At 40.3% G+C, this 92,969-nt stretch carries 67 protein-coding genes (1 of these 67 only partly in view); 31 read left to right on the plus strand and 36 right to left on the minus strand.

From position 1 onward, the window contains the following. The 4 genes from ACE1AT_RS06410 to ACE1AT_RS06425 form a co-directional block, all read left to right on the plus strand. Positions 1-354, plus strand: partial view of an LL-diaminopimelate aminotransferase gene (locus ACE1AT_RS06410; protein WP_374866448.1) — the end only. The gene continues 882 nt to the left of window position 1, outside the view; only the last 354 of its 1,236 coding nucleotides appear in the window; its start codon lies beyond the left edge, outside the window; the stop codon is at positions 352-354. 773 nt (positions 355-1,127) lie between these two features. Then, complete coding sequence (devC, locus tag ACE1AT_RS06415; protein ID WP_374866450.1) at positions 1,128-2,294, plus strand: ABC transporter permease DevC; 1,167 nt, start codon at positions 1,128-1,130, stop codon at positions 2,292-2,294. Positions 2,295-2,464: 170 nt separating this feature from the next. Further along, positions 2,465-2,671: a glycogen debranching protein gene (locus ACE1AT_RS06420; RefSeq protein WP_374866452.1), complete on the plus strand. Its 207-nt coding sequence runs from the start codon at positions 2,465-2,467 to the stop codon at positions 2,669-2,671. A 225-nt stretch (positions 2,672-2,896) separates the two neighbouring features. After that, on the plus strand, positions 2,897-3,451 hold the full coding sequence (locus tag ACE1AT_RS06425; protein ID WP_374866454.1) for a methylmalonic aciduria and homocystinuria type D protein: 555 nt from the start codon (positions 2,897-2,899) through the stop codon (positions 3,449-3,451). Positions 3,452-3,543: 92 nt separating this feature from the next. Here ACE1AT_RS06425 and ACE1AT_RS06430 read toward each other — a convergent pair whose 3' ends face one another. Then, positions 3,544-4,608: a potassium channel family protein gene (locus ACE1AT_RS06430; protein ID WP_374866456.1), complete on the minus strand. Its 1,065-nt coding sequence runs from the start codon at positions 4,606-4,608 to the stop codon at positions 3,544-3,546. Between the two features lie 140 nt (positions 4,609-4,748). On the opposite strand from ACE1AT_RS06430, the gene ACE1AT_RS06435 reads away from it, so the two are divergent. The 5 genes from ACE1AT_RS06435 to ACE1AT_RS06455 all read left to right on the plus strand — a co-directional run bounded on the left by ACE1AT_RS06435 (position 4,749) and on the right by ACE1AT_RS06455 (position 9,826). Beyond that, entirely contained in the window at positions 4,749-6,032 is a 1,284-nt protein-coding gene (locus tag ACE1AT_RS06435) for an aspartate aminotransferase family protein (protein WP_374866458.1), read from the plus strand. Positions 6,033-6,244: 212 nt separating this feature from the next. Continuing rightward, entirely contained in the window at positions 6,245-6,898 is a 654-nt protein-coding gene (locus tag ACE1AT_RS06440) for an alpha/beta hydrolase (protein ID WP_374866460.1), read from the plus strand. Between the two features lie 176 nt (positions 6,899-7,074). After that, a complete protein-coding gene (locus tag ACE1AT_RS06445) occupies positions 7,075-7,287 on the plus strand; it encodes a DUF2555 domain-containing protein (RefSeq protein ID WP_096677686.1) in 213 nt (70 codons plus the stop codon). Beyond that, complete coding sequence (gene coaBC / locus ACE1AT_RS06450) at positions 7,277-8,485, plus strand: bifunctional phosphopantothenoylcysteine decarboxylase/phosphopantothenate--cysteine ligase CoaBC (RefSeq protein WP_374866462.1); 1,209 nt, start codon at positions 7,277-7,279, stop codon at positions 8,483-8,485. The genes ACE1AT_RS06445 and coaBC overlap by 11 nt, the downstream gene beginning before the upstream one ends. Before the next feature lie 102 nt (positions 8,486-8,587). Beyond that, positions 8,588-9,826: a response regulator gene (locus ACE1AT_RS06455; RefSeq protein ID WP_374866464.1), complete on the plus strand. Its 1,239-nt coding sequence runs from the start codon at positions 8,588-8,590 to the stop codon at positions 9,824-9,826. A gap of 16 nt (positions 9,827-9,842) precedes the next feature. Here ACE1AT_RS06455 and ACE1AT_RS06460 read toward each other — a convergent pair whose 3' ends face one another. From ACE1AT_RS06460 to ACE1AT_RS06485, 6 genes are all read right to left on the minus strand, one after another. After that, positions 9,843-10,937, minus strand: a complete 1,095-nt coding sequence (locus ACE1AT_RS06460; RefSeq protein WP_374866466.1) for a chemotaxis protein CheW — start codon at positions 10,935-10,937, stop codon at positions 9,843-9,845. An 11-nt stretch (positions 10,938-10,948) separates the two neighbouring features. Next, positions 10,949-11,797 (minus strand): CheR family methyltransferase, encoded by an 849-nt coding sequence (locus tag ACE1AT_RS06465; RefSeq protein ID WP_374866468.1) that lies wholly within the window; start codon positions 11,795-11,797, stop codon positions 10,949-10,951. A 21-nt stretch (positions 11,798-11,818) separates the two neighbouring features. Beyond that, a complete protein-coding gene (locus ACE1AT_RS06470; RefSeq protein ID WP_374866470.1) occupies positions 11,819-12,886 on the minus strand; it encodes a chemotaxis response regulator protein-glutamate methylesterase in 1,068 nt (355 codons plus the stop codon). 87 nt (positions 12,887-12,973) lie between these two features. After that, positions 12,974-15,769, minus strand: coding sequence for an Hpt domain-containing protein (locus ACE1AT_RS06475; protein ID WP_374866472.1), 2,796 nt, complete (start codon positions 15,767-15,769; stop codon positions 12,974-12,976). Between the two features lie 67 nt (positions 15,770-15,836). Further along, the gene (locus ACE1AT_RS06480) at positions 15,837-17,669 is read right to left on the minus strand and encodes a methyl-accepting chemotaxis protein (protein WP_374866474.1); all 1,833 of its coding nucleotides are present in this window, start codon (positions 17,667-17,669) and stop codon (positions 15,837-15,839) included. Between the two features lie 855 nt (positions 17,670-18,524). After that, complete coding sequence (locus tag ACE1AT_RS06485) at positions 18,525-19,994, minus strand: methyl-accepting chemotaxis protein (RefSeq protein WP_374866476.1); 1,470 nt, start codon at positions 19,992-19,994, stop codon at positions 18,525-18,527. Between the two features lie 572 nt (positions 19,995-20,566). On the opposite strand from ACE1AT_RS06485, the gene ACE1AT_RS06490 reads away from it, so the two are divergent. Both ACE1AT_RS06490 and ACE1AT_RS06495 read left to right on the plus strand, forming a co-directional pair. Further along, positions 20,567-22,183 (plus strand): iron uptake porin, encoded by a 1,617-nt coding sequence (locus tag ACE1AT_RS06490; protein WP_374866478.1) that lies wholly within the window; start codon positions 20,567-20,569, stop codon positions 22,181-22,183. Positions 22,184-22,390: 207 nt separating this feature from the next. Further along, positions 22,391-23,563, plus strand: coding sequence for a substrate-binding domain-containing protein (locus ACE1AT_RS06495; protein WP_374866480.1), 1,173 nt, complete (start codon positions 22,391-22,393; stop codon positions 23,561-23,563). 292 nt (positions 23,564-23,855) lie between these two features. On the opposite strand, the gene ACE1AT_RS06500 is transcribed toward ACE1AT_RS06495, so the two are convergent. The 5 genes from ACE1AT_RS06500 to ACE1AT_RS06520 form a co-directional block, all read right to left on the minus strand. Further along, positions 23,856-24,338, minus strand: coding sequence for a cupin domain-containing protein (locus ACE1AT_RS06500; protein ID WP_374866482.1), 483 nt, complete (start codon positions 24,336-24,338; stop codon positions 23,856-23,858). A gap of 124 nt (positions 24,339-24,462) precedes the next feature. Next, positions 24,463-25,353, minus strand: coding sequence for a TauD/TfdA family dioxygenase (locus ACE1AT_RS06505; RefSeq protein ID WP_374866484.1), 891 nt, complete (start codon positions 25,351-25,353; stop codon positions 24,463-24,465). A gap of 124 nt (positions 25,354-25,477) precedes the next feature. Beyond that, positions 25,478-26,296: a hypothetical protein gene (locus tag ACE1AT_RS06510; protein ID WP_374866486.1), complete on the minus strand. Its 819-nt coding sequence runs from the start codon at positions 26,294-26,296 to the stop codon at positions 25,478-25,480. Between the two features lie 9 nt (positions 26,297-26,305). Continuing rightward, a complete protein-coding gene (locus ACE1AT_RS06515) occupies positions 26,306-26,839 on the minus strand; it encodes a chromate transporter (RefSeq protein WP_374866488.1) in 534 nt (177 codons plus the stop codon). Positions 26,840-26,850: 11 nt separating this feature from the next. Next, complete coding sequence (locus ACE1AT_RS06520; protein WP_374866490.1) at positions 26,851-27,420, minus strand: chromate transporter; 570 nt, start codon at positions 27,418-27,420, stop codon at positions 26,851-26,853. A gap of 671 nt (positions 27,421-28,091) precedes the next feature. On the opposite strand from ACE1AT_RS06520, the gene ACE1AT_RS06525 reads away from it, so the two are divergent. After that, positions 28,092-28,946, plus strand: coding sequence for a lysophospholipid acyltransferase family protein (locus tag ACE1AT_RS06525; protein WP_374866492.1), 855 nt, complete (start codon positions 28,092-28,094; stop codon positions 28,944-28,946). A 118-nt stretch (positions 28,947-29,064) separates the two neighbouring features. On the opposite strand, the gene ACE1AT_RS06530 is transcribed toward ACE1AT_RS06525, so the two are convergent. The 3 genes from ACE1AT_RS06530 to ACE1AT_RS06540 form a co-directional block, all read right to left on the minus strand. Then, a complete protein-coding gene (locus tag ACE1AT_RS06530) occupies positions 29,065-30,180 on the minus strand; it encodes an ABC transporter permease (RefSeq protein WP_374866494.1) in 1,116 nt (371 codons plus the stop codon). Positions 30,181-30,318: 138 nt separating this feature from the next. After that, complete coding sequence (locus ACE1AT_RS06535) at positions 30,319-31,194, minus strand: Npun_R2479 family HD domain-containing metalloprotein (protein WP_374866496.1); 876 nt, start codon at positions 31,192-31,194, stop codon at positions 30,319-30,321. Between the two features lie 543 nt (positions 31,195-31,737). Beyond that, positions 31,738-33,330 (minus strand): helix-turn-helix domain-containing protein, encoded by a 1,593-nt coding sequence (locus tag ACE1AT_RS06540; RefSeq protein ID WP_374866498.1) that lies wholly within the window; start codon positions 33,328-33,330, stop codon positions 31,738-31,740. A 1,183-nt stretch (positions 33,331-34,513) separates the two neighbouring features. Here ACE1AT_RS06540 and fdxB point away from each other — a divergent pair. The 9 genes from fdxB (at position 34,514) to ACE1AT_RS06585 (ending at position 43,474) form a co-directional block, all read left to right on the plus strand. Continuing rightward, positions 34,514-34,807 carry a ferredoxin III, nif-specific gene (fdxB, locus tag ACE1AT_RS06545; RefSeq protein WP_096677666.1) on the plus strand — a complete coding sequence of 98 codons (294 nt, stop codon included), beginning with the start codon at positions 34,514-34,516 and terminating at the stop codon, positions 34,805-34,807. Between the two features lie 1,065 nt (positions 34,808-35,872). Further along, entirely contained in the window at positions 35,873-36,868 is a 996-nt protein-coding gene (locus ACE1AT_RS06550; protein WP_374866501.1) for a cytochrome c oxidase subunit II, read from the plus strand. Positions 36,869-37,009: 141 nt separating this feature from the next. Next, on the plus strand, positions 37,010-38,695 hold the full coding sequence (gene ctaD, locus ACE1AT_RS06555) for a cytochrome c oxidase subunit I (protein ID WP_374866582.1): 1,686 nt from the start codon (positions 37,010-37,012) through the stop codon (positions 38,693-38,695). 113 nt (positions 38,696-38,808) lie between these two features. Then, positions 38,809-39,399, plus strand: coding sequence for a heme-copper oxidase subunit III (locus tag ACE1AT_RS06560; protein ID WP_374866503.1), 591 nt, complete (start codon positions 38,809-38,811; stop codon positions 39,397-39,399). Between the two features lie 144 nt (positions 39,400-39,543). Then, positions 39,544-40,032, plus strand: a complete 489-nt coding sequence (locus ACE1AT_RS06565) for a hypothetical protein (RefSeq protein ID WP_374866505.1) — start codon at positions 39,544-39,546, stop codon at positions 40,030-40,032. A 185-nt stretch (positions 40,033-40,217) separates the two neighbouring features. Beyond that, positions 40,218-40,829: a cupin gene (locus ACE1AT_RS06570; RefSeq protein ID WP_374866507.1), complete on the plus strand. Its 612-nt coding sequence runs from the start codon at positions 40,218-40,220 to the stop codon at positions 40,827-40,829. Between the two features lie 314 nt (positions 40,830-41,143). Next, the gene (locus ACE1AT_RS06575) at positions 41,144-41,623 is read left to right on the plus strand and encodes an ArsC/Spx/MgsR family protein (protein WP_374866509.1); all 480 of its coding nucleotides are present in this window, start codon (positions 41,144-41,146) and stop codon (positions 41,621-41,623) included. Positions 41,624-41,829: 206 nt separating this feature from the next. Next, on the plus strand, positions 41,830-43,197 hold the full coding sequence (locus ACE1AT_RS06580; RefSeq protein ID WP_374866511.1) for a tetratricopeptide repeat protein: 1,368 nt from the start codon (positions 41,830-41,832) through the stop codon (positions 43,195-43,197). 142 nt (positions 43,198-43,339) lie between these two features. After that, positions 43,340-43,474: a hypothetical protein gene (locus ACE1AT_RS06585; protein WP_016862152.1), complete on the plus strand. Its 135-nt coding sequence runs from the start codon at positions 43,340-43,342 to the stop codon at positions 43,472-43,474. Positions 43,475-44,069: 595 nt separating this feature from the next. On the opposite strand, the gene ACE1AT_RS06590 is transcribed toward ACE1AT_RS06585, so the two are convergent. The 3 genes from ACE1AT_RS06590 to ACE1AT_RS06600 form a co-directional block, all read right to left on the minus strand. Continuing rightward, the gene (locus ACE1AT_RS06590; RefSeq protein WP_374866513.1) at positions 44,070-48,077 is read right to left on the minus strand and encodes a hypothetical protein; all 4,008 of its coding nucleotides are present in this window, start codon (positions 48,075-48,077) and stop codon (positions 44,070-44,072) included. Positions 48,078-48,486: 409 nt separating this feature from the next. Further along, a complete protein-coding gene (locus tag ACE1AT_RS06595) occupies positions 48,487-49,461 on the minus strand; it encodes a 50S ribosomal protein L11 methyltransferase (protein ID WP_374866515.1) in 975 nt (324 codons plus the stop codon). A gap of 116 nt (positions 49,462-49,577) precedes the next feature. Then, positions 49,578-50,582 carry an NAD(P)/FAD-dependent oxidoreductase gene (locus ACE1AT_RS06600; RefSeq protein WP_374866517.1) on the minus strand — a complete coding sequence of 335 codons (1,005 nt, stop codon included), beginning with the start codon at positions 50,580-50,582 and terminating at the stop codon, positions 49,578-49,580. A 348-nt stretch (positions 50,583-50,930) separates the two neighbouring features. On the opposite strand from ACE1AT_RS06600, the gene ACE1AT_RS06605 reads away from it, so the two are divergent. Next, positions 50,931-51,830: a hypothetical protein gene (locus ACE1AT_RS06605; protein WP_374866519.1), complete on the plus strand. Its 900-nt coding sequence runs from the start codon at positions 50,931-50,933 to the stop codon at positions 51,828-51,830. A gap of 272 nt (positions 51,831-52,102) precedes the next feature. Here the strand turns inward: ACE1AT_RS06605 and ACE1AT_RS06610 are convergent, their stop codons facing one another. Continuing rightward, entirely contained in the window at positions 52,103-52,648 is a 546-nt protein-coding gene (locus ACE1AT_RS06610; protein WP_374866521.1) for an NADPH-dependent FMN reductase, read from the minus strand. A 598-nt stretch (positions 52,649-53,246) separates the two neighbouring features. Here ACE1AT_RS06610 and ftsH point away from each other — a divergent pair. Continuing rightward, entirely contained in the window at positions 53,247-55,163 is a 1,917-nt protein-coding gene (ftsH, locus tag ACE1AT_RS06615; RefSeq protein ID WP_374866523.1) for an ATP-dependent zinc metalloprotease FtsH, read from the plus strand. Between the two features lie 50 nt (positions 55,164-55,213). On the opposite strand, the gene ACE1AT_RS06620 is transcribed toward ftsH, so the two are convergent. From ACE1AT_RS06620 to ACE1AT_RS06640, 5 genes are all read right to left on the minus strand, one after another. Beyond that, positions 55,214-55,456 carry a hypothetical protein gene (locus tag ACE1AT_RS06620; RefSeq protein ID WP_374866525.1) on the minus strand — a complete coding sequence of 81 codons (243 nt, stop codon included), beginning with the start codon at positions 55,454-55,456 and terminating at the stop codon, positions 55,214-55,216. A gap of 209 nt (positions 55,457-55,665) precedes the next feature. Then, a complete protein-coding gene (locus tag ACE1AT_RS06625) occupies positions 55,666-57,225 on the minus strand; it encodes an HlyD family efflux transporter periplasmic adaptor subunit (protein ID WP_374866527.1) in 1,560 nt (519 codons plus the stop codon). Positions 57,226-57,529: 304 nt separating this feature from the next. After that, positions 57,530-60,175 carry a type I secretion system permease/ATPase gene (locus ACE1AT_RS06630; protein WP_374866529.1) on the minus strand — a complete coding sequence of 882 codons (2,646 nt, stop codon included), beginning with the start codon at positions 60,173-60,175 and terminating at the stop codon, positions 57,530-57,532. An 84-nt stretch (positions 60,176-60,259) separates the two neighbouring features. Beyond that, positions 60,260-60,988, minus strand: coding sequence for a peptidylprolyl isomerase (locus ACE1AT_RS06635; RefSeq protein WP_374866531.1), 729 nt, complete (start codon positions 60,986-60,988; stop codon positions 60,260-60,262). Between the two features lie 146 nt (positions 60,989-61,134). Then, the gene (locus ACE1AT_RS06640; RefSeq protein ID WP_374866533.1) at positions 61,135-65,211 is read right to left on the minus strand and encodes an esterase-like activity of phytase family protein; all 4,077 of its coding nucleotides are present in this window, start codon (positions 65,209-65,211) and stop codon (positions 61,135-61,137) included. Positions 65,212-65,934: 723 nt separating this feature from the next. On the opposite strand from ACE1AT_RS06640, the gene ACE1AT_RS06645 reads away from it, so the two are divergent. Continuing rightward, complete coding sequence (locus ACE1AT_RS06645) at positions 65,935-66,633, plus strand: serine/threonine protein kinase (protein WP_374866535.1); 699 nt, start codon at positions 65,935-65,937, stop codon at positions 66,631-66,633. A gap of 110 nt (positions 66,634-66,743) precedes the next feature. Here ACE1AT_RS06645 and ACE1AT_RS06650 read toward each other — a convergent pair whose 3' ends face one another. The 3 genes from ACE1AT_RS06650 to ACE1AT_RS06660 all read right to left on the minus strand — a co-directional run bounded on the left by ACE1AT_RS06650 (position 66,744) and on the right by ACE1AT_RS06660 (position 69,542). After that, the gene (locus ACE1AT_RS06650; RefSeq protein WP_374866536.1) at positions 66,744-67,895 is read right to left on the minus strand and encodes an AI-2E family transporter; all 1,152 of its coding nucleotides are present in this window, start codon (positions 67,893-67,895) and stop codon (positions 66,744-66,746) included. A 267-nt stretch (positions 67,896-68,162) separates the two neighbouring features. Continuing rightward, positions 68,163-68,591, minus strand: coding sequence for a hypothetical protein (locus tag ACE1AT_RS06655; RefSeq protein ID WP_374866538.1), 429 nt, complete (start codon positions 68,589-68,591; stop codon positions 68,163-68,165). Between the two features lie 126 nt (positions 68,592-68,717). Continuing rightward, positions 68,718-69,542: a class I SAM-dependent methyltransferase gene (locus ACE1AT_RS06660; RefSeq protein ID WP_374866540.1), complete on the minus strand. Its 825-nt coding sequence runs from the start codon at positions 69,540-69,542 to the stop codon at positions 68,718-68,720. 77 nt (positions 69,543-69,619) lie between these two features. Here ACE1AT_RS06660 and ACE1AT_RS06665 point away from each other — a divergent pair, with 77 nt between their 5' ends. From ACE1AT_RS06665 to ACE1AT_RS06675, 3 genes are all read left to right on the plus strand, one after another. Continuing rightward, positions 69,620-70,741, plus strand: coding sequence for an alpha-hydroxy acid oxidase (locus ACE1AT_RS06665; protein ID WP_374866542.1), 1,122 nt, complete (start codon positions 69,620-69,622; stop codon positions 70,739-70,741). Positions 70,742-70,880: 139 nt separating this feature from the next. Next, a complete protein-coding gene (locus tag ACE1AT_RS06670) occupies positions 70,881-71,738 on the plus strand; it encodes a hypothetical protein (RefSeq protein ID WP_374866584.1) in 858 nt (285 codons plus the stop codon). 268 nt (positions 71,739-72,006) lie between these two features. Beyond that, positions 72,007-72,831, plus strand: a complete 825-nt coding sequence (locus ACE1AT_RS06675; RefSeq protein WP_374866544.1) for a DUF3825 domain-containing protein — start codon at positions 72,007-72,009, stop codon at positions 72,829-72,831. 354 nt (positions 72,832-73,185) lie between these two features. On the opposite strand, the gene nadA is transcribed toward ACE1AT_RS06675, so the two are convergent. The 7 genes from nadA to bchH all read right to left on the minus strand — a co-directional run bounded on the left by nadA (position 73,186) and on the right by bchH (position 84,554). Then, positions 73,186-74,160, minus strand: coding sequence for a quinolinate synthase NadA (nadA, locus tag ACE1AT_RS06680; RefSeq protein ID WP_374866546.1), 975 nt, complete (start codon positions 74,158-74,160; stop codon positions 73,186-73,188). Positions 74,161-74,344: 184 nt separating this feature from the next. Next, positions 74,345-75,703 (minus strand): dihydroorotase, encoded by a 1,359-nt coding sequence (locus ACE1AT_RS06685; protein WP_374866548.1) that lies wholly within the window; start codon positions 75,701-75,703, stop codon positions 74,345-74,347. A gap of 10 nt (positions 75,704-75,713) precedes the next feature. Then, positions 75,714-77,069 carry a histidine phosphatase family protein gene (locus ACE1AT_RS06690; RefSeq protein ID WP_374866550.1) on the minus strand — a complete coding sequence of 452 codons (1,356 nt, stop codon included), beginning with the start codon at positions 77,067-77,069 and terminating at the stop codon, positions 75,714-75,716. A 156-nt stretch (positions 77,070-77,225) separates the two neighbouring features. Beyond that, positions 77,226-77,606 (minus strand): photosystem II reaction center protein Psb28, encoded by a 381-nt coding sequence (gene psb28, locus ACE1AT_RS06695; protein WP_374866552.1) that lies wholly within the window; start codon positions 77,604-77,606, stop codon positions 77,226-77,228. 6 nt (positions 77,607-77,612) lie between these two features. Beyond that, entirely contained in the window at positions 77,613-79,238 is a 1,626-nt protein-coding gene (locus tag ACE1AT_RS06700; protein ID WP_374866554.1) for a serine hydrolase, read from the minus strand. A 294-nt stretch (positions 79,239-79,532) separates the two neighbouring features. Next, positions 79,533-80,366, minus strand: a complete 834-nt coding sequence (locus ACE1AT_RS06705) for an RNA methyltransferase (protein ID WP_374866556.1) — start codon at positions 80,364-80,366, stop codon at positions 79,533-79,535. Between the two features lie 483 nt (positions 80,367-80,849). After that, on the minus strand, positions 80,850-84,554 hold the full coding sequence (bchH, locus tag ACE1AT_RS06710) for a magnesium chelatase subunit H (RefSeq protein ID WP_374866558.1): 3,705 nt from the start codon (positions 84,552-84,554) through the stop codon (positions 80,850-80,852). A 176-nt stretch (positions 84,555-84,730) separates the two neighbouring features. On the opposite strand from bchH, the gene psb34 reads away from it, so the two are divergent. Then, complete coding sequence (gene psb34 / locus ACE1AT_RS06715; protein WP_374866560.1) at positions 84,731-84,901, plus strand: photosystem II assembly protein Psb34; 171 nt, start codon at positions 84,731-84,733, stop codon at positions 84,899-84,901. Positions 84,902-85,126: 225 nt separating this feature from the next. Here psb34 and ACE1AT_RS06720 read toward each other — a convergent pair whose 3' ends face one another. Beyond that, the gene (locus tag ACE1AT_RS06720) at positions 85,127-85,981 is read right to left on the minus strand and encodes a hypothetical protein (protein ID WP_374866562.1); all 855 of its coding nucleotides are present in this window, start codon (positions 85,979-85,981) and stop codon (positions 85,127-85,129) included. 439 nt (positions 85,982-86,420) lie between these two features. Between ACE1AT_RS06720 and ACE1AT_RS06725 the strand changes: the two genes are divergently transcribed. Together ACE1AT_RS06725 and aspS are read left to right on the plus strand one after the other, a co-directional pair. Further along, positions 86,421-86,819 (plus strand): hypothetical protein, encoded by a 399-nt coding sequence (locus ACE1AT_RS06725; RefSeq protein ID WP_374866564.1) that lies wholly within the window; start codon positions 86,421-86,423, stop codon positions 86,817-86,819. 197 nt (positions 86,820-87,016) lie between these two features. After that, positions 87,017-88,804 carry an aspartate--tRNA ligase gene (gene aspS, locus ACE1AT_RS06730; RefSeq protein ID WP_374866566.1) on the plus strand — a complete coding sequence of 596 codons (1,788 nt, stop codon included), beginning with the start codon at positions 87,017-87,019 and terminating at the stop codon, positions 88,802-88,804. Between the two features lie 133 nt (positions 88,805-88,937). On the opposite strand, the gene ACE1AT_RS06735 is transcribed toward aspS, so the two are convergent. Then, positions 88,938-90,860 (minus strand): bluetail domain-containing putative surface protein, encoded by a 1,923-nt coding sequence (locus ACE1AT_RS06735; protein ID WP_374866568.1) that lies wholly within the window; start codon positions 90,858-90,860, stop codon positions 88,938-88,940. A 68-nt stretch (positions 90,861-90,928) separates the two neighbouring features. Between ACE1AT_RS06735 and ACE1AT_RS06740 the strand changes: the two genes are divergently transcribed. Further along, complete coding sequence (locus tag ACE1AT_RS06740) at positions 90,929-91,162, plus strand: hypothetical protein (RefSeq protein WP_374866570.1); 234 nt, start codon at positions 90,929-90,931, stop codon at positions 91,160-91,162. The last annotated feature ends 1,807 nt before the right edge of the window (positions 91,163-92,969 follow it).

Consider the following 92,969-nt stretch of genomic DNA (forward strand, 5'->3'; position numbering starts at 1 on the left):
TCCTACATCGTTCAACGCGGCGCTGAAGCAGTTTATTCTGAGGACGGACAAGCGCAAACCAAAGCGCTAATTAGTTTTTACCTGGAAAACGCCAAAATTATCCGTGAGCAACTCACAGCCGCAGGATTAGCAGTCTACGGTGGTGTAAATGCACCTTACGTCTGGGTGAAAACACCCAATGGTCTTTCCAGTTGGGATTTCTTCGACAAATTGCTACACACCTGTAATGTTGTGGGTACACCAGGATCTGGCTTTGGTGCAGCAGGTGAAGGCTATTTCCGAATTTCGGCGTTTAACAGTCGGGAGAATGTGGAAGAAGCAATGAAGCGGATTACAAGTCGTTTTAAAGCATAGCTTAATTTCAATTTCTGATTTGCCAAAGCTTGAGCCGATTCCGTCGCTAACTACTGCTAAGAGGATATTTGAAAAGGGTCTTTTAGTAGGGAGCATCCCAATTTTTGAAAAATATATTTGTCATTCTGAGCGTAACGAAGTGGAGCATAGAATCTCAAGCCTAATTCATGACTTGAGATACTTCATTTCGCTATCGCTCCATTCAGCATGACAGTCAATTTAAAAATTTGGGATGCTCCCTTTTAGTGTCATGTTGAACGCAGCGTAGACGCGACAGCGGCTTCCGTAGGTAGCGGAGTGAAACATCTAAGTATTTGCTCAAAACCCTAGATTCTACTCTGCGGGAATACGCTTCGCTCCACACCCTGCGGGTAGACACGTAGACGCAAAGCGGCTTCCGTAGGTAGTGGCTTCTGTTCCCTGAAAGGGTTCCCGAAGGGTAAGTAGCCGCAGGAGCGTCTACAGAATGACAGTTTTTTATACCTTCCTTGACTTTTCAAACATCCTCTAAGAGCAATCACCTTACTGCCACCTCAAAGCAGTATCTCACCGACGATCACATAGTGATATACCCTTCTTTCTTTTGCCCTTCGGGTTCGCAGTCGCTCATCGGGGAAGTCCCCAAGACTGCGCTGTCTCACCTTTTTACTTTTTACTTTTACCTTGTTGTACTAGTCCTCCGTTTCTCCCTTGCAAAGATCATCCTCTTTTCTCCGGTTTGGAATCACTTTTGCCGGAGATATATTAGAGGACTTGCCCAAGGACTCTGGTAAATGCTTCGCAAATATTTTCGTACAATCTTCCTAGCATGGCGACAGCTAATTAAACAGAAGACTCGTTTGGCGGTGGCGGTGGTGGGTATTGCCTTTGCAAATATCATGATCTGTGCTCAGATGGGATTTGAGGCTTCATTATTTAATAGTTCTACAGCACCACAGAGAAGTTTAGATACAGATTTGGTGATGGTGAGTTCCCATTTTAAAAGTGTATATTCAGTCAAAAGTTTTACTAGGGAACGATTATATCAGGCGTTGGGATTTAAAGGGGTAGAGTCGGTAAGTCCGCTTTATATGGGTTACGGAAAATGGAGAAATCCCCAAACACGCCGTTTGCAAACTATTCTAGTGTTTGGCACAGACCCAAGAACCACTGCATTTAAATTTCCGGAAGTTGAGCAAAACCGCAGTCAGTTGCAAAAATTGAATACGGTGTTGTTTGACCAAGGTTCTTTACCAGAATTTGGCCCCATCGCTACTTTATTCCAACAACAAGCAATTCTAGAAACTGAATTAAATGATGTGAATGTCCGGGTTGTAGGTTTATTTACTTTGGGTGCATCATTTGGTGCATATGGAAATGTGATTACCAGTGACTCCACTTTTCTGCATTTATTCCCCAATCATCATCCAGAGCAGATTGAGATTGGTCTAATTAAGTTACAAGCAGATGCAGAACCACAACAAGTAGCCCAAAGTTTAATCAATGATTTACCTGATGATGTGATGGTTCTTACTAATGAAAGATTTGCTCTGTTAGAAAAAGCTTATTGGGCAAAAACAACTCCGATAGGTTTTGTTTTTGGTTTGGGTGTGATTGTCTCTTTTATTGTCGGTATTGTGATTGTTTATCAGATTATTTATGCCGATATTGCCGACCACTTGCCACAATATGCCATGCTCAAAGCAATTGGATATAGCGATCGCTATTTAATCGTAGTCCTTCTTCAAGAAGCTTTACTTCTGGCTGTATTAGGTTATGTACCAGGATTTATTGTTTCATTAGGACTGTATCAGGTAGCTGCTAATGCTACTATGCTGCCCATTTTTATGACTATGGGTCGCGGCATCACTGTATTTTTGTTAACTGTAACTATGTGTATGATTTCAGCAGTTACCACAATGCGAAAATTAAATTCTGTTGACCCTGCTGATGTATTTTAATAGTTGGTCATTTGTCATTGGTCATTAGTCATTGGTCATTGGGTATTGGTGTTTATTGTCAATCCAAAATCGGTTGACCAATGACGACCTACTAACCATTCAGATTTTAAAAAGAGTATCCTAAAATAGCGTATTATTTTTTTCACTTGAACTTTTTGAGGGAATAAAGCATGACTATTTGGGTAAATGAGCAAATCGATCCGTCAGGCTTGATTTATGCCTGCATAGCCTGTTGTAATGAGTCCCAAGCCCAAGAGTGTCATGAGTCTTTTAAGAAAAACTTGACTGAAACACAAAAAATAGCAGGTTGGGTAGCGCAGTTACGGACAGTTGATTCCTGGGATGAAGTTCCAGTCAATGCCTTGAAACTAAATTAATTTGTTAATAGATAATGGTTCGTGGTGTCTACTAACCACTAACTACTAACCCTATTTATAAGGTTAAGAAAATATAGCCACAAGATTAAGAAATAATAAATAATTAATAAAAATTGCAATAACACCTATTCTTTTATATATATTTGATGATTTTTTTGAAACTTTCAGAGTTATCATCTATACAAAGGAAAAATTAAAAAACTTGAAAAAAACAAAATAAAATAAGTGAACTATCCAACGCTTAACACTTTTGTTGCAGGCTATCCTATTAATTTGGTTGGCACAAGCGGACAAGCGATTGAGATTTCAATTCATTCTCCGAGTCAGTACATTTGTGCCAACTGCGAACGGATATTACCTGATTGGAAACATCAGCTTTTTTTGTGGGTGGTGATTGTTTTACAACAATCTCGCTACGAAATGATCGTAAGTACGCCAGAAATTGAGGCGGAAAAACAAAAATTACGAGAAAAATTTATGAGGTTTGGCTTGGATGTGGCTTTTAATCTGCGCGATCGCGGCTATTTCACAGACCTCATCGACCCCCGCACAGGCTACCCTTTACTTTCTCATCCGGGGATAATTCCTCACGATGACACAGCAGTCGTCAAAGCTTTACTCGGTTATCCAATTATAGAAAATAAATGCCGTGTCCTCGTCCATCCTAAGTGGGGCATGGCAGTTTATCCTAGTATTTTACTCTCAGTAGCCCCCCCAGCCATCCTTAAAAAGGCAATTCAAAATATCGCCCCCTTGCATGGTTGGAAAAAAATTGATTAGTCATTGGTCAATGGTCAATGGTCAATAGTCAATTGTTATTTGTCTCCCTAGTCTCCCTAGTCCCCCTAGTCCCCCTAGTCCCCAATCCCCGATCAACTATTCTTCGGTTTCCGCAACTGCTTAGAACCAATTGGCCCCAGAAGTTGATTGAGGGCGCGTAGTTGTTCTGGTGTACCCATAGCAATTAATACATCTGCGGGCATAAATACTGTATCAGGAGTGGGGCCGCCGATCAGGGTACCATCGTTGCGCCGCACAGCAAGTATCAATGCACCTGTTTGTCCTCGCAACCTGGCTTGTCCGAGAGTCAGTCCTACCACCGGACACACTTTGGGGTCAAGCAAAAATTCTTCCATGTATAACTGTCGATCTGTACCTGAGATAATTCCGTCTACAAAGTCCATAACTTGGGGTCTGAGGGCCGCAGAGGCCATTCTTTTACCACCAGTGATATAAGGAGAAACCACAGCATCTGCACCAGCGCGTTGCAACTTTTGCGAAGCTTCTTCTGTACTGGCCCTGGCGATCGCCCGAATGCTTGGATTCAAATATTTAGCGGAAAGTACTGTGTATAAATTTTCTGCATCAGAAGGAAGAGCTGCAACTATGCAAACGGCTCTGTCAATACCTACTCTCAAAAGTGTTTCATCTAGGGTGGCATCACCCTGGTATATAGTATAACCCTGATCCTGGGCATTTCTTACAGATTCGGCATCAGAATCAATAATCACAAAACAGACGCCTTCTGCTTGAAATTCTATCGCAATTTGCCGACCAGTCCGACTGAATCCACAGATGATATAATGCCCTGATAAAGATTCCATTGCCCGCCGCACCTGCCGAAATCGAATTCTTTCTTGAAAGTAGCCTTGAATAACTGCTTCTGTAAATCTATTAACTATATAACCAATAGTAATTACACCCATTAAAATTAAGGCGATAGTAAATAGTCGTCCTCTATCCCCTAGTGGATGCGTTTCACCATAACCAACGGTAGCTAAGGTAATGACTGTCATATATGCTGCATCTTCCCATGACCAGCCTTCAACTAGGGCGTACCATAAAGTACCAATCAAAAAGACACCAGCCAGAGCGATCGCCCCTAACATTAACTCTTTTTGGATGCGTTGATATTTTTGTTCCAGATTTGAGTACACAATTATTCACCATCGCCACTCGTTTTGAGGATAACTGAGTGTCAGCTTAAGATGAAATATGAGGAAGGATAAGAAATTTTCACGGATTTCTATCAGACCAGTGAATCACCCTATAATAAAGAATTTAGGGAGCCAAACAGGTGAGCCTAGAAACTCTAATTCAACAACACCCCATTACTCCAGAGTCAGGTACTGCATTATCTAGCGTCTTTGATGCTGATAGTTTTGATGCAGCTGTTATGTCTACCTATGGGCGGTTTCCCCTCGCTTTAGAGCGGGGTGCAGGCTGTCGCGTTTGGGATACTCAAGGACGAGAATATCTCGATTTTGTAGCAGGGATTGCTACTTGTACCTTGGGACATGCTCACCCAGCGATGGTAGAAGCGGTGACACGGCAGATTCAAAAACTGCATCACGTTTCTAATTTATACTACATTCCCGAACAGGGAGAATTGGCGAAATGGCTCGTTGACCATTCCTGTGCCGATCGCGTATTTTTCTGCAATTCAGGGGCAGAAGCAAACGAAGCTGCAATTAAGCTGGCGCGTAAATACGCACATACAGTATTGCAAATCGAACGTCCAATTATTATCACTACTCACTCCAGTTTCCACGGACGGACATTAGCAACGATTACTGCCACAGGACAACCGAAGTATCAAAAAAATTTCGACCCCCTAGTACCGGGATTCCACTACGTACCTTACAATGATATTTCGGCGGTAGAAGCAGCAATTAGCGAATTGGATGAAGGTGATTACCGCGTTGCGGCGATTTTGATTGAACCATTACAGGGAGAAGGCGGGGTTCGTCCGGGGGATGTAGCTTACTTCCAAAAATTACGACAAATTTGTGATGAGACGGGCGTGCTACTGATTTTCGATGAAGTACAAGTCGGAATGGGGCGCAGTGGTAAATTATGGGGTTATGAATATCTAGGCGTAGAACCAGATATCTTTACTAGTGCTAAAGGTTTGGGTGGTGGTATCCCCATCGGCGCAATGATGAGCAAAAAATTCTGCGACGTCTTCGCGCCAGGTGAACATGCTAGCACCTTTGGCGGCAATCCTTTTGTTTGTGGTGTGGCTTTGACTGTTTGTCAGACTTTGGAAAAAGAAAATATTTTACAGAACGTCCAACAACGGGGTGAACAGCTCAGAGATGGCTTAAGAGCGATCGCCAGCAAATATCCCAATCACATTGTGGATGTACGCGGCTGGGGTTTGATCAATGGTATGGAATTAACAGCAGACATTGAACTTACCGCCGCTGATATTGTCAAAGCAGCAATTAACGAGGGTTTGTTACTTGTACCAGCCGGTCCCAAAGTCATCCGGTTTGTACCACCCTTGATTGTGAGTGAAAAAGAAGTAAATACAGCACTGCAAATTGTTGACAAAGCAATGGCGACTGTCACAGCATAATGAGTTTGTAGTAAGCGCTACCCTGCGGGAACGCTGCGCGTACAGCGCTTACTACACCAAATGCAAACCGCAACAGCAATCATTAACGTGTGCGATCGCGCTTTCTAACTAAACTCTTAAAAACTCGTGAATGTCCATACGCACCTATTCCTGTCAAGGTGGGTCAAGGTGGGTAAAAGGGTCAATAATTTGATTAATATCGATAAAGAGAGTTGAATCATGGGAGAAAATATCTGTCTTTAGAATTTATTCAGGTTCCCCCAACAACAGGAAAAGCACCTAAAGGCTTAATTGTCGCTTTGCATGGTTGGGGTGCAAATGCTGAGGATTTAGCATCTTTAGCACCATACTTAAATTTGCCTGATTATCAGTTTGTGTTTCCTAATGCACCTTTTCCTCATCCTCACTCGCCTATAGGAAGAGCTTGGTATGAACTGAGCGCTGAGAATATGTATGAGGGATTAACACAAAGTCGGCAATTACTCACAGATTGGTTGCTTAGTTTAGAAAGTAGCACTGGTGTACCGCTTTCGCAAACGATTTTAAGCGGTTTTTCCCAAGGAGGGGCAATGACTTTGGATTTAGGATTAAAGTTGCCCTTTGCAGGTTTAGTTGTCATGAGTGGCTATTTACATCCCGGTGCTGTAGAGACGTCCCCTGCAACATCTCTAGCTCCCGTTTTAATCACCCATGGCAGATATGATCAAGTAGTACCTCTACGAGCCGCACTCAACGCCAAAGAAACTTTAGAGTCGCGAGGAATTGCAGTACAGTACTATGAATTTGATATGGGTCATGAAATCCAACTACCAATGCTAGAGTTAATACGTAATTTTGTGATTAATACTCAAGTCACTACAGAGTAGCTTGTTGCTAGATTTTGTCTCATCCCGGTTACAAAAGTTTTACAAAATCCGGTATATATCCGGAAAAATTTCACGTAATTAATGCTCTCAAATGAGTAATATATATTGGGTGGCTGCGTCGGGCGCAAACAAACCCAAGCTGGATGCAAATGCTGCTAACGGGAGGGGCGAGCATTATGAAAACTCTAAGCATTTCCAAAAAAGACATTGCTACGATGACTCCACAAGATGTAGAAAAATTAGCTACACGCTTGGAGCAGGATAACTATAGCAATGCTTTTGAAGGTTTGGACGATTGGCACATGCTACGTGCGATCGCATTTCAACGCCCAGAGTTAATTGAACCATATATTCACCTTCTAGATTTAGAACCCTACGATGAAGCCTGACAAAAGGGTTCTGATTGGTATCGGCGGCGGGATCGCCGCCTACAAAATTTGTGAAGTTGTTTCCACGTTATTTAAAAGTGGTGTGGAAGTCAGAACGATTCTGACTAATTCTGCCCAAAAATTTGTCACACCTCTAACTTTTTCTACTCTCTCACGCTATCCCGCCTTTACAGATGAAAATTTTTGGCAACCAATTTATTCTCGTCCTTTACATATAGAATTGGGCGAGTGGGCAGAAGTGTTTTTAATCGCACCTTTGACAGCTAATACATTAGCAAAATTAGCTCACGGGATAGCTGACAATTTGCTGACAAATACCGTCTTAGCTTCCACTTGTCCTGTGGTGTTAGCACCAGCTATGAACACCGATATGTGGGAACAGCAGTCGGTGCAGCAAAATTGGCAAAATATCTTAAAAAATCATCGTTTTCATAGTTTGCAACCAGGATCGGGATTACTCGCGTGCGATCGCGTCGGTGCTGGAAGAATGGCAGAACCGCCAGAAATCATTGCTTATATTCAATCTTTACTGCACACCAGAGGTAAGCGGGATTTAGCAGGAAAGCGAGTCTTAATCAGTGCTGGGGGAACACGAGAGCATTTTGATCCCGTGAGATTTATCGGTAATCCTGCTACAGGCAAGATGGGGTTAGCTTTAGCACAAGCAGCACTCCATCGAGGTGCAAACGTGATCTTAGTACACAGTCCCATGAATGCTGATATACCGATAGGAATAGAAACATTTCCTGTGGTCAGCGCTGAGGAAATGCGCTCTGCTATACTACGTAATTATTCTAATTCAGATGTCATAATTATGTCGGCCGCAGTTGCAGATGTCAAACCACGAGAGTACCATTACGAGAAATTGCCCAAGCGATCGCTCCCAGAATCTTTAGCTTTAGAACCTGTACCCGATATAATTGCAGAATTGTCCCAGCGTAAACAACCTCATCAATTATTAATTGGATTTGCTGCTCAGACAGGAGATATTATCACTCCCGCTTGGGAAAAATTGCACAGAAAAAATTTAGACGCTATTGTTGCTAACCCAGTAGATAAACCTGATAGTGGTTTTGGCAGCGACAACAACCAAGCAGTATTTTTAGATAGACAAGGTCGTCAGCTAGAAATTTCACCATGCACTAAATTACAGCTAGCTCATTATCTATTTGATTTTGTTGATAGTTTTAGTAATTAGTTGGATAACTGCTTCACTCTAGCTGTATGGGTATCCAAGACGAAGAAATTTCCGAATTTATATTAATCAATAATGATATAAAAGGGTGCAAGCTACGGCATAATGATTGCGAGCAGAGCAGAATTGCCACAAATGATACTAACAAGGCTAACTGAAGAATTAGACAATCTAAGTAAAAATGGTAGTAACGGAGTACTCATCTTATACAACCATACAGTCGTTTGGAATCTTTACTTTAATGGCGGGAAGTTGGTCTATGCCACAGGTGGGATGCATCCTGTCAGACGCTGGAATAGAGCTTTAAAGCAGCATTGCCCGAATTGGCAGTGGAATGTTGAGTCTTCTGTATTGTCCAACGAAAATCAATCTTGGGAATGTTACCTCCTTGCTCAAGGAATTAGCCAAAGGCAATTGAGTGCCATCCAAACCAAGTTAGTAATTCGTAGTATTGTTCAAGAATGTTTTTTTGAAATAAGTAACTATAAAGACCTAAAAAATAACTGGACACCTACTCAAAAAGATATATTTGATTTACCCCAACTGATAGCCTTGTCTTCTTGGGAAATACTATCAGTTTTCACCAAAGCAACAAATACACAACAAAAATGGCAAGCTGCTGGTTTAGATCACCTTAGCCCCAGTCTCGCCCCAGTTTTGATCTCAACGGTAGATTCTCAAGTCATCTCTGTTTCCGAAAAGAAGTATTTCAACAGTGATTTTACCCTATGGGATATTGCCTTAGAGCAAGAAAAATCAGTGACAGATGTGGCTCTCTCTTTGATACCTTGGGTTGATAAGGGTATATTAGAACTCCAGAAGATTCCAGATTTACCATTACCAATTATAAAAAAAGTAGTAGCAGCAACGCCCCTCTCATTAGAAAATGAATCTATTACATCTGTTCAAAAATCTGCTCAGGAATCTGTTCAGAAATCTGTTCAGGAATCTATTGATAAATCTACTCATAAACAACCTTTAATTGCTTGCATTGATGATAGCCCAGTGTTGGCTTACGCTTTAAGAAAAATATTGATCCCCGCCGGATATCAAATGTTGAGCATTCCGGAGCCGATGCGAGGATTTTCTCAACTCATCGAACACAAGCCTGATTTAATCTTGTTAGACTTGCTCCTACCGAATGCTGATGGTTATAGCATCTGTAAATTTTTGCGCGATACTCCCACTTTTAGGAATACACCAATTATTTTTCTGACAGAACGGAATACCCCTATTGATCGGGCCCATGCGATGTTAGTCGGTGCTACTGAATTTTTAGGTAAACCACCACAGCCAGAAGAATTATTACAGATTGTGCAGAAGTATATCGGGTCAAACAATTAAAAACTAAAAAGATGAATCAAACTGCTTCATCAACAATTAAGCCACCCTTCAGGAAAATTTTAGGTATATCCAGAATGCTCATAATTTTTTCCTGATAGGGAGCAGCACCTTGACAAAATTGAGCATTAATTGAATTGATTGTAGTTGGTATTGCTGTTACTTTTTGTAAGTTCAGAGAAAACATCACATCGTAAATTTCTTCAACTATCACACCAGCAACTATACCCTCAACTTCGATCACCATTGCTTTAGAACCAACAATCACACCTTTTGATGGCACATTTAATAGTAATCCACACAGATCAATTAGGGTAAGTATCTCACCTCGCAGATTCATGTTACCGACGATATGTGATGGACAACAAGGAATAGGAGTCACATGATAAATATCAGTAAACTCCCGCACCATCTCTAAATCAACACCAAAAAGATGGTCATTTAAAGTAATAACCGCTAAAGTTTTAAAGTTCTTAAAATCCTGAGTTTTTGCCGAAAGTCTGAGATTATCTGCTCTTTGTTTAAAAACTTTTCTTTCTTCTAAAGTTGCATTCGGGCAAAATATAGACTTTTGTAGCAGTAAAAACTCGGAATCGTGCGTTTGACCTTCGTCTAGATGAGAATTATCTAAAATATCCTGTTGCAGATAGTTTTGCAAAGACACAATTTGTTCTGTCTCGTCAACGTAGAACCAATTATTGGGATGACTTAAGATTAAAATCTCATCTGGAAAATGGGCAACACCATTAATAATATTTCTTTGTTCATCTACTACTAATTCTCGTTGATCATTAAGTTCAGTAGCAATTTCCTCTAAAGAGATTTCTCTAATTTCATGAATTTGATTAACAAGAATACCTAGTCGTAATTCTTCATACTTTAAAACTACTATACTATCTGTCAAGCGATAATCTGGTGACAGATAGCCCAATTTCAAATTCAAATCCAGAACTGGCAAAATCTTCTCTCGGAGATTGACGAAACCAATTATTCCATGAGGAAGTTCTGGAATTATTGTCAACTCTGGGAGATTGAAAATTTCTTCTACATAAACCGTGTCAATGCCGTAGAGATAGTTATTTAAGCTAAAAGTGAGATACAGATTTTTCTTCATTTTTTGAGGATTTACTTTTTAATATAAACAAGAGATTCTGGAAATAGTTTTGTCTGAAAATTACTGAGATTTTGATTACAAAGTTCTGTATGCCCTGTAATTAAATACCCTAATGGTTGGAGAGTATGATAAAATTTTTCTAAAATTTTAGCAATTACTGTAGGCTCAAAATAAATAAACACATTCCGACAAATAACTAAATCCATATCTCGGAAATCGGAATATGGATGAATAAACAAATCTTTGACTAAATTTGTATATTGAAACTTGACCATTTTTTTTATTTGTTCATCTAGGTAATAATTATTGTTAGAATTTATAAAATACTTCTGGATTGTTTTTGTATCCAGGCTTCTTAATGACCAAGCTGTATAAATTCCTTCTCTTGCTTTTTTCAATGCTTCTTTGTTGATATCTAAACCCAGAATGATCACATGCCATTCCTCTAAATTGGGAATCAATTCTTTTAAAAGAATAGCAATCGAATAAGGCTCATCACCTGTGGAACATCCAGCGCTACAAATACGAATAGTTTTGTAATTCTGTTTGCGTTGAATTATTTCGGGAAGAATCTTATTTCGTAATAATTTAAATTGCCCCTTGTCTCTAAAAAAGTAACTTTCAGTATTTGTTAAAATTGCAATAAACTTTTGCCATTCTAGGTAGCTATATATAGTAGAAGATGCTAAGACTTTATAATATATTTCTGGGTATAATATTTTGAGAGTTTTCATACGCAAAAATATTTTTTGGATTAAATTTCCTCGATCGCGCTCTCGAATTTTGATTCCGGTATGCTTGGCAATTAATCGGATAAACGCCTTTGTTAGCTCTACACTTAAAGTCTCTGCTTCTGACACTTTGACTCCTAATTATTCTCTTCACAATTCAAGAAAATTGTTTTGCAACAGAGCCAGCAACTTTGGCGCGATCGCCTGAATTGGTAAAACTTGTTGCGCGGCTCCTAACTCAACTGCTACTTTTGGCATTCCAAAAACCACAGAAGAAGCTTCATCTTGAGCGATGGTAAAACCGCCAGCTTGAGCGATCGCCTGCATTCCCTCTGCTCCATCTCTACCCATTCCAGTTAACAAGATTCCCACACATGCTTGACCATAAAATTTGGCAACAGATGCAAATGTTACTGTCACTGACGGGCGATGTCCTGCTACTGGTGGTGAGTCAGAGTAAAGAAATCTACCCCTTTGATCAAGTTCTAAATGCTGTTGTTCTGGTGGGAAATAAATTCTCCCTGGTTTTGGTGTGTCCCCTAGTTGAGCAATTTGAATTGATAATCGACAATCAACAGCTAACCAATCAATTAATCCTTGTAAAAAACCAAGATAAATATGTTGTACACAAATCACTGGTAAGGGAAAATCTAATGGTAATTTAGTGAATATTTCTTTCAAGGCTTGGGGACCACCTGTAGATGCTCCAATCGCTACTAATTTTGGTTTAGCTAAAGATTTAGAAGATAAAGCAGCTATTTTTGCTGCTTGAAAATTCTGTGTTTTTGTATCCAGTTTGCGCTTTTTGCGAAATACTTTTACCCCAGAGAGAATTTTTATCTTGTTAATCAACTCCTGTTTAAATTCCTCATCATCTGCTGCTAATCCTATGGTTGGCTTCGGAAAAATATCCACAGCCCCCGCTTCTAAAAGCTGAAAAATATTTTTGGAATCATCTGTTTGTACGGAAACACTAATTACTAAAATTGGTCGTGGATAGAGTGCCATGACTTCAGTTGTCAACTCTAAACCATTCATGTGAGGCATATGAAAATCTGTACAAATAACATCAGGTTCAACTTTAGGAATCAATTCCAAAGCTTCTAAACCAGTGCAAGCTTCTCCAACCACCTCAATTTGTGGTGATGAGGTCAAAATTCTTTTTAAAAGTACCAGAGCAATTTGTGAATCTTCAACTAACAAAACTCGAATTGGCATTGATTGGTTATTGGTGGTTGGTTTTTGGTAGTGTTTGGTGCTAGTTATTCAAAACAACAAACTACGAAAAATTATCAATATATATAATCAAACTAATCTTCCTAATATTTCTAAAAGAACATCTTGATTAAAATTACTTTTGATAATGTAGGCATTAGCCCCGACATCAGCGCCCCTGGTTTTATCTGCCTCAGAAGCAAGGGTTGTCACTAAAATAATCGGCAATGTTTTATATTCTGGATGCTGACGTATTTTGGCAGTCAATGACAATCCATCAAGATTGGGCATTTCCACATCAGAAATCATCGCGTCAAATTTCCGAGTTTGAAGTTTGTTATAACCATCTAGTCCATCTTCCGCGATCACTACTTCATATCCAGCTTTTTCCAAAAGCCGTTTTTCTTGGGTGCGAACGGGAATGGAATCTTCTACTAACAGAATTACTGGTTTAGTTTTTACTCTTTTTCTTTGTTTTGCAGAAACTACAGATGTAGTTTGCTGGTGCAAAGATTTGAGCAAATCCGAGGGGTTAAGAATCATGCACACTTCTCCAGAACCGAGAACTGTAGCGCCACTGACATTACGCACCCGTTTTAATAACTGAGTTTGAGGTTTAATTACCACTTCTTGAGTTTGCATGAGGCGATCGACAAATAATCCAAATACTTCTTCTCCTACTTTGATTAAAATACAAGGTTGTTGAGTCTGGTTTTGTGGCTCAAATTTGGCAGCTTGAGCATACGCAGGAGAATTGGAAAGTTCCAGCAAATCAGCAAGATTCGCAACCAAAATACTTTGATTATCCAAGTTAATAGTTGTGCAATCTTCATTCGTCAAAATTTGTTTGGGAGAGATAAATAAAGTCCTCTGTACAAATTCAACTGGTAAAGCATGAACAATACCTTGAACTTCAAATAGGAGTACATTGTTAATCGCCAAACTTGTATTTAACTGAATGCGGAAGGTACATCCTTGAGTGGGGATTGATTCGATTTCAATATTACCTTTAAGTCGTTCGATGCTTGTCCGTACGACATCTAAACCGATTCCTCTACCAGAAATTTCTGTAATAAAAGTTTGGGTGGAAAAACCAGGAGCCAAAATCAAAGCATGAAGTTGACTGGGAGTCATGTTTTCCAGTTCTTTATAACTGTACAATCCACGTTTGAAGGCGGTTTGTTTGATTTTCTCAATGTTTAATCCCCGTCCATCATCTGCTACTTCGATGACAATTTTGTTAGCCATTTGATAGCCTTTCAACCAAATAGTGGCGACGGGAGATTTGCCAAGTTTTTCTCGCTCACTGGGAGTCTCAATGCCATGATCTATAGCATTACGAATCATGTGCATCAAAGGATCTTTAATTTCTTCGAGAATACGTTTATCTGTGGTGATTTCTCCACCGGAGATCATTAATTCGACTTGTTTAGATTGTTGTTTGGCTAAATCTCGAACGGTGCGAGGAAGCAAATCAAACACGGTGGATAGAGGTAGAAGTCGGAGGGTACGAATTTTGTCTCTTAATTCTCCAGTAACAATGTCTAATTTAGTATTGTGTTCTTGAATTGTATTTCTTAAAGAATAGATAGTTTTTTCTAAGCGTTCTGTGTAGGAATCAATGTTTAATGATGAAGATTCAGCAACTTTTGTTTGGTTATAAAAAGCTTTCCACTCTTCCCATAGGTTTGTCATTTCCTCAATTGCAGTGGCGGTATGAGCTATGGCGTTTTTAGTAAGAGTTAGTTCCTCGGTGTGTGTAATTAAAGCGTCTAAATGAAGAGTTTGCACCCGAATTGTATCGATGTGATAGGGTTGACTAGATCCTAAAGGGGGAGGAGGTAAATCTTGAATAACCGGTTTGACAGAAATTGGGGTAGGAAGTGGTGAAAGTTCAGGAAGAAGTGGTAAAGATTCCGGGGTTGTGGATGGGGCCACAATTCCCACTAAATTGTCAAGGATTTCGACTGTATTCACCCCTGTGACTTCACCAGTCACCGCTTCGTATACCAACAAACCGATCGCATCCAATCCTTGATAAAGGCGATCGCTAATTTGTGGAGTTAAGATCATTTCTTGGCGTTTGATTCCCAACAAAATCTCTTCGAGTTGATGGGTGAGGGTGACTACATTTTCTACCCCTAAACTGCGGGAATCTCCCTTTAAACTATGAGCTTCTCGCAGCAACTGTTGTAAAGTGGCTTCATCTTGTGGTTGCTTTTGCAAGTGTAGTATACCTGCTACCAGGTTCTGCAAACGTTCTTCGCTAGTAGTTTGATAAATGTCTCGAAGTTCTTCGTCTTCTATAAAAGAAAATTTTGCTTGCGGAGAATTGCTGTTATTTGCTGCATAGACAGGCGATGGCGGATCTTTTAACTCATTAGTGCTTGTTGGAGATTGATTCTCTTGTGCAACTGATACTTGCGTGCTGACAGTTAGTTGCACTTGTTCTAATTGTTCTGGCTCTGGCGGTTCCGACTCTGCAACAGCTACCATTAACTGTTCGAGTATATCAGCTGTATCTACCCCAGTTGCTTCACCGGTCACAGCTTCGTATACCAACAAACCGATCGCATCCAATCCTAAATAAAGGCGATCGCTAACTTCTGGAGTTAAAATCATTTCTTGGCGTTTCAGACTCAAGAGAATCTTCTCCACCTGATCGCTGAGAGTTACTACATCTTCTACACCAATAATTCTGGAGTCACCTTTAAGGCTATGGACTATCCTTGCTAACTTTTCTAAAGTAGCTTCAGCTTCATCCTTTGATTGCTGTTGTAGATACAGTAAACCATCTGTCAGTTTTTGTAAATTTTCTTCACTGGAAATTTTATACAATTCCCGCAGTTCTTCATCTTCTATAAACATGGTTTGGTCATTGGTCATTGGTCATTGGTCATTCTGTCTCCCTTGTCCCCCTTGTCCCCATCTCCCTTGTCCCCCTTGTTCTCATCTACACGATCTCTTTGAGAGTCAGAGCAACTGCACTGAGTTGTTCAGTACCAAGTTTGGTTTGATTGATACCAGTAGCAGTTTCTTTGGCTCCTCTGTTGATATTGTCCATTGCTTGGACAACTTGTTGAATCGCATCTAATTGTTGCTTGAGATTGAGTGAAATTTGTTGATTATTCACGACCATATAATTAATTGCGTCTGCTACTCCAGCAAAAGCTTGATCTGATTTTTGAACCTTTTCTACTCCTGTTTTCACTATCTTGGTACCTTCTTCTGTCACCATGACAGTTGAATTAATAGCTTTTTGGATGTTAGAAACGAGGATATTAATCTTGTCGGCAGATTTTTGACTTTGATCAGATAATCTGCGAATTTCATTAGCGACTACAGCAAAGCCTTTTCCATATTCTCCAGCCCGGACTGCTTCAACAGAGGAATTGAGCGCCAACATATTAGTTTGATTTGCTAAGTCAGAAACAATTTGCGAAATACTAGCAATTTGACTAGCTTGGGCGCTGAGATGCACAATTTGTTCGGCGATCGCAACTACTTTCTTTTCGAGAATAAACATACTTTCAAGGGTTTCTTTCACAGCTTGGCTACCATCTTCTGCGGTTGTGAGAGCCTGCTGTGCAGCAGTAGTGGCTGATTTTGCTTGTTGAGCTGACTGGCGACAAGAAGCTTCCAGCTCATCCATCGTTGTTGTAGTTTCATGTACCGAGGCTGCTTGCTGTCCAGCTATACGTGCTTGCTGATCCAAGCCAGAAAAAGTTTGTTGAATAGAAGCAGATATGACATTTACTAATTGCTTGATCAGGTGTACAACTTGACGTGTTCGGAAAATTCCCAACGATAGCACCACAGCCAGAGAAACAATAATAATCAAAATGGTGACAATTTTCAATGAATTGACAGTGGCAAAAACACTATTTTTGGGAACTCTATTGATTACTACTAAAAATTCTGGCTGATTTGGACTGGGAACAACGCGACGGAATGCAAATAGATAGTCTCCTTGCTCAACAAATCCCTTTTCACTGCCTAATATTTTTTTGGCTACATTAGGAGAATAATCTTGATCTAATTTGTCATTTTTTTGAAATTCAAATCCCCACTCTTTTGCAGCATTAGGATGGTAAATGTAAAATCCTTCTTGATTAACAATGAAATTTTCTTGACCTTGATATATATTTTCTGCATTTCCCCTTTGATTATCACCCTCTTTAAAATCTTTGATAAATTTCTCAGCAAATATGTTAGCGACGATCATTCCTTTTTTTTGTCCAGAGGAATTCAGAATCGGTATACTATAACTAATAGTTGGTTGATAAGGTTTTTTAATCTCACCGTTTTCCTGGTTGAGATTAACAGGAGAAACATATATATTGTTAGATGACAGTTTCATCGTTTCTGAAAAAATTTGTCTATCTATCTGTTGTTGCAGTTCGCCTTCGGGGACAACTTTGCTCTTAGAACCATCGGCATCAACTCGCACCACTTCTTTGCCATTTTCATCTATGTAACGGAGTTTCATATAATGAGGCTTTTGTTCCATCATGGCAACAAAATTAGCTTGTAATTGCCCAACCCAGGCGTTGTAAGATAAATTAGTTTGTCCGTCTAATCCACCATTTTCTTTGGCTCGAATGATTCCTTGAATTTGGGGAGATTTGCTTAAGAAAAAAACATCATCACTCACACCATTGAGAAAGCTATTAATCTTATTAGCTTCTTTACTTGACTCAGTCTCCATATTGTTTTCTGCAATTTCTGATAGGCTGTTACTGGAAGCATAAATGCCATACAAGCCCACAATGGAGACAGGAATCATAGTGCTGAAAACAAGCAATATGATAAATTGATCCTGAAGCTTTAATTGATTCGGTAATTTTTTGAAAATTTTACTAAACATGGCTGATGAGTGATAGGTAGAGATTTTTGATAGATCAAACCGGGAATAGGGAATAGGGAATAGGGAATAGGGAATAGGGAATAGGGAATAGGGAATAGGGAATAGGGAATAGGGAATAGGGAATAGGGAATAGGAACTTAATTAATTTATAATTACCTATTACTATTCATCGTGAATTTATATTTTGATGTGTTTGGTAAATATTATGAAAAAATCAATGGAATTTACTCTTGTTTGTGTTTGTAAATGCTCAGAATTTGCCGTAAAATATTTCCCATCACAACTTGATAGGTATTAGTAAATTATCTGAATTAGGTTTTACTGGGTTGCTACGTAAACCAAAAAGCACCCTGAGAATTTTCAGATAACTGGATAATTACTGACTCATGATTTGTGTTTTAAAGGCAAGCACACATTTAAAGTTTTTCGTTTAGTCAGTATTAGCCAGCGAGCAGTCTTAACAAATACTTGATATTTTAAGCACCTGTGCCAAATTACAAGGATGACATCGGCGCAAAGTGCCGATTTTCCCAATAGCCTTGGCAGATAATCCACAGATGCAAGTACTTAAGCTACTTTCAAAATCTGTGGTAAATTGGTAGACTCCGCAGATTATACATCAACCTGGGAGAAAGTGGTCATTTGTCATTGGTCATTGGTCATTGGTAAGTACTTAGACAGGATTAATTACACACATTATTCTTTGTTCTTCATTCCCCGTTCCCCGTTAAGAGTTCCCTGTTAAGAGTTCCCTGTTCTTGAGTAACCGTATTTTTACACCAAATTTTTCAGATTCTGAACGATTTTGTTGAGGTCGATAGTAGCATTTTTAACCATAGTGATACCAATGGCTGTTTCTTTTGCTCCTGAGTTGATATCATTTACGGCTGATACGACTTGTTGTACAGCAACAGCCTGTTGTTTAGCAGTAAGAAAAATTTGCTGGTTGTTGATAAATACCTTGTTGACGGCGTCAGTAATACTTGCGAATACCTCACCGGTTTCTTGAGTCAATTTGATACCTTCTGTTGCTTTCTTCGTGCCTTGATCAGTTACCATCACAGCAGAGTTGATAGCTGCTTGTACTTGATTCACCAGGGAATTAATTTGATCTGCTGACTTGCGGCTTTGATCAGCCAGTTTACGAATCTCACTAGCTACCACTGCAAAGCCTTTACCTTGATCACCTGCACGAGCTGCTTCGACTTCCGCATTCAAAGCTAACATGTTAGTTTGATTTGCCAATTCTGCGACTAAATCAGAAATTGTAGAGATTTGAGTAGTCTGTTCGCTCAAGTGTGTAGTTTGATAAGCGATCGCCATTACCTGATCTCTTAACTGCGAGATACCTTCAATCGTTAGCCCAACTGTTGTACTTCCTTCTTTAGCGAGAGTTAATGCTTGTTTAGCTCTGTTTGCAGAGCTTTCTGCTTGTTCGGCTGACTGGAGTGCTGAAGTACCGACTTCATCGATAGTAGTAGTAGTTTGATTCACGGACGCAGATTGTTGCAAAATGATACGTTCTTGCTCAAATACGCTGGTAGCAATGTTTCCAGATGAAGTCGCGACTGCATAGGCGACTTCGTTGATTGGCTGCATGATGCGGCGAATGACGTAAAACGAGATATAAATTCCAGCCCCAACACTAACCAGCCATCCACCCCAATTAATTACACTTGATAATAGCTGAAACTGATCTGATGCCTTTTCTAGCTGCTCAAAAACTCTCTTTTCTTGTTGTTCCATTCCAGCTAGTGTCGCTCTGATATCATTGCTAATTTGCTCACTCTTATCGGAAGCTAATACAGCAGAAATCTTTTGTTCTTGTCCATTTTTTTTGAAACCAATAGTTTCTTCTAATTCAGCAAATTTCGTTTGAGTTAATTGTATAAATCGATTAGTATTTTGGCTTTGGAATGGATTGCTATTTACTAGCTTTTTTAATTGCTCAGTATGTTCTTTGAAATCGTTTTGTGCAGTCGCATAGATTTGTAGATAGTTTTCTTTTCCAGTGAGCAAAAATCCACGTTGTCCGGTCTCAGCACCTACGATATCTTTCTCCAACTCGTTTAATAGCAGCTTGATTTCATATGTACGCTCCTCCTGATTATGCATTTGTCTTAACTTCGCCCTAGAAATCTCAGAAAATGTCGTTACAATACCTGTCAATATCAGAACCACACCAAAACCTACAGGTACAATTTGGTTGACCTTTAAAGGGCGTTGCACTTGCTTTTGCGTCATTTTTGTGCCTCTAAACCTACAAAAATATGATTTTTATAAAAAGTGGCACCCTGGTTTTGCTTCTTCATTCACTCTTAACTATTTTGAGAGAAATCTTTATAGATTAGACCAAAAAATTTGCCTCATAACCAAAAGTGAATTGGTTCAACTAGCAAACTCAAAAAAAACATGAATATAAAATTTATCAGTCTTAATACTTCTCAATAACCAATGTCTCGCTTCAAGTAATAGACTTTCGTTATGGCGATGCGATCGCTCTCTATGTAATTTTTACAGTTGTGTTGCCAAAAGGGTAATGCTCTGATAAATGTACTTAAGTGCCTACCGTTAGATTTTTACAATACAGCAGGAATTCCCTGGGTGCAATACCGCCAGTCTGAACATCTGACTTGAAGGTGGGTGTAGGGCATTGGGCATGAATCAGTTATCAGTTATCAGTTAACAGTTTAATTTGATAACTGATAACTGAGAATTTGTCCCCAACCTCCCCACCTCCCCGTGTCTCCCTTGTCCCTAATCCCCTTATTATCCCTTGAGAAATAAAATCAAATAGATTACTTAGGTGTGAAGAAGTGATATCTAGAGTTTGGTCAAATTCTTTGCTACTTAGCCCTGCGGTGATAGTAGCAAGCTTTGTTGTGTTACCCTCAACAGTTTTAGCTGAAGTATCTACAAATGAACAAGTTCAGCCAGAATTTTCGGTAGTATCTGAACTGTCTCAAAGCGAGCAGGCGCAGGTCAGTTCTGTTTCTCAATTATCTGATGTACAGCCCACAGACTGGGCATTTCAAGCACTACAATCCCTTGTAGAACGGTATGGTTGTATCGCTGGCTACCCTAATGGTACGTACCGGGGTAATCGACCCATGACGCGATACGAATTTGCTGCTGGTTTGAATGCTTGTTTAGATCGGGTAAATGAAATCATTGCTACCGCTACAAGTGATTTGGTGAGGAAAGAGGATTTAGCCACACTGCAAAGACTGCAAGAGGAGTTCTCAGCAGAATTAGCAACACTGCGCGGTCGTGTCGATGCGCTAGAAGCACGCACAACTGAAATAGAAGCAAATCAGTTTTCTACCACTACAAAACTCAATGCAGAAGCGATATTTGCTGTAACTAGTGTTTTTGGCGATCGCGCTGCTGATAGAGACAATAATTCCAATAACAACCCAGATTTGCAAGATAATATCATCTTCGCGGATCGCGTGCGTCTGAATTTTGATACCAGCTTTATCGGTAAAGACCGTCTGCGAGTCCGCTTGCAAGGTAGAAATATTACCGAGTTTCAGGGTAATGTTACAGGTACGAGGATGACCCGTTTAGGATTTGACGGTGATGACGATAACGATTTGGTGTTAGATGACCTGTATTATTACTTTCCTTTGGGCGATAAAGCGAGAATCGTAGTTTCTGCTGCGAATACAGAATTGAATAGCCTTGTAGAAACACTAAGTCCATTTGAAAGTTCTGGTACTGGTAGTATTTCGCGTTTTGGACGATTTAACCCGATCTACCGAACTGTTGGTAGCACTGGGTTAGTACTTAATTATCAGTTTAGCGATCGCGCTAGTCTCGATTTAGCCTATATGGTTCGCGATCCTGAAGATCCTAGTGGTGAAAATGGACTGTTTAACGGTAACTATGGCGCTTTGGCACAATTCATTTTTGAGCCAATCAAAAATTTAAATCTAGGCTTGACTTATGTCCACTCCTACAATGCGGGAGGTAGCAATAGTGGTGTCAACCTCACAGGTAGTACCGGTAGTACCAACGCTGTCAGACCTTTTGGTAATGCTTCTACTTCCGCAGATTCCCTTGGTTTAGAAACTAGCTGGCGCATCAGTCCTAAATTTACCCTTTCCGGTTGGTTAACCTACTCATTTGCCCAGTCGGAAGTTAGTGATGATAATGCAGATATCTTAAACTACGCTGTCACTTTGGCTTTTCCTGATTTAGGAGGAAAAGGTAATTTAGCTGGAATTGTTTTTGGTATGCCACCAAAAGTGATAGAAAGTAGCCAGGTAGAAGATCAGGATACTTCTTTACATATAGAAGGTTTTTATCGCTTCCAAGTTACGGATAATATTTCTATAACTCCTGGTGTGTTTGTGATTACCAATCCAGAACACAACGATAATAACGACAGTATTTTGGTTGGCACAATCCGCACCACCTTCAAGTTTTAACCTGAAAAAATTTACGAAAACTAGTTACGAAAACTGGGGTGCGATCGCTTGATAACTTTTTACACTTGCGCTGCAAAAGCTGTGTTGCCAAAAAGTTAATGCTCTGATAAATCTACTTAAGTGTCTACTTTGAGACTTTGTAAAATACAACAGTAGTCTCCTGGGTGCAATACCGTAAGTATAAACATCTACCTTAGGAGAATAATCATGAATAATGAATTTATAGTATGCAAGCATTGTGGCTATGATACAAATCCGATTACAGCTACACAATGTCTAAAATGCGGTCAGAAACTGGATGTTCCGGTAAAAAACATCAATATGGATACCAAACTAAAGCCAAAATCTTTAGGAGATTGGCTGTTTACACCTTGGATGATTTGGCTTGGTTGTGGTTTGTTGTTTGTGCTTGTGAGTGGGTCAATCTACTCTTTGTTCTCAAGTTCCAGCAGTGTGAACAATCCTAATGGTGTCGGAGTTGTCAATTCTGATGGCAGCAATCAGAATATCCCCCCTGATGTTAAACTCTACAATTCGATGAAAGATGTGCCGAATGTACCGGAAGGTACATTTAACTACGGTGGTGGTTCCAGTTTTGCTGCGTTGACTGCTCAAGGCTTACACGAAGCCATGACTGCGGCTCACCCCAATTTTAAACTCCGCTACACCGAACCAAGAGACGGAAAACCTGGTGGTAAAAAAGGTGTAAGTATGGTGATCGATGGTCAACTGAGCTTGACTCTGTACGCAGCATCTCTTAGTGAAGAGCAATATAAAAAGGCTAAAGAGCGGGGTTTTGGGCTAAAGCAAGTACCAGTAGCTTTAGATGCACTTGTCGTCTTTACCCATCGAGATATCTCCATTCCAGGACTTTCAGTCGATCAACTTCAAGACATATATGAGGGCAAAATAACCAACTGGAAGCAGGTGGGAGGACCGAATCTGCCCATTGTACCTTTTACTAGAGATCCTAAAGCTTCCAATGTATTGAATGAGCTTCTTGGGAAAGACATTGACCAACTCAGTCCCAGCATACAAATAGTTCGTGATTATACTGAGGGTATTCGTAAGGTGTCTTCCACTCCAGGGGGTATTTCCTTTGGAGGAAATGCACTCATCATGGGTCAACAAACTATCCGCCCCCTTGCTATTGCTAAAGCTAACTCCCAAGAATATGTGCAACCCTTTATAGATAATGGCAAGCAGATGAATACTGCCGCACTCAGGGATTCTTCTTACCCTCTTGCTCGGCGTCGGTTTATCGTCTATCGCCTGGATGGTACAATCGACCAATTAGCTGGAGAAGCCTATGTCAATATGTTACTTTCCAAAGAAGGTCAGCAAATTGTTGAAAAGGCAGGGTTAGTTCCTCTACGCTGATATTTCCATCTCCGATAGAGATTCATACAAATAGTTAGAACTTTTCTTAATTAGTTATGGTGCAATAACTAGTTCTTCCTTTGTATGTTATTGATCAGAGTTTAGCGATCGCACCAATTTTGCACATATTAAAGAACGTTTTTACCAATTGCAATTCACAGATAATATTGTCATTGCTCCTCGCTGATTTATTATCACTAATCCAGAACACAACGATCACAATAACAACATCTTCTGTAGGAACTATTCGGACTGCCTTCAAGGTTTAAAGATTTTCTGTTTTAAATGGCAATTACTCGTAATAAAATCCCTCAATTGGAACACCATCTTCGTGTTTGTTTTCCTTAGATTTCCCAGGTAATGATTTTCCATTAAGACCAATACGGTTAATCTCAAGGTTTTCTTTTTGCGCTCCTACTCGTAACATGACCAAAGGTTCGTCTCCACAGCTTTCAAACTTGTAGTAACAGCCTTTGGGAAGCAAAATACCTTGATTTCTGGTAAGCATGGCAACCTCACCTTCCTTACCTGAAAACTTTGCTGCTCCAGCTAAGATGACAAAGGCATGATCTTCAGCAGGGTGAGCATGAAGAACATTTTCTCCGCCTTTAGCATAACATTTGATCCTGATACTCATCAGATCAGTACTAGCCAATGTATAGTCACTTCTTCCTTTGCTCAAAAGCTGGGTTCTGAGCCGAAACAGTTGAGGTTCTATACTATTGTCTACAGACTGATTCTGAAGTTTTGTATTTAAAGAAATTTGAGGTTGCATATTTTACTCCTTGAATAAGGATATTAATGTTCAACTTGTGTATTATGAAAATTTCTATAACGATCACTTCAAAAACCTAACACTTCTAACTTGGCTCATTCTGAAATACTTTTGAATATGTTTTCTAGGAATTTGATACTTTAGATTTAGGGATAAATCCAAATTTTAAATTCTGAGAGTATTCTGAAATTCCATCAAAGCATAATCTATTGACTTTGCGAACTTCATTATCTGGAAAAGATGTTCTTCCATGCAGTACACTAGTATTATCAAGTACTAAAATTTGATTAGCTTTCAGTTTAAATATCAATTGATTACTTGAAGTATTAATATAGTTTTTGATGACATTGAAAACCTTTTCTATTGGAGGTGGAATTATAATTGAAACCACTGGATCTGCTCTGAAAGTCATCGATATTCTGCCTTCTATTTCAGCAAAAATTGCTCTTGTGGCTGTTTGATTGCCTCTTGTGATGTTTAATGGATTACTAAACAAACTCTGCAATTCTTGGGGATGATTTTCCATTAAATAATCATAGACAGATTCAGCATAAACAATTTGAGAACAGCCTCCATGATTAGAAGGTATTACGCATTGCATAGCAACAACTTTAGGAGGTTCAATTTCATATGTACCATCTGTATGCATTGAAAACATTTGATTAGTTGCAGACAACAGTTGAGCTTTATCAATAGGGAAGCTTCCTAAATTCTCAACCGAGACAATACCATTTTCGTCAGAACGTTTATGTCTTATTATTGAACCAAAAATTTTCTTTAAAGCTAATAAATTATCTTGAATATTTGGTAATGCTTCAGTTTCTAATATGACAAATTTATACTTATTGAATATGGCAAATAATTTTTGCAGTTCTGATTCATTAATGTCTTCAATTTTACTAATTTTGAGTGTGAGTTGATCAATATAATTTTTGGAAGCTTCAGTAATTTCTTCATCCTCTAAATTTGATGCCAATTTATCTATCTTGACTATTTGGTTACTATTTCTTAGCATGATATTAACTGCTTATGTGTGTATGTTTTAGACCACAAAATAATGCCTTTGCCTCTCATACTTAAGATTTCGTGTTTTGTAGTAAGGCAAGTGATTTAGCTTAAATTTAAATAAATTAATTAAGCTAGATTCCAATCATCTGCATAAATGACTCAATTTCAGAATCAAGAGGAAAAATTTGCCGATATAAATTAGCTAGTTTGTGCCGTTCTCGAAATCCTTCATGAAAACGTTTATCTTCCTGGCAAAGTTTCCAGCGTTCTAATACTTTCATTTGGTTTCCTTTGCCATCATACAAATTTTTATCAAAACTGCTTCCATTGCCGCCTGATGATTTGGGAACTATATTCAGTCCAGCGTCTGTAAAAATAAGCTTAAATTGTGCTGATAATTGTTTGCGGTATTCAATACTTGAGAACCATAAGTTGTAATTTACCGATATCTTTGATTCTATAAAATTAGTTATTCCTAAATATTCTTCAGCGTAAATTTCCCACGTATCTAAAATTTCTGCATTATCTATCAATTTAGGAACTAGACCTGGTTTATACAATCGGCTAGCCAGCATATTAAATGGATCTCTTAAGAATAAAATATTGTAAAGATTGAAAGTTTCACCAATTGTTTTTTGACGTTCCCAAATAAAATCTCTTTTATCTTTGAGGTTGGTAATATTAAAATCCTGAACACTAATCATTAAACAGTGTTTATGCAGATTCCGAATTTGTTCCACATTTTCACTGTCAATGTGAACCAACCAGTCTGATTCCTTATCCCAGTTATTGTTAAACGCAGAAGTGAGGTATGGATCTGTATAGGGCTTGATGTTGTTCAAAACAAAGATTGGTAGCTGAAAGTGATAAGCTAACCAAACCATTACAGCATGGTGTCCACTGCGTTTTAAAGCAAAAAATGTAAATAGATTATCGTTTCTAAATTCCATAACAGTTAATTAATTGAACAACAAACCCTTAATTACTCCCACCAATAATGCCAACACTATGATCCAGCTTGTATTTACTAAGCCTCGAATTGACAGGATTAATCCTAAAAAACAGACAGTTGTGCTGAATATATCTTTAAGGAAGATATCTTTGCCAAGATTCCAAACAGTTGCCAATGTCAAACCAATTGTGATTGGACTTAAAGCAGCATGGAATTTCTTGATCCAAGCAGGAGGATTTGGTTTTTTGATAAACCAGGCTACGCCTGCTAATATGCATGAAGTAGGACCAAACATCCCTAATCCGGAAACTATTGCTCCAGGTAAACCAGCTACATGATTGCCAATCAGCAAAACATTGAGCATGTTCGGCCCTGGTACTAGCAACCCTAATCCGTAAGCTTCGACGAAAGCTTGGTGACTCATCCACCCGTGGACATTGACTACCAAGCGCTCCATTTCTGTGATGACAGCCCTTGAATTCCCAACGCTAATGAGAGCTAAATAAGCAAATGTGAAAAATAGATCAAGTAAAACTTGCATCAGCAGCAAAATCAGTTATTTTGTTGAATTTTGCTATTCAAATACCAGGCAAAAGGCACGAGTAAAACCAGAACCAAGGGAATAGGAATTCTAAAAATTCCTACTAAAATAAACGTAGCGATCGCCACTAAAACTTGAATATAGTTAGTGATACTTGGTTTAGCCAGCCTCCAAGTTAAATCCAAAAGTAGTCCCAGACTAGCTGCGACAACTGCGGTTAAAGATGCTTGGACAATGTGTTCGGGTAGCTGTGATAGCAGCTTTGAGGCTAACAGTATTGCCACAGAACCAGGTAGCACTAGGGCAAGTGTTGCCAGTATTGCTCCTGCTGTTTTTTGCCAGCAATATCCCAAATATGCAGAAAGATTAGTACCTCCAGCCCCTGGAAGAGATCGGCACCAATTTAATGCTTCTAAGCATTCATTGTCTGTTAGCCAACCGCGTTTTAAGCAAAAAGGTAAAACGTGAGTCGGAATTGATCCACCGAACGCTCTTGCTCCAATCCCTGCAAAAAAAGTAACTAATACACCAAGGGAAGGAGGATTTATTTGTTGTACTTGGTTTGATGATGCACCTAACATAAAACGTAACAGCTCAGTTAGAGGTTGCTGAAAATAAGGAAAGTCGATTTTTTAGGAAAATAACTGCGCTAATACGTCCTCATAGAGAAATTAATAGCCACGCAAATATATATGTAACAATAATCGTCGGCATAGTTACACCCTCCTGCTGCTTTGTATCCCTACTGATGAACGAACTATAAAGAGTGTTTATTTACTTCATAATTACAGCCCTATAAGGCCGATTGTGTATTTCCAATTTTTCGACCCATACTGCTGTAAATAGCCAGCAAATATTTAGCAAATAAATATTCTATATTTTTCTTCTACCAGAATATGTACTTACAGAACAACTGGGGCAATCTGATCAATAAATATAAATTATTATACTATAGCAAATAATAATTACGACCAATATATCTTTGAAAAGCTTATCCATTAATCTTTCACAACTAAAACCTTAAAGCCAAATTTGTATTAATTTAAACTCTATAAGCTTTAGGAATTCGGAATATATGTAAAATAAAAATTTACAATGAATACCATTTTGAAAGAGAATGCGACAAAAGAGATTGTAGAGACGCTTCAAACACAACGTCTTCACATCAGGATGTGTTGCAAACATTTTTGGAATTGGTACAGTTATTATTCTAAAATTGACAACCCCCAAAAGGAAGATTTATTGAGGCGAAATGCCAACACAGATGTCACAAAAACAATCTCTACAAACCAAACTCGGTTGGTCTTTGGAGCAGCGAGACCCACAATTTATCAAATTTTTAATGCCTTTTTGGGAGTGGCTGTATAAATACTATTTTCGAGTCCAGACTAGTGGCTGGGAAAATATTCCCGCCAACGAAAAAGTTTTATTGGTTGGCTCCCATAATGGCGGACTTGCTGTTCCTGATATGCACATGATGATGTATGACTGGTTTAGACGCTTTGGTGTAGAACGACCAATTTATGGTTTAATGCATCCGACAGTTTGGAAAGAGTGTCCAGATGTAGCACAAGCAGCAGCTAAAGCAGGAGCCATTATCGCCCATCCAAAAATGGCGATCGCAGCATTGCATTCTGGAGCTAGTGTACTTGTATATCCTGGTGGTGCAGAAGATGTATTTCGTCCTCACTCTTTGCGTAATCAAATTTATTTTGCTGAACGCCAAGGGTTTATCAAACTAGCACTACGGGAAAAAGTGCCGATCGTCCCATTAATTTCGACTGGCGCCCACGATACACTGATTGTGCTTGCTGATTGTTACAAAATAGTCCAACAACTGCATGAATGGGGAATGCCTTGGTTATTCGATATCGATCCAGTAGTCTTTCCTATTTATTTGGGATTACCTTGGGGATTAGCGTTTGGGCCTTTACCTAATATTCCTTTACCAATACTTATCCGCACACGAGTTTGTCCACCAATTGTATTTGAACACTACGGTAGAAAAGCGGCGAGCGATCGCGATTACGTTAACGCCTGTTACGAACTCGTCCGCAGTCGAATGCAGCAAGAATTGAATGATTTGGCGATCGGGGAGCGGGGATAGGGAGCGGGGAGAGGGAGCGGGGAGAGGGGATTGGAGACGGGTATTGGTTACTCTCCTTTGTCCCACCTGCTCCCTGCTTCCTTGTCCTCCTTGTCCTCCTTGTCCTCCTTGTCCCCGCTCACCTCTCCAAACTCCGGGGATCAAGGGCATCTCTGAGTCCATCTCCCAGTAAGTTGAATGCCAATACTGTTAAGATAATTACCAGTGCTGGCGGCCAAATTAACCAAGGTTGTAATACTAAGATCGAAGCATTAGTTGCTAGAGATAGCATATTTCCCCAAGAAGGGTCTGGTTGCTGAATTCCTAAACCAATCAGACTGAGTACTGCTTCTGCACCAATAAAACTGGGAACCGCAAGCGTTGCAGAGATAATAATATATGTTGCAGTTTGTGGTAAAACGTGACGAGTAATGATATATAACGGCTTACCACCCATAGCTCGTGCTGCTTGCACAAATTCGCGTTCTTTGATGGATAAAACTTGACCACGAATTACTCGTGCTAATCCAGCCCAACTAATAAACGACGTAATCAAGACAATTAATAAAAATCGCTGGGTACTGCTTAAGCCTGGTGGTAAAACAGCACCCAAGGTGACTAATAAATATATGCTAGGAAAAGTCATCAGTACTTCAGCTAGGCGCATGATTGCAGCATCAATCCAGCCACCGAAATAACCAGAAATACCACCAATGATCATTCCTAGAGGAAAAGTTAAGGCTACTCCCACAATTCCAATAAATAGACTGATGCGACCTCCATACAATAAGCGACTAAATTGATCCCGTCCTTGGTCATCAGTACCCAAGATGTTAATTCTGGCTGGATCAGTAGTACCAAACAAATGCCAATTTACAGGAATTCCAGGAAAAATAGTCACTTCATCCCACTTGGGAGGTAAGGGAAGACTCAACTTTAAAAGGTGATATTTTGGGCCTTGTACAAATAATCGTAGAGGCGAAGGTTTGCTTTTATCTACAATCAGTTGGCGATCGCCTGTTTCTAAATTTGTATCTCCCTGAATCGTCGGATAAACGTGAGGTCCGAGAAACTTCCCTGAAGTCGAAAACCAGTAAATTTTGGTTGGTGGTAATAAGGAACCATTTGCTTGCGGAATATAAGGATCATAAGGTGCAACAAAATCCGCAGCAATTACTGCTACGTAAAAAATTATGAGCAAAATTGCCCCAAATTGCGCCAAAGGATTTTTCTTTAATCTTTGCCACCAATTCATAAGTTATTTGTCCTTTGTCCTTTGTCATTAGTAATTTGATCAATAACCTTTTTATAATCACCTCTTCTTCAATGACCAATGACCAATGACCAATGACCAATGACCAATGACCAATGACCAATGACCAATGACTAATATCTAAGCACGTAGTTGTTCAACAAAATATAACTTTTCATCTTGAGGAACTTCATGTTCGACAACAAAAACATTAGAGTGGAGATTAGCGATAATTTGTTTGCCTTGTTGTGTCAGAGTCAGATAACGTAGTGCATCTTGGATATATGGATAAACTCCATGCCAGTAGAACTTGGCGTAATTCTTGCGTAAGTCAGCAGGTGTTTGGTACCCCAAAACCTTATTCATCCCAGTTTCATCAAATTCGTAAAACAAAGAAGTAATTTTTTTCAAGTAGCGGGGATCGCTTAATTGTCCAATTAAATCCGCAGCACGAACCAAGCCTGCATAGCTATTTGTACATTGATGATCCTCAGCAGCAGGTACTGGAAAGCGAGTCAATTCAATATTGGTCTTAATAACTTCAGAATCTATCAGTTTGTGACCGCCAAAGCGCTCATCAATAAAAAGTTTTGCTCTGTCTACATGATAAGGAGTCAAACTCGCATCAGAAGCCCCAGGAGGGAGAGAAATCATTTTGTGATCTTTACCTGTAGCATACAAGCCTTCTCCCTCGCGGTCTTCTCGGCACACGCCTTTGACATAACCGATATCATGACACAGCAAGGAAATAATAAAGTGCAACCAGTCTTCACTGGAAACACCCCCTTCTCGAATGTGTTTGCCGCGTAAGATTTCTTGTCCTACCAAAGTTACAAGAATCGAGTGTTCTACATTATGATACAGGGCATCGCTATTGGCAATGTTTTCTAAAGCCATGTGTCCCGCCCAAGCAATTATGTCTTGATAATCGGTTTTGAAGCAGCCGTAGGTACGACGGTAGCCTTCTCGAATTTGCCCTACAAAAGCATCTATTAATATTTCTGTGGCATTGAACATACTAGTTACTCAGTCGGAAAACTAAATTATTGATGCATTTATACCAAAATAGCCAAACGCCTTAGCATTAATGAAATTAAGCACAATACTCATGTCTCATTGTAGTGAGTATCACAGATTGGACTGAGATAATATCAAACTTTTCTGACCTTACAGAACCAAATTTTTATGTGTTTATAACAGGATAGGTTATTCTTCCCACAAAATGCAAAATTATATTATTGTATATAAAATCACATAAGCTTAGATTATTAGACTTGTGGGGATAAGGAGAAGGCAGAATGCATAGTGAACTACCCACAGTTGGCTTCGCCTGAACTGTGGGCTTCTGTACTCATAGGCGAGTGCCTTAGATGAGACTTTCGACCCATCTTCGGTCTTACCTCCCCTCCTACAGCAGAGACGGTTAACGAAGAGCCGTGGGAGTGTCAATCCCGTGCGTTTCTGTGGCTATTCTAGTCTTTTCCCACTACTACACAAGCATTCTCTTTCTATGTGTCCTATGTGGTTCGTTCAATAAAAATTAAGCCCATTTTGCTAAAATCAAGCCGAATTCAAACCCAAAACTCTACGTAAAACTACTTGATCTTCTAATTTAACCTTCAAGCGACCTTTTTCAATGTCGCGAATCCAGCTTTGACTTTTACCTGCAAGTTTAGCTAAGTCTCTTTGAGAGAGATTGAGGTTTTTGCGCGCCCGTAAAATTTGTTCGCCCAGTAAATCACCAGTCGTTTTGATTTTTCTTTTGTTTTTTGTGATTCGTTGCTTTTTTTCTGAGTCAGGTGTTTGCTTCTCCCAGTCTGGTGGTAGGCTGAAAGATAAAATTCGAGCGTTCATCAACAGGTTCCACTTACCACGGGGACTGACGTCTGTCAAACGTGATGTACCGCTACCGTCATTAATCCAAAATTCTAGTGCTTCGTCTGGATCTTCGGGAATATCAACCAGTCTCGCCCACAAAGGTTGGATTGTTGGCGGGTAGGTGACTGGATCAAATTCTGATTTCATCCCGTGGTGATTGAGAACTTCTAAATCATGTTCAAAAGTCCGCAACAGGCGTTTGCGTTCTTCTCTTTGGCGACATGCTTGAGCAATTTTCTCCTCACCATAAGCGACGCGCATCAATGTCGGAACCGTGATCCTTTGAGCAGCGCCCATTTTGGTTTTAAATAGTAACCACAGCATTAATCGTGCTGTACCTTCGTGTTGTTGCCAAATACTCATAACTGTGGTTAATAAAGATTTTGGCAGGCTACCGTATTGATAAAACGCAGTTCGTTCTTTACATGCTTGTTTGTTGAGGAAATACTGCGCCCAGATTCCAGCTCGAATTTTGAAGGTTAAGCCGACAAGATATTTACATCCGAGATTATCTTCTTGGAAGTGGCGTTGAACTTGGACTAGTTCCCACAAACGGCTTGGTTGTAGAGAGAATCCTTTGAGCATACCTTGCTGGGGCCAGTCGATAGAAACGACAAGTGAGCAAGCTTGCTGAATTAAGTTGTTAATCAAAGTTAGCTTGACATTTTTGCTTAAGTCCTTGCGCTTTTCTAAGCCCAAGTATTTCTCAATTTGTCGTTCATCAATAGTAAACTCTTGTTCCCAAGGTCGGTCTTGGGTTGTTGCATAAGCTGCAAAAATCAGATGTAGACAAGCGGATCTGATATCTAGTGTTTCTATTGCTGCTAATTCTGTGACAAGTTCACTGCTTTGGGGTGATTTGCTCAGATGAAATGCGATCGCGCCTTTTCCTTGATTGACTTGGCGACGATAGCACAAGTTTCCTTGTTCATCTGTTTGCCAAGGTAATGATGTCCGTTGGGAGAGCAAATTGCAAGCTTCCCAAATCACAATTGCTGAAGCAAAGGGGTTACTCTTACCGTTGGAAAATAAATCTGGACTAGTTACCTCGCGCAAATCTACTTTGCATCTTCCTCTTTTGGCGTGCCAAGGTATGGGAGAATTGGTTGGGCAAGCTACTACACATTGTGGTTCAGGATAGTAACCCTCACAGTTGTTACAAAGACAAGGGTCAATCCAATATTCATCGTTTTCAAGTTTAATAGCACCTGTAGGACATTGAGGACGGCAGTTGTCACATCCAACGCAACTATTATTAGGTATTGTGTAAGGCATAAGGCTATTGCCAATGTACTCGTTGAGATGTCTGGCTCGGATTTCCCCTGGATGTGTCCCCTGTTTTCACCACTCACAACCACATGATTCGGGCAACACTATAAATTGTTATTGCCGTACTAACCACCCACATCTATCTTCGGACTTTGCATCCAATTGAAAGTTACTCTATGCTCATAACCTAGCCGAGCCTTATTAAATTCTTAATTATCTATACTTTTCACAGATATTGTTGTAGGTTTGTTCATCATGAGCGAAAGATAAATTTTGTTAACTTTTTGATTTTCAGTAATTTCCGCTCAGTTTATTGCTCAACAAAACCTGTTATAGAAATTTATTTGTTGTTTGAGCAACACTCCCAAACTCATAAATACTGTATAAGCAATACAGTTTGGTTAAGGATTAAAGAGAAGGAGTAAAATAATTTCTCTATTCCTTTAACCCTGTCCCTTTAATCTTTTTCCTACTAGGACTCTTAGACAATTGTATGCTTATCCAAATCATATTAACTGTATGGACATTTGCATAACATCTTCCTTATGGGAGGTAATTTGTGTCATACCATTTTTATATTTGACACGAAGATACGTGTTTTAATATTTCACCCATCTTGGTAAATAGGATTATTAATAATATTAATATTTAACAAATTTTATTATCTGTTAATTGTTTTACATTTTTCATTATTTTTCATCATATAGAACAATAACAAGATCCTCGACTTCTTAAATAAGTTGAGTATATGAAACAATTTTGTATATCTGAATACTTTAATTTACTTTTTTATTTGATTGATATTTACTGCGAATAAATATCATCTTTTTGTTGAGTTTGACATGCTTAAAATCTAATAACCGTGGTTCATTAGTCATGAATTATTACTGATATATAGCGTTTCCTAAGCAACTGAGGTATACCCCAATCCTTCTTAATAAAGTTAATAGCTTTGAAAACGTACCTCACTAGGTCGAGAACCGCTATATAAATAAGCATTAAATGTTATTAGCAAAGAATTTCATCTAGGCTCAAAAGATATAAAGTAACCCAAATCTTGTTGCAAGGTTATGGAAAATTGACTATGTAAATCGTTAGATTTGAACATTAAAAAAAGCTAATTACAGTTATGTTAGTATGAGCGTTAAAGCGCCAATCTAGTTGTAGATAAATTCTGGAAGGTAAGTTAATGGCAGTACTCACAGGATTGACATTTGGTGGTAAAACTTGGACACCCAAATTTGCACAATCAATTGATGAACACAAATGCATCGGCTGTGGCAGATGCTTTAAAATTTGCGGACATAATGTGTTGGTATTAAGACCAATGAATGAAGAGGGTGAATTTGTAGATGATGAAGATGATGATGAAATCGAAAAGAAAGTGATGACAGTTGCTCATCCAGAAAATTGTATTGGCTGTGGTGCTTGTTCTAGAATTTGCTCGAAAAACTGTTACACTCATGTTGAATTGAATAACTAAGTAGACATGATGAACTTATTTATTGATACTTAGGAAATGAGATTTTGTTGTTTAAGAGGTTATTTATAAAGTAAAAATAAAATCACTGTAGGGGAGCCAGTGCGTTGCGAGGGTTTCCCCCGTTGTAGCATCTGGCGTTGTATTAGGCACATTTTTTTATCTAAATTTTTCACGAAAAACATGATAAAAGCGCCTAACGTACCACCATCTCACTACTTAAGATTTACTTTATAAATAGTCTCTAAGGCAAGTTCTTTTTCAAAAAAGGAACTGTTTGTCAAGGAAATAAGTTCAATAGAGAAAGGTAAGTAGAGGGGATTTCTCTATATTTAGAGGGAATTTATAAGTAAATTGGCACAAATAAAGCTAACTAATTGAGATCGTTATTTATCATTTATCATTGGTCATTTGTCATTGGTAAATGTTTCAGCTATGCTTACTTCTCGTGGAATAGTTCTTGGTGAACAAATATGTGTAAGCTAAATGTTAATTATTAACTGATTAAATTTGGCGAATTAGATAGAATTGTTTGATGAAATTAAAAGTAAACTTATTTTAATACTTGTGAAAAGTAAATTTAATTTATTAAAATATTTTGGAAATTAAAAGAAGTTAAAACAAGTTTAAATTCTACCCATATAGATAATTACAAGCTGACAATTGAGAAGTAACATAAATTGGGTTTTACTGGTTTTGTGCTTAAGATAAAACCCATGTCACCACAAGTGAAAAGTCAAAAGTAAAAAGACAAAAAACAAATTATATTTATTCATCAAAAGGCTGGAAGTTCACTATGAACCTTTGACCGATAATTCCGAACAGGGTACAGGAAAGCGGATAAATCCTGGGACTAAATCCGAAATCTAAAATCCAAAATCCTCAAGAAAGCGGATTTATCCATGGAATCAATCCAAAATCTAAAATCCAAAATCTAAAATTGTTTAACTCCACAAATCGGTTCAGATAATAGTGCCATAACCATTGCCTGCTTTTTACTTTTAACTTTTAGCTTTTAACTGGAAACTTAGCGACGGTTACACCTGGAACGACGTTATCCCGAAATGTATGCAACAAATTCCTGTTTCACTGTTAACCTTAGTTGCTGGGGTATTAATCACACTCTTCAGCCTTTGGGTGGGTCAGCACCATAGTCTACTACCAATCCAAGCATCAGAACAAGCGCCTTTGGTAGACGGTTTTTTTAATGTGATGCTGATTATTGCTACCGCTTTATTTGTGGTAGTAGAAGGAACGATTTTGATTTTTTTGGTGATGTTTCGTCGCCGTAAAGGTGATGATACAGATGGTGCGCCCATTGAGGGTAACTTACCTTTAGAAGTATTTTGGACAGCAATCCCTACTGTAATAGTCCTGGGTTTGGGGATTTACAGTGTCGATGTTTATAGCAGAATGGGAGGGTTAGAACCGGGTGGTCATAGCCACACTCCAGTTCATGTTACCCACCAGATGCCAGGAAGTGCAATTGCTGCAACTCTGGGCGATGCTTCTGGAATGACACAAGCAACAGCCACTTCAACAAACGATGCCAATATTGGTATTGGTGCGGGTGCTAACGAACAAGGTAAATCGCCTGACTTAGTTGTTGATGTTACGGGGATGCAGTTTGCTTGGATTTTCAACTATCCTAACAGCGGTGTCACTGCTGGTGAGTTACACGTACCAGTGGGTACTGATGTACAACTCAACCTAGCCTCTACAGATGTCATCCACTCGTTTTGGGTACCGCAATTCCGCCTCAAACAAGATGCAATTCCTGGTATTCCGACAAAACTACGGTTTGTTGCTACTAAAGTTGGTACATATCCTGTAGTTTGCACAGAACTGTGTGGTGGTTATCACGGTTCGATGAGATCACAAGTAGTAGTTCATACACCCGAAGAATACGAAAGCTGGTTGACAGAAAATCGCATCGCCCAACAGCAACAAGGATTACAACAAGCTGTGGCAATTAACCCAGCAGAATTATCTGTATCAGAATATCTTGCACCCTATGCACGAAATATGGGGATCGGGGATTGGGGATCGGGGATCGGGAAATAGTCTCTAATCTTTTTTCAGTCAATGGTCAATAGTTATTAGTTGGTAGTTGGTCGTTGATTGGAAAAACTAACAAATGACAAATGACAAATGACAGAGGACAGAGGACAGAGGACAGAGGACAGAGGACAGAGGACTAAAAACATGACTCTTGATATACCACCGAATCATCCACCTGGAAAGGAAGCCACAATTGTGGTTACTGAAAGTACTCATCATCATCATCCCCAAGCGTGGAAATGGTATGACTATTTCACGTTTAATGTTGACCACAAGGTGATCGGTATTCAATATCTGGTGACGGCGTTTTTGTTTTATCTCATTGGTGGACTGATGGCGATCGCCATGCGTGCTGAGTTAGCAACACCAGATGCTGATTTAATCGACCCGAATCTGTATAACGCTTTCATGACCAATCACGGAACGATCATGATTTTCCTGTGGATCGTTCCCAGTGCGATTGGGGGATTTGGTAACTTCCTAGTACCGTTGATGGTGGGTGCTAGGGATATGGCTTTTCCGAAATTGAATGCGATCGCCTTTTGGTTGAACCCACCCGCAGGCTTACTGATTTTAGCTAGTTTCTTCTTCGGCGGTTCCCAATCTGGTTGGACAGCGTACCCCCCTTTAAGTTTGGTGACTGCGCCAATCGCCCAATCGATGTGGATACTTGCTATTGTTTTGGTGGGAACTTCCTCAATTTTGGGTTCGCTGAACTTTGTTGTCACCATGCTGTTTATGAAAGTTCCTAGCATGAAATGGGATCAACTTCCCCTATTTTGCTGGGCAATTATGGCAACTTCTGTTTTAGCACTAGTATCTACACCAGTGTTAGCAGCGGGGTTGGTACTACTGTTGTTTGACCTCAACTTTGGGACTTCGTTCTTTAAGCCAGATGCAGGTGGTAACGTGATTATTTACCAACATTTGTTCTGGTTTTATTCTCACCCGGCAGTTTATTTAATGATTCTGCCCATTTTCGGCATTATGTCCGAAGTGATTCCTGTCCATGCACGTAAACCAATATTTGGATATAAAGCGATCGCCTATTCGAGTTTGGCGATTTGTGTTGTCGGTTTGTTCGTTTGGGTACACCACATGTTTACCAGTGGTACACCCGGTTGGATGCGGATGTTCTTCACCATCTCCACCTTAATTGTTGCTGTTCCCACTGGTGTGAAGATTTTCGGTTGGGTTGCAACCCTCTGGGGCGGTAAAATCCGCTTTACCAGCGCCATGCTGTTTGCGATCGGCTTATTAATGATGTTTGTCATGGGCGGTTTAAGTGGCGTGACGATGGGAACAGCGCCTTTTGACGTTCATGTCCACGACACATATTATGTAGTTGCCCACTTCCACTATGTTTTGTTTGGTGGTTCGGTGTTTGGTATCTACGCCGGGATTTATCACTGGTTTCCTAAAATTACCGGACGGATGGCGAATGAAACTTTGGGTCGAATTCACTTCATTTTGACTTTTATTGGGACGAACTTGACTTTTTTACCAATGCATGAATTGGGATTACAAGGAATGCCGCGGCGTGTGGCGATGTATGATCCACAATTTACCCACCTTAATGAGATTTGTACAATTGGTGCGTATATTTTGGGTCTATCAGTGGTTCCTTTCGCCATCAACATGATTTGGAGTTGGATGGCTGGGAAGCAAGCTGGTGATAATCCTTGGAATGCTTTGAGTTTGGAATGGACAACTAGTTCTCCACCTGCAATTGAGAATTGGGAAGTTTTACCTGTGGTGACTCATGGGCCTTATGACTATGGGATGAATGGTCATGATGGTGAAGTTCAAGCAGTTGCTGCTAATAGTTAGTGGTTAGTTAGTAGGGTTGTTTGTGCCTTTGTGGTTTTTTTTAACGAACCACAAAGACACTAAGACACAAAGGAAGAGAGTGAAGAAAGAAGATTTTTTGTAGTGGAAAAGATATGGCGATCGCAACAACGACTAGTCCAAGTCATCATGAGGAACATAAAGATTTACGAGTTTGGGGATTGTTGACTTTCCTCATTTCGGAGTCTTTGATGTTTGGTGGGTTTTTTGCTACTTATTTGTTTTTTCGCGGTAGTACAGAGGTATGGCCGCCGGAGGGAACGGAAGTAGAGTTATTGGTACCGACAATTAACACGATTATTCTGGTTTCGAGTAGTTTCGTCATTCACTTTGGTGATACGGCGATTAAGAAGAATGATGTCAAAAAAATGCGGTTTTGGTACATCATTACCGCAGTTATGGGGGCAATTTTCTTATTAGGTCAGGTTTATGAATACATGACCTTGGGGTATGGTTTGACTACTAATGTCTTTGCTAATTGTTTCTATCTCATGACTGGGTTTCACGGTTTGCACGTGTTTATAGGACTGTTATTGATATTGGGTGTATTGTGGCGATCGCGTCGTCCTGGTCACTATGGTGCTACTAAACATACTGGCATTGAGATGGCAGAAATTTACTGGCATTTTGTAGACATTATTTGGATTATTCTCTTCACATTGTTGTACATTTTGACTTTGTTTTAAGGGAAGAGTTAGTGGTTAGTTATGTAGAGACGCGTTCACCGAAGGTGTTCCCGTTCCCTCGAAGAGGGTTCCGAAGGTAGGGTAATTTCGCGTCTCTACACAGAATCGTATTGACTAATCACTAACTAATATAAGGAGATTTTTATGCAAATTGATGCAGAAAGATTTTCCTGGTTTCAAGTACCAGAGGAAATCAAAGAATTATTGATTTTGGCTGCTGAACATTGGGAAAATACATCGGAATCTGAAAAGTATATGCATCAAGCTTTAGCCAAAACAGGCGACAATCTAGAAGTTTTTGTAGCAGCTTATAGATATTTTTATTACAAATATAATTACAAAATGGCACTGCAAACAGCAGTGAAAGTTATAGACAAAATTAAAGAATATGAAAAATTACCTGATGATTGGCAAGAACTACAGTCAATCTTGATTAAGAGAAAAGAAGATGAACAAATTCGTTTGTATTTAAATGCTTATGCTGCTTCGGGATTAGTATTAGCCAAACTTGGAGAACTAGAAAAAGCCAAAGAAATTAGCGCTAAAGTTAAATCTATTGATGATAAAAATGACTTTGGCGCAGGAATCTTACTTGATATTTTGACTCGACCACCAGAGGAAGAAGAGGAATGAGGCACTACAAATCAATATGCTAACAGGGTTTAGGGGTGTAATACCAATTCTTCGTGAAGCTGCATAGAATTTTACCCCTCCCCGCTTGCGGGGAGGGGTGGCGAAGCCGGGGTGGGGTCTAAATTGGTATAAGAGTTTAAGCGTGTAAGAAGAAACAAGAATTTTTCTTAAATTAAGCATAATTCATGAAACAAAGAGATTGGCATGTTAATGGAGATGGACAATATCAAGCTTGTGATTCAGCCAGAGCATGGGACTTACTTAAAGATAATTATCGCCTTTATCGGTTCTTGACTGAACTCGAAGATATTCTGAATAATGTCGAAAATGAAACGAGTCGCCTACCAGAAATTCAAATGTTAGTTAGGCGCTTGCTTGTAAACTCTTATTGGGTGCAAAGTCAATACCTAGAACCTAGTCCAAAAACAGGAACATCGGTGTTAATTCTCTACGATGAATTAGGCTTTCCGCTAACAGTACAAACAGTAACATTTGCATCAGGGACAAAATCTAATATTCATAATCATGGCACTTGGGGAGTTGTAGCCTTATTAAAAGGCAAAGAAAAAAATACATTTTGGCGACGTAATCCTAACCAAGAATTTCCAAATCAAATTGAACAAACAGGAGAGTTAGTTTTATTACCTGGTGATATTATCAGTTTTACACCGGATGCAATTCATTGTGTAGAATCAGTGGGTGATGAGCCAACAGTTACTTTTAATATTTATGGCGAAACTGATCCAAAGCAAAGATTAGAATATAATGTACTTTCTCATACAGCCAAGAGTTTTTGAAGAATACACAGATCCCCGACTTATTATAGAAGTCGGGGATCTTGTTTTTCATAATTTGTAATATCAAATAACTTGTATTTATAATTAAAATTTAATTATGATGTCAGTTTTTAGTCAGTGCTAAAGTACTAATTACGAACTTTTCATCATTTGCAGTAGAGGGGAAATATTTTTTTGCGTATAAAACTACGTTAAATCAGTGAACAGTGAACAGTGTAGACGCGTCAGCGGCTTGCCGTAGGCTACAGTGAACATAAATAAACACTGATAACTGGTAACTGATAACTGATAACTGTTAAATAGGAGATACTGCAATGGCAAGAGTAATTTTTTATGAAAAACCTGGCTGTAAGAACAATACAAAACAAAAAACTTTGCTAACAGCCGCAGGTCATGAAGTGATAGCGTATAACCTACTAACAGAATCTTGGACAGCTGAACGTCTACACTCATTTTTTGGCGATCGCCCTGTAGTCGAATGGTTTAACCGCGCTGCTCCCCGTGTACAATCAGGTGAGATTATTCCTGAAAAAGTAGATCCACAAACAGCATTACTGATGATGCTCAAAGATCCACTGTTAATTCGCCGTCCGTTGATGGAAGTAGGCGATCGCCGTGAGGTGGGTTTTGATACAGAAAAAATAGACGCTTGGATTGGTTTAAAATCTAAGGATGAAACTCTTCAAGAAATCACCGACAAGCTGAAGAATCAAGATTTACAAACTTGTTCTCACAAGCACGGACACGGACACGGACATGGCCAAGGCCATAAACAAGGTTCCTGTCAGCATTAATTGGGACATGGGGGACATGGGGGACATGGAGGACATGGAAGCAATTTTTGTTCTTTGTTTCCCTTGTCTCCCTTGTCTCCCTTGTCTCCCTTGTCTCTCCCGTTCCCGTAAATAATTAAAGTTTTTGTTAAGACTACACAACCATACTTGTATACTATTAAATAAATTGGTTATTTTGTTTTAGCCTAAGCAACAAGAATCACTTGTTGGTCATTTTCCAAAAAGACTATGAAGAACTGGGTGGTGCGGTGTCCAGTCTTGTGCAAAAAGCTGATAGTGAATATACGACATTAGTCCAACAGCATCAATCCTATGAGCAAATTGTCTGCAATGTCATGCTGCGAATGGTAGCAGTTGATGATGGAAAGTTAAGGCGCAGACCAGTTCCTTTATCTGAATTAGATTACCCAGAACCAGCAAATATCCAAGTACAAGAAGTAATTGAACGCTTTTGTACAGCAGGTTTATTAGTGATGAGAAAAGATGGTGAGGGTAAACCGTATGTAGAAGCAACTGATGATGCTTTGGTAAACGAATGGTGTCAACTACTGGAGTGGAAACAAAAATACGAGGAAAGTTTAATTTTACAAAGACGGCTGACACCTGCTGCAATGAAATGGAAAAGGGAACAAAAAGCTAAATTTCTCTGGAATAGCGATCGCAGTCTGAATTTGCTCAAACAGATACTTCATTCTGATGATAATTGGTTAAATCTGGTGGAAACAGAGTTTGTCCACCAAAGTGTTTTGCAAAGACGCAAAAACTTGGCTTTGCGTGGAAGTTTTGCATTTGGTTTTGGTTTATTGGCTATTTTTACTTTCGTTGTTTACAGAGAGTCTTTGATTACTCAAAGTTGTGATTCGGAAAAATCTCACAGTAGCAATCCACTATCTTTATTTACACCCCTGATCTCTCCTCCAACTCCTTGTTCTCCCGCATTTGTTTCCACGACAACCACAGTTACCACCGCACAGAACCAACCAGTTCAACCTCCTCTACCTCTAACGATCATCATTGAAGATTTCTACACTAGAGGAAACGAAAAAACAAACAAAAGTGAGCAACAAAAAGTTATTCAAACTTACAATCGAGTGATTAGTAAAAATCCTCGCGATATTAATGCTTATATAAATAGAGGCATTGCTTACTACAGACAAGACCAATACGACCAAGCCATTACTAATTACACTCAGGCTCTTAGTATTAATCAAAATATTCATGCTTATATAAATAGAGGCATAGCCTACCACAGACAAGGCAAGTATGAATTAGCGATCGCTGATTACAACAAAGCCCTAAGTATAAAAAGTAATAGCGTGGATGGTTATATAAATAGAGGTATTACTTATCGTAGGCAGGAAAAATATAAGCTTGCTATGGCTGATTTCAATAAGGCTATTAGTATAGATAGCAACAACGGCGATGCCTATTATGCCCTTGGTCTTACCTACACACAATTAGGAAATCAGCAAGCAGCGATCGCCAGTTATCGCCTTGCGGCACATCTTTACCAGCAAAAAAGAAAGACAAGTTATCAAAATAACGCATTAACGCGCATTAAGGGACTTCAGTAGAGGGAACGCTTCCCTGATTTCAATACGACTCAATCTTATTTAAAATACTGTTTTAAATATTTATGTTTATTAACTATATATCCAGTATAACAATCGCTATACTGGATATGTCGAATGAGGAAATAGTACTTTGACTGAAAAAATGAGCCGAACTAGTGTCACAATTCCAGAACCAGTGTTTGAGTGGTTTAAGCAGTATTGCAATAAGCAAAAGCGATCAGTCTCAGCTCAAATCAGCTTTATGATTGAGCAACTTAAAGAATCTGAAGAGAAATAAGTTATCCTCTAACAGGATTTTAGATTTTGGAAAATTGAATTGGCTGCTGCGAGGTTTGTAGTGAGGACTTTAGTCCTCAAGAAAGGACTTTAGTCCTTTCTACGAAATTATTGTAAGATTTCTGGCGTTAAACCTTGCTCTTGTGCTTCTTCTGGAGAATCTTTTAAGCGGGTGGCTGTGCTTTTACGGATGCGATCGCTTTTGCGAACACCACCAGCCATCACATATTCTTGGCTGTCTTTACCGTATTTTACGGCAACTGCCAGTAGTAACCTTTCACACAGAGCGCTTAAGCTTTTTTCTAACAGGTCAATATCGGTTTTGGAAGGTCACAAATATCGCGATGTTCTCTATGAATAAGACGATTTTTGTGATAAATGTGAATTTAGAGAGTGGGTAGACAGATAGCGGCTTCTTGGAATGCGATCGCCAACCAGCAACCAAAAACTAATTGACACTCCCCCCTATCCTCCTTGTCCACGCCACGTGCTACAACGCGGGGGACCCGCAAGGGCGCAGTGGCTCCCCTTGTCCCCCCTGTCTCCATCCCCGCGTCCCCCTCTCCCCATCCACCTCAACGAATAAACCCAGAAACCTAGCGCTTACCCTCACACAAATCCTTGTCAATCTCACGCGCCTCCTCATCTTGAGGATTAGGCTTGAGATACTCGCCTATAAAATGGCATCCTTCCTTTAATAAATAATCAAAATCTCGCCTCCATAATCTCACTGTGTTGTCAGCACTTGCGGTTGCCAGCATTTTGCCATCTGGGCTGAAGCTGACGCCATAAACCGAGTTTGTATGCCCAGTTAGGGTTTTAATTTCTTTATAGGTGCTGGTATCCCACAATTTCACCGTGTAGTCAGAACTTGCGGTTGCCAGCATCTTGCCATCCGGGCTGAAGCTGACGCCATAAACCCAATTTGTATGCCCAGTGAGGGTTTTAATTTCTTTACCAGTGCTGGTATCCCACAATTTCACCGTGTAGTCAGCACTTGCGGTTGCCAGCATTCTACCATCCGGGCTGAAGCTGACGCCAAAAAGCGAGTTTGTATGCCCAGTGAGGGTTTTAATTTCTTTATAGGTGCTGGTATCCCACAATTTCACCGTGTTGTCAGCACTCGCGGTTGCCAGCATTTTACCATCCGGGCTGAAGCTGACGCCATAAACCCAGTTTGTATACCCAGTTAGGGTTTTAATTTCTTTACCAGTGCTGGTATCCCACAATTTCACCGTCTTGTCAACACTTGCAGATGCCAGCATCTTGCCATCCGGGCTGAAGCTAACGCCATAAACCCAGTTTGTATGCCCAGTGAGGGTTTTAATTTCTTTACCAGTGCTGGTACCCCACAATTTCACCGTGTTGTCAGCACTTGCGGTTGCCAGCATCTTGCCATCCGGGCTGAACCTGACGCCGAAAACCGAGTTTGTATGCCCAGTTAGGGTTTTAATTTGTTTACCAGTGCTGGTATCCCACAATTTCACCGTCTTGTCACCACTTGTAGATGCCAGCATTTTGTCATCTGGGCTGAAGCTGACGCCATTAACCGAGTTTGTATGCCCAGTTAGGGTTTTAATTTCTTTATAGGTGCTGGTATCCCACAATTTCACCGTGTAGTCAGCACTCGCGGTTGCCAGCATCTTGCCATCCGGGCTGAAACTGACACCATAAACCGGGTTTGTATGCTCAGTTAGGGTTTTAATTTCTTTATAGGTGCTGGTATCCCACAATTTCACCGTCTTGTCAACACTTGTAGATGCCAGCATCTTGCCATCTGGGCTGAAGTTGACGTCCTGAACCGCGTTTCTATGCCCGATGAGGGTTTTGATTTCTTTACCAGTGCTGGTATCCCACAATTTCACCGTGTAGTCAGAACTTGCGGTTGCCAGTATCTTGCCATCCGGGCTGAAGTTGAGGCGATTAGCCCAGCTTTTATGGCCAGTTAGGGTTTTAATTTCTTGACCAGTACTGGTATCCCACAATTTCACCGTGTTGTCACCACTTGCAGATGCCAGCATCTTGCCATCCGGGCTGAAACTGACGCCATTAACTGAGTTTGTATGTCCAGTTAGGGTTTTAATTTGTTTACCAGTGTTGGTATCCCACAATTTCACAGTGTTGTCAGCACTTGCGCTTGCTAGCATCTTGCCGTCCGGACTGAAGCTGACGCCATAAACCCATTTTGTATGTCCAGTGAGGGTTTTAATTTCTTTACCAGTGCTGGTATCCCACAATTTCACCGTGTTGTCACGACTTGCGGTTGCCAGCATCTTGCCATCCGGGCTGAAGCTGACACCATAAACCGAGTCTGTATGCCCAGTGAGGGTTTTAATTTCTTGACCAGTGCTGGTATCCCATAATTTCACTGTCTTGTCAGCACTTGCAGATGCTAGCATTTTGCCATTCGGGCTGAAGCTGACACCATAAACCCATTTTGCGTGTCCTCCCAAGGTGTTTGGCGCTGCAACGTTGTCAACTATATGTAGTAATGCCATATCTACTTGCGTACGGGTATTTGCATCTACCCAAGGTGTATGTTGCATTTTTACAACAGCTTTTAAACTTATTTTTAAGGCTTCTTGCTCATCTAAACTCAAAAGCGCAGATGAATTCTTGGCATTAGAATTTATTTCATTGATTGCAGCACTCCTCCAACCAATACCAGCTAACCCTGCTAAAGTTATTGCTACTACAGAAGAGCTAGCAAGCCCAATGTTAATGCGACGCTGTAGGCGTATCTTTTCTTCCCGCCTGCGTTTTTCTTCTTCTTTCTCCTTGTCTCTTAATGCTTCACTCTCCTGAATAAATCGTATTTCTGTATCACTAAGTTCCTCTTGACGTTTACCTCGCCAATCTTCCGCCTCAGCTAAAGCCAAACCCCGCAACAACGCCCCCTCATCTTTGCCTGTTGCTTCCCATTCTCGCATTCGCCCTTTCAACCGTTCTTGCCAAGTGCGAAACTCGCGGTTATCATTCATCCACCCGCGCAACCGCGTCCACTCCCGAATCAGGGCTTCATGCACCACCTCAACTGTTTCTGCTTGTTTCTCTTCATCTCGTCCAGTCACTACTAAACGACTAGAAGCAAGGCGTGTCACTAAATCCCAATTATCGCCGTTTACAGCCTCACGGGTAGTAATGCAACGGGTGTCCTCTGTCGTTTCTCCCGGACGCACTAACTGAATTAATACTCGTTCTGCCCGTTTTTGATCTGCTTCGCTCAATTGTTCAAAAACAGCTTCTGCATGATTTGCCAGTGCTTTGTCAACTCCGCCAATTTCTTCATAGGCTTGATGTGTCAATTGTCCGCTATTTTGCTTTGCCCAAAGTTGAGTCAAAGCAAACTCTAGCAAAGGCAAGTTTCCCGGTTCCTGTTTCACATCATCAAGAATACGTTCTGTTAGTCCCTCCTCCAGTGTCACCCCCATTTTCTTAGCTGGCTGCTCAATTGCAGTTTCCATTTCCTCCCGGTTCATCGCACTAAGTAAGTGCGGCTTGTGCTGTTGTAATGCTTCCCCAAAAGGAGCATAATTCAACACATAACTAAAAAAGTCTGCCCGCAATGTCAATACCACCGTCAAGTTATCTGGGGCTGATTGTATTGCTGCGAGGATTGCATCAACAAATCGCTGTTGTTCTTGTGTATCCTGGCAGAGAGTATAAAGTTCTTCAAATTGGTCAATGACTAACAATATTCTTTTATCAGGATGGCGTTGGCGAATACTTGCTAATATCTCTGGCAGTGTTAAACCGTTCTCTATCTCTGCAAGCAGTTCTTTTGCTCGCCCTAGTTGCTGAATTTCATCGAGTTCTGGTTTCAGCAGACGCACCAAAGCAGAAGCCAGTCCGTAACTAGCCTGATTTTGGGGACGAAATGATTCAATCAGCCAATTTCCCGTTGCTCGTAATTGGGGAATGAGTCCCGCAAACACTACCGAAGATTTACCACTCCCAGAAGCACCAATCAAAGCTACTAAGGGTTGTTGACGAACAACTTTCAATAAATCTTCAACATATCTGTCTCGCCCAAAAAAAAATTCCTGATCCCGCTCTTGAAATGCTAGCAAGCCCCGATACGGGCAAGTTGCATCGGGGCTAATTACTGGTGTCTCAATTAGTGATGTTTCAAATAGTTGTCTCAGGGGTTGAAAAGCTATGAGCAGAGATGTTTCTGTTGCTAGCTCTACTTCATACAATAATATTTCTGGTATTAAATTTAGTGCAAATTTAGCTTTAGCTGTTGCTGGATTGTCTACTTCCTGAAGCTGGTTGAGGATTTTTTGTAGCTTCTGCTTCAAGTCATCAGGATAGTTAGCACCGAATTTACTGGCAATGATTTGCACATTCTGCACTACTTGGAGAATAGCATTGTTTGCATCTGGTTCTGTAACTTGAGCCAAGTGTGCTTCTTGTGCTAGCAGTTGCCAATACTCAGCCTTATATTTACGGATGTTTTGATTTATTTCTTTGATGCGTTGTTCAAGATCAAATTGTTCTGGAAGACTGGCTGTGGAAGCTATGCGGAGTCGAAATTTACCAAGTTTTTCATACTCAGTATCTAAGATTTTGTCTATGTCAACTAGCCTTTGATTGAGAGGCATTGAGCGTAACTCCTGATAACAGCATAAAATTCTTGATTGAACAAACTTGATGGTTAGATACACAATAAATCTAAAGTTTTCCAGAGAATAAGCTAAATATTTACAAAAAGGGGGGAACAAAGAACAGGGAATAGGGAATAAGAAAAATTTTAGTTGTTGGTTTAGAGCAATACGGTTCGGATAAGACAAATCGATTGACATCTAAACCCTGTAGAGACGTTGCACTGCAACGTCTCTACATGCCCAAAATTGTGACGAAAAATTCTTAACCGAACGGTATTGAGACGCGCAGTGGTTTATTGAAATGCGATCGCTCATCAGTAAAATAATTTTGCCACTCCAAATACATCAAATCCCCGACAACTTTAGGGAAGTCGGGGACGGCAAACACACGCTACAAAACTCGCCATTATTTCAAGCTGTAAGCAAGTGCAACCCATTCATCTAATCTTTCACAATCGATAACCTCGAATCCTTCGTCTTTCAAAGATGTTGTGACTGCATCTTCATAATCGATGCTAAAACCGGATGTAATTAATATACCTGCTTGCTTATCAGTGTGACGCAGCGATCGCCGAAAGTCAGGAGCAAGGGCGATATGTATCCGCGCTAGGATATTCGCAATTATGAGGTCAAAGCTGGCAGTTGGTTCAATGGTTGCTACGTTACTGATTGTATCCCTGCCTAGCCAATGTCCTAAGCTGCTTCCCTGCCCCAAACTCCCTTCCATGACTGTTACCTGCTGCTCAACCTGATTACGATGTACAGCGTCATGAGTTGATTCCACAGCAATTGGATCGTTGTCTAACGCCAATACTTGCGCCCCCAACTTTGCCATCGCCACACTCAGAATACCTGAACCCGATCCCAGATCAAGAACATTCATTTCGGGAACAACATGACGTTCAATTAGTTGGAGACTGAGGATAGTTGCTGGATGTAAACCACTGCCAAAAGCAAGACTTGTCTTTAGTCTCAAGGTAACTTCGTCTACTGCTTGAGAATGATCAGACGTATCAGCAGAAAGCACAACAAACCGTTTACCGATATGACGAATAACGGGACTAATTTCTTCAGAATTTGCTGGTTTGTCCTCAAATACATTTGTGTGAATAGTAGTAGCGAGTCCTACCCGTTCCAAGGGTGAAAGTAAGTCAACAATTTCTGATCTACGTACATTTGTATGAACGTCGCAGGGTAGATAGAAACAGACAGTAAATGCCCAGCAAGGTTGTGTGATATCTTGATCTATTAGTTCGTGTAACTTGGATTCAGTATATTTTGCAATCCGAATATCACTGGTATAGTTGGTTGAAGCAAGTAGGCTACAGACCCAATCGACAGCTTCTTCTGTTGTGTTGAGGCTTAACTGCATCCATGACATAATTTTCTTCCTTCGGGTTTAGCCGTACAGGTACTGGGAAATCTCACCGAACGGCTTTGCTGATCGGCGGAAGATAACTTTTTTATCTTAGTTATGTATGTCTGATTTTTCACTTTTTATAAATTATTTAATAAATAATCAGCAGCAGCTAATCCAGACAAAACCGCGCCTTCCACATCTGGTTGAATAAAAGCATCTCCACATACAACTATTGGCCCCGGTTCAGTTAGCACCAAGTAAGGTTCACCGTAGACTGTCTGTGGTTGACTGTAGCGCCAGCGATGCACTTGATAATCAATCACCGAAGATCCTAACCACGGTGATGCAGCCTCAAAAAGTTGATTGGTAATAACTGCATTATCCGCTTCCCAGTGAGTTTCACTAAACTCAGAATTTGCATGGAGTGTTACCGCGTTACCTTGGGGTGAAATTCCCTTTTTTTGATTGCAAGCAATCCAACTCAGGAGATGTCCATCTAATTGTATACCTCCAGGATTGGGAATCTGGCTTGGTTGTGACAACAGAGCAAGTACTGCTATGCAACGATCATAGACTATCTGTTCTAGTCGATGTTTTGTTTCTGGTGGTAATTGTATTTGCGATCGCTCTAATAATTCTAGAGTTTGAGGTAGGGGTGGCGTTAGTAATAATACATCTGCTGAGAAGGTGTCGTTAGTTTCTGTTTGGACTTGCCAATAATCATCTAGCCATGTAAATTTTATAACTCTTGTATTTGTATGAACATCCAAACTTTCAGCCAAATGATGAGCAATAGCACGGTTGCTACTGATTCCTCGATAGTAAATTTCTCTACTCAAGATGTGATTATTAAGTGACCATTGCTTAACTATTCCTTCTTGAATCCAGCTATTGACTAAAGTTTGAAATCTGGAATTTTGGACAGTAAAATATTGAGCGCCGTAATCAAAAACACCTTCGCCGTATTGAGGATTTTGGATGCGACGAGTTGCCATTCTCCCACCAATCGCCCGACCTTTATCAACTACAGTAACTTGCATGTGGCGATCGCGTAGTACTGTAGCTGCAATTAAACCAGACATACCACCGCCAATCACCAGATAGGAGAGTGTAGAGGCTGTTGAGGTCGTAAACGAAGACATGCGAAATACCTACTCAAGAATATCAGGAGTTGAAGTTTGATTTTCTCACGCTCTCTGTTTTATTTTTTGTTTTTGAAAATCAAAATATCTTATTATTTATCGTGGCAGGCGATCGCTGACGTTCAGACTTCTGATAATTAGCACAGTTAAGTGATAGCAACTAGCATCAGTATAGTTCTTTGCTAATTCATGCACTTCCGTACACTTTCCCAATTTTGCAAAGATTAATATTGATTAGCATCAAACTAACATATACTAAAGTTGCCAATCTCTGAGCAGCAATTCAAATGTCAACAATTTGGTCAGTTGGTGCTATGAATAGCGATCGCCAAATTTGGAGGTAGGACATTGACAAATGCAGCAAACTCGCTCATTGGAGCAAAATTTAACAAGAAGCAAAGTCTAAACCAAACAATCTCTACCGACTTTGCTAACACTACCCCAGCAATTTCTTTAGTTTCTTTAGACCTACCAACTGGTAGACAGGCTTTGACGAGCCAGATTCTACCTAAAACTTTTAATGAGATTCTCCCGACAAAAGTAGATAACACTGATACAAAAACCGAGATAGCCAGCAAAGCTTTATATACTCAACCAAGTGAGCGAATCACTGGTTTTACTTGCCTATCAAATGGGACATTTGTTCTTGTAAGTACAGCATTAACCAAAAACGGAAATTATAGTAAACTGCTATTTTTTGATCGTCGATCTTCTAAATCTAAAAAAATATCAGGATTTAAAAAATCCAATTGTACAATTGAAAGTTTAGTGGCTACAAAAGACGACAAACTAATTGGTATAGCAAGTCTCAATGGAGGTATTCCTCCTTTTGAGATGGTGATTATTAACCCACAAAATGGTAAAGTCTCTACTGATTCTGATTTAGTTTTACCGGAACTACCACCGGATAGACGATTTAGCAATCTTGCACTCAGCCCGGATGAAAAAATTTATGGTACTACTCTCGGTGTGGAAGGTGTTCCAAGATTGATACAGCTAGACCTGGATAATCGGTCTATGATTACCAATAAAGGAAACATCGTCACCTTATCACCATTAACATTTGATAAACAGCCTTTGCACAATGACTTATTAAGTCTTACCTTCTCTCCATCAGGAAAAGCTTATGCGCTTGCTAATCCTAAACATGAAGCAACTAATTCTCTTTTTTCTGTGGATATAGAAACTGGAGAGATGACACCGATGTCAAAGGTTGCAGTCGATAAAATTACCTTTTCTCGAAATTAATTAAGTTCGTAGTCAGGACTTTAGTCCTCAAGAAAAGACTAAAGTACGTCTACTTTGAGAACTGTAGTTTTGTAGGTTGGGTGTAGCGACAGCGAAATCCAACATTATAGTCTGGTTAATGTTGGGTTACACTCCGTTCCACCCAACCTACATAACTGTCCTTTTTGAAAAACTCCTCTCTTCAAGATGGACGAGGTTTAAAGTCCTGACTACAAACTTTTTGCAACGTGAAAGCAATGCTGCAAAGCAGCCGCTACGCGATCGCAAACAAATTAATCCACTTCTCTGAGCTTGCGGGTATTATCTACTAAACTCTGAGCAAACTGATCAAAACGTTGAGCAAGCTTGTCATCTAATAACTTCCCTTCAGGGCTGAAAGCTTTCCAGGCTTGTCCAATAGCAATTTGTTCGGGAATCACCCAGCCGTGTACCCAACGCATAATTATCCTTAAATCATTCAGGGCGTTGCTGTTAGGTTGTCCCCCCAACACACTAATTAATCCTGTAACCTTACCAGACAATTGCTCAAAACTCATCAAATCCAAGGCATTTTTTAAAACACCACTGATACTGCCGTGATATTCTGGGGTTGCCAAAATTAAGCCATCAGCACGACTCACAGCATATTGCAACCTTTGCACATCTGGATAATCTGGATACTCCTGTTCTCCGTTACAAAACGGTAACTGCATTTCCCGTAAATCCAGTATTTCCACTTCTGCACCTAAAGCTTCTACCCGTTGGGCTGCCAAACGTAAAGCTATTTGACTATAAGAGTCTGCCCTTAAACTGCCACCAATGCCAACTATTTTTACCATAATCAATCACTCAGTTGCTAATTAACTTCAATAAAAAGTGACATTAACTGCATACACCACGGTTGAGGAATGCTAGTTATTAACTATGACCAATGTCCTATTCCCACACCCTTACACTCGTATATCTCTTTTGAAGTTAGCTAAACTCCCTTAAGTAAGATATTCTTTGATAAACAAACTCATTACGACTATGAATATATCTTAACTATATGTAACCAAACCTGTCAAATTCCTGTTGAAAACAATATTTTCTGATAAAAGAATTAATAATCCCCAATCCCTATACGGTTTTTACACTTTGCCCAAAAAATACTGGTTTGAGGGTGTAGGGGTGTAGAGGTGTAAGAATTTATGAAACGATGATTATTCCCTTGGTTTTACAGTCACCACTCATTGCTTGATTAAAAACCTACACCCTTACACCCCTATACCCCCACACCCTTTTTCAAGTTGAATCAACGGCACAGAGCAGAAGGTATCCTAATACCTGAATGCAGAGCTACACTAGAGTGAGAAAAGGTTATTTCTACTCTTTCTAAAAGATAAAGCCATAAAAAACCAGCGCTCAGATCATGGCAGCGGACAAAGGGTTATTCTTATGAGAAGTTTTGAAAAAAAGGTGTCAACAAAACAGCGACCGACAAAACGTACAGCTTTGGCAGGGGCGTTGGTAGCCGCTATGATGATGTCGCCAGGATTTGTCGCAGGGACTCCAGCCTTGGCACAAAAAGCAGAGCAGCAGGATAACAACACTCTTACCTATGGCAAACTGCTCCAAAAAATTGAAAATGGAGAAGTCGTCAGGGTAGATTTAGACGAAACCGAAAAAGTAGCAGATGTGTATCTCAAGGGACAGGAGCCAAATGCTCAACCGCAACGTGTAAAACTTTTGGATCAAAACCCAGAATTAATCAATACACTTAAAGCTAATAGAAATGTCCAGTTTGACGAGGTTTCCTCTGCTAACAGTAAAGCTGCTGTTGGTCTTTTGATCAATCTCATGTGGATTTTGCCACTGGTTGCTTTAATGTTGCTCTTCCTCCGCCGCTCTACGAATGCTTCTAGTCAAGCCATGAACTTTGGTAAATCCAGAGCTCGTTTTCAAATGGAGGCAAAAACTGGGATCAAATTCGATGATGTCGCGGGTATTGAAGAAGCAAAAGAAGAACTGCAAGAAGTTGTTACCTTCCTCAAACAACCAGAGAAATTTACTGCTGTTGGCGCACGCATCCCCAAAGGAGTGCTGTTAGTAGGGCCTCCAGGTACTGGTAAAACTTTATTAGCAAAAGCCATTGCTGGGGAAGCAGGCGTTCCCTTCTTTAGCATTTCCGGTTCAGAATTTGTGGAAATGTTTGTTGGTGTCGGTGCGTCTCGTGTCCGTGACTTATTCAAAAAAGCCAAAGATAATGCCCCTTGTTTAATATTTATCGATGAAATTGATGCTGTTGGTAGACAACGGGGTGCTGGTATTGGTGGTGGTAACGACGAGAGAGAGCAAACTCTTAACCAATTGCTGACCGAAATGGATGGTTTTGAGGGCAATACAGGCATTATTATTATTGCTGCTACTAACCGCCCAGACGTTTTGGATGCAGCATTACTCAGACCTGGAAGATTTGACCGTCAGGTAATTGTTGATGCACCAGACAGGAAAGGGCGTTTGGAAATTTTAAAAGTTCACGCTCGTAATAAGAAGGTTGATCCAGCAGTTTCCCTAGAAGTTGTTGCACGCCGCACCCCCGGTTTTACAGGAGCAGATTTAGCTAACCTGTTGAATGAAGCAGCTATTCTCACAGCACGCAGACGCAAAGATTTAATTACACAGATAGAAATTGACGATGCTATTGATAGGCTGACGATTGGGTTAACTCTCAACCCATTGTTAGATAGCAACAAGAAGCGATTGATTGCTTATCACGAGATAGGACACGCTCTGTTGGCTACACTTTTACCCCACGCAGACCCTTTAAATAAAGTCACCATTATTCCTCGTTCTGGTGGAGTCGGTGGTTTCTCTCAGCAAATTCTCAATGAAGAGATGATTGATAGTGGTCTTTACACTCGTGCTTGGATACAAGATAACATTACCATGACACTGGGAGGAAAAGCCTCAGAGGCAGAAGTATTTGGAGAATCTGAAGTTACAGGTGGCGCTAGTAACGATTTGAAAATGGTTGCGAACCTAGCCCGAAAGATGGTGACAATGTATGGGATGTCTGACTTGGGACTAGTAGCTTTAGAAACTCAAAATAGTGATGTCTTCTTGGGTAGAGATTGGGTCAGCCGCAACGAATATTCCGAAGAAATGGCCACCAAAATTGATAGACAAGTGCGAGAAATGGCTATTTCTTGTTACCAAGAAGCCCGGAAAATTATCCGTGAAAACCGCGCATTAGTAGACCGTCTTGTAGACTTGTTAGTAGAACAGGAAACCATAGAAGGAGAGCAGTTCCGCAAAATTGTTGCTGAGTATACTCAGTTACCTGAAAAGCAACAGTTAGTAGTTAGTGGGTAGAGCATACAGAATACGGGCGCATGGCTATGCGCCCGTATATTAAAAGAATATTAAGTTATCGATCTGGATATATTTTGCTTTACCCAATGTCGATGGCATAATTGGGAAAGCCTGGGAAATGCTTTTTTGGCTTTGTTTGTTAAGCAGTTTGGCATCCGATGCCAAAAATGCGATCGCATATTTTGTACTACATCGGGATCTTGGGTTTGTCCTTGCTCTAAAGAACTTTCTAACTTTTCTGCTATCTGAAATATTGTCCGTCTTCTGGCCATAAACCTAATTGAAAGCAGCATTTATTACAGCTTAGTCAACACAGCGTTGTAGTAGGTATTGTGTTGGCAGAATATATTTATGTAGATAGTGAGGAAGTTGACCACAATCCACTATTTATACGCTTATCTTCATTGCTGTATTGAGAAAATTCTCCCTCAATTTTTGATTGAGTGCAAATCCGGTTTTGTTCTGCTACATCTTTATACCATATACCATTCCCTGTTCCCTTTTACCTCACAAACTTCAAACTTTCTATATTCTTGCTAAACAGGTCAGTAAAAATACTAGCAACGTTGCGTTTGCGAAGTTTGATATTGGTATTGACTGACATCCCTGATTGGAGATTGATTTGGCGATCGCTAATCATTAAATACTGTTGTTCAAGCACGACTTTGGCGGGAAATCTGTAGAAGGGATAAATATTGTCGGGGGGTAGGGCGTCGGAACCAACCCAAACTAGTTTACCTTTGATATCCCCAAATTCACTGTAGGGAAAAGAATCAATTCTGACATCAACTTTCATTCCTTCTTTGACAAAACCGATGTCGCGGTTGGTAATGAAGACTTTAGCAACAAGCGATTGATTGGGAACTATTTTGAGAATTGGCGCTGAAGAGTTAGTGACATAACCAGGATTATGAGCCTGTAAATCGAATACAGTACCCGAAACAGGGGCTTTGAGTTCTTGGTAACGTAGATTTTGCTGGGTTTTGCTGATTTGACTATCAATTTGGGCAATTTGCTGCTCGTTGTCAACAATTGCTTTAGTGAGTTGACTGTCTATTTCTGCAATTCGCTTTTGATTATCAGCAATTTTAGTCAGCACCTCTGTTTGACTGAGAGCGATCGCATTCTTTACCTTTTCATCTGCTTGTGTAATTGCATACTGTAGTCTTTTTTGCTCTTCTAAAAGTCGATCCACATCTGCTTGGCGACTGCGAAATTGCTGTTGCTGCTTGTAATACTGATTTCTACCAATTCCTCCCTCATTTAGCAACACTGTCAAATCTGTAAGAATCGTTTTTTCTATAACTAGTAAATCTTTAGCACTAGCCAATTCAACTTGATTTTGTTTTAACTGCTTTTGCAACTGATCAACTTCTAACTTAGCAGCACTAATGCGCGATCGCACCTCGGCTTCAGCAGACTGTAATCGTGTTTGTTGCTCTGCACTTAACCCTCCACCAGTCGTAGCACCTTGCAATTGCAGCCGATAAAGTTGATTTTCAGCAACCAATTCTGCGCGGTGTTTTGTTAAAAAAGCTTGTTCAGCAGGTAGCGACGCTAGCAGTTGAGAATTAGCAAGAGTTTTACCAGCCATTTGCATTTGGTAAAACCGATTTTCTGCCATCAAAGCAGCGCGAATTTTTCGCAGTGATATTTGTTCAGCGTTATCAACCGTTGGATCGAGAGTCAGCAATAAATCACCTTGTTTTACTTGTTGCCCATCTTTGACTAGAATTTTTTTGGCAACACCCGTAATTGGTGCTTGAACTTCCGTGACAGCTCCTTCTGGTTCGAGTTTACCTTGAGCAGGAATCGCCTCTTCAACCTGTGCCACACAAGCCCAGATTACCCCAGCAGTAGTCATAGTGATTAAAGTCCAAGCTACCGCCCTCGGTAAAATCGATGACTGTCGTAACACCACAGGCTGATCAAAGCGTTTGAGTGTTGGGGGTACATCAAGGGAAGGAGTCGCCAAGGATGTATCGTTGAGAGTCGAAACAGCAGTTTTACCGTTGTTTCCATGACCGTTAGAGTGAGGATGAGAACCGTTGGAGTTATTCATGGAGGTGTGAGGGGTGTAAAGGGTGGGGAGAGATTTCGGGTTTTAAATTAGAATTTTCGGGTTTTAAATTAGAACTTTCGGGTTTTAAATTAGAACTTTCAGGTTTTAAATTAGAACTTTCAGGTTTCAAACTAGAACTTTTGAGTTCAAAACTAGAATTTTCAGGTTTTAAATTAGAACTTTCGGGTTTTAAACTAGAACTTTCGGGTTTTAAACTAGAACTTTCGGGTTTCAAACTAGAACTTTCGAGTTCAAAACTAGAACTTTCAGGTTTCAAACTAGAACTTTCGAGATTGTGAATTGGTTAACCAACAACTAACCCATCTTGTTGTTGATACAAGTGGTAGTAGCGGCCGCGTTGGTTCATGAGTTGGTTGTGGGTACCGCGTTCGGCGACTTTACCTTGGTGCATAAGTACAATTTCATCTGCTTGTTGAATTGTGCTGAGGCGATGGGTGATGATGAACATTGTTCGCCCTTGGAAGGCTTGGATTAAGTTAGTACATACTTGGCGTTCAGTATCGTAGTCAAGAGCGCTGGTTGCTTCGTCCAAAATTAACAACTGGGGATTTTGTAGAATTGTACGAGCGATCGCAATCCGTTGTCTTTGTCCTCCCGATAGTGCGGAACCACGTTCACCGACTCTTGTGTTGTAGCCATTGGGCAAATTCATGATAAAGTCGTGGGCAACAGCAATTTTGGCAGCAGTGATCACTTCTTCGCTGGTTGCTTCCGGATTTGTCAGGGCGATATTTTCTAGAACAGTGCCGTCAAATAACAAAGTATCTTGGGGAATAATGCCAATTTGCGATCGCAGTGAATACAATTCGACTTTACTAATGTCATAACCATCAATGAGAATTCTACCTGCATTGAGTTCATACAAACGTGGTAGCAATTTCATCAACGTACTTTTACCAGAACCACTCATTCCGACAATTCCTACCACCCTTTGAGCCGGAAACACTAAATTAATATTGTCTAATTGCAGTGAACCGCCAGCAGAAAATCGAAACGAAACATTTTCGTAAGTAACAGCACCCTGAATCACAGGCATGGGAATATTATCTTGGTCGATTTGTGTAACTTCCTGCGGCGTATCAACAATATCACTCAGACGTTCTAGAGACAGGGCTGTTTGTTGGAAGTTTTGCCACAATTGCAATAATCGTAACAATGGACTAGTAACATACCCCGCAATAATCCGGAAAGCAATCAACTGACCTAAAGAAAGTTCGCCCTTGAGTACTAAATACGCGCCAACCCACAACACCAATAATCCTGAAAGTTGATTGAGAAAATTACTAGCTGAACTAGCAGCAGTAGAAGTTACTATGGTTTTAAACCCAGATGAAACATAGCGAGCATAATGTTCTTGCCATTGCCAACGGGTACGCAATTCAATATTTTGGGCTTTGACTGTCTGAATTCCAGAAAGTACTTCTACTAAATAAGATTGGGTTTGGGCGTTGCGTTCGGCTTTTTCTCGCAGTTGTCGTCTAACTATCGGTGCTGCAACTAAACTGAGTATGGCAAACAAAGGAATAGTAGACAAAGATACCAGTGTCAACACCCAGCTATAAATCACCATCACAACGATGTAGATTACTGAAAAAACCGAATCCAACACCACAGTCAAAGCTGTACCCGTGAGAAAGGAGCGGATGTTTTCTAGTTCATTTACCCTAGTTGCTAATTCTCCTACCGGATGACGATCAAAGTAACGCAGAGGTAAACGCAGTAAGTGATCAATAATTTCTGAACCCAGAGCTAAGTCAATTCTATTGGTAGCTTCTGCAAATAAATAAGTTCGTAAAGTACCGAGAACCGCTTCAAAGATGGCTGCTAACAGTAAAAATACACCCAACACTTGCAAAGTATCGATACTGTTTTGCACCAAAACCTTATCAATGATTACTTGAATCATCAACGGATTGGCAAGTCCAAACAACTGCACAAAAAACGAAGCGATCAGAACTTCCAATAAAACTGTGCGGTGACGGTTAAGTGAAGGCAAAAACCAACTCAAGCCGAACTTTTGCTGCGGCGTCGCTGAGGTGGCTGTCAGTAATAAAACTTGAGCTTGTTCACCCCAATTTTTCACAAATTCAGTCATTTTTTGACGCACAATACCGCGTTCTGGTACACCCAAAACCACTTGACGATCGCTCGTTTCATAAACCACCGCCATGCTATTTTGCCAATGAATCAACGCAGGTGTCGGTAAACGATTCATTGCATTAGCTGGTACTGTCACCAATTGCGCCTTCAACCCCATAAAATCCGCAATTGACCCACATAATTGTAGAGAAACTGGTTTGCTCGAATCTTTGTGGTTATTGGCGATCGCTCTACGAATATTCTCCTTGCGAAAAGGCATCCCAAAATACTGACTCACCATCTGTAAACAGGCGAGGGTAGCATTACGCCAAGAGTCGCGGATGTGGGGGTATTTTTTATTTTGGGGAGCGGGGATTGGGGAACAGACGCGATTAATCGCGTCTCTACTATTGACCTTTGTACAGACGCGATTAATCGCGTCTGTACTTGACCCTACAAAATAAGCTTTTAAAGTTGGTTCCTCTTCTAACAGGGTCAAGAATTCCTCACTTGGAAGTACAAGACAGAGGGTTTCTTCGTCAGAAGCTATTACTTTTTCACAGGGTATACCCTGCAACAAGCTCCTCCACCCGACTATTTCTCCCGGTTGTAATTTTTGCAATGTTACAGGTATATTGTTGTGGGAGTTATTACCAATTAGCCGCGCCTGTCCTGTATAAATAATTGCTATATATGATGGTAACTCTTGCAGTGGTAGAATAGCTTGTCCCATTCCGTAACGCTGCACTTGCAATTTTTGGCATAATTGCTGCAATTGAACAGGAGATAATTGTTTAAAGGGTGGGATACCTGATAAAAAAGTTTGGATTGCACTAGGAATTTGGGTCATAAAGCGATCACAACTATGTACCTTTGTGCCTTGGAGTCTTGGTGTTGAAAATGAAACCACTAAGACACTAAGACACCAAGAGTCTTAACAGTTATTGAAGGGATTGAATTCTGCAACTTGTTGTCCCAACCATTTGAGAAATAACTCATGGCGCAACTGCCAACGGGTAAGGTCATTTAACTCAACAGGAAGGAGCTTTTCTAACCTGAGAATGACAAACCAATTATCTATAGGTGTGGGTGGTAAAAGTTGTCCTGGCTGAATGACAGTTAAAAATTTAGCCAAAGTCGGGTGGAGTTTACCTAGTTCTACTGGACCAACGATACCTTTAGTGCGGGCTTCTGGCCCCATGGAATATTTAGGAGCAAGTTCCGCAAAAGACTGTTCCTCTGCTTGCAAACGGAAGTATATTTCTTGGGCAATACCACCATCTTTGGTACGAATCACCGAATAAATGACTCGATCAAGTTGGGGTTTACGAATCACAAAGTAAGCATCTAATTCGTTTTTCCAAGTAGCCTGTTTAAACTTTTCTAGTCGTAACGCCCGTGTGACTAATTTGCGGACTTGTTCTGGAGTCATGTTGCGATCGCGTAACCAAGCTTGACGTTCAGCCTCTGTTTTTAAACGTTGCTGTAAGTAAAAACCCTGATAGGCTTTTTCTTCTTCTTCTGGTGTGCAATCAAAGGGTGCGATCGCCTGATCTATGATCATTTCTCGCAACAGTTGTGGCAATAACTGGTAATTTGCCAGCAAAGGAATAATTTCTTCCGCCGTAACTTTTTGTTCGCGAACTTGTAAAATTACGCTCATAATCAGGGGATTGGGGATCGGGGATTGAGGATTGGGGATCGGGGAACGTGGGGTCCCCTCTGGGGATAAGGGACAACGGGGATTGGGGATTAGTTATTTTCCTTTGTCATGATGTCTCCCTGATCCCCGATCCCCTTTCCCTCTTCTTAAGCAAAAGCAAAGTTTGTCTGAGTCAGATTAGTAGCTTGAATTCCGAGTAACACAGCTACATCTTGTCCATAGACACCGATGATGGTGTTATCACCTTCTTGGCGGGTTGTCCAATCGCTACCAAGAGAATCATAGGTAAAGCTGACGTTCGCAAAGCCAATTACATCTTTTTCTGTACTGTTAAAGTCAGTAATTGTATTGGGGTTTGCTGGTAAGTCTGTTTCATCGGTAACAATCCAAAACTGATCGGCTCCTTCACCACCAGTAACAATGTTTTCGCCTCCGCCAATACCAATGTATAACTCGTCGTTACCTGGACCGCCGTTTATGAGATTTTTTGTACCAGCCAAGACGATGTCGTCATCATTTCCTGTGTCAATTTTGTTACCACTGCCAAATATACTGACATCAACGATGTCATTGCCATCTCCGGTAAACAGGTATTGATTATCTCCAAAGAATAAATCTGGATAGAGAGCAGCATTATCGGAATTCGGATCGTAGAGATAATCATCAAAATAATCATCTTCTGGTGTACCGTAGATGGTTGATTTGGGTGTTCCTAAACGCGGATCAAGATCAAGGGGATTAGATAACTCCAATACAATAAATTCATTGTTGTCTGGTTGAGATGCGTTGCGGGTGGCGTTGAATGGATAGTTGTTGTCATTAGCCAGCAAAATGGTATTTTTGTCCAGAACCAAAATATCTTCAATAGTCTGGAAGGGGAAAGTAAAGACGTTGCTACCATCACTATTGAGATCATTAGGATCAGCAATGTTTAGTAAATCAACTACTTCTTCTTTGTAGAGATAACCCTGTGGGTTAGTTTGGGAAATATCGACTTTGAAGACTTTCTTAAACTTCGCATCGTCTCCCGACAAATTATCTCGTTCAATGATCAGGAATTCGTGGTCGTTGATGGGAGTTGCATCGCCGATCGCATGGCTAGGATCGCTTAATTGATAGTAACCAACCAAATCATTGCTAAAGGTTTTAGTTGCAACATCAAATTTGTAAACACGTAAGGCGTCGGTGGGGTCGCCTGCAACGTATCCTTCTAAAATTGGGTAGAGTGTCTTGTGATCAGGACTGTAACTGATGGCTTCAAAGCCACGTGAACCTGACAAATTAGCGATCGCTTCGTTGTTTTCTACTCCTGGATTCTGGGGAGAAGCAACATAATCTGCAATAATTTTGTCTCTTGCAATCACTCCATCATCGGCAAAATCAGTGAAGTAGCCATCTACCCCTAACCGAATAAACTGCTCATATTCTAGTTGTGGATTACCTTTGTAGTCGGGTGAGAGATAATATGCATCGCTACGGAAGGTATACGGATGTACTAACAACCCTGCTTGATGAGCATCGTAGACTAGGGTAGTTGGTTCCTGTAAATATCTATCGGCGTCACTAATTTGTCCATCGCCGTTAATATCGTCTGGTTGACCATCACCATTTTGATCAACGGTTTTAGCTGGTACAATCAGTCGCTTACTGGGACCGATGCCTTCAGCATAGGTAGCAATTTCTGTCAAGCCATCGGGAGTAATTAGATCGGCGTAGGTTTTACCAATTCCCTGATATATATAGTCGTAGGGAGAACCACTGCCATCTATTAACTGCACTAAGGGAATATCAATCCCAGCATCGGGCATAATCTCGTTTTCTAGTTCAACGAGATTAGAAACTTCAAAAGATTGAATGAAAATCCGGTCAGGATCGACAAAATTATTGGCAATTAGGGTATCAATTAAAATTTGGGAGGTATCGTAATTGATGGGAGTACCATCTAAAAACTTGCCTTCTTGAGCAAAGTAAGTGGGGTGTTTGGTTTCGGGATAGATACCCAGTTTTATCCCGGTTTCGGCTTCGTACTCTTTGATGAAGTTGATGTATTCTTCCAGTGTGGGGATTTGGAAGTAACCATCATATTTAGCACTTTCAGGGCGGATGTTGGGAATACGTTCTACAGCGCGCAGTTCTTTAATTTCAGCCAGTGTGAAGTCTTCTGCAAACCAGCCTGTGATGCTTTGTCCATCTAATACTTTAGTCGTTAGGCGATCGCTAAATTTTTCAAAGTTAGCAACGTTGGTTGTGGCTTCGAGAATAACAGGCTTGCCGTTATCATCATAAATAATGTTGCCGTTTGCATCCGTCTTCACACTCGCCAACACTGGTTCGTGACGGACAATCAAAACTCCATCTTTGGTGACGACCAAATCTGGTTCCAGAAAATCAGCCCCAAATTCAGCGCCCAAATTATTAGAAGCAACTAAATTTCCGCCTAAATCGCCAATTGTATGTTCTGGACGAATTCCCGGCGCACCACCACGATGACCAATGACAATTGGATCTTGTCCGTTGAGAGTGTTAACTGGGTAAATATTGGGGGTAGAAACAGGCGCATCAATCAACACGCCATTACTATCAAAATGTAAGAGATAGGGACCGAATTCTTCACCAATCCAAATTGTGCCGTCTTCAGCTAGAACGATAGACTCAGGATCGAAGTCAGCTCCTGTCAAGAAGCGGTCTGGTGAGTTTTCGTTGACAATTTGCCAAGAAATTAGGTTATTAGGATCGGATAATTGGATATAGTCAGTCCACTGTGCATTGCCACTACCACTGTCTACCGTTTTGAAATCTGGATCGATCTTGTAGATCCGCAGTAGATAATCAGCACTATTTGTCTGACCACCAAAACCGTTATCTGACAAAAACCAGTAGCTATCGGAGTCAGCAAACTGCACTCCACTAAAACCTTGTACAGGTTGTCCTGGAAATGGGCCAGTACGCTTGTTACTGGAAATGACTTTGCCATTTCCATCATTTTGACCCGATGGTGGCCCGTCGGCATAGGTATCAGCGGGTAGTGAAGAATATTTGACTAGAGAAGCTTTTGTCATAGTTAAATCTGCCCATACTAAACTGTGATCTGAAGAAGGCGTGGTATTTGCATTTTGGCGATCGCCCACTAGCCGATAAAGTGGATCGTTAGTGGTAGGCCAGAATACTTTGGCATCCTGAATTGCTAAGTTTTTAGAAGGTAAAACGTAGTCAGCACGAATGTTTCCAGGATTATTGTCATTGAAATCTGCTGTGTCATACGCTGGATCACTGATGTGAGTGGTATTCTTTCCACCATCCAGCAGTGCTTGTTCAGAACCACCCTGGCTGTTTGGTGTGACACCAGTATTGACATACCTATTTTCTAGTAACTGCCGAATCGCATAGTTATAACTGTCTCCGTCATTAGGATCGGCATTTTGGTCGCCCAGAATCACGAAGGCTGCTTGTTTTGTCAGTCCTCCATAATTGCCGTTGTCGTCATAGATATAATCGCCTGCTCCAGGAGTGATATAGTCTGACCACAAGCGAATCTCATCATGGTTACGCTTGCCATTGCGGTCTTCTTGTCCATCGAATACAGGCGGTGTGGGATGACTGACTAATGCGTGAATAATCTGACCATTGACCTCGATTGGCACATCCCAATGACTCTTGGAAGATAGCCTTACTACTTCTTGCTCTTGTTGAGAGTACCAGGGAGTGTCAGAATCAGGAAGTGCGATCGTTGATAGCAAAGAATCGGGCATATCTTTCCACAAAAAATTCTGGAAAGTACGCACATTATCTGTATCAATTGGATACTTAGACAGCAAGAGCATTCCAAACTGACCAGGAAAATTACCGAAGCCAAAGGCATCGTCTCCGTATCCACTTTCACCTGGTGTGGTTACAATCTTGCCATCATTGTTCAAATCATAGCCAGAACTAATACCTGTATTAGAAGGAGCAATATAGAAATAGGGATATTCAACGGGGTCTGCTCCATTTTGACTGACTTCCAGATAGTTCTTGCGAAATAAATCAACTGCTTTAGTTGGGTCATCTGCGTAATAATCAAATTCTTGAATACTGATGACATCAGGATTTGTGCGTTGAATAATTTCGGCAATAGCTTGAGCTTGAGAATTGTCTGGCGTAGATAAATCTTCAATCAGCTGCCCTTCTGTATTCCGGTTTAGGGAAGCGTTAAACTGAGCAAAGCGAATTGTATCCTGTGTCATGGTGAATGAATATGTTACTTAATTTCACTCAAATACTTATGTGTGGTTGGAGCAAGAATAATTTATAGAAAAACTGCAATATATTCTCTAGATAAAAATAATAAGTAGAATATCTTTAGCAAAATCGACAACATGAAATTAAATATTTAACAGTAAGTTTACTTAAAATATTCAGCATGTTTTCTCTAAAGTTACTTCAGAATAAATAGAAAAATAAGCAAAAATCTGGGAAGAATATTCCTTTTCAACAAAGTAAAGTTTAGAAATCGAGAGAAAGAATTCTGTATATCTTATTTAATCGCATTTAATGATTTATTTCAGTTTAAAATCGCTGACTTAAAGGATAAGATATTTGTAGGTTAAGTGTCAGGAAATGTTTAATTAACTTTTGATTAATATTGAGTAATTATATTGAAAATTTATGAAGAATAATTACTTATGTGAAGTTTACTTTACAACTTCATGAAAAAAATCCTTGACAGATATAGGTATCCATAACGCACAAAATCAGGTAACAATCAAAATGAGCGATCGCAATCTTATCTGATTTGTGAGAATCGCAAAGCTTAGATCCCCGACTTGTGTAAAAAGTCGGGGATTTTGTCTCTCAGTTTCTGGGCAAGCCTCATCAATTCCAAAGTGTTGTTAGGCTAAGAATGACACTAAATCATCTAGCAATAATGTATAATCCCGAACAATTGAACTACTCTCACGAGACTCAGTATGGATAGATCGCTCATAGATCAGCTCATAGAGACTGTTCACCAAGAGTTAATTCCCAAATTACAGATTGAGAGCATAGATCCCCATGAACCAGTAAAAATCAGCTATCTTCCTTATCCTTGGCAAAAACTGGGAGCAGGAAATTACGCCGCAGTAGTCTACCACCCAGATTACTTAGACTGGGTGGTAAAGATTTATGCACCCGGACGTCCAGGTTTTGAGGAAGAGGTAGAAGTCTACCGTCGTCTGGGTTCTCACCCCGCTTTCTCCGAATGTCTATATGCTACAGAAGGCTTTTTAATCCTGAAGCGGTTACATGGAGTTACCCTTTATGACTCTATCCAACGTGGTCTACGTATCCCCAAGCAAGTTATCAAAGACATCGACGAGGCCCTAGACTATGCACGTCAGCGGGGACTGTATCCTCATGATGTGCATGGGCGTAATGTCATGATGCATCAAGGTAGGGGATTAGTTGTAGATATTTCAGACTTTCTCCATGAAGAAAAATGTTCCAAATGGAACAATCTCAAAAGAGCATACTATTGGTTATATCGTCCCATCTTCTCACCATTGCGGCTCAGGATTCCCTACTTTTTCCTAGATATTATTCGCAAGAGTTATCGACTGTTATCTAAGTTAAAAAAATTTTGCGATCGCATTTTCTATAAAATTTCCAGAAGACACAACCTTGATTGACACTACCCGTTGACATTTACCCCAAAGACTTACCTGCACTACCTCCTGCTGTTTTTTAGTTCCGTCAAACTCACGTATATTTAAGGACTAAAGTCCTGACTACAAACATACTAAGTATCATCAATTCCTGATTGTTCTTCGCTATTTGTGATTTTTTTAACTGCTAAATCGTCTGTTTCTGGTGTAGTTTCATCGTTTAATTTATCAGAAACGATGATAAATTCAGTTTCTCGTTTAGATTTACTATTCCATTGGTCTAAAACATCTTTCACAAAAACTTCTTCCAGCCAAATTTTAGCCACAACAGTGAGCGGTAGAGCTAAAAATAAGCCTAAAAAGCCAAACAAATATGCAAAAAATAGTTGAGCAATTAAAGTAATGGCTGGGAGTAAGGAAACCTGATGTGCCATTACAATTGGCGTGATAAAATTACTTTCGGTTTGTTGAATGAAAAAGTAGAGTCCCAACACAGCCAAAGATTTCCAGGGAGCATCTAAAAGTGCGATCGCCATGGCTGGAATCACACTCAGTGTCGGGCCCAGATTGGGAATCAAGTTTAAGAATCCTGCTAAAACCCCTAAAGCAAGGGCTGCGGGAACACGTAAAATTGATAAGCCGATCACGCTCATCAATCCCACCACAGACATAGCGATAAAAGCGCCTGTAACCCATCCCTCCAAGGAAACTTCGCATCTATCCAAAATTCCATCTACCCGTCGCCGATAAAAAGAAGGAAATAAGCGAATGAATAGCTTGCGATAAGCTTGGGGATCGGCTAAAAACATCCCTGTCAAAACAAGCACTAATAATATTTTGAGAACTACTTCCAAAGAACCAGAAACGACGGCGAAGGAAGTACCAACCGCACGATTAATAAATGGCTGTGCTTGTTGGCTTAAACTATTGATATCGGGAATGAATGGAGTTAACTGGCTAGGAAGGGCTGATCTAATGTGGGAAAACCAAATATTAAAGCGTCCTATACCTCTAGGAACCTGATAGGTAACTTGTTGAAACTGAACGGCAAAAGGTGGGACAATTAGCCAGAAAAAACCAACTATAGCAGCTAGAAAGATACCCACTGACAAGGCTACGGCGAATCCGCGTCTCATCCCGGAGCGTTGAAATCTTCGAGCGAGTCGATTCAAGGTAGTTGCTAATACTATTGCAGCAAACATTAGTAGAAGTACTTCTTTGAGTTGCCACAATATATACACAGACACGAGTATGGCAATTAAGCCGATCCATTGACCTAGATTCACGCCTTAACTCCTGGCAGTTGATAAACTGCTATTTTAGATCAGTTATCAATTACTAACTCTCAGTGAACAGCTAACCTGATAACTGTTAACAGCAGCTAGACTAGCCGATTTTAGCAACATTCGCCTTATAGGGGTAAGCTAGTAGTCTGGCAACCTAAAATTGCTGAGTTCGTAGTGGAGGACTAAAGTCCTTACTACAAACCCACTCATAACTCCTCCTACACCCACCCTTACGGGAATTCTTACACCCCTACACCCTTTTTCAAGTTAGTTAAAAGCATCTTTGATATTATCAACAGTGCGTTCAACAGCATTCTTTGTTTTGTCTACTGCTTTTTGAGTCCGAGCTGCATCTTCTTCTGCTCTTTTGTGAATTCGAGCCGTATCTGTTTTTGCTTTGCGCTCGATAAAACTATCATTATCATCTGTTGCTTGCTCAACACGTTTAGCATTTTTCCTTGCTGTCTGCTCAACTTGATCTGCTGTATCTCGGATGAAACCCTTAGCTCGTCGAGCATCTTCATTGGCTTTCCCTTGCACTTGATCGCCCATGTCTGCTGCCGCGATCAAGTTTACAGCAGGAGCAGCCATTGCTGAGGAGTTCGAGAAAAATGTACTTTGCCAAGTAAAAGCGATCGCTGATACACAAAATAGAGTGGTTGCGAGCAAGCGTCCTACAGTTGCAATAACTTTCATAAAATACTTATGTCCATTAGATTTAGCATCCTCATATTTACTTCATCTAGCTCATCAGCTAAAAGGCTCTTTAGACAGAGCTTTTATCGTCTATTTTTATGAAAAAATTCGCTCTTTCAATAGATTCTAAAATTTTTGAGCAATGTGAAAAGCGGAAATATATGACAACTGAAGACTTCCACCAAATTCATAGTCTATTTTATTCCGCAATCCTGCAAATAAAGCCTCTTTGCTTTGTGGCTCTAATTTGAGGTATGGTGAATAAGTGTTCAAAAGCATCAAATATTCATCAGTTGTATAAGTGACTTCAGACTCAACTTTTCCGGCTACTAAGTTTTTAAATTGTTCAGAATCTGTGATCATTTCGCCCAATTTTCTCAAGATATTTTCTTGAGTTTCTCTATCTTCATATCGATCTAGGGATGGAGCGTGGATTTGATAGACTTCGGATAAACGTTGGTAAACTTGATAGCTCGGCTGAAGTTCTTTGTTCCACAATAAAATTAAGTAGCCATTTTGTTTGAGAGCATTTGCTGCTTTTGGATATCCAACTTCCGACGGTATCCAATGAAAAGAACTCGCTGCTAAGACAGCATCAAATTTTTCTGGTTCTAAGTTCCATTCCTCAAAGGATATATTTTGAATCTCTACATTTGGATACTGTTGACAATTTTGTTGAGCTAACTGATAAAAATCTGAGTTGGGTTCTAAACATAACATCGAGCAACCTAATGGAGCAAATGCAATCGTTGCAGTTGCTGGGCCAGATCCCACCTCTAAAATGTTTGAAGTAGAGGACAGTTGAGCAATGTCTACAACTTGACGAATCAAATCTTCAGGATAATGTGGTCTTGCTTGGTTGTAAGCTTCTGCTGCTGGAGAATACCAATTTTTGCGCTCTTCTAAGTCCTTATTGGAGTAACTAGCGATTATTTCTTTGAGGTTTTTCATAATTTTTTTGTGTGAGCTTTGGTAATTTAAATCGGTAAGTCTTAATATATTTACAGACTTTTTGAGACTGGGTTTTAGTGGAAGAATCAGAAAATTACTTTACCAAACCACTGAATTTATTCGAGTACGAACAGCAGGCGCAGAAGTGCTTATCTCCTATGGCTTGGGATTACTACGCTAGTGGTGCTTGGGATGAAATCACATTGAGGGACAATCACGCGGCTTTTGATAGAATCAAACTTCGTCCGCGTGTGCTAGTCGATGTGAGCGATCGCCATCTGACAACTACGATTTTAGATCAACCTCTGCAAATGCCTCTGTTGATTGCACCGATGGCTTTTCAATGTCTTGCTCATCCAGAGGGAGAATTAGCCACAGCAAAAGCTGCATCGAGTGCGGGTGTGGGTATGGTGTTGAGTACGCTGTCTACCAAGAGTCTTGAAGAAGTTGCTCAGATTTATTATTCAAATCATTCGCAAATTCCCAATCCACCTTTGTGGTTTCAGTTATATATTCATCGCGATCGCCATCTCACCCGTGCTTTAGTAGAACGTGCTTACACAGCAGGTTATCAAGCGCTGTGCGTCACTGTCGATGCACCTGTTCTTGGAAGACGGGAACGAGATACACGTAACCAATTCACCCTACCACCAGATTTGCAACTAGCAAATCTTGTTACCCTCTGCGGACTCAATATTCCTGAAGAACAGGGAGAATCTGGGTTATTTACTTATTTTGCCCAGCAACTTGACCCGGCGGTCACTTGGCGCGATTTAGAATGGTTACAATCTATATCTCCTTTGCCATTGGCAATCAAAGGAATTTTACGCGCTGATGATGCTGTCCGTGCTGTTGAATGTGGCGCTAAAGTCATCATTGTTTCTAATCATGGTGGGCGTCAATTAGATGGTGCGATCGCTTCTTTGGATGCTTTAGCTGAAGTCGTAAAAGCTGTAGATGGACGTGCTGAAGTGATTGTAGACGGAGGTATCCGTAGAGGTACGGATATTCTCAAAGCTTTGGCTTTGGGAGCAAAAGCAGTTTTAGTGGGGCGTCCTGTGTTATGGGGATTAGCCGTAGACAGACAAGCTGGTGTAAATCACGTCATCGAAATTTTACGCGACGAACTCGATTTGGCAATGGCGTTAAGTGGTTGTGCCAAATTGGAAGATATAGATCCTAGTTTAATAAATTTTTAATTTTTAAGCTACATGTGGCAAGCTGGTGTTTTTACTCATACAATCAAAAACAGGCTTAGTTGTATCCAGCACAAGCCCAAATATATTTTCACTGATTTATCGGTTACAAATTAGGCTGAAAAGCGATCGCACTTTCATGATGGTAAACAGAACCAATGATATCGCTTGGCAAGCACGTCAGGGTAGCGTTGCTGCGATTATTCAAGTGTTAAATGAACAATTAGCAAATTCTGGCGTGAGAACCAGAGCAATTTATCATGATGGTGTATTACAAATTTTGTGTGAGGCTGCCACACTAGATAAACTAGAGCAATCTACCTTAGTCAAGCAAATTCAGCAAATTCTTGAATCAATCAAACCGCGTAATATTGGTAGAGTAAATATCAACAGTCGCCTTGTTCAAGAACAGCAATTGTTATGGTTAGAAGAAATTATTCGTGAGTCAGAAAATCAAGTGCTGTGGTCAGAAGAAATCATCTTAGAACAGCCTAACGTTTTTCAGAAGTTAATTAAGAATTACCAAGATAAAAAATCTGAATCAGGAAAACTAAATTTAACTAAACCTCAATTATCTCAGCCGATACCAATTAATAAGAGAACTCATAATTATGCTTGGAATCGGATATTATTTTCTTTAAGTTTAAGTTTATTTTTACTCTTATTAAGTTCAGTAATATATGCAGTGTTAAATGGTAAACTACAAAATCCCTTTATCCCAGAAACAGCTAAATCTTTAATTCCAATCCAAAAATCTCCAAACTCAGAAGACTCATTTGTAATAGCAGTACGCATTGCTAACCAAGCTTCCGATGCAGGTAAAATAGCAAAAACCTCAACTCAATGGTTAGAAATTGCAGCCGACTGGCAAAGGGCTTCTGAGTTAATGGGTAATGTCCCACCTAGCCATAGTCGTTATCAAGAAGCACAAATTCGGACGAAATTGTATAAGAAATATAGTGAAGCGGCGCAGAAAGAAGCTGAGAAAAGTAAATTTTAAGTTGTTTTTGATTGTTAGGTGATATTACATATAGAGATCGTAGAATAAAACCTACCGAAATTAAAACAATCATAATTAATTTTGATGCTGAGATGGCTCAAGCCTTTGAATTTCCTTTGACTTCTGTATTTACCGAATATGTGCTTTGTTACTCTGTATATTATCTAAAATTATTCTGTATAAATGCTGAGGACAACATTTACATAAAAAGTTTAGATTAATTATTCATAACTAAAAGATGTTATGAATAAATTATACATACGGTACATTGACAATTAATCTTTTAAACAAAAGCTATTTTAATTCTGACGAAAATATGGTTCAAAATTTATTTACCTTTGCCTATTTCCAAAACTTTGATTCAGTAATTGATAATTTAGCTAGGCTTGCTCAAGATGAAGATTGGAAATACAAATATACTCCTTTTACTCAAAGAAAGCCGATTTTAAGGAACTATTTAAACTATACTCTTAGGCGATTACAGGAAGAGAATAAAATTAGAGAGCTAACTGATAAATCCTGCTTCAATACAGGATTAGTCACGGAAAATCAAGAAGAAATATTTGCTTTATTTACTCTCAATTTGGGTGGGCAATCAAGATGGAAGTTTGAATATTTTTGTAAGGAAAGTGATTTCAAGCTAAGAAGCTTTAATCCTTTACCTGAAAGAGCTACATATTTCAATGACCCAACTAATTTAGTATACGATCTTCGTTTGGGTGATCCTCGTATTGATTATGATCATATTATGAATAGTACAGAAAATAAATCTCGCTTTCCCGAACCCTATAAATCTATGCCTAACTATCAGCTTCAAGTTGCACTAGAAGGAGCAGTTAGACTTGCTATAAAACGTGTTCTACGTAATTATAAAGCAGCAGTTCCTCAGTTTTTTTGGGATAAAAATGCTATATTAGGTCAACTACAACTTCTTCTTCCACTTTGCATGACTAGTTCATCAAAGGCAGATGTGGCTCTTGTTATTAATAGAACTAATGATGTTTACTCAGGTGAAACAATTCTGACTTTGGATATGGCATACAATAATGCAAGATTGTTAGCAAAACCTGATACTGAGTGGCTACAGCCATAATAGGTAGATTGGGTAGAGCTAAACAAAAGCCTATATTATATTATACTATTTTATCTTCTCCAACTCAAAAAATTATATAAAGACACGATTTTGCCGCATCTCTACCCCATACCTACCTAAACACTGTTCATTTATTATTTCATAACTTTCATTATCCAGCCTCAAAATAATTACGCTGGGTAATAAGTAAGTCGGTGAGAATAAATCAAACTATTTTAAGTAACGTAAAATTATTGAAGTAAGTTCGTAGTGAGGACTTTAGTCCTCAAGAAAGGACTAAAGTCCTTACTACAAACTTTTTGTTATTTGCGCTGTCTTACTTACAACAAAATCGCATCTCTACCCGACACCTACCTAAACACTCATCTCTAACATCCGTTGAATTGGACGCAACGCCGCCATTCGTATCTCTTCAGACATCGTGATTTCCGGCGCACGATTTTTCATTGCCAAATACAATTTTTCCAAAGTATTCAACCGCATAAACGGACATTCATTACAGTTGCAATTATTAATCGGTGGCGCAGGAATAAAATTCTTGTGAGGTGCAGCTTTTTGCATCTGGTGAATAATTCCTGGTTCCGTAGCTACAATAAATTCTTGAGTCGGACTTTGTTGACAATACTTCAGTAAAGCTGCTGTAGAACCAATGAAACTAGCGTGACGTAAAACAGCAGGTTCACATTCTGGGTGTGCGATCGCTTCTGCTTCTGGATGTGCTATTTTCAATTGGACGATTTTCTTTTCTGAAAAAGTTTCATGGACAATACAGCTACCTTGCCATAAAACCAGATCGCGGCCAGTCTGTTCCATCACATAGCGTCCCAAATTCCGATCTGGTGCAAAAATTATCGGTACATCTTTGGGTATCTGCTGCACAATTTTCACAGCATTGGAACTCGTACAAATAATATCGCTCATTGCTTTAATTTCAGCAGAGCAATTTATATAAGAAATTACTAAATGTCCGGGATGTGCTGCTTTAAATTCTGCAAACTCTTTTGGAGGACAGGTATCTGCTAAAGAACAGCCAGCATTTACATCTGGTAACAGCACCATTTTATCGGGATTGAGAATCTTTGCTGTTTCAGCCATGAAGTGAACGCCAGCAAAGACAATCACATCAGCATTGGTGTCAGCTGCTGCTTTAGAAAGTTGGAGAGAATCGCCAATAAAATCTGCAATATCTTGAATATCTGGCTCTTGATAATAATGAGCCAGAATCACCGCATTCAATTCTTTTTTTAAGCTGGCGATCGCCGCAAATAAATCTAATGGTAATGCACCCGGTTGGGTTTGATCTCGTTGAATAAGTGCAGTTGTAAACACAGTTAGGCGTAGCTTTATTTTACAAATAGTTATCTTGTTTAAGTAATTATAGTAGTTTTTACCAAAAATGTAAGGAGGGGTAACACTCCCTTGGTCCGTAACATAAATAAAGCTAGCCTTGAAGCACAAGAGCGAGGATTAACGCCTGAAATATTAGAATCAATAATGATACGCCAATAATTATCTAAGGTATCCAAATTTTCACTACCCTACCCATCAACTGTTGTCCCAACCAAGACGTATTCTGTGAGAGAGTGCGAAGACTTTGTCCGTCAACTTTCCAGCTTTGCTGGGGAGCAAATAATATTAATTCTGCCTTCTCTCCAGGAGCGATCGCACTCAAGTTCTGTTTTAAACATTCCGCCGGACGATGACTCAATGCTTGCCACAATTCTAGGGCGCTAAATTCACCACTTTCTACCAAATGTTGCCACAACAAAGGTAGTGCTAACTCTAAACCTATGGCTCCCGGTGGTGCTTCGGCAAATGCTACTGTTTTTTCTTCGTAGGTGTAGGGAGCGTGATCAATAGCGATCGCATCTATAATCCCTGTGCGTACTGCCTGCCGTAACGCCAATAAATCATTCGGATTACCCAACGGCGGCTCTAGATGCAAGTTAGCATTATAACTCTTAAGTGCTTCTGTGTCAAGTAAAACATGCATCCAAGTGGTGCTAGCGGTGATCGGTAAGCCTTGGTTTTTTGCTGATGCGATCAATTCGACACTACGGGCAGTGGAAACCCGCATAATATGTATTGGCGTCCTCGTTGCAGCTACCAATTCAATCAAAGTGGCGATCGCAGAGGTTTCCGAAGCAGCAGGATTTCCTGGTAAACCAAAGCGGAGTGAGTCTGAACCTTCGCGCATGACTCCGTTAGACTTGAGTTGGCGATCGCAACACCAAAACGCCACAGGCTTTGCCAAAGGCTGGAGATATTCTAATACTCGCCGTACCAGTGCCGTGTTTTCCAAAGGCTGACCATCAGCAAAACCGACTACCCCCACCGCCGCTAAATCTGCCAACTCCGTCATTTGCTTACCAGCAACATCCAGAGTGATCGCGCCCCAGACGTTGAGTTGGGGGAGAGTAGGAAACAAGGGAGAAAAATTGCTTCCTTGTCCTCCTTGTCCTCCTTGTCCTCCTTGTCCTCCTTGTCCCCCTTGTCCCCCGTGTCTCCCCTGTCTTCCATGTCCCCGCATCTTCTCCCAAAACTGCGCCACCACCGCCGGGTGATCGATCACTGGCGATGTGTCGGGTAAGATGCTAATTCTGGTAAAGCCACCAGCCGCAGCTGCTTGTAGTAAAGAAGACAGAGTTTCTCGTTCTTCAAATCCCGGTTCTCCGGAGTGGCTATACAAATCTATCAACCCTGTTCCTAACACTAGTCCACGACAATCTCGGATGTGAGTGTCTGGTGGTACATCAGAAATACTATTAGCTACTGACTGAATATAACCAGCATCAATTAGCACATCAGCTACTTGATCAGTGCCAGAAACCGGGTCAATAATCCGTACTTGTTGTAATAATTCACTTGTCATATCATAACTCTTACAACGCCCCTGCTGCGGTTTGATCTAGCACCCCGCCACTCAAGTGAGTGGTAATATTCATTGCTTGCAACACTGGTACACCATTTAATCCTGAAGGGTAATCAATCACACTGACTGCACCATTACCCTGACGGAAATTCCAGAAATTATCTGCTGATAAACCTAGAATATGGCAAAGCAGAGTTTTATTAGTAGCATCATGAGCAACGACTATGCCAGTTTGGAGTTGGTTTGTCAATGCTTTTTCTACAACAGACTGCCAAGTTGCCACACTACGTTCCCATACCTGTTGTAAATTTTCTCCTGCGGGCATTTGTACTTGATCTGGTACTGTTCGCCAGCGCTGCAACTCTCCGGGAAATTCTTGTTCAATTTCTGATTCTAATTTTCCTTCCCAAAGTCCGTGACTAATTTCTCTCAAACCATCTTGCAATTCTAACTTGATACTCTGGTGATTATTTAAGATAATTTCAGCTGTTTCCTTGGGACGCAGCATCGGGCTGGTGATGGCAAAATCAAGCTCTACATCTTTGAGAAATGCACCAGCTTTTTGTGCTTGTAACCTACCATTATCGTTGAGAGGAACATCAATTTGACCTTGAAATTTCCCTTGGCGGTTCCACTCGGTTTCGCCATGACGAATCAGCAACAAACGCACACCTTGATGGTTTGGTCGCAAAGAAGGGAGAATATCTCCCAAGTGTTGCGTTTGATTCATGGATTCTAGCTGGACTGCATCTCCCAAACCACCCGCAAAATTAAGAACGCTGACGTTGCAGTTAGATTGCTGGAGAGAATGGTAACGAGAGGGAGAAATTCCCAACGCTGTGCTAATTAAAGCTCGATTAATCCCGTTATGTCCTATTATTAATATAGTTTGCCCTTGATGACGGGGCAGGATTTCTTGCCAAAATTGCCGTGCTTGTTCGTACAGAGATAAAATCGGATTATGCTCTCGCCTATTCCCCTGACTATCTTGAACAAGCATCTGTAGTTGATCGGGTGATTCCTTCCAAATACGGTAATCTTCAGGAAACTTCTGCTTCACTTCCTCTACAAGCATTTTTTCCCACAAGCGTAAATCAACCTCAAGCAGTAAATCAGAAGTTTGAGGAACTATAGATTGATCAGAATTATTTTCTCGCGATCGCCAAATGATCTCTGCTGTTTGTTTGGCTCGCTGTAAAGGACTACTATAAATTGCACTGAATGAAATATTACTGAGGGCTTTACCAACTAAATTGGCATCATTACAACCTTTTTCAGTTAATGTAGACGCATCGGTGCGCCCTTGAATACGTTTTTCCGTATTATACGTGCTTTGACCATGACGCACTATGATGACCCTAGTCACTTTTTGCCCTCCTCTCTCTAAAGGACTCATTCTACTGCAAAATGTTTACAGTGTTGAGAGCAAAAAGCCCACTGACTTGAAGGAGGGTAAGGGTGTAAGAGAAAAAACCTCTTTCATTCTTGGTGGTGAAACTTGTTTCATCGGAACTATTAATACCTAAGTTTCAGTGAGTGGGGATTCACCATAAGCCATACCATTCGCCTCAGCGTAACGATGCATAAATCTCATAAATCTTTCCCAATGGTCATCTTGTTCAATTTCGAGTTTGCACTCTACTCTCTGCAACTCATCCCCATCTGCACCACCAAAAATAAATTGTACAGACGAAGGTGTAATCCTGATTTCGCCTTCTTCGTCGGTTAGTACCATGGAATTTAAGGATTGTTTTGTGAAACTATTGAATCCCTCTAAGGCTTTCAACTGGTTAAAGATCATCAAAACAATACGCTTACCAGAACGACCACGTCGCAAACTGACATTACCTAATTCTTCATAAATACCATTAAAAAATTGAATTGTGGGTGTAGTAGATGCCATAACCAATTACCTTTGATAGTTGTAAGGAGGATAATAATACGGCGGCTGATTCATCACTGGTGGTTGATACTGCTGATAATTTGTTGGAGGTAGAGGACTACCGACAGTGTTAGGTAAGGGCGGAGTGATCAGTGGGTATGGTTGATAATTAATTGTGGGTTGAGTAATTGTTGGTAGTGGTGCAGTCGGAGCCGTCACTGGTGGCTGATATCTATTAGTCGGGGTTGGGTTGGGAGTAATACTTGGTGCAGCAGTTGGTGTAGGAGTCGGTGCAGGAGTTTGGACGCTGGGGGTAGTTTGGGTAAATTGTTGGTAAGCAGCCTTCGAGATCGAACCAATGAGTTTTTCGGCACTGGGATCGTTATTGGGACGTTTGACCATAACAGCAACTATGTAGCGTTTGCCACTGGGGAGGTCTACCAAACCAGCATCTGCTAACATAGTGCCAATATCACCTGTTTTGTGGGCAATAGTTGCACCTTGTCCCAACCCTGTTGGTAACAGTTGGTTTCTGACAGTATTACGCATAATTCCCAGGATGCGATCGCGCGATGTCATATTCAACAAATTACCTTGACTGACCATCGCCATCAAATTTCCCAATTCTTTAGGACTAGTTGTGTTTGTCCCATCTAAGTCAGGTAGTTGATTGCGAATGACTGTAGTATTTAAACCCCAACTCCGAAAACGCTGATTTAAAGCTTCAATACCACCCATCCGGGCTATTAACATATTGGTTGCTGTATTATCGCTGATTGTCATCATTTTATTCGCGACTTCCAGCGCCTTAAATTGGGTTCCGGCTGGTTTATACCGCATATCTCCAGAACCAAGAACCATCATTTCTTTTTCCATAGTCAGCATTTCATCCAGGCGGATTTTACCTGCATCAACATCCTGGAAGAAAGCTACTAAAATTGGGATTTTAATTGTGCTGGCTGAGGGGAAACTAGCAGAAGCATTGATATCTACATAACTACCATTTTCCAAATCCACCACAAATACTCCTGGTGTGAGATTTGGGTTAGCAGACGCCAAGCTTTGCACACTAGTTTTTAAGGAAGTAATTTCCTGTGATAAAGATAAAACAGCAGCAGGTGTGGGAGTGGGGACAGCTTGAATTTGTGCTTGTTCTGACTTGTCAGGTGATGTCTCTGTTGTGGTCATCTGATTAGCAGGGTCTAGGACTGATAATACAGTTCCGACGATCGCACCAATCCCAATTCCAACTATTAATAATCGCAAGGCGTATAGCATGGTTCTAGCCATTGGCTTTAACCTTGTTTTTCGCGATGTTCTGACTTTTTTTGGTAATGCTTGCTTACGCGATCGTACAGTTTTTACTTTGGCATTGCTTGGCTTGTAGGGTGGAATTTGTCCTGGTTTCCCAGGTAAAGGTTTCACAGTTGCCGATACTACTACACCTGGTCGCTTTTTTGCTACACCAACAGGGGTAGCAGTAGGAGTAGCTTTGACACGTGTCAACTTTGTTCCAGTTTGAGCGGGACGTTGTTGTTGGCTAGATACTTTGGCTGGACTGTTTCCCAATTTCTGTACTTTACGGATAGGCTTTTGGCGTCCATTCACTGGCTGAGGTCGTGAGAAACCGGGTAAATTTGTTCTGGTTTCCATAAAATAAATGATGGTGATAGTAAAGTGTATAATCTAGCAATTTAGTAATGAAATTTGAACTAAGTCGGACGGAGTATATCTTTAGTCGCTACAAGAGAAAGACAGAGGTGATTTTTCTGTCGAGTTCAAATAAAAATTTACCCCCAAAATTTACTAGCAAGTAAGTATATATAGACACTAATTTACTTGGAAATACTAACTTGGTGTATTCTCCTCTATTTTGGTTATGTTTTTGTGTTTAGTTTAAGCCATAATTATTAATTGTGGGGTAATTACGTATTTACTACTTAAAAGTCACAATTTTTCATGATTTTTCTGGCTTGAGATCGCCCATTCTAGTTGTCGCAAGATACCTCGTAACATAGCAACCTCATGCTTATATAATTGAGTGCGGTTATAAAGTTGGCGAAACTTTTCCATGCGGCTAACTGCTGTATGGGGATATAAATAACCAATCTTCAGCAGTAGTGATTCTAATTGCTGATAGTATCCTTCCACAATCTCTATAGATGCAATTTCGGAGTCAGATGCATTAGAGGCGGTGACATGGAGAGAGGGAGACGCAGAGAAAGGGGAATTCTCCGCGTCTCCCCTTCTCTGCGTGTCCCCTTCTCCTCGTGTCCCCGTGTCCTCTTTCCCTATGTCTTGACTTAGTGACAATTCATAACAACAAATTGCCACAGATGTAGCTAAATTAAGCGAAGAATAACTAGAACTAGTGGAAATACGGACAAAACGCTGGGCATAGTTTAATTCTTGATTACTTAACCCCCGGTCTTCTCTACCAAAAATCAAGGCTGCGGGTTGTCCTATCTCTTCTAATAACCAGGGTAATGCTGTTTGAGGGTTTTCTAAGGGTGCATCCCAATCATGAACAACACCAGTTGTGGCGATCGCTCTCTTACATCCTTGCAAAGCGGCGGGTAATGTCTCAACTACTACAGCCCCATCTAAAATATCTTGAGCATGAACCGCCATCTGTCTAGCTTGTGTTCCCCAAGGATCACATTGGGGATTTACTAACACCAGCTGATTGAGTCCAAAGTTTTTCATTACCCGTGCTACAGACCCCACATTCAAAGGGCCAGCTGGTTCTACTAATATGATTTTTACTCCAGCTATTGTCATTCGATTTTGGATTTTAGATTACTCTACGAGAAGCCGCTTACGCGTCTATGGATTTTGGATTGATGACAACAAGTATATGTTTTAGAAATCGACCACCGATGGACGCAGATAGATTTTTCGTGATCATTTTAGGCATGTAGAGACGTTGCACTGCAACGTCTCTACTGTAATTTGTACATTTTCAACACTGATTATAAGTCACGCAGCCCTCTGTGTATTCGACGATTGCCACTTATGATCACCACAGTTTGCTTAATTGCACTAACTCGCCACTCTCCCTCGACTTGAATTAGATGATTTTGCTGCGCTCAATCACCCATTGAATAGCTGATGGCTCAGATGTCATGGATCAATTTGAATATAACGACAGGACAAATTTAAGAAAGGCGCTAAAAAACACCTAGCGCCTTTATATCTGTGCAAGAGGTCTATTGCTTCACTACTATGCAATAAGAAAGCACCTCTACTCAAGTATTTTGGACTTTAAACTGTTACTCCTTCTAACTCTTCATCTGTCAACTGATACAAATCCCGTAACTTTTGTAACTTATCCTCGCTAGCTTGCCAAAACCCCCGTCCGTGAGCTTCCAACATCCTACCCACAATGTTTTTAAAGGCTTCCGGGTTAGCTTTTCGCAATTTTTCTGCCATTGCTGGGTCTAAAGCATAAGTATCTGCTGCCTGATCGTATACCCAATCGTCAGTAAAATCTGTAGTGCCGCCCCAACCAATTAATGCCGTCATCCGTTGAGAAACTTCAAAAGCACCACCAGAACCTTGATTAACCATTGCTTCCGCCCATTTGGGGTTTAACAACTTCGTGCGATACTCCATCCGCAACAAATCATCTAACTTGCGGGGTGTGGTATCTTTCGAGAAACTTTCTACAAAACTAGCAGTTACTTTCTTCCCACCAATTTTTTCAGCTGCCTTTTTCAAGCCACCCGTATTAGCATAATATTCCTGAATATCGGTTAAACCATATTCTACCGAATCAATTTCTTGCACAATGCGATCGCTCGTTTTTAATAGCTGTGTTAGTACTTCCGGTCTTGCTTGACCCCGATCTTGTCTACCATAACTAAACACATTGCGACTTTGCCAAGTATTTCCCAACTCCTCGCCAGATTCCCAGTTACCATCAGTCACACGCTCATTTACCATTGAACCAAAATCACCCGCAGGGTTAGAAAATAACCTGGCTGATGCATTTTCCACACCCTGTGCTTGCAAAGCTAAAGCATGTTTTCTAATAAAATTCTGGTCTTCCGTTTCCTCAGACTCAGCCGCCCGTTGAAATAAATCATCCAACAATTCAATCACATTCACAAAACTATCGCGGAAAATTCCCGACAAATTCCCCAACACATCAATTCGGGGATGTCCCACCTGTGCTAAAGGCTTTAACTCATAACGTACAATTCGCCCTGTACCCTCTTTGACAGGTTCCGCCCCTACCAACTCTAAAAGAATCCCCAGAGACTCACCCTTAGTTTTAATCGCATCCAAACCCCACAACATCACCGCCACAGTCTCCGGATACTTACCATGTTCCTCTAAATGCTGGGCAATAATTTGTTGAGCGATTTCCCTTCCCCTCTCATACGCCGCCGGAGATGGCATTCTGTAGGGGTCTAAAGCATGAATATTCCTTCCCGTCGGTAACACACCAGGCCCATCCCGCAACAAATCACCACCAGGCGCAGGCGGAATATACTCCCCATTCAAACCCCGCAACAAATTCGTCAACTCATCAGTACTTTTTTCTAATAAATCTCTAACTTCTAATTCCTCTTCTTCGCGTTTTCGTGGTTCGTTCCCAAAATACGCCTCCAAATACGCCGCCATCTCCTCTTCATCCGGCGCTTCCCCCAAGGTATGCAACCCAGAAGAAAACAACCTACTCTCCAAAACTTGCAAATACTCGTACAACTTCACCAGATAATCATTAAAAGCATGAGCGCTAAACATCCGCACATTCTCTGGCGTAAAAGGAATTCCCAAACGTTTTGCATCCTCAAACGGACAATCTGCATCTAAACCAGTATCAACAACCTTTTTACAAATCGCTTCCTTGAGAGCATAATTCTTCTGTGGATCTTCGCGATATTCTGCAATCAAATCCCGTAAAATCACCAATTCTTTATACAAACCCGCACGACCATAGGGCGGTACATTGTGAGAAATTAACACTCCATAACCACGACGCTTCGCCAAAATCGATTCAGAAGGGTTATTTGCTGCATATATATATAGATTGGGCAAATCTCCCAGCAAAATATCTGACCAAGAATAACCCGTATTACCCAAAGGTGAACCAGGCAACCATTCCACCGTACCATGCATACCAAAATGAACTACAGCATCAGCCTGGAACTCATTTTGCAACCATTTATAGAAAGCAGCATACTGAGGATGAGGTGTTAAATCTCGCTCAAACATTAACCGCATCGGATCACCTTGTATTCCCAAGGGTGGTTGAACACCAATCCAAATATTCCCTAGTTGCACACCGCCAATATGGAATTCATCCCCAGAGGTTTTAATCCCAGTACCCGTAAGAGATTTCCATTGCTTTTCTATCCGGGAAGTACGGAGATATCCCAACCATTTTTCCAGGGTTTTGGCATTAACAGACGCGGGGAGATTCTGACGCGGGGACACTGGAAAAGTTTCTCTATCCCCTTCACCGCGTCTATCCCTTGCCATCTCATCAAAAGCCTCATCGGCTTCTTTGACTTGCTGAATCAACTCTTCTCCATCAACTGGCAAATCTCCGACGTTGTAACCTTGCTCTTTAAGTGCCTCTAGGAATTTCAGGAGACTACGAGGTACATTCAATAATGCAGCAGTTCCCACTGCACCGTAACCAGGTGGAAATCCATAAAGAATAATGGCAATTTTTCTGGCAGATGCTAGAGTTTGTCGCAGATGAATCCAGTTTTTGATTCTGCCAATTAAACGTTGTACTCGTTCGGGAACCAAATAGATATTTTCTCCCACCAAACCGCCAAGAGGAACAACGTCGATCGCACCATCTAATTCTGGCAAAGCGTATAAAACTACACTTTGTAGACCTCCGATACCTTGGCGTGTCCAAGAATAAATATCCTGAATTAACAGAGGTGCAGCAACTATATACGGAACATTCTTGGCAGTCAGAATGCGTTTTGCTACCTCTACTTGCCGTCCTGCTTCCATTGAACCCGCAGGGCCACCCACCAAAGGAAAACCAATCGTCGAGACGATCGCATCTACTTTTACTGCTTCCCCAGACAAAGATGGAGTTGCGACGTTACCCTGTTGGCGTTGCTGAGTTTCGTAATCACTTGTTATCCAGTCACGAACCGCAACATGTCCTTCCACACCGTTGATAAATATAGGTAAAGGAATTAATCCAGCTGCATCAAAACGGCGAATGAGTTGATTGATGTAGGGTTGTTTGGTGATCACATGCTTACGATAAAGCAAAATTCCCACTACAGGAAGATGGGGCGAAACTCCTCCCCCTTGTCTCTTGCAATACCATTCCAAATACTCACGCGGTGATTCAAAATATCCCTGATAATCGGGGTGAAGCAATCCCATGTTCGGGGTTTCAATGGGTGGGGGAATGTCACCAACTTTTAACCCCAAGTATTTTTCTGCTAATGTCCAAAATAAAGCTGCGACGTTTTCCGGCCCACCTGCGTTCCAGTAACCATAGATAATTAGCCAGTTGCGTAAGTCTTGGACTTTTTGTACTGGCACGAACTTTAACAGCTTTGGCCCGATTTTTAAGAAGCTGATATAACCTGCTAATTTATCTTCTTCTCGTCCTTGACTGAATTTATCCAGGATAAATTTTACAGGTTTGGGCATACCTTTGGGTTTGTCACCAATCGCAAACGCACCCAACTTGGTAAAACTCATCAATTCCAATGCAGACTCGAAGACAAGGCGGATGGGAATTTTCGCAATGCGATCGCCCAACCACAACACCTGATCGTAATCAAACAGCAAGCTACCAAAAAATACATCAGCGCCAGCTAGTGCAGCTTCTACTTCTTGACGCTTACTGGTAATGTCGCGATCGCTAAAAACTCTAATATCCAACTCTGGACAACTAGCGATCGCCAGATCAGCCGCTTTGCGATACAAGTCGGCGTTGAAAGATTCAAACCCTGCTACCAAGACGATGCGTTTCATGCCCTTGAGCCACGAAATGTTTCTTCATCTTGATTTTAATCTTGTTTAATCTTGCTCCTGCATATAGGAAAAATAAATGACTCCTATCAGCCTTTTTATGTCAAGTCCTATTGACCTTTTGTAACAATCTTGTTATATTTATTTACATAAAGAAACAAATAAAGGAAAACAAGCTTATGTATACCACAGTTAACGAAGAAGGCATTTTAAATAACTACGCAACTGAACCCAAAATGTACTACGCACAGTACCCTGCAATTTGGGAACAACGTCAATATGTTTTACAGGGTGCAGTTGCAGCTATATTTGTTAGCGTTCTAGTTTTGTTTGCTTTTGCGGTTAGCTAAGATTTTTTGATTTCGGTATCGGTATCTCCCATCGACATATTGATCTCTCCTTATTTCCTCGGTTGAGCGCCGAGATTTTTTTTGAGTATGTATAGATTGATTGGTAAGCTTTAAATTCTTAATCTTTATCTTCCTGGTTTCATACTTAACCAGAGAATAATGTAATGTGCGAAATTTAACTTGCTGTATGAAACATCTCAGAGATAATCCGCTTGCTCTGTACCATCAAGGATGATTGGTCGATAAATATTTAATCAAGTAGTTAAAATAACTTCTTAATTCTGCCGCCGCTTGAGTTGATACTTGATGTGAAGATTCCCAATCATTAATATATTTGGTTCTAATGATTTGAAATGCTTTCACATATGTCTGAATTGCTGGCTGTCGGTGAGTAATAACTTTTTTATACAACAGACGTGGTTCAATTTCATTTTCCATACAGCAGCCAAGTAATTTGATATATTTGCAAATATTTTGGCGAAATTCTTCTGTTTGGGGATGCTGTGAACTCATTAGTTTACTTGTTACTGCTTGTGCTAATTCTAATCGCCGAGACAGTAGCCATCGTCCAGCTTCGATACAAGCTACTCTTTGTGCTTCTATATGAGGAATAGATGCATTCAAATCTTCAATATGTGCCAAAGACTGACGGAGTTTGTCTTGTCTTTTTTGAATTTCACCAGTGTTGATATTAGGTTTAGAAGATAGCTTTTTATGCTCTAACTCATAGATGACATCTTCAACAGCTGGTTTGATAATTTGGTTAATAATATGTGTCTGTTCTTTGAGTACTTCTAGTACTTGATCACGGAGTTCGTAGTTAATGATATTCTCTAAGCGAGAATTTGTACTTTCTTGCAAACAGTCTATCTGCTGTTGCAAGTCCTGAATCACTATATCTTGAAACTCCTCCTTTTCTACCATTCCTTGATATAAGCGTCGTTCTAAAATTTGCACCCTTCGTTCTAATGGGTGAACAGATGTGCTATTTAACCAAGGATTAAAAACAAACTCTGCTAATTCGTGCAAAGTTTTTCCGACTTTGTGCAAAACTCCAATATTTCTTGTATTTTCCCTCATGGGGTTATCCTTACAGAATAACAGTGTGATAGACTACTATACTTTTAAAGTATTGTTAATGACCAATATTTAGTTTCTAGAAATTCTACCGACACTATATAGTAAAGCGCAATTACAACATAAGATACTTTGCAAAGCTAGGCGATCGCTAATTTCAAATCTCCCACTATTTTTATATTTTTCTATAATTTTATATATATTTATTACTTTTGATAGATGCGTTCTATTTAAAAATAATATTTCACTTTATTCAAATTTCCTCCATTTACTTGTAAAAAAAATACTCAGTATTTATTAATGTTAAGAGCGAAAACCGTACATAACATGGGCGCTATTTCTACCTGAAAAATCTGTGTACAGGTCGATAAGATCAAATTGATTATTTAGTCCCCACACTCCCCATCTCCAACCCCGATCTATACACAAAGGAGAAATAATAATGACTTATAATCCTAACAATGAAGAAAACTTGGTTGTTGTGCGAGTCAGTTCTCAAACCGAAGAAATAGTAGAAACGGAAATGGCTGGTGAGACTGACGAAGTTAAGGGTGAAACTAAAGCATTAATTGAAGCCATCAAAAGACGCGCCCAATCTGAGGCTGAATCCGCAGGGACTCTCACCCGTGAAACTTATCTGAATGCGGTACGTCAGGCGCGCCAAGCAATTGAGGGTGATAAACTGATTGAGCGCGATCGCATTGAACATTCTTGGCTAGTGTTGCAGCAGGAAGCAGAGAAAAACTGGCATTTAATCCTCAAACAAGCAGAAGAACTCGGCTCTCGCTGTCAAGATGCTGCTAAAGCCGCTTGGGATGCTTTTAATGCCCCACGTTCTTAAATTGTATTTGGTCTAGTTGCTCAATAATATTAAGTATTTGTTACCCTTTAGGGGCAGGTTAGAACACCTGTCCCTAATTTCGCTAAAAAATTTCATCTTTTTTTAACCGGAATCACAACAATTGCAAATGATGCTAGATAATTAGAAGGTTTGACTTTTACTTATTTGTCTAGCTTGGTAACTCAGAACTAACAACTATGCGAACTTACTATTGCGGCGAACTCCGAACACAACATATTGGAGAAATTGTCACCTTATACGGATGGGTAGACCGTCGCCGCGATCATGGGGGTGTGATATTTTTAGATTTACGCGATCGCTCTGGGATTGTGCAAATTGTCAGTGATCCCCAACGTACCCCAGATTCCTATGAACAAGCGAATGCCTTACGCAATGAGTATGTCATTAAAGTCACAGGTAGGGTGTCGCAACGTCCAGACGAATCTCTTAATAACCGCATACCTACAGGTGAAATTGAAATTTACGCAGAGAACATAGAATTACTCAACGCCGTTCGTAAGCAATTACCCTTTCAGGTTTCTAGCAGCGAGACAGATACGGTACGAGAAGACTTGCGGTTGAAGTATCGTTACTTAGATTTGCGACGCCCCCAAATGACGCGTAATCTGCAATTGCGCTATCAAGTCGTGAAAGCAATGCGTCGCTATTTGGAAGATATAGAAGGTTTTGTAGAAGTTGAAACCCCTATACTTACCCGTTCTACTCCAGAAGGGGCGCGGGATTATTTAGTTCCCAGTCGTGTCAACCCTGGTGAGTGGTTTGCTTTACCCCAATCTCCTCAATTATTTAAACAGTTGTTGATGGTGTCTGGCTTTGACAGATATTATCAAATTGCTCGTTGCTTCCGCGATGAAGATTTGCGTGCTGATAGACAACCAGAATTCACGCAATTGGACATGGAAATGAGTTTCATGTCCCAAGAAGAAATTATCGAACTCAACGAAAAGTTAGTTGGTTATATCTTCAAGACAGTTAAGGGTATTGAATTACAATATCCTTTTCCCCGTCTTACCTACGCTGAAGCGATGGAACGCTACGGTAGTGATAAACCTGACACCCGTTATGCATTGGAATTAGTCAATGTCTCTGATGTCATTAAAGACTGCGGTTTCAAAGTATTTCGGGATGCTGTCACCAGTGGTGGAATTGTCAAAATCCTACCCATTCCCAACGGTAACGAGGCTATTTCTAATGTCCGCATCAAACCAGGTGGCGATTTATTCAAAGAAGCGAGTGAAGCTGGTGCTAAAGGTTTAGCTTACATCCGCGTCAGAGATAACGGAGAAATTGACACTATTGGGGCGATTAAAGATAACCTCACAGAGGAACAAAAACAGGAAATATTGCGTCGCACAGATGCAAAACCCGGTCATTTATTATTATTTGGTGCTGGGGATGGTGCTACTGTTAATAAAACCTTGGATAGATTACGGCAAGTAATTGCTAGGGAGTTTGGACTAATTGATCCTGATAAAATCAATTTACTCTGGATTACAGAATTCCCGATGTTTGAGTGGAATGCAGACGAAAAGCGCCTCGAAGCACTCCACCACCCATTTACCGCACCCCACCCTGATGACTTAGGCGATTTGAAAACAGCACGCGCCCAAGCTTATGATTTAGTATTTAACGGCTTTGAAGTTGGTGGTGGTAGCTTGCGGATTTACCAACGGGAAATTCAACAGCAAGTCTTTGATGCTATCGGACTTTCCAATGAAGAAGCACAAAATAAGTTTGGTTTTCTCTTAGAAGCGTTTGAGTACGGTACACCACCTCATGGCGGTATTGCGTATGGCTTAGATAGATTAGTGATGTTGTTAGCAGCAGAAGAATCTATTCGAGATGTGATGGCGTTTCCGAAGACACAGCAAGCACGTTGCTTACTCACAGATGCGCCTTCGGGTGTAGATGGAAAGCAACTTAAAGAGTTACATGTGACTTCGACTTATAAGCCAAAATCTTGAAGTAAAAGGGAACGGGGAACTCTTAACAGGGAACAGGGGGTAGGATGAAAGGGATGAAATTTTCCTTTATCCCTTCCTCTACCTTGTTGCAAAAGTTACTTTTGCAATCAGTCTAATCTCTTACCTACACCACCTACACCACACCTGTGACTGTACCCTTTCCTGGAATTTGGATACCATTCATATTAATCAGCACATCATTATTGGTGTCAAATGGTTGATTCTGGTCATTGATTGCCAAGTAGCTACTACCTTGCCATTGAAATAATACACCCTCGTTGCTATTTAATGCCTGATCACCTTGGGTTTGTGGGTCTTTATCGTTATAAGCTGATTCAATTGCAGCAGATAAATTGTTCCCTTTTACCAAACCTGCATCGTAGATGTATATTCTTTGGTTTCCTGCGTTTGCGGATGTGGATAATGTGCCATCATTGTTTAACCAGATGCGATCGCCTTGATTTGGATTAGAGTTGGTGATGGGATCGACTGCATCCTGTGATTGAGAAAATCCCTGTTGTTGATTATTGCCGATATAGATAGAGCCATCTCCACTAGGTTCACCTGTGAGAACGTCGTTTTCCAAATCGCCAGAAACCTGATTATCTGATCCTTGAGGGAGGATTTGATCGCTATTTGCATCTGAAGTAGTAACAACAGTGTTATTACCTGTCTCCTCAATGATCGGAGTCGTACTATCAGTGACACCTATAACTTCGCTATTTTGAGGGGAAGCTGAATTTGTTCCCACTTCCAAAGCACCAATATCAGCGATCGCACTACCGTTACCATCGCCATCCTGTGGACGGTTATTACCGCGTTGATCTGTTTTCAAAGTGCTGACGCCATTAAAGATGTTAGAACCAACATCAATCGCCGGACTTGTAGATTTGAGTGTAAAATCACCTTGGGAAGGGTTTACAAATTGTGGATCGTAACCCAAGAGATTTTGCAATTCCCCAACATTTGGATCATTTGATGCCTTGAATTCATAATAATCGTTGTAGTTGTAAACTAGGTTGTGATCAAAAACTACGTTTTCAGATTCAAAGAGGCTATTGGCACGGCGATCAGGTCTTGCGTACATGATATTGTCATAAACACGTACGTTATTTGCTTTGCCCACCGCAATCTCACCACCTGGATCTGTGTTGCGGGCGTTTTCGTAAGTGGTGTTGTTGACGATATCTACATTGGAATAGCGGTAGGCTGAGATCCCAGAGGAGCCGTTGTTATAGACAGTGTTGTTTGCAACTAATGTCTTTCCTGTATAGACTTCACTGATATATTTACCATGTGAATCTTTACCATCTGTGCTATCGAGGATGATACCATTGCCCTCAGCAATTTGGCCCGTCACCATCCACGGGATCAGATTTTGGTTATCATAAACGATATTGTCTTGAATAATGAACTTGTAGTCATTGGTGTTATTGTCTGTGTTGCGGTTGTAAATAACACCTATTCCACTAGTCCCTAGAGGTGAATACCAAGAGTTTCCAGAGACAGTGTTTTTCTCGATCGTAACGTAGTCTGCCTTTTCAGCTGCAATCCCTGTAGCTGTAAAGTTACGGACTTTGTTTTCGCTGATGACAATATGGTGAGAATAACCCTTTTCTTGCTCAAAACCACTGTATGATGGGCTAATGTAAATCCCAGAGCTATTAGTGATCGGGTTGTCGGGGTTATATTGCTCTTGCTTGGCATAGTCTAATGTCACTTCATCCTTGCTACCTTCCAAGTCAAGTCCTTGAATGCGGATGTAGGATGAACCAGCCACATTAATTCCATCACTTCCCTTAACTTTTAACTTAGGTGTGTGTCCTGGGTAGGCTTCGATGGTTATCCAATTGTCCGCTGAACCATTTTTATTCTCAAGCACCATGAGGTCTTTGTTGGGGTCACTCTGGGTGTAAGTCCCATTCATGATGTAGAGTGTATCGCCTGCTTTTAGCTGATCTGCTCCTGTTTGTAGGCTTTTAAACGCAGCTTTTTCACTTAAGCCATCGTTACTATCATTACCTGTCTCAGCAGAAACATAGTAGGTTTTACCCATTCTTAATACTCCTAAGTTGTGTAAGAGGAAATGGTAGTGTCCCTTTGCTAAAAGCCCTGAAGTTGCATTTGATCCGTCATCCAATTTTGGATTTTGGATTACTCTGTCGAGTAGACAGGGAGTGTCTACTTGCACGCCTGTCGCTAACGCGCCTACCAAAGGTAGCCGCACTTCGTGCGTCTATGGATTTTGGATTTTCGATTTATTCCACAGATTTTCCCCGCAAAAACTCTTCATTTCGCTGGGTTTATAGCCAATTGCATCGTGTCTGCATCTATGTGCAGTGGCGATCGCAACCTTGATTACACCCCTAAACCACTATTTTCTGTGGTTATCGAAATGAATTTTTGTTGAAACTTGGTAGACTTTACACCTTTAACTTCAGGTAACTGTAACTAAAGCTGAAAATTCCATTGAGGTAACTCAAATCGCTGTAACAAAGCATAAAATATTACATTTTCAATTGAGCAACTCAATCATGGTAGATGCTTAAATTCTAGCTTTAATTGCAAATGATATTCAAATATTTGAATCTCTAGAGAATATTACACTGATATTTAACTTATTTTCAAGCTATTTGTTAATTTTTTAAGCTGCATAGTGAATCAATCAACTAAATAAAACACACAACCTTCACATCCTTATTCCCATCGCTTCTGTGAACTTGTCCAGAGGTGAGAAGGTTAGGTAAATATATAAATTAAATTCATGTTGTTGTATTCCACAATCTTAAATATTTATGCGTTAGGTTTTGATTAATTCAATAGCCCCTATTCCGTATCTTGCTTAAGATAGAATATAGATGAGTTTGTATATTGCTTTAGGTATAAATTTTTCTACTAGCTTGCATGTATTAAAAAAAACTAAAATTGTGTCAATATGCATCTTCATAAAGAATTGGTATCAAACATATTGTCCATATCAAGATTGAGAGATATTATTCCCCATTTTATTTTACACATCATAATTATTTCACTCATTCATGTCAAAACAAACTCTGTTCTCACTCGATTGGAGCAAGATGTTGTCGTAAGAGAGCATATATTTAATGTTAGTTTTACTTGTCGCTTGCTAAGATGTTTGTCCTAATTTAGGTTTGATATCTTACATATAGACATGAATATACCTAAAGACATAAATGATACTGATTTTAAATCGTATTTTAATAATTTCCGTCGCGATCTTACAAAGCATGAATATACCTAGAGGCATAAATTGTACTGGTTTTAAATAATTCTGTACAAAGTCTTAATTTTTTGGTATACATATGCTGTATACTCCTATATAGAAAGCGAAAACTGTAGAAATTAATGAACAATCAGCTCACTAGGCACTTAAAATGTAATGTAAATCACATTGATAAATGTAATCATAAAAACCTAAGGATATGGGATAGAAATTATCTTAGTTAATAGATAGTATTGATAAATAATTTCAGTAAACCTATTTGAGCAGCACTGCAAGATTATATTTATACCGAGGAGATCAAGGTATTATTTTTTACTTGTAGATGAAGGAAAACGAGTCATGTCTAACCAAAAAATGTATCGATTGATCAACGCACCGACCAAAATTTGTACATTATAATTTTTGACCATTGCAGTTAATTGTTACTGTTTGAGTTGGAAAATCCTCTGGAAATAGGATGATTGTCACCCAGCGAAGGAAAACTCAAAAGAAATAGAATAAATGATTTTGAATTTATGGAGTAGGGCTTCGATGGTCAAATAGGATCTCAGTCCCTCCAACACAGCCATCTTGCTAGATTTTAGATGTTTAGAAATCTCAGGATGACCGAATTACCAGAGAAGTTGTAGCTAAAATTGACCGATCCTGCACAGAACGAGCGTCGTGTTGTCTGGCGATCGCGCATATTTTGGATTAAATTTAAGGGCTGAACAGATAATTATTTTGACACTCTGCGCTCTGAAGAGACGCAGATTCTCGCATCAGATTCAGCAACAACCAAATCCAAATGGGCATTGTCAAGATGCCTCTAGACGCTCAGACCTGCTACCGATGCGATACAGGCGTTGCGGTTACTTATTCACTTTGAGGGCGACTTCCGTTCCGAGTTCACAACGCTCTGCTTCCTGCCATTACTTGCTC

This window comes from Pelatocladus sp. BLCC-F211 (genome assembly GCF_041928655.1).
Classification (GTDB): Bacteria; Cyanobacteriota; Cyanobacteriia; order Cyanobacteriales; family Nostocaceae; genus Pelatocladus.

Bases quoted from the DNA above. Each gene is read 5' to 3' on its own strand.
- devC (WP_374866450.1), top strand. From the start codon at position 1,128: ATGCTTCGCAAATATTTTCGTACAATCTTCCTAGCATGGCGACAGCTA.
- ACE1AT_RS06420 (WP_374866452.1), top strand. From the start codon at position 2,465: ATGACTATTTGGGTAAATGAGCAAATCGATCCGTCAGGCTTGATTTAT.
- ACE1AT_RS06445 (WP_096677686.1), top strand. From the start codon at position 7,075: ATGAAAACTCTAAGCATTTCCAAAAAAGACATTGCTACGATGACTCCA.
- coaBC (WP_374866462.1), top strand. From the start codon at position 7,277: ATGAAGCCTGACAAAAGGGTTCTGATTGGTATCGGCGGCGGGATCGCC.
- ACE1AT_RS06455 (WP_374866464.1), top strand. From the start codon at position 8,588: ATGATTGCGAGCAGAGCAGAATTGCCACAAATGATACTAACAAGGCTA.
- ACE1AT_RS06460 (WP_374866466.1), bottom strand. From the start codon at position 10,937: ATGAAGAAAAATCTGTATCTCACTTTTAGCTTAAATAACTATCTCTAC.
- ACE1AT_RS06470 (WP_374866470.1), bottom strand. From the start codon at position 12,886: ATGCCAATTCGAGTTTTGTTAGTTGAAGATTCACAAATTGCTCTGGTA.
- ACE1AT_RS06475 (WP_374866472.1), bottom strand. From the start codon at position 15,769: ATGACCAATGACCAAACCATGTTTATAGAAGATGAAGAACTGCGGGAA.
- ACE1AT_RS06480 (WP_374866474.1), bottom strand. From the start codon at position 17,669: ATGATTCCTGTCTCCATTGTGGGCTTGTATGGCATTTATGCTTCCAGT.
- ACE1AT_RS06485 (WP_374866476.1), bottom strand. From the start codon at position 19,994: ATGACGCAAAAGCAAGTGCAACGCCCTTTAAAGGTCAACCAAATTGTA.
- ACE1AT_RS06495 (WP_374866480.1), top strand. From the start codon at position 22,391: ATGAATAATGAATTTATAGTATGCAAGCATTGTGGCTATGATACAAAT.
- ACE1AT_RS06500 (WP_374866482.1), bottom strand. From the start codon at position 24,338: ATGCAACCTCAAATTTCTTTAAATACAAAACTTCAGAATCAGTCTGTA.
- ACE1AT_RS06505 (WP_374866484.1), bottom strand. From the start codon at position 25,353: ATGCTAAGAAATAGTAACCAAATAGTCAAGATAGATAAATTGGCATCA.
- ACE1AT_RS06510 (WP_374866486.1), bottom strand. From the start codon at position 26,296: ATGGAATTTAGAAACGATAATCTATTTACATTTTTTGCTTTAAAACGC.
- ACE1AT_RS06515 (WP_374866488.1), bottom strand. From the start codon at position 26,839: ATGCAAGTTTTACTTGATCTATTTTTCACATTTGCTTATTTAGCTCTC.
- ACE1AT_RS06520 (WP_374866490.1), bottom strand. From the start codon at position 27,420: ATGTTAGGTGCATCATCAAACCAAGTACAACAAATAAATCCTCCTTCC.
- ACE1AT_RS06525 (WP_374866492.1), top strand. From the start codon at position 28,092: ATGCCAACACAGATGTCACAAAAACAATCTCTACAAACCAAACTCGGT.
- ACE1AT_RS06530 (WP_374866494.1), bottom strand. From the start codon at position 30,180: ATGAATTGGTGGCAAAGATTAAAGAAAAATCCTTTGGCGCAATTTGGG.
- ACE1AT_RS06535 (WP_374866496.1), bottom strand. From the start codon at position 31,194: ATGTTCAATGCCACAGAAATATTAATAGATGCTTTTGTAGGGCAAATT.
- ACE1AT_RS06540 (WP_374866498.1), bottom strand. From the start codon at position 33,330: ATGCCTTACACAATACCTAATAATAGTTGCGTTGGATGTGACAACTGC.
- fdxB (WP_096677666.1), top strand. From the start codon at position 34,514: ATGGCAGTACTCACAGGATTGACATTTGGTGGTAAAACTTGGACACCC.
- ACE1AT_RS06550 (WP_374866501.1), top strand. From the start codon at position 35,873: ATGCAACAAATTCCTGTTTCACTGTTAACCTTAGTTGCTGGGGTATTA.
- ctaD (WP_374866582.1), top strand. From the start codon at position 37,010: ATGACTCTTGATATACCACCGAATCATCCACCTGGAAAGGAAGCCACA.
- ACE1AT_RS06560 (WP_374866503.1), top strand. From the start codon at position 38,809: ATGGCGATCGCAACAACGACTAGTCCAAGTCATCATGAGGAACATAAA.
- ACE1AT_RS06565 (WP_374866505.1), top strand. From the start codon at position 39,544: ATGCAAATTGATGCAGAAAGATTTTCCTGGTTTCAAGTACCAGAGGAA.
- ACE1AT_RS06570 (WP_374866507.1), top strand. From the start codon at position 40,218: ATGAAACAAAGAGATTGGCATGTTAATGGAGATGGACAATATCAAGCT.
- ACE1AT_RS06575 (WP_374866509.1), top strand. From the start codon at position 41,144: ATGGCAAGAGTAATTTTTTATGAAAAACCTGGCTGTAAGAACAATACA.
- ACE1AT_RS06585 (WP_016862152.1), top strand. From the start codon at position 43,340: ATGAGCCGAACTAGTGTCACAATTCCAGAACCAGTGTTTGAGTGGTTT.
- ACE1AT_RS06590 (WP_374866513.1), bottom strand. From the start codon at position 48,077: ATGCCTCTCAATCAAAGGCTAGTTGACATAGACAAAATCTTAGATACT.
- ACE1AT_RS06595 (WP_374866515.1), bottom strand. From the start codon at position 49,461: ATGTCATGGATGCAGTTAAGCCTCAACACAACAGAAGAAGCTGTCGAT.
- ACE1AT_RS06600 (WP_374866517.1), bottom strand. From the start codon at position 50,582: ATGTCTTCGTTTACGACCTCAACAGCCTCTACACTCTCCTATCTGGTG.
- ACE1AT_RS06610 (WP_374866521.1), bottom strand. From the start codon at position 52,648: ATGGTAAAAATAGTTGGCATTGGTGGCAGTTTAAGGGCAGACTCTTAT.
- ftsH (WP_374866523.1), top strand. From the start codon at position 53,247: ATGAGAAGTTTTGAAAAAAAGGTGTCAACAAAACAGCGACCGACAAAA.
- ACE1AT_RS06620 (WP_374866525.1), bottom strand. From the start codon at position 55,456: ATGCTGCTTTCAATTAGGTTTATGGCCAGAAGACGGACAATATTTCAG.
- ACE1AT_RS06625 (WP_374866527.1), bottom strand. From the start codon at position 57,225: ATGAATAACTCCAACGGTTCTCATCCTCACTCTAACGGTCATGGAAAC.
- ACE1AT_RS06630 (WP_374866529.1), bottom strand. From the start codon at position 60,175: ATGACCCAAATTCCTAGTGCAATCCAAACTTTTTTATCAGGTATCCCA.
- ACE1AT_RS06635 (WP_374866531.1), bottom strand. From the start codon at position 60,988: ATGAGCGTAATTTTACAAGTTCGCGAACAAAAAGTTACGGCGGAAGAA.
- ACE1AT_RS06640 (WP_374866533.1), bottom strand. From the start codon at position 65,211: ATGACACAGGATACAATTCGCTTTGCTCAGTTTAACGCTTCCCTAAAC.
- ACE1AT_RS06645 (WP_374866535.1), top strand. From the start codon at position 65,935: ATGGATAGATCGCTCATAGATCAGCTCATAGAGACTGTTCACCAAGAG.
- ACE1AT_RS06655 (WP_374866538.1), bottom strand. From the start codon at position 68,591: ATGAAAGTTATTGCAACTGTAGGACGCTTGCTCGCAACCACTCTATTT.
- ACE1AT_RS06660 (WP_374866540.1), bottom strand. From the start codon at position 69,542: ATGAAAAACCTCAAAGAAATAATCGCTAGTTACTCCAATAAGGACTTA.
- ACE1AT_RS06670 (WP_374866584.1), top strand. From the start codon at position 70,881: ATGGTAAACAGAACCAATGATATCGCTTGGCAAGCACGTCAGGGTAGC.
- ACE1AT_RS06685 (WP_374866548.1), bottom strand. From the start codon at position 75,703: ATGACAAGTGAATTATTACAACAAGTACGGATTATTGACCCGGTTTCT.
- psb28 (WP_374866552.1), bottom strand. From the start codon at position 77,606: ATGGCATCTACTACACCCACAATTCAATTTTTTAATGGTATTTATGAA.
- ACE1AT_RS06700 (WP_374866554.1), bottom strand. From the start codon at position 79,238: ATGGAAACCAGAACAAATTTACCCGGTTTCTCACGACCTCAGCCAGTG.
- ACE1AT_RS06705 (WP_374866556.1), bottom strand. From the start codon at position 80,366: ATGACAATAGCTGGAGTAAAAATCATATTAGTAGAACCAGCTGGCCCT.
- bchH (WP_374866558.1), bottom strand. From the start codon at position 84,554: ATGAAACGCATCGTCTTGGTAGCAGGGTTTGAATCTTTCAACGCCGAC.
- psb34 (WP_374866560.1), top strand. From the start codon at position 84,731: ATGTATACCACAGTTAACGAAGAAGGCATTTTAAATAACTACGCAACT.
- ACE1AT_RS06720 (WP_374866562.1), bottom strand. From the start codon at position 85,981: ATGAGGGAAAATACAAGAAATATTGGAGTTTTGCACAAAGTCGGAAAA.
- ACE1AT_RS06725 (WP_374866564.1), top strand. From the start codon at position 86,421: ATGACTTATAATCCTAACAATGAAGAAAACTTGGTTGTTGTGCGAGTC.
- aspS (WP_374866566.1), top strand. From the start codon at position 87,017: ATGCGAACTTACTATTGCGGCGAACTCCGAACACAACATATTGGAGAA.
- ACE1AT_RS06735 (WP_374866568.1), bottom strand. From the start codon at position 90,860: ATGGGTAAAACCTACTATGTTTCTGCTGAGACAGGTAATGATAGTAAC.